This window comes from Pedobacter planticolens, assembly GCF_014172375.1.
In the GTDB taxonomy this organism is placed as follows: domain Bacteria; phylum Bacteroidota; class Bacteroidia; order Sphingobacteriales; family Sphingobacteriaceae; genus Pedobacter; species Pedobacter planticolens.
The window spans coordinates 1,499,459-1,614,801 of the sequence record NZ_WNXD01000002.1 but is presented as its reverse complement, the minus strand read 5'-3'; the positions used below and the strand labels follow the sequence as shown (position 1 = coordinate 1,614,801).

106 protein-coding genes and 1 tRNA gene (2 of these 107 running past the window's edge) are annotated in these 115,343 nt (G+C 34.7%); 58 read left to right on the top strand and 49 right to left on the bottom strand.

The features are described from left to right. The 6 genes from GM921_RS15850 to GM921_RS15825 all read right to left on the bottom strand — a co-directional run. Window positions 1–513 carry the 5' portion of a lysophospholipid acyltransferase family protein gene (locus GM921_RS15850; protein ID WP_235969853.1) on the bottom strand. Its footprint begins 6 nt before the window's first position, so the window shows 513 of its 519 coding nt (coding positions 1–513); it begins with the start codon at window positions 511–513; its stop codon lies beyond the left edge, outside the window. Window positions 514–654: 141 nt separating this feature from the next. Beyond that, window positions 655–1,077 carry a holo-ACP synthase gene (locus GM921_RS15845; RefSeq protein WP_182923604.1) on the bottom strand — a complete coding sequence of 141 codons (423 nt, stop codon included), beginning with the start codon at window positions 1,075–1,077 and terminating at the stop codon, window positions 655–657. Window positions 1,078–1,079: 2 nt separating this feature from the next. Further along, complete coding sequence (locus GM921_RS15840) at window positions 1,080–2,429, bottom strand: beta-ketoacyl-[acyl-carrier-protein] synthase family protein (protein WP_182923603.1); 1,350 nt, start codon at window positions 2,427–2,429, stop codon at window positions 1,080–1,082. 1 nt (window position 2,430) lies between these two features. Beyond that, entirely contained in the window at window positions 2,431–2,691 is a 261-nt protein-coding gene (locus GM921_RS15835) for an acyl carrier protein (RefSeq protein ID WP_182923602.1), read from the bottom strand. Between the two features lies 1 nt (window position 2,692). Next, entirely contained in the window at window positions 2,693–3,241 is a 549-nt protein-coding gene (locus GM921_RS15830) for a hypothetical protein (RefSeq protein ID WP_182923601.1), read from the bottom strand. A gap of 11 nt (window positions 3,242–3,252) precedes the next feature. Then, on the bottom strand, window positions 3,253–4,119 hold the full coding sequence (locus tag GM921_RS15825; RefSeq protein ID WP_235969852.1) for an SDR family NAD(P)-dependent oxidoreductase: 867 nt from the start codon (window positions 4,117–4,119) through the stop codon (window positions 3,253–3,255). 43 nt (window positions 4,120–4,162) lie between these two features. Between GM921_RS15825 and GM921_RS15820 the strand changes: the two genes are divergently transcribed. Continuing rightward, a complete protein-coding gene (locus tag GM921_RS15820; protein ID WP_182923600.1) occupies window positions 4,163–4,855 on the top strand; it encodes a hypothetical protein in 693 nt (230 codons plus the stop codon). Between the two features lie 98 nt (window positions 4,856–4,953). Here GM921_RS15820 and rpsJ read toward each other — a convergent pair whose 3' ends face one another. The 4 genes from rpsJ to rpsL all read right to left on the bottom strand — a co-directional run bounded on the left by rpsJ (window position 4,954) and on the right by rpsL (window position 8,498). Continuing rightward, window positions 4,954–5,259 carry a 30S ribosomal protein S10 gene (gene rpsJ / locus GM921_RS15815; protein ID WP_008244591.1) on the bottom strand — a complete coding sequence of 102 codons (306 nt, stop codon included), beginning with the start codon at window positions 5,257–5,259 and terminating at the stop codon, window positions 4,954–4,956. A gap of 131 nt (window positions 5,260–5,390) precedes the next feature. Continuing rightward, complete coding sequence (fusA, locus tag GM921_RS15810) at window positions 5,391–7,505, bottom strand: elongation factor G (protein ID WP_182923599.1); 2,115 nt, start codon at window positions 7,503–7,505, stop codon at window positions 5,391–5,393. 95 nt (window positions 7,506–7,600) lie between these two features. Next, window positions 7,601–8,068 carry a 30S ribosomal protein S7 gene (gene rpsG / locus GM921_RS15805; protein ID WP_182923598.1) on the bottom strand — a complete coding sequence of 156 codons (468 nt, stop codon included), beginning with the start codon at window positions 8,066–8,068 and terminating at the stop codon, window positions 7,601–7,603. 16 nt (window positions 8,069–8,084) lie between these two features. After that, window positions 8,085–8,498, bottom strand: coding sequence for a 30S ribosomal protein S12 (gene rpsL / locus GM921_RS15800; RefSeq protein WP_008244597.1), 414 nt, complete (start codon window positions 8,496–8,498; stop codon window positions 8,085–8,087). Window positions 8,499–8,741: 243 nt separating this feature from the next. On the opposite strand from rpsL, the gene GM921_RS15795 reads away from it, so the two are divergent. Further along, entirely contained in the window at window positions 8,742–9,368 is a 627-nt protein-coding gene (locus GM921_RS15795) for a Pr6Pr family membrane protein (protein ID WP_182923597.1), read from the top strand. A gap of 189 nt (window positions 9,369–9,557) precedes the next feature. Here the strand turns inward: GM921_RS15795 and GM921_RS15790 are convergent, their stop codons facing one another. Then, window positions 9,558–9,755 carry a hypothetical protein gene (locus GM921_RS15790; RefSeq protein ID WP_235969851.1) on the bottom strand — a complete coding sequence of 66 codons (198 nt, stop codon included), beginning with the start codon at window positions 9,753–9,755 and terminating at the stop codon, window positions 9,558–9,560. Window positions 9,756–9,783: 28 nt separating this feature from the next. On the opposite strand from GM921_RS15790, the gene GM921_RS15785 reads away from it, so the two are divergent. Further along, the gene (locus GM921_RS15785) at window positions 9,784–10,134 is read left to right on the top strand and encodes a nuclear transport factor 2 family protein (protein ID WP_182923596.1); all 351 of its coding nucleotides are present in this window, start codon (window positions 9,784–9,786) and stop codon (window positions 10,132–10,134) included. A 53-nt stretch (window positions 10,135–10,187) separates the two neighbouring features. Then, complete coding sequence (locus GM921_RS15780) at window positions 10,188–10,526, top strand: MmcQ/YjbR family DNA-binding protein (protein WP_182923595.1); 339 nt, start codon at window positions 10,188–10,190, stop codon at window positions 10,524–10,526. A gap of 57 nt (window positions 10,527–10,583) precedes the next feature. Here the strand turns inward: GM921_RS15780 and GM921_RS15775 are convergent, their stop codons facing one another. From GM921_RS15775 to GM921_RS15745, 7 genes are all read right to left on the bottom strand, one after another. Beyond that, a complete protein-coding gene (locus GM921_RS15775; protein WP_182923594.1) occupies window positions 10,584–10,784 on the bottom strand; it encodes a hypothetical protein in 201 nt (66 codons plus the stop codon). Window positions 10,785–10,951: 167 nt separating this feature from the next. Then, window positions 10,952–11,140, bottom strand: coding sequence for a hypothetical protein (locus tag GM921_RS15770; protein ID WP_182923593.1), 189 nt, complete (start codon window positions 11,138–11,140; stop codon window positions 10,952–10,954). A gap of 110 nt (window positions 11,141–11,250) precedes the next feature. Further along, the gene (locus tag GM921_RS15765; RefSeq protein WP_235969850.1) at window positions 11,251–11,955 is read right to left on the bottom strand and encodes a ThuA domain-containing protein; all 705 of its coding nucleotides are present in this window, start codon (window positions 11,953–11,955) and stop codon (window positions 11,251–11,253) included. A gap of 43 nt (window positions 11,956–11,998) precedes the next feature. Further along, on the bottom strand, window positions 11,999–12,220 hold the full coding sequence (locus GM921_RS15760; RefSeq protein ID WP_182923591.1) for a VF530 family protein: 222 nt from the start codon (window positions 12,218–12,220) through the stop codon (window positions 11,999–12,001). Window positions 12,221–12,311: 91 nt separating this feature from the next. After that, window positions 12,312–14,573: a M1 family metallopeptidase gene (locus tag GM921_RS15755; protein WP_182923590.1), complete on the bottom strand. Its 2,262-nt coding sequence runs from the start codon at window positions 14,571–14,573 to the stop codon at window positions 12,312–12,314. A 77-nt stretch (window positions 14,574–14,650) separates the two neighbouring features. Then, the gene (locus GM921_RS15750) at window positions 14,651–15,358 is read right to left on the bottom strand and encodes a peptidase associated/transthyretin-like domain-containing protein (protein ID WP_182923589.1); all 708 of its coding nucleotides are present in this window, start codon (window positions 15,356–15,358) and stop codon (window positions 14,651–14,653) included. 103 nt (window positions 15,359–15,461) lie between these two features. Next, on the bottom strand, window positions 15,462–15,809 hold the full coding sequence (locus tag GM921_RS15745; RefSeq protein ID WP_182923588.1) for a Spx/MgsR family RNA polymerase-binding regulatory protein: 348 nt from the start codon (window positions 15,807–15,809) through the stop codon (window positions 15,462–15,464). A gap of 230 nt (window positions 15,810–16,039) precedes the next feature. On the opposite strand from GM921_RS15745, the gene GM921_RS15740 reads away from it, so the two are divergent. From GM921_RS15740 to GM921_RS15715, 6 genes are all read left to right on the top strand, one after another. Next, window positions 16,040–17,545: a sensor histidine kinase gene (locus GM921_RS15740; protein ID WP_202985668.1), complete on the top strand. Its 1,506-nt coding sequence runs from the start codon at window positions 16,040–16,042 to the stop codon at window positions 17,543–17,545. Between the two features lie 151 nt (window positions 17,546–17,696). Next, window positions 17,697–18,014, top strand: coding sequence for a GIY-YIG nuclease family protein (locus GM921_RS15735; RefSeq protein WP_182923587.1), 318 nt, complete (start codon window positions 17,697–17,699; stop codon window positions 18,012–18,014). 36 nt (window positions 18,015–18,050) lie between these two features. Further along, on the top strand, window positions 18,051–18,731 hold the full coding sequence (locus tag GM921_RS15730) for a LytR/AlgR family response regulator transcription factor (protein ID WP_182923586.1): 681 nt from the start codon (window positions 18,051–18,053) through the stop codon (window positions 18,729–18,731). A 107-nt stretch (window positions 18,732–18,838) separates the two neighbouring features. Further along, entirely contained in the window at window positions 18,839–22,285 is a 3,447-nt protein-coding gene (locus tag GM921_RS15725; RefSeq protein ID WP_182923585.1) for a hybrid sensor histidine kinase/response regulator, read from the top strand. 1 nt (window position 22,286) lies between these two features. Beyond that, window positions 22,287–23,138 carry a CheR family methyltransferase gene (locus tag GM921_RS15720; protein ID WP_182923584.1) on the top strand — a complete coding sequence of 284 codons (852 nt, stop codon included), beginning with the start codon at window positions 22,287–22,289 and terminating at the stop codon, window positions 23,136–23,138. A 14-nt stretch (window positions 23,139–23,152) separates the two neighbouring features. Continuing rightward, on the top strand, window positions 23,153–24,745 hold the full coding sequence (locus GM921_RS15715; RefSeq protein WP_182923583.1) for a response regulator: 1,593 nt from the start codon (window positions 23,153–23,155) through the stop codon (window positions 24,743–24,745). On the opposite strand, the gene pth is transcribed toward GM921_RS15715, so the two are convergent. From pth to GM921_RS15695, 4 genes are all read right to left on the bottom strand, one after another. Next, window positions 24,746–25,306, bottom strand: coding sequence for an aminoacyl-tRNA hydrolase (gene pth, locus GM921_RS15710; RefSeq protein ID WP_182923582.1), 561 nt, complete (start codon window positions 25,304–25,306; stop codon window positions 24,746–24,748). 178 nt (window positions 25,307–25,484) lie between these two features. After that, a complete protein-coding gene (locus GM921_RS15705; protein ID WP_182923581.1) occupies window positions 25,485–26,066 on the bottom strand; it encodes a 50S ribosomal protein L25/general stress protein Ctc in 582 nt (193 codons plus the stop codon). 83 nt (window positions 26,067–26,149) lie between these two features. Beyond that, window positions 26,150–27,091 (bottom strand): ribose-phosphate pyrophosphokinase, encoded by a 942-nt coding sequence (locus GM921_RS15700; RefSeq protein ID WP_182923950.1) that lies wholly within the window; start codon window positions 27,089–27,091, stop codon window positions 26,150–26,152. Between the two features lie 71 nt (window positions 27,092–27,162). Further along, window positions 27,163–27,233 (bottom strand) — tRNA-Gln (locus tag GM921_RS15695). A 231-nt stretch (window positions 27,234–27,464) separates the two neighbouring features. On the opposite strand from GM921_RS15695, the gene GM921_RS15690 reads away from it, so the two are divergent. Further along, a complete protein-coding gene (locus GM921_RS15690; RefSeq protein ID WP_182923580.1) occupies window positions 27,465–30,569 on the top strand; it encodes a protein O-mannosyl-transferase family in 3,105 nt (1,034 codons plus the stop codon). Window positions 30,570–30,641: 72 nt separating this feature from the next. On the opposite strand, the gene GM921_RS15685 is transcribed toward GM921_RS15690, so the two are convergent. The 4 genes from GM921_RS15685 to GM921_RS15670 form a co-directional block, all read right to left on the bottom strand. Beyond that, on the bottom strand, window positions 30,642–31,607 hold the full coding sequence (locus tag GM921_RS15685) for an acetyl-CoA carboxylase carboxyltransferase subunit alpha (RefSeq protein ID WP_182923579.1): 966 nt from the start codon (window positions 31,605–31,607) through the stop codon (window positions 30,642–30,644). Window positions 31,608–31,859: 252 nt separating this feature from the next. Beyond that, complete coding sequence (locus GM921_RS15680; RefSeq protein ID WP_182923578.1) at window positions 31,860–33,437, bottom strand: S10 family peptidase; 1,578 nt, start codon at window positions 33,435–33,437, stop codon at window positions 31,860–31,862. 178 nt (window positions 33,438–33,615) lie between these two features. Continuing rightward, window positions 33,616–34,878: an alkaline phosphatase family protein gene (locus GM921_RS15675; protein WP_182923577.1), complete on the bottom strand. Its 1,263-nt coding sequence runs from the start codon at window positions 34,876–34,878 to the stop codon at window positions 33,616–33,618. 8 nt (window positions 34,879–34,886) lie between these two features. Then, the gene (locus GM921_RS15670; protein WP_182923576.1) at window positions 34,887–36,794 is read right to left on the bottom strand and encodes an alpha-amylase family glycosyl hydrolase; all 1,908 of its coding nucleotides are present in this window, start codon (window positions 36,792–36,794) and stop codon (window positions 34,887–34,889) included. A 173-nt stretch (window positions 36,795–36,967) separates the two neighbouring features. On the opposite strand from GM921_RS15670, the gene GM921_RS15665 reads away from it, so the two are divergent. The 5 genes from GM921_RS15665 to GM921_RS15645 all read left to right on the top strand — a co-directional run bounded on the left by GM921_RS15665 (window position 36,968) and on the right by GM921_RS15645 (window position 44,051). After that, the gene (locus GM921_RS15665) at window positions 36,968–38,890 is read left to right on the top strand and encodes a tetratricopeptide repeat-containing sensor histidine kinase (RefSeq protein WP_182923575.1); all 1,923 of its coding nucleotides are present in this window, start codon (window positions 36,968–36,970) and stop codon (window positions 38,888–38,890) included. 6 nt (window positions 38,891–38,896) lie between these two features. After that, entirely contained in the window at window positions 38,897–39,532 is a 636-nt protein-coding gene (locus GM921_RS15660) for a response regulator (RefSeq protein WP_182923574.1), read from the top strand. 153 nt (window positions 39,533–39,685) lie between these two features. Next, complete coding sequence (locus GM921_RS15655) at window positions 39,686–40,831, top strand: fatty acid desaturase family protein (protein ID WP_182923573.1); 1,146 nt, start codon at window positions 39,686–39,688, stop codon at window positions 40,829–40,831. Window positions 40,832–40,936: 105 nt separating this feature from the next. After that, complete coding sequence (locus tag GM921_RS15650; RefSeq protein WP_182923572.1) at window positions 40,937–43,636, top strand: PAS domain-containing protein; 2,700 nt, start codon at window positions 40,937–40,939, stop codon at window positions 43,634–43,636. Window positions 43,637–43,685: 49 nt separating this feature from the next. Beyond that, window positions 43,686–44,051, top strand: a complete 366-nt coding sequence (locus tag GM921_RS15645) for a response regulator (protein WP_182923571.1) — start codon at window positions 43,686–43,688, stop codon at window positions 44,049–44,051. A 25-nt stretch (window positions 44,052–44,076) separates the two neighbouring features. Here GM921_RS15645 and GM921_RS15640 read toward each other — a convergent pair whose 3' ends face one another. The 5 genes from GM921_RS15640 to GM921_RS17590 form a co-directional block, all read right to left on the bottom strand. Further along, the gene (locus GM921_RS15640) at window positions 44,077–46,251 is read right to left on the bottom strand and encodes a TonB-dependent receptor (protein WP_182923570.1); all 2,175 of its coding nucleotides are present in this window, start codon (window positions 46,249–46,251) and stop codon (window positions 44,077–44,079) included. 153 nt (window positions 46,252–46,404) lie between these two features. Continuing rightward, a complete protein-coding gene (locus tag GM921_RS15635) occupies window positions 46,405–46,719 on the bottom strand; it encodes a DUF6660 family protein (RefSeq protein ID WP_182923569.1) in 315 nt (104 codons plus the stop codon). A gap of 37 nt (window positions 46,720–46,756) precedes the next feature. Further along, a complete protein-coding gene (locus GM921_RS15630) occupies window positions 46,757–47,407 on the bottom strand; it encodes a GDSL-type esterase/lipase family protein (protein WP_182923568.1) in 651 nt (216 codons plus the stop codon). Between the two features lie 105 nt (window positions 47,408–47,512). Then, the gene (locus GM921_RS15625; RefSeq protein WP_182923567.1) at window positions 47,513–48,574 is read right to left on the bottom strand and encodes an SGNH/GDSL hydrolase family protein; all 1,062 of its coding nucleotides are present in this window, start codon (window positions 48,572–48,574) and stop codon (window positions 47,513–47,515) included. 4 nt (window positions 48,575–48,578) lie between these two features. After that, the gene (locus tag GM921_RS17590) at window positions 48,579–49,454 is read right to left on the bottom strand and encodes an AraC family transcriptional regulator (RefSeq protein WP_182923566.1); all 876 of its coding nucleotides are present in this window, start codon (window positions 49,452–49,454) and stop codon (window positions 48,579–48,581) included. 227 nt (window positions 49,455–49,681) lie between these two features. Here GM921_RS17590 and GM921_RS15615 point away from each other — a divergent pair, with 227 nt between their 5' ends. The 8 genes from GM921_RS15615 (at window position 49,682) to GM921_RS15580 (ending at window position 61,496) form a co-directional block, all read left to right on the top strand. Beyond that, window positions 49,682–52,855, top strand: a complete 3,174-nt coding sequence (locus GM921_RS15615; RefSeq protein WP_182923565.1) for a SusC/RagA family TonB-linked outer membrane protein — start codon at window positions 49,682–49,684, stop codon at window positions 52,853–52,855. Window positions 52,856–52,873: 18 nt separating this feature from the next. Then, complete coding sequence (locus GM921_RS15610) at window positions 52,874–54,526, top strand: RagB/SusD family nutrient uptake outer membrane protein (RefSeq protein WP_182923564.1); 1,653 nt, start codon at window positions 52,874–52,876, stop codon at window positions 54,524–54,526. A 31-nt stretch (window positions 54,527–54,557) separates the two neighbouring features. Beyond that, entirely contained in the window at window positions 54,558–55,589 is a 1,032-nt protein-coding gene (locus tag GM921_RS15605) for an IPT/TIG domain-containing protein (RefSeq protein WP_182923563.1), read from the top strand. A gap of 15 nt (window positions 55,590–55,604) precedes the next feature. Beyond that, on the top strand, window positions 55,605–56,744 hold the full coding sequence (locus tag GM921_RS15600) for a glycoside hydrolase family 26 protein (protein WP_182923562.1): 1,140 nt from the start codon (window positions 55,605–55,607) through the stop codon (window positions 56,742–56,744). A gap of 79 nt (window positions 56,745–56,823) precedes the next feature. Continuing rightward, window positions 56,824–58,578, top strand: a complete 1,755-nt coding sequence (locus GM921_RS15595) for a sodium:solute symporter family protein (protein WP_235969849.1) — start codon at window positions 56,824–56,826, stop codon at window positions 58,576–58,578. A gap of 18 nt (window positions 58,579–58,596) precedes the next feature. After that, window positions 58,597–59,814 carry a glycoside hydrolase family 130 protein gene (locus GM921_RS15590; protein WP_182923560.1) on the top strand — a complete coding sequence of 406 codons (1,218 nt, stop codon included), beginning with the start codon at window positions 58,597–58,599 and terminating at the stop codon, window positions 59,812–59,814. A 5-nt stretch (window positions 59,815–59,819) separates the two neighbouring features. Then, window positions 59,820–61,034: an AGE family epimerase/isomerase gene (locus tag GM921_RS15585; RefSeq protein WP_182923559.1), complete on the top strand. Its 1,215-nt coding sequence runs from the start codon at window positions 59,820–59,822 to the stop codon at window positions 61,032–61,034. Between the two features lie 255 nt (window positions 61,035–61,289). Next, window positions 61,290–61,496, top strand: a complete 207-nt coding sequence (locus tag GM921_RS15580; RefSeq protein ID WP_182923558.1) for a hypothetical protein — start codon at window positions 61,290–61,292, stop codon at window positions 61,494–61,496. Between the two features lie 869 nt (window positions 61,497–62,365). Here the strand turns inward: GM921_RS15580 and GM921_RS15575 are convergent. Next, complete coding sequence (locus tag GM921_RS15575; protein ID WP_182923557.1) at window positions 62,366–63,169, bottom strand: LytTR family transcriptional regulator DNA-binding domain-containing protein; 804 nt, start codon at window positions 63,167–63,169, stop codon at window positions 62,366–62,368. Between the two features lie 357 nt (window positions 63,170–63,526). Here GM921_RS15575 and GM921_RS15570 point away from each other — a divergent pair, with 357 nt between their 5' ends. Beyond that, window positions 63,527–63,955, top strand: a complete 429-nt coding sequence (locus GM921_RS15570) for a hypothetical protein (protein ID WP_182923556.1) — start codon at window positions 63,527–63,529, stop codon at window positions 63,953–63,955. A gap of 472 nt (window positions 63,956–64,427) precedes the next feature. Next, window positions 64,428–64,649 (top strand): helix-turn-helix domain-containing protein, encoded by a 222-nt coding sequence (locus GM921_RS15565; protein WP_182923555.1) that lies wholly within the window; start codon window positions 64,428–64,430, stop codon window positions 64,647–64,649. A gap of 87 nt (window positions 64,650–64,736) precedes the next feature. Here the strand turns inward: GM921_RS15565 and GM921_RS15560 are convergent, their stop codons facing one another. From GM921_RS15560 to GM921_RS15550, 3 genes are all read right to left on the bottom strand, one after another. Next, on the bottom strand, window positions 64,737–65,351 hold the full coding sequence (locus GM921_RS15560; RefSeq protein ID WP_182923554.1) for a hypothetical protein: 615 nt from the start codon (window positions 65,349–65,351) through the stop codon (window positions 64,737–64,739). A gap of 159 nt (window positions 65,352–65,510) precedes the next feature. After that, window positions 65,511–66,074 (bottom strand): 1-acyl-sn-glycerol-3-phosphate acyltransferase, encoded by a 564-nt coding sequence (locus tag GM921_RS15555; protein ID WP_235969848.1) that lies wholly within the window; start codon window positions 66,072–66,074, stop codon window positions 65,511–65,513. 79 nt (window positions 66,075–66,153) lie between these two features. Then, window positions 66,154–66,981 (bottom strand): alpha/beta fold hydrolase, encoded by an 828-nt coding sequence (locus GM921_RS15550; RefSeq protein ID WP_182923552.1) that lies wholly within the window; start codon window positions 66,979–66,981, stop codon window positions 66,154–66,156. A gap of 328 nt (window positions 66,982–67,309) precedes the next feature. Between GM921_RS15550 and GM921_RS15545 the strand changes: the two genes are divergently transcribed. The 3 genes from GM921_RS15545 (at window position 67,310) to GM921_RS15535 (ending at window position 70,131) form a co-directional block, all read left to right on the top strand. After that, window positions 67,310–68,584 carry a tyrosine-type recombinase/integrase gene (locus GM921_RS15545; protein ID WP_182923551.1) on the top strand — a complete coding sequence of 425 codons (1,275 nt, stop codon included), beginning with the start codon at window positions 67,310–67,312 and terminating at the stop codon, window positions 68,582–68,584. 271 nt (window positions 68,585–68,855) lie between these two features. Next, window positions 68,856–69,188 carry a helix-turn-helix domain-containing protein gene (locus GM921_RS15540; RefSeq protein WP_182923550.1) on the top strand — a complete coding sequence of 111 codons (333 nt, stop codon included), beginning with the start codon at window positions 68,856–68,858 and terminating at the stop codon, window positions 69,186–69,188. 217 nt (window positions 69,189–69,405) lie between these two features. Further along, on the top strand, window positions 69,406–70,131 hold the full coding sequence (locus tag GM921_RS15535; RefSeq protein WP_182923549.1) for a hypothetical protein: 726 nt from the start codon (window positions 69,406–69,408) through the stop codon (window positions 70,129–70,131). A 340-nt stretch (window positions 70,132–70,471) separates the two neighbouring features. Here GM921_RS15535 and GM921_RS17530 read toward each other — a convergent pair whose 3' ends face one another. Then, window positions 70,472–70,702, bottom strand: coding sequence for a helix-turn-helix domain-containing protein (locus GM921_RS17530; protein ID WP_182923548.1), 231 nt, complete (start codon window positions 70,700–70,702; stop codon window positions 70,472–70,474). Window positions 70,703–70,791: 89 nt separating this feature from the next. Between GM921_RS17530 and GM921_RS15525 the strand changes: the two genes are divergently transcribed. From GM921_RS15525 to GM921_RS15495, 7 genes are all read left to right on the top strand, one after another. Then, entirely contained in the window at window positions 70,792–71,346 is a 555-nt protein-coding gene (locus tag GM921_RS15525) for a hypothetical protein (protein ID WP_182923547.1), read from the top strand. Window positions 71,347–71,913: 567 nt separating this feature from the next. Next, the gene (locus GM921_RS15520) at window positions 71,914–72,933 is read left to right on the top strand and encodes a transposase (RefSeq protein WP_182923546.1); all 1,020 of its coding nucleotides are present in this window, start codon (window positions 71,914–71,916) and stop codon (window positions 72,931–72,933) included. 91 nt (window positions 72,934–73,024) lie between these two features. Further along, on the top strand, window positions 73,025–73,426 hold the full coding sequence (locus GM921_RS15515; RefSeq protein ID WP_182923545.1) for a LexA family protein: 402 nt from the start codon (window positions 73,025–73,027) through the stop codon (window positions 73,424–73,426). A gap of 4 nt (window positions 73,427–73,430) precedes the next feature. Beyond that, window positions 73,431–73,772, top strand: coding sequence for a hypothetical protein (locus tag GM921_RS15510; protein ID WP_182923544.1), 342 nt, complete (start codon window positions 73,431–73,433; stop codon window positions 73,770–73,772). Between the two features lie 499 nt (window positions 73,773–74,271). Continuing rightward, window positions 74,272–75,588 carry an adenosylhomocysteinase gene (ahcY, locus tag GM921_RS15505; RefSeq protein WP_182923543.1) on the top strand — a complete coding sequence of 439 codons (1,317 nt, stop codon included), beginning with the start codon at window positions 74,272–74,274 and terminating at the stop codon, window positions 75,586–75,588. 419 nt (window positions 75,589–76,007) lie between these two features. Then, window positions 76,008–76,346, top strand: a complete 339-nt coding sequence (locus GM921_RS15500) for a DUF6370 family protein (protein ID WP_182923542.1) — start codon at window positions 76,008–76,010, stop codon at window positions 76,344–76,346. Between the two features lie 53 nt (window positions 76,347–76,399). Further along, a complete protein-coding gene (locus tag GM921_RS15495) occupies window positions 76,400–77,284 on the top strand; it encodes a hypothetical protein (RefSeq protein ID WP_182923541.1) in 885 nt (294 codons plus the stop codon). A 20-nt stretch (window positions 77,285–77,304) separates the two neighbouring features. On the opposite strand, the gene GM921_RS15490 is transcribed toward GM921_RS15495, so the two are convergent. Further along, the gene (locus tag GM921_RS15490; RefSeq protein ID WP_182923540.1) at window positions 77,305–78,273 is read right to left on the bottom strand and encodes a polysaccharide deacetylase family protein; all 969 of its coding nucleotides are present in this window, start codon (window positions 78,271–78,273) and stop codon (window positions 77,305–77,307) included. 105 nt (window positions 78,274–78,378) lie between these two features. Between GM921_RS15490 and GM921_RS15485 the strand changes: the two genes are divergently transcribed. The 5 genes from GM921_RS15485 to GM921_RS15465 all read left to right on the top strand — a co-directional run bounded on the left by GM921_RS15485 (window position 78,379) and on the right by GM921_RS15465 (window position 85,022). Next, the gene (locus tag GM921_RS15485) at window positions 78,379–79,095 is read left to right on the top strand and encodes a pyridoxine 5'-phosphate synthase (protein ID WP_182923539.1); all 717 of its coding nucleotides are present in this window, start codon (window positions 78,379–78,381) and stop codon (window positions 79,093–79,095) included. Window positions 79,096–79,193: 98 nt separating this feature from the next. Continuing rightward, the gene (locus GM921_RS15480; protein WP_182923538.1) at window positions 79,194–80,102 is read left to right on the top strand and encodes an EamA family transporter; all 909 of its coding nucleotides are present in this window, start codon (window positions 79,194–79,196) and stop codon (window positions 80,100–80,102) included. Between the two features lie 32 nt (window positions 80,103–80,134). After that, complete coding sequence (locus GM921_RS15475) at window positions 80,135–80,698, top strand: hypothetical protein (protein ID WP_182923537.1); 564 nt, start codon at window positions 80,135–80,137, stop codon at window positions 80,696–80,698. A 247-nt stretch (window positions 80,699–80,945) separates the two neighbouring features. Next, the gene (gcvP, locus tag GM921_RS15470) at window positions 80,946–83,825 is read left to right on the top strand and encodes an aminomethyl-transferring glycine dehydrogenase (RefSeq protein WP_182923536.1); all 2,880 of its coding nucleotides are present in this window, start codon (window positions 80,946–80,948) and stop codon (window positions 83,823–83,825) included. Between the two features lie 816 nt (window positions 83,826–84,641). Further along, a complete protein-coding gene (locus tag GM921_RS15465; RefSeq protein ID WP_182923535.1) occupies window positions 84,642–85,022 on the top strand; it encodes a DoxX family protein in 381 nt (126 codons plus the stop codon). Window positions 85,023–85,151: 129 nt separating this feature from the next. Here the strand turns inward: GM921_RS15465 and GM921_RS15460 are convergent, their stop codons facing one another. Beyond that, window positions 85,152–89,015, bottom strand: a complete 3,864-nt coding sequence (locus GM921_RS15460; RefSeq protein WP_182923534.1) for a TIM-barrel domain-containing protein — start codon at window positions 89,013–89,015, stop codon at window positions 85,152–85,154. Between the two features lie 249 nt (window positions 89,016–89,264). On the opposite strand from GM921_RS15460, the gene GM921_RS15455 reads away from it, so the two are divergent. Beyond that, window positions 89,265–89,852 carry a YceI family protein gene (locus GM921_RS15455; protein WP_182923533.1) on the top strand — a complete coding sequence of 196 codons (588 nt, stop codon included), beginning with the start codon at window positions 89,265–89,267 and terminating at the stop codon, window positions 89,850–89,852. Between the two features lie 136 nt (window positions 89,853–89,988). After that, the gene (locus GM921_RS15450) at window positions 89,989–90,390 is read left to right on the top strand and encodes a response regulator (RefSeq protein ID WP_182923532.1); all 402 of its coding nucleotides are present in this window, start codon (window positions 89,989–89,991) and stop codon (window positions 90,388–90,390) included. 111 nt (window positions 90,391–90,501) lie between these two features. Here GM921_RS15450 and GM921_RS15445 read toward each other — a convergent pair whose 3' ends face one another. Next, window positions 90,502–91,266: an MBL fold metallo-hydrolase gene (locus tag GM921_RS15445; protein ID WP_182923949.1), complete on the bottom strand. Its 765-nt coding sequence runs from the start codon at window positions 91,264–91,266 to the stop codon at window positions 90,502–90,504. Between the two features lie 118 nt (window positions 91,267–91,384). Here GM921_RS15445 and recJ point away from each other — a divergent pair, with 118 nt between their 5' ends. From recJ to GM921_RS15420, 5 genes are all read left to right on the top strand, one after another. Further along, window positions 91,385–93,085 carry a single-stranded-DNA-specific exonuclease RecJ gene (recJ, locus tag GM921_RS15440; protein ID WP_182923531.1) on the top strand — a complete coding sequence of 567 codons (1,701 nt, stop codon included), beginning with the start codon at window positions 91,385–91,387 and terminating at the stop codon, window positions 93,083–93,085. Window positions 93,086–93,150: 65 nt separating this feature from the next. Continuing rightward, window positions 93,151–93,885: an LPS export ABC transporter ATP-binding protein gene (lptB, locus tag GM921_RS15435; RefSeq protein WP_182923530.1), complete on the top strand. Its 735-nt coding sequence runs from the start codon at window positions 93,151–93,153 to the stop codon at window positions 93,883–93,885. A 13-nt stretch (window positions 93,886–93,898) separates the two neighbouring features. Continuing rightward, complete coding sequence (locus GM921_RS15430) at window positions 93,899–95,407, top strand: GH3 auxin-responsive promoter family protein (protein ID WP_182923529.1); 1,509 nt, start codon at window positions 93,899–93,901, stop codon at window positions 95,405–95,407. Between the two features lie 46 nt (window positions 95,408–95,453). Next, window positions 95,454–95,861 (top strand): YkvA family protein, encoded by a 408-nt coding sequence (locus GM921_RS15425; protein WP_182923528.1) that lies wholly within the window; start codon window positions 95,454–95,456, stop codon window positions 95,859–95,861. A 95-nt stretch (window positions 95,862–95,956) separates the two neighbouring features. Further along, window positions 95,957–96,385: a CBS domain-containing protein gene (locus GM921_RS15420; RefSeq protein WP_182923527.1), complete on the top strand. Its 429-nt coding sequence runs from the start codon at window positions 95,957–95,959 to the stop codon at window positions 96,383–96,385. A gap of 69 nt (window positions 96,386–96,454) precedes the next feature. Here GM921_RS15420 and GM921_RS15415 read toward each other — a convergent pair whose 3' ends face one another. The 3 genes from GM921_RS15415 to GM921_RS15405 all read right to left on the bottom strand — a co-directional run bounded on the left by GM921_RS15415 (window position 96,455) and on the right by GM921_RS15405 (window position 100,418). After that, window positions 96,455–97,906 (bottom strand): M28 family peptidase, encoded by a 1,452-nt coding sequence (locus tag GM921_RS15415; RefSeq protein WP_182923526.1) that lies wholly within the window; start codon window positions 97,904–97,906, stop codon window positions 96,455–96,457. A gap of 485 nt (window positions 97,907–98,391) precedes the next feature. Further along, window positions 98,392–99,447, bottom strand: a complete 1,056-nt coding sequence (locus GM921_RS15410; RefSeq protein WP_182923525.1) for a TerC/Alx family metal homeostasis membrane protein — start codon at window positions 99,445–99,447, stop codon at window positions 98,392–98,394. Further along, the gene (locus tag GM921_RS15405) at window positions 99,447–100,418 is read right to left on the bottom strand and encodes a polyprenyl synthetase family protein (RefSeq protein ID WP_182923524.1); all 972 of its coding nucleotides are present in this window, start codon (window positions 100,416–100,418) and stop codon (window positions 99,447–99,449) included. Before GM921_RS15405 ends, GM921_RS15410 begins: the two co-directional genes overlap by 1 nt. 151 nt (window positions 100,419–100,569) lie before the next feature. On the opposite strand from GM921_RS15405, the gene GM921_RS15400 reads away from it, so the two are divergent. The 7 genes from GM921_RS15400 (at window position 100,570) to GM921_RS15370 (ending at window position 107,442) form a co-directional block, all read left to right on the top strand. Then, a complete protein-coding gene (locus GM921_RS15400; protein WP_182923523.1) occupies window positions 100,570–101,592 on the top strand; it encodes an alpha/beta hydrolase in 1,023 nt (340 codons plus the stop codon). A gap of 206 nt (window positions 101,593–101,798) precedes the next feature. Beyond that, entirely contained in the window at window positions 101,799–102,419 is a 621-nt protein-coding gene (locus tag GM921_RS15395) for a hypothetical protein (protein ID WP_182923522.1), read from the top strand. Window positions 102,420–102,539: 120 nt separating this feature from the next. Then, window positions 102,540–103,070, top strand: coding sequence for a hypothetical protein (locus GM921_RS15390; protein ID WP_182923521.1), 531 nt, complete (start codon window positions 102,540–102,542; stop codon window positions 103,068–103,070). Window positions 103,071–103,699: 629 nt separating this feature from the next. Further along, on the top strand, window positions 103,700–104,140 hold the full coding sequence (locus tag GM921_RS15385) for a DoxX family protein (RefSeq protein ID WP_182923520.1): 441 nt from the start codon (window positions 103,700–103,702) through the stop codon (window positions 104,138–104,140). A 144-nt stretch (window positions 104,141–104,284) separates the two neighbouring features. Next, on the top strand, window positions 104,285–105,988 hold the full coding sequence (locus GM921_RS15380) for a M28 family peptidase (RefSeq protein WP_182923519.1): 1,704 nt from the start codon (window positions 104,285–104,287) through the stop codon (window positions 105,986–105,988). Continuing rightward, entirely contained in the window at window positions 105,988–106,980 is a 993-nt protein-coding gene (locus tag GM921_RS15375; protein ID WP_182923518.1) for a metallophosphoesterase family protein, read from the top strand. Before GM921_RS15380 ends, GM921_RS15375 begins: the two co-directional genes overlap by 1 nt. 66 nt (window positions 106,981–107,046) lie before the next feature. After that, window positions 107,047–107,442, top strand: coding sequence for an acyl-CoA thioesterase (locus GM921_RS15370; protein ID WP_182923517.1), 396 nt, complete (start codon window positions 107,047–107,049; stop codon window positions 107,440–107,442). Between the two features lie 39 nt (window positions 107,443–107,481). Here the strand turns inward: GM921_RS15370 and GM921_RS15365 are convergent, their stop codons facing one another. The 5 genes from GM921_RS15365 to GM921_RS15345 form a co-directional block, all read right to left on the bottom strand. Then, entirely contained in the window at window positions 107,482–107,976 is a 495-nt protein-coding gene (locus GM921_RS15365) for a shikimate kinase (protein WP_182923516.1), read from the bottom strand. Then, window positions 107,973–108,416 carry a DinB family protein gene (locus GM921_RS15360; protein WP_182923515.1) on the bottom strand — a complete coding sequence of 148 codons (444 nt, stop codon included), beginning with the start codon at window positions 108,414–108,416 and terminating at the stop codon, window positions 107,973–107,975. The genes GM921_RS15365 and GM921_RS15360 overlap by 4 nt, the downstream gene beginning before the upstream one ends. A gap of 1 nt (window position 108,417) precedes the next feature. Then, window positions 108,418–109,473 carry an ABC transporter permease gene (locus GM921_RS15355; RefSeq protein WP_182923514.1) on the bottom strand — a complete coding sequence of 352 codons (1,056 nt, stop codon included), beginning with the start codon at window positions 109,471–109,473 and terminating at the stop codon, window positions 108,418–108,420. Further along, entirely contained in the window at window positions 109,474–110,625 is a 1,152-nt protein-coding gene (locus tag GM921_RS15350) for a BT_3928 family protein (RefSeq protein WP_182923513.1), read from the bottom strand. Between the two features lie 64 nt (window positions 110,626–110,689). Next, complete coding sequence (locus GM921_RS15345) at window positions 110,690–111,229, bottom strand: DUF1599 domain-containing protein (protein WP_182923512.1); 540 nt, start codon at window positions 111,227–111,229, stop codon at window positions 110,690–110,692. Window positions 111,230–111,284: 55 nt separating this feature from the next. On the opposite strand from GM921_RS15345, the gene folP reads away from it, so the two are divergent. Both folP and cdaA read left to right on the top strand, forming a co-directional pair. Beyond that, complete coding sequence (folP, locus tag GM921_RS15340) at window positions 111,285–112,142, top strand: dihydropteroate synthase (protein WP_182923511.1); 858 nt, start codon at window positions 111,285–111,287, stop codon at window positions 112,140–112,142. A gap of 72 nt (window positions 112,143–112,214) precedes the next feature. Then, window positions 112,215–113,006 carry a diadenylate cyclase CdaA gene (gene cdaA, locus GM921_RS15335; protein WP_182923510.1) on the top strand — a complete coding sequence of 264 codons (792 nt, stop codon included), beginning with the start codon at window positions 112,215–112,217 and terminating at the stop codon, window positions 113,004–113,006. Between the two features lie 108 nt (window positions 113,007–113,114). On the opposite strand, the gene GM921_RS15330 is transcribed toward cdaA, so the two are convergent. Then, window positions 113,115–113,525 (bottom strand): BrxA/BrxB family bacilliredoxin, encoded by a 411-nt coding sequence (locus GM921_RS15330; RefSeq protein ID WP_182923509.1) that lies wholly within the window; start codon window positions 113,523–113,525, stop codon window positions 113,115–113,117. Between the two features lie 353 nt (window positions 113,526–113,878). On the opposite strand from GM921_RS15330, the gene GM921_RS15325 reads away from it, so the two are divergent. Then, window positions 113,879–115,186: an IPT/TIG domain-containing protein gene (locus GM921_RS15325; protein WP_182923508.1), complete on the top strand. Its 1,308-nt coding sequence runs from the start codon at window positions 113,879–113,881 to the stop codon at window positions 115,184–115,186. 83 nt (window positions 115,187–115,269) lie between these two features. Here the strand turns inward: GM921_RS15325 and GM921_RS15320 are convergent, their stop codons facing one another. After that, a protein-coding gene (locus tag GM921_RS15320) for a CCC motif membrane protein (RefSeq protein WP_202985667.1) crosses the window boundary here: on the bottom strand, window positions 115,270–115,343 show its 3' portion. It continues 364 nt past the right edge of the window; the window shows 74 of its 438 coding nt (coding positions 365–438); its start codon lies off the right edge, out of view; the stop codon is at window positions 115,270–115,272.

The window sequence follows — 115,343 nt, the reverse complement described above, 5'->3', positions numbered from 1 at the left end:
TTCATCTTCATTAGTAAATCTGAACTGTCGTTTCATTGCTGTTTCATGATACGCATTAACTCTATTGGTAATCGTATCAAAATCGAAATCTGAGTTGGTACCGCAATCGAGCATACTGAAATGAAGTGAAGGCTTAAAACTTTCGAAATATTCAATCAAAATGCTTGTCCATATGATTTGGCAATCACCTTCTACTCTAGGCAAGATTTGATTGATACCATCCTGAAAAACAATTTTCCTCACATACATACTTTCTAAATTGCCCTGAGGATATAAAAGCAACAAATTTCCAGGTTTTGATAGTACCTCTCTAGCATGCGCTAAGCTTTCGTTAATAGAACGGCTTCCGGGTGCTACCGAAAATCCACCGAGATATTTGAGCCATTTACGTTTCTTCATCTGCCCCTTTAACACCATAACTTGAAATGTTTTTAATCTATCATTAGTTGCAAATACTTTTTTGGAGAGATATAGTGCCATTGCGCCATCTAGAAAGCTAAAATGATTGCACATCAACAAATACGAATGACCTTCTTTGATCTCTATTGGTTTAATGACTATTTTGTTGAATCTTGCCTCGAGAATGATACCGATTAGGCTAGTAACTAGTTTAAATAACAAATTGCTCAGAGGCCTCCCCTTTATAATCATACATTAATGGATTCTAACTTGTTCTTTGTCTATTTCTACAATGGCTACTGCCCAAGCGTATGCGCCGTCATGTGTTATCGACAAGCTAATGCTATAAGAGCTATCAAAGTGGCTATGGAGAACAACAATTGGGATACCTCCAATTTCATTTCTTTTGATTTCTATTTTTTTTAAACTTAGGGGTCGAGCATCTATTTGTTTTACTGCTTTATAAACCGCTTCTTTCGCTGCCCATGTAGCGGCAAACCTCAACATCGAATTTGAAAATGAAGTGCAATATTTGATTTCATTTCCGGTATAAATTTTTGCTTCAAATAATTTATTGAATGACAGTTCAAATTCACTAAGCAATACCAAATCATTTCCAACCGCGAATTTTCGGGTAGATGAAGGCATTTCAACAATTCCTAATTGCTCATCTGTCATGTTTAGCTGGGCTTTGAAATAGACATTGCACTATTTGCACCACCAAAACCATAATTCAAACATACAATCTGGTTAATTTCTTTTTCAACGATTTTGTTGGAAATAAGATGCTTATAATGGTTTATAGGGTAGTTTGGCCCATCCCATTCAGCTGTTCGCTGCAATGGTTCAAGTTCGGTATTGAAATTATTTGCATTCAGGCAAGGAAGTACTTTCTGCTCTTGTAGCATCATTACCGCTGTAATTAGTTCTATGGCTCCTGCAGCACCTAGCGTGTGACCAAATTGGGATTTTGGAGCAGAAATATGATAACCTTGATCTCCAAGCACATCAACCACGCTAAATAATTCGACTGGGTCGCCAGCTCTTGTAGAGGTGCCATGCACTTTCACCACGTCTGGCCTTACAGGATGTTGGTCTAACATACCCTTCCATAAACGCTTTTGTCCACTAAATGATGGAAAAAATAAATCTCCATCTCCATCAACGTTGTTGAAATAACTATCTATTACGGCCAGAATATTTGCTCCTCTAGCTTTTGCCATTTCATACTCTTCGAGTGCTACAACTCCACTCCCAAAAGAACACACGAGCCCTTTCCGATCTTTATCAAATGGACGAGAGCTTTCTTCTGGGTTAAAGCCACGACTAAGTACACCCATGGCATCGAGCCCTGCAAAGGTTTCGATAGAGTTTCCTTCAGAGCCCCCAGCTATTGCCCTATCCTGCAATCCGAATTTGATGAGCCGATAGGCATAGCCGATGTTTCCCAAACCAGTGGCACAGGCAGAACCGATAGACTCGCAAACTCCTTTATTTTTGATCAAACCTGATACATTTGCTGCCTCACGGTACACCATTACTCTTATTGCAGAGTGTGCCCCCATTAACCTTGTTTTTTGTTGCTTTTCAAATATACCTTTCCATGCGGGACGCTCCAAGGCATGCCCTCCATTGTTGGTTCCTATTACAACACCAGTTTGTTCCGATTGGATTTCACTTTCAGTCCAGCCCGCCATTTCAATAGCACCTAAAGCACCGAGCATCGATCCTATTGCACTCATATCTGATGTTGCCATATTACCAGCAGGAATGCGATTGAGTGTGTCGATATACTCTCTAGCATAACCCTCTACAACCGAACAATATGCCGTTTCGATACTTATATCTTTGGGATCAATGAAACCAGAGACTTTAGACCGAAAGCTACTTCCATACAAAAGTGTTTCATCCCATTCTCTAATGAAACTTTCACCCGCAAAAAGGCGTTGTTTAAAATCCGATAAATCTTTACAGTTTGGGAAAACACCTCCTATGCCCACAATCGCAACCTTCCTATTGGGACTTACCATGTTACACTATCTTTTTTGTTTCAATGATAAGGTTTATCAAATCTTTCATTTTCGAGCCTAAATCATCAACATCATCATCATCAAATTGTACATCAAAAACTTGTTCTGCCTTTATAACAATATTTATCCTTTCAGTTGATGGCACATTTAGATCCGCAACCAAATCAGTTTCTTCAGTAGCATTTTTAAGCTTTTCAGGATCAATTTGCCTTACGCTTCTGAAAATCTCCAACAGACCATCAAATATTTCTTGTCTCTCCATTTTATTTTAACATTTTTTCTTTTTTAATCACTTTCCCTACAATATTAGTCAATTCAGCTATTGGTAAGAAATCTTCTGGGAAATCAAAAGCTAAAAATTGCTCCGACGTATAATTTTCAAAGTAGGAATGTAGGTCGAAGCTATGCGGAACCTTATAAATTCTACCATCACAGGTCATTTGCCTAAACTTATATTGCTTAATCTGCCCTACGCAAATCATCTTTTCCCCTTCCTCCAGAAATCCCATAAAATTAACTTGGCCAATCGATAAAAATAGAGGAGTAAATTCTGCTTTGAGTACATCTAAGTTACAGTTTAGCTTTTTACTCTCTATAAAAAAGCCACACGAAGCATTAATGGCCTGGGCAAAAGCCTCGACCATATCAACTCCTCTAAAAATACCAAAATGATCATTTACATCAAATAAAGTGGGTGTGTAACTTGCAATCATTCCGAGATTGGCATCATGCCAAAGATAGGCATCAACTAGGAGCTTGGTAGGGCCATGGACAAGTATGGAAGATGGGTTAACGCCTATTAAATTATCCATATTACAAATAGTTAAGCGAGACCTCCATTGATAGGAATATCAGAACCATTGATAAAATCCGCTTCCTCTGAAAGTAAAAATGCAACCAACGCAGCTACCTCCTCAGCCTTTCCAAATTTTCTAGAGGGCGTTAATGCAAGAAATTTCTCTTTTTCAGCTGCTGGCACATGAGTTGTCATATCAGTTTCAATGTATCCAGGCGAAATGCTCAATACTCTAATTTGATGCGATTCATTTAAAACGCCTGCTTCTTTGGCCAAAGATTTCGAAAATGCAATCAGACCAGCTTTTGTAGCAGCATATATAGATTGAAATGCATTTCCTGTATGTGCAGAAATGGAGCTCATATTAATGATAGTTCCCTTTTTACTTGCTGCAAAAATTTTCATTGCAGTTTTGCTAATCATAATGGGGGCTCTGAGGTTGATGTTCAAAATACTGTCAATATCTTTTTCACTTTGGAATAGTATAGCATTGTCTTTGGTAATCCCAGCATTATTAATTATTGCTACAAGCTGATTACCGTGTTCTTTCTTTAATTGCTTACAGAATTGCGAAACTTGTGCTGGATCCGAAAAATCAGCACACAAAATCTCACTATTGGGGATAAATTTTGTAAAGCTATTTTCAGTGGTTGCATGCAAAATAAGTTGGTATTTGCCTGCTAATTTTTCTGCGATAGCTAAACCTATTCCTCTACTTGCACCAGTAATCAAAACCTTTTCTAGAGACATAAAATTGTAAGCAATTGTTTTGATAAATATAGATGTTTTAGCGGTATATACCAAAGAAACAAAAAATGAGTCAAAGTTTGCGTGTTGATGATTATGGCTACGAAGTAGAGAGCAGAATGTTGGTCTTTGACTTCCAACTTCCAACAATTTTCATTATACTTGTTCAATCAATAATCACCTTATTGTCATGAAAAGAAAGCTATTTATTACATCTATTTTAATTGCCGGGCTATTTATTCAACAAATTTCTGCTCAAACTGCACAAGTTAAAACTCAGCCCACTCCAGTAAAAGCCCAAGCCGTTCCAACAACAAAAACTTATTATCCGAAAAGAGTAGATACTGTAAAGAATACTGATTTTAGTTTAAATGGTCAGTATCAGTTTATGCTTTCGCGATCTAAATCATTATATGGCGCTAGGTTGATTAACCCAACAAGATTAAATTCGGTATGGAAAAGCGTAAATGACACCTTGCGTAAAGAGCGAGTAGAATTAAAAAATGCAAAAGCTAAAGTTATTGAACAAGAAAAAACCATTTCTAGTTTAAAAACTGAAATTAGCGGAAAAGAAAGCACATTGAACGACACCACTGCTAAAGCTGATGAAATTAACTTTTTAGGCATATCTTTTACTAAAGGAACCTATAGTATTATAGTTTGGTCTATCATTATAATATTAGCGATTGCTTTATTTATTGTGATTGCAAGGTCTGCTAAAAACATATTAGAAGCCAAACATAGAACGCAACTTTACGATGAAATTTCTACAGAATATCAAGCGTATAAAGTAAAAACTAATGAACAACAACGGAAGCTGGCACGAGAGCTTCAAGATGAACGCAATATCATTGAAGAAATGAAAAGTAGAGGAAAGAGTTAGTCTTGAGCTGGATAGTCCGAAGTCGGAAAGTCAAAATACTCTACACAAAAAAAGACCCTTAGAAAATTCTAAGGGTCTTTTTTTATTCTATAAAATCATTAAACTTTGATTTCTACTTCAACACCGCTAGGTAATTCAAGTTTCATCAATGCATCAACAGTTTTAGAATTAGAGCTATAAATATCTAAAAGACGTTTATAAGCACACAATTGAAATTGCTCACGTGCTTTTTTGTTTACGTGTGGTGAACGCAAAACAGTGAAGATTTTCTTTTCTGTTGGCAACGGAATTGGTCCGCTAACTACTGCACCCGTAGGTTTTACAGTTTTAACGATTTTCTCAGCAGATTTATCTACCAAGTTATAATCGTAAGATTTTAATTTGATTCTGATTCTTTGGCTCATGTTCTATTTTAATTATGATTACCTGTTAGAGCTATTAATAACAAGCAATCGGATTTATCTTTAAGTACATAGTAGTAAGTATTTAGTAATTAGATGTATTTGTCTAACTACTAAATACCAATATCTAAATACTAATCTTCAGATTTTACTTTACCTTTTGATTTAGCAATTACTTCGTCTTGTACGTTTTTAGGCGCTGCTTCATAATGATCAAATTCCATTGTTGAAGTTGCACGACCAGAAGTGATTGTACGTAACTGAGTTACATAACCAAACATTTCTGATAAAGGCACAGTTGCTTTAATTACTTGAGAACCAGCACGAGTGTCCATACCTAAAAGTTGACCACGACGACGGTTCATGTCACCGATAACATCACCCATGTTTTCTTCAGGAGTTAAGATTTCGATTTTCATAATTGGCTCCATCAATGTAGGTTTACATTTTGGTAATGCTTCACGGTATGCCATTCTAGCTGCTAACTCAAATGATAAAGCATCTGAATCGACCGCGTGGAATGAACCATCAATTAAACGAACTTTCATATCAGGTAGTGGATAACCAGCTAATACACCATTCGCCATTGCAGATGCAAACCCTTTTTCTACCGAAGGGATAAATTCACGAGGAATTGAACCACCTGTAATTTCGTTTACGAATTGTAAACCACCTTTTTCGTAATCAGCATCAATTGGTGAAATAACAACTTGAATATCCGCGAATTTACCACGACCACCAGATTGTTTTTTATACGTTTCACGGTGTTGAGTTGTACCAAAGATAGCTTCTTTGTAAGCTACTTGTGGTGCACCTTGATTAACCTCTACTTTAAATTCACGTTTTAAACGGTCAATTAAAATATCTAAGTGAAGCTCACCCATTCCTGAAATAACTGTTTGACCAGTTTCTTCGTCAGTTTGAACTCTAAATGTAGGATCTTCTTCTGCTAATTTAGATAAGCCCATACCTAATTTATCAACGTCTGCTTGAGTTTTAGGCTCAATTGCTAAACCAATTACTGGCTCAGGGAAGTTCATTGATTCAAGGATGATTGGGTTTTTCTCTTCACAAAGTGTATCTCCAGTTTTGATATCTTTAAAGCCTACAACCGCAGCAATATCACCAGCACCTACATTAGGAATTGGGTTTTGCTTGTTTGCATGCATTTGGAAGATACGAGAAATACGTTCTTTGTTTTCTGAACGAGCATTGTAAACGTAAGAACCAGCTTCTAAGTTACCCGAATAAACGCGGATAAAACATAAACGACCTACGAAAGGATCTGTTGCAATCTTAAATGCTAAAGCTGCAAAAGGCTCTTTTTCTGATGGTTTACGTAAAACTTCTAAACCTGTATCTGGATTAGTTCCAATTACACCTTCGCTATCCATTGGTGAAGGCAATAATTCCATCACATAATCAAGCATAGTTTGTACACCTTTATTTTTGAAAGATGAACCACAAACCATAGGTACAATTTTAGCATCTAATACAGCTGCACGTAAAGCATCTAAGATTTCACGCTCAGTAATTGAATTTGGATCTTCGAAGAATTTCTCCATTAAAGACTCATCATAATCAGCTACTGATTCTAGTAATTTCTCTCTCCACTCTGCAACCTCATCTAACATATCTTCTGGGATAGGCACTTCTGTAAAGGTCATACCTTTATCATGCTCATTCCAAACAATACCACGGTTGTTAATTAAATCAACAACACCTGTAAATGAATCTTCAGCACCGATAGGTAATTGCAAAGGAACTGCATTACTACCTAACATATCTTTAACTTGTTTAACAACTTTTAAGAAGTCAGCTCCAGAACGGTCCATTTTATTAACGAAACCGATACGTGCAACACTATAGTTGTTAGCTAAACGCCAGTTAGTTTCAGATTGAGGCTCAACACCATCAACCGCCGAAAACAAAAATACCAAACCATCTAATACACGTAACGAACGGTTTACCTCTACGGTAAAATCCACGTGTCCTGGTGTATCGATAATGTTGATATGATAATTTTGGTTTCTGTATTTCCAATTAACAGTTGTAGCAGCAGAAGTAATGGTAATACCACGCTCTTGCTCTTGTGCCATCCAATCCATTGTCGCAGCACCTTCGTGCACCTCTCCAATTTTGTGACTAACACCAGCATAATAAAGAATACGCTCAGTTGTTGTGGTTTTACCCGCATCAATGTGAGCAGCAATTCCGATATTTCTTGTAAATCTTAAATCTCTTGACATTATTTTTAAATGATTTCTGCGATTTTTAAATGACTACACCGATTATTAATATTGCAAATAACCGGTGTAGTCTTTATATCTATGTTAACTTTAGATTAAAATCTGAAGTGTGAGAACGCTTTGTTAGCCTCAGCCATTTTATGCGTATCTTCTTTTTTCTTAACTGCTGCGCCTTCACCTTTAGCTGCTGAAACGATTTCACCTGCTAATTTTTCTTTCATGGTTTTTTCACCACGTTTACGAGCGTAAGTGATTAACCATTTCATGCCTAAAGCAATTTTACGATCTGGTCTTACCTCTGTAGGTACTTGGAAGTTTGCACCACCAACTCTACGAGATTTAACCTCTACTGCTGGGCTAATATTTACTAAAGCACGTTTAAACACTTCTAATCCGTTCTCGCTAGTTTTTTTCTCAGCAATTTCTACTGCATCATAAAAAATAGAGTAAGCGATAGATTTTTTACCATCGAACATCATATTGTTTACAAATCTTGTAACCTGAACATCGTTAAACTTAGGATCAGGAAGAATAATTCTCTTTTTTGGTTTTGATTTTCTCATTTCTGTTTCCTCCTAATTATTTTTTCTTTCCTTTAGTTGGTGCTGCAGCTACTTGCCCTGGTTTAGGACGCTTAGTACCATATTTACTACGACGTTGGTTACGACCAGCTACACCTGATGTATCTAATGCACCACGAATGATGTGATAACGTACACCTGGTAAATCTTTAACACGACCACCACGAATTAACACGATCGAGTGCTCTTGTAAATTGTGACCTTCTCCAGGAATATAGGCATTCACCTCTTTTCCATTGGTTAAACGTACACGGGCAACTTTACGCATTGCTGAGTTTGGTTTTTTAGGGGTAGTAGTATATACACGTGTACATACACCTCTTCGCTGTGGACAGCTGTCCAACGCCGGAGACTTACTCTTGAACTCCAGTGCTACTCTACCTTTTCTAACTAATTGTTGAATGGTTGGCATTTCTTGCTTTTTGTTTTTACTATTTTTATTTAAAAAACTTCCCTTAATGGCCAGCCTACAACGAGGCCACATTAAGGGACTGCAAAAGTAGGAACTTAATTTGTGATAATCAAGGGCTTGTGTAATATTTTTTGAGAAAGATTGAAGATAAGCTATACGATGTAAACTAATGAGTTAGCTATTGCTTAATCGTATCCGTATTGCGAAGTATTTTATATATTTATAATATCCTCACAACAAACTATGAAAGCTACTTCAAAACAACCGAATACCAAAAGATTTTGTGAATTAACTTTAGCGTTGCTCACTTGGTTTGCTATTCTACTTCAGCTTTATTTAACCGAATCGAGTTTTTTAAACTTTCTTAGTTATTTTACTATTCTAAGCAATGTTTTAGTAGCAGTTTGCCTTACATTTTCTTCACTTTTACCCACAACTACTTTTGGCAATTACTTTTCTTCTATTAAAGTAAGATCGGCTATTGCACTTTATATTTTTATAGTTGGTTTGGTTTATAATTTTGTATTGAGAGGAATTTGGGAACCAAAAGGATGGCAATTGGTGGTAGACAATTTACTACATGTTATTGTTCCGATGCTGTATGTTTTATATTGGCTAATTTTTATACCAAAAGGTGTTTTAAAATGGAAAGATGGAATAGTTTGGGCCTATTTCCCTCTGGCTTATCTCATTTATTCTTTAATAAGAGGTTATTTTATAGGATGGTATCCTTATCCATTTTTAGATGTGAGCAAAATAGGCTACCAAAAAGTGTTTATCAATTCGGGTTTTATGGTGATTGCTTTTGTACTTGTTGGCCTTTTACTAATCGGGATAAGTAAAAGCTTTAAGAGAAAAGGCACTTTTTAATAAGCCGTTTGATATTATCGAGTTACATGATTGCACCAGCTTCATAAGATTTTTTCATCGACACTTATTAAGCAACCATCTATAAAAATGTATGTTTTGTTAAGGTCTTCTTCGAGACTTGTTCGAGAAACAGGGCTTTTTCTCGAACGAGACCTTAACAAGAGTCGAACAAGACCTTAACAAAGGTATTTACCTTTTAGTTTTAATCACTCTTCCAGTAATGAGATGAAATTCATAAATTTTATATAAACCATCATCGGTGGTTTCGATACTTTCTACCAAGCTTGTTTTACTAAAACCATCGGTTACTAAATCGCCAATTTTAATAGCTTGAAGTACTTCAATTGATGTTTCGTCATTTATTCTAATCATAGCTGAATTTTTCATCACAAAGTTAAAATCTTTATCTTCGTTTATGTCACCCAAAGAAATTTTAACAAATTGGCTTAAACATTTTAACGATGCTGATGCCAGTGCAATTGCAGAATTATATAGTGATGATGCAATTAATCATCAGGTAGCGAATGAACCCGTTGTAGGCAAAAAAGCAATTAGCGAAATGTTTGTCAAAGAATTTGCAACGGCAGAAATGGTGTGTATTCCAGAAAATATTTTTGAAGATGGTGAGTGGGCTATTTTAGAGTGGAAAGACCCTAAAGGAATGCGTGGTTGTGGTTTTTTCCACATTGTGGATGATAAAATTATATTTCAACGTGGTTATTGGGATAAATTATCTTTTCACCGATTACATGATATTCCACTTTAAAACAGCTAATACAAAGTTTAACTCATTGCGGAATTAATATCTAATTTTAAATCATGGTAACTTTAGAAACGATGCGAAAAATTGCTTTAAGTTTTCCAGAAACGAGTGAGCAACCACATTTTGATAAAACTTCTTTTCGCGTAGGCAAAAAAATATTTGCTACTTATGATGCGAAGAAAAATTTAGCTTGTTTGATGTTATCTCCAATAAATCAATCTGTTTTTTCAGCTTTCGATACTAGTATTATTTCTCCTGTACCAAATAAATGGGGTAAAAGAGGTGCAACTTTTTTCAATTTAGCTAAAATTCGGCTTGATTTATTTACTGATGCATTAACCACGGCTTATTGTAATGTGGCTCCCTATAAGCTTACTGAAAATTACAAAGCATAAAAAAACTCCCCAGCATATACATGCCAGAGAGTTTTATAAACAAAACTTAATTATTGACTATTTTTTAGTCGCAGCTTTTTTAGCTACTTTTTTTGCTTTTTTAGCTGCTTTTTTTGCAGAAGTAGTATCTGCTTTTTTCTCAACTTTAGCTACTTTAACAGTTTTTGCAGCTGGTTTAGCTGGTGCAGTTTGTGCGCTTACTGTGTTTACTGTAAATGCTGCTACTAGGGCGATCATTAGAACTTTAATTGCTTTCATTTTTTTATGATTTTGTGATTGTTATAATTAGTTAACAGTACTAAATTCCAAATACAAGATGAAGATTTAATGAACATTGGAAGTTTCTCTTCTAAAATTTTGAGGATACAAAAAAAGCCCTTTGGTAAGCGATACCAAAGGGCTTTTTAATAACAGTTATCTATTACTTATTTTTTAACTGCTGCAACTTTTTTAGCGGCATGTTTTTTATGTCCATGCTTATGTGCTTTTTTTACATGTTTAGCTGCTGGTTTTTCTGTTTTTGCAGCTGGTTTTGCAGGTGTAGTTTGTGCGCTTACTGTATTTACTGTAAATGCTGCTACTAGGGCGATCATTAAAACTTTAATTGCTTTCATTTTTTTATGATTTAGTGATTATTAAAATCGTTTAACACTACTAAATTCTATATCTAAAATGAAGATTATGTGAAGTTTACTTAACTGAAAATTGATAACTGCAAGCTGGATTATTTCATTGCCCATTTCATGCCAGCAAGCAAATGTTGCAGAAATAATGGGTCTGTATAACACTCTTTAGTATGGCCAAGTGCAGTATAAAACACCTTACCTCCATCAAACTCGTGATACCAACTAATAGGGTGATCGTTTTTCATAGTACCACCTTGATACGAAGTTTCATCTACTTTAAGTAATACCTTAACTGTTGGGTTAAAAGATTTAAAATTATACCATTCATCTTTATGTAGCCAGGTTTGAGGTAAGCCTTTTACTATTTTATTTTTAGGTTCGATGATATTCAATTTTGCGTCTTGCACTTTTGGATGACTTTCAAAAAAACCACCGACCATTTTGCCATACCATTCCCATTCATAATTACAATCGCTTGCAGCATGAATACCCACAAAACCACCACCATTGTTAATGTATTGTTTAAAAGCAGCTTTTTGTTCATCATTAAAAACATTACTTCCTGTTGGGCTTAAAAATACAAGCACCTTATATTTTTTCAGATTTTCTGGAGTAAATAAATTCACATTTGTGGTGGTATCCACATCAAATCTGTTCTCTAAGCCTAATTTTTTTAGAGCAATAATTCCATCCGCTATTGAAGCATGGTGATATCCTTTGGTTAAGGAGAAAACAAGGATAACTGGTTTCTTTGCTGCTTTTTTCTTTTCGATTTTAAAACCAAAACATAGAGTGCATAACAAAAGTAAGATTATGTTTAATCGGAATTTCATGATGATTTGCTAATTAATGAAAAGTATTAAGGTACAATTTCTCCACTTTCTTTCTAGCCCAATCCGTTTTACGTAAAAATTTTAAGCTCGATTTTAAAGATGGATCATTTTTGAAACAAGCAATCTTAACCAAATTTCCAAGCTCTTCCCATCCATAATGGAAAAATAATTGCTTTACGATAAACTCTAGCGTTAAACCGTGTAATGGATTATTTTTTTGTTCTTGTATTGCCATTGAAACAAAGATAATAGTTTATGCTGAAAGCAAAAAAGGTGTAAGGTTTAGTTGCCTAATCCTTACACCTTTTTATAGAAACTTAAATTAATTATTTCTCTTTTGTTAAAACAAAACTCTGACCTTGCGCTCCAAACGTAAGTTCATTTTTAGCTGCATTAAAATCAAAATCCAAAGCATTTGCCTCTTGAACAAATTTAGTACCACTTGCAAAAGTTAGCGGAAATACTGGACTTCCTCCAATTTTAGCAGTTAATTTACCATCAACTTTAGCGATTACAATTTTAACAGGTGCTTCTGCAGAAGAATAAGTACCTACAAACACATCTAAATTTGCTGGTGGAGTTGTTGAAATAGCCACTCCATCAGAAACCCATTTGTTATTATCAGGATTTCCATCTGGCAATACTTTTTCTGGATCTAAAGTTACTTCTGTAATTTCTTCAGTTGTAGGATAACGAACCAACCAAGTTGTATTTTTCATCCATACATCAACAGGAACTTTAACAATTTCTGTTTTACCGCTTTTCGATTTAATTTGTAAAATGATAGGCATTGGCATTTTCTCTAAGTTTTTCACTTGAATAGTATAGCCTGTCAATTTTCCTTCTATCATTACTGGTTTAACATCTCCTAAACCTTGATCCATTTTCCAGTTGTTTAAGAACCAACTTCTCCAGAACCAAGCTAAATCTTCGCCAGCTCCATTTTCCATCGAACGGAAGAAATCAAACGGAGTTGGATGTTTAAACGCCCAATTTTTAATGTATTGTCTAAAGGCATAATCAAAGCGATCTTTACCTAAAATCTGATCTCTTAAAATATTTAAGCCCCAACCTGGTTTGCTGTATAAATTCACACCAATGTTTCTTTCTGCCATTCCATCTGGCATTAACATGATGTTTTCTAAAGCTGGATTACCAATTGAAGATTTACCAATGCGGTTCATATCTGCTGGACGTTGTTTATACTCGCCATTGTTAAAGTTTTGAGAAGAGATACCGTTAATAAAAGTATTGAAACCTTCATCCATCCAACCGTATTTACGTTCATTAGAACCAACAATCATTGGGAACCAAGAGTGACCAAATTCATGATCAATTACACCCCAAGCGCCACCTTTTTTAGCAGTCCAACCGCAAAAAACAATACCAGGATATTCCATACCACCAATATTTGTAGCTACGTTAACCGCCATTGGATAAGGATATTCATACCACATTTTTGAATAATGCTCAATCGTAGATTTTACATATTCAACTCCACGACCATAACTATCTACACCATTACTTTCTACTGGATGTGCAGAAACTGCTAACCCTTTTCTTCCGCTAGGGAAATTAATGCGAGCCGCATCTAACACAAAAGCTTTTGAAGAAGCCCAAGCCGCATCACGTGCGTTTGTAATTTTAAATTTCCAAGTTAATTTATCTTTTGCAGGGCGAGATTTAGGGTCTAAAACCTCAGCTTCTGAACGAATATGAACTGTTGCATCACTTAATTTTGCAGCATTCCATCTTTTTAATTGTTCTGCTGTAAATACTTCTTGTGGATTCAACAATTCTCCCGAGCCCATTACAATATGGCTTGCTGGTGCAGTAATTGCATAGTTTATATCGCCATATTCGCAATAAAACTCACCACCACCCCAATAAGGTAACGTATTCCATCCTATCACATCATCATACACACACATACGTGGAAACCATTGCGCAATTGCAAAAATTTCTCCGTTTTTTGTTGTTAAATGACCTGTTCTATCCGATCCTTCTTTTGGAAGAATGTAAGAATAATCCATTTTAATAGTGATAATATCGCCATAAGCAGCCATTGGCTGATCTAAACGAATTTGCATACGTGTATCTTCAACAATTGAAGTGAATTTTACAGCTGCAGCTTTTTGCGAAACGCTAATGTTTTGGATTTTGTAACCACCTTCAAATTTTTCGCCTTGCGCACCATAACGACTACGTGCAGGTGTAATCATGGCACCGCGTGAAGTTTCTTTAAATGTGTTTTGATCTAATTGCAACCATAAATAGGGTAATTTATCTGGGCTATTATTTTTATATGTAAGTGTTACTGTTCCGCTAACCATGTTCTTGGTCTCATCAAGATTGGCAGTGATATTGTAATCTACTCTGTTTTGCCAGTATTTAGCACTAGGTGCGCCATTTGCCGAACGAAATTCATTTCCATTTTGCGTGTAAAATAATGGTCCGAATGCATCTGCAGGAACGTAGTTTGTTGCGGGTGGTGTTGCTGTAGTTGCTGGTTGTTGTGCAAAGCTGGTAAGGCTACACGCACTAATAACCACCGCACATAAAAAGGGTTTAGTTATAAATTTAAGCATGTTAATTGTTTTTTGTGCTAAAGGTAAAAGCTAATTGAATAAATTCAAATATATACTCAATATTGTTACTCCGTTAATTAATTACTTGTCTTAAGTTTAATTAATGGAGGAAGTTTTCTTTGATCTTGAGGTAATTTTAGCCAAGCATGGTATGCCTTTACGATATAATACGTATAGTTAAAAGGTCTTTCGGCTTTAACTTGATCAACTGTTGGATGAAATAAATCTATGAAATTCCTTATGTCTGACCCTTCAAATTTTACTGTGCTTTTGATAGTTTGCTCATTAAAATTTTTGGTAATTTCGTCTTGATATTGCTCTTGCTGCTGCAATTCTTGAATTTTCAATTGTTCTTTGCGCCATTTACCATAACCTAAATTAAGACGTAAACCTCCTTTTTCTTTGCTATAATCTAATTGGTGCGTTGGCGCTTTATTATCTGGATTACCCAAGTTGCCCAACATAGGAGAAACTTTTGTACCATTAATATCAACTGTGTTTAAATTATTTACCTGCGCTCTGAGGTATACATTTTTAGGGAAAAGATTAGTTAAGTACACAGTATCTGTCTGAAAACCGACCATCCCGAAAGAGATTAAATCGCCAATTTTTGCAGTAATAGCAAAATGACCATCTTTATCTGCCAGCACTAAAGCTTTTGTATTTAAATTTTTTATTGATGCTCCTTGTAAAGCTGTACTTCTATTATCGTTATCAAAAATATTTCCAGTTAGGGTATTATTTTGTGCCCATATTTTAATCGGAGCAATTAGTAATAGTAACAAAATTAACTTTTTAAGCATACTCAAATTTAAAGCTCTTTTGCTTGAAGCTTCGCTATTTAACAAAATTTAACAGAATGAACTGCATTAACCAACAATTGATGAACTATTTTAGTTTCTCAGTATAATTATCTTCAGTAAAACCGATGAGAATTGGATTGCCATTTTGTTCTACAATTGGTCGTTTAATGGCGCTCGTGTTTTGCATTAAATAGGTTATTGCTTTATCTGCAGAATTAATTTCTGATTGTTCTTCTTTACTTAATTTCTTAAACGTTAATCCATTTTTGTTGATTACTTTTTCCCAGCCAAACGTGTTAAACCATTCTGTTAATTGTTTGGCGGTTACTCCATCCTTTTTGAAATTATGAAATTTGAAATCAATTTGATTTGCTTTTAGCCAATCTTGTGCTTTTTTAACTGTATTGCAATTTGGGATACCGTAAAGTTTCATCTGTGTTATTGTTGTGAGTTGTATGTTGCGAGTTATGGGGTTTGATTCATAAAACCATTGCAAGTTTAAGTTATTACATTATATTTCTATAAAAATTTTGCTCACAATCCAAACCTGCAACTCATAACACGCAACACACAACCTATTGGTCACATTTTTAAAGTGGTTTATCACATTTTTATAATCGATAGATTTGTAGTTCTTAAAATTGCGCTATCAAACTAACAATTATGAAATTAAAAGATTTACAAAAGGCCGAATTCTGGATAGCGACGATACTATATGCTTTTGCTATCATCGTACTCATTTCTAATACGAGCAATAGAAATCACGATTTTGACTATTATTCTTTTCGAGAAGCAAAAGTTCCCTTTTCCTATTTTTCACATTACTTTGTACCTGGCATTTTTAGAATTTCTATTATTTATTTCACTTTCTTACTGCTCAATTTTTGTATTGTTCCTTCAATTATTCAAAAGAAAAACGAAATTCTTAATTATAGCTTAATCTTAATTTCAATTTTATTTATTGGACTAGTTAGTGGCGTGTGTAACACGTATTCCGAAGCTTATGAGCTAGTCCGATATGACACTTTGCAACAAGCTTATAATCGTATTTTCTTTAGCAGTTTTAGTTATGCTATTTGGCTAATCATCTTAATATCAGCCTATTCTTGCGGCAAAGCGTTTATCATTTATATGATTGAAAACAAGGATAAGAATACGCAAAGTCAAAATCAAATGAGGTTAGATATTGGCGTTGGATTAGCATTTTGGTTTGTTGGAATGTTATTATGGTTAACAACAAGATCACCATTTGAAATCATTATTATATGGACATTGGTTATTTTTTCCACCATTGGCATTATCATTTATTCCATCTATTATTTGCTTCCTTTAATTTATGCTCAAGGCAAAAAATTCAAGCCCTATTTTTGGCAAGTATTTTTCATCAGCCTTCTTTTGGCAGTGCCGATGAGCTTTATTTCGATGTTCTTTTTTTATCCAAGACCTGAAGGCGTTTTAGTTGTGTTTTTATTTCATTTACCCACCCAATTATTTATTAGCGCACCATTGGCTTGGTATTTATATAAAAGACGATTAACAAATACAAATGAGCTTACTACTTTAAGAACCGAATTAGGAAAATCTGATGCTTCTTTAAGTTTCTTACAATCGCAAATTAACCCACACTTTTTATTCAATGCACTAAATACTTTGTATGGTACAGCTTTACAAGAAAATGCAGAACGAACTGGCGAGGGAATACAAAAATTAGGAGATATGATGCGCTTTATGTTGCATGAAAACGTACAGGATAAAATTTCCCTAACGAGAGATGTAGATTATTTAGAAAACTATATTTCACTCCAAAAACTAAGAACATCAAGATCTGCTGATATTGTAATCGAAACTCAAATTGATGAACAATTAAATAATTTACAAATAGCGCCGATGTTGTTAATCCCTTTTGTAGAAAACGCGTTTAAACATGGTATTAGTTTGCAGCAGCCATCGCATATCAAAGTAACTCTACAAACTAAAGAAAACACGTTGTATTTCGATGTACACAACAGCATTCATATTAAACCAGATAACGATCCTGAAAAATTAAAAAGCGGAATTGGTTTAGTAAATGTAAAACAACGTTTGGCTTTATTATACCCTGGAAAGCACGAGTTAATTATCCGTGAAAGCGCTAAAGAGTTTTTTATTCATTTAACTATTCAGTTGTAGTTTTTTACATCTGTCACACTGAGCGTAGTCGAAGTGAGGTTAAATAAAAAGTCCTTCGACTACGCTCAGGATGACACTCTTTTAATTATATTCACAACTATTATAACACAATGTCACGCTGAGCGTAGTCGAAGCGCTAGTTAACAGGTAAATGAAATTATATTCAGTTTATATTTTAAAATGTAGTGATGGCTCCTATTACACTGGAATTACGAATGATATAGACAGGAGATTATTTGAGCATCAAAATGGAGAAAATATAACCTGTTATACATATAAAATAAGACCTTTATCTTTGGTGTTCTGTGAGAATTTTCCAGACGTAAATCAAGCAATAGATTTTGAGAAACAAGTTAAAGGTTGGTCGAGAAAAAAGAAAGAAGCAATTATTAATGATAATTGGGAGAAACTAAAAGAATTATCTATTTGTAAAAATGATACAACCCATACTAATTATACTAAACCTTAGGCTTCGACTACGCTCAGCCTAACAACCTAACTGTAAATGATTGCAATTGCAATAGATGATGAACCAATAGCTTTAGATATAGTTGCGGCACATGCTAGCAAAGTGCCTTTTATTGAATTAAACGCTCGTTTTACCAACGCTTTTGAGGCGATTACGTATTTGCAACAAAACAAAGTTGATTTGATTTTTTTGGATATTAAAATGCCTGATATCAGCGGAATTGATTTCTTAAAAACGTTGAGTAAACCGCCAATGGTAATTTTTACCACAGCGTATAGCGAACATGCGGTACAAAGTTTTGAACTTGATGCTGTTGATTATTTGTTAAAACCTTTTTCATTATCCAGGTTTTTAAAGGCCTGCAACAAAGCAAAAGAACTTTTCGATTTACGCAATCAAACACCAGAAAGCAAAGCTGATTTTATTTTTATAAAAGATGGTTATGAGCAGATAAAAGTACTTTTATCTGATATTTTATACATCGAAGCCTCTGGAAATTATACACAAATTCATTTATCCAACGGAAAATTATTAAGTTCTAGAATTACTATAAATGAATTGACTGACCTTTTACCAAATAAACAATTTATTCGTACGCATAGAGCCTTTATTATTGCAAAAGATAAAATTAACAAGTATGATCGCTCGCAAGTTTGGATAGGCGAACAAATTATCCCTATAGGTGCAACATACAGTGATTGTTTACGAATTTTATAAATCTTACCCTTTACTTCAATTAATCTCTTATTATCGTTAATATTGTAGTTATAACATCTAATTCATCCCTATTTAAATTGTTGTAAACTAAATATTAATCTACTCCAATGTTTAAACTTTCATTTAAGCAACAAGTTCTTACCGGATTTACTGTATCTCTCCTTTTTGTAGTTATTTCTGCATTGGTTTCTTATTTAAGTATCAATTCATTAAGAGAAAATACAAATTGGCAAGCCCATACCTATGAAGTAATTGACCTTTCTAAAAAAATAGAGCTCCATATTTTACATACTGAAACAGGAATGAGGGGGTATGTAATTACTCAAAACCGCGATTACCTTGATCCATATCATGAACATTTAGATCAAATTCTTCCAGCAATTGCTGATTTAAAAAAACTGGTAAATGATAACCCGAAACAGGTTGATAATGTAGATTCGATGGAGTTTTATGCTCGACAGAAAATACAAGATATGCAAGCAATTTTGCAAATTAATGACTCTAAAGGACAAAATGAAGCTGTTGCAAAAGTTTTATCTAACACTGGAAAGATTTCTAAGGATAATATCATTCGTATCAATAAACAAATTGAGGCCATGGAATTGGGCTTGTTGAAGGAACGAAAATTAGCCACACAAATAAGTAGCGAAAGAACAACTCTAATCATCCTGATTAGCTCGTTAGTTATTTTTGGTTTAATTCTTTTCCTATTGTCTTATATCCGCAAAACTTTCGACCAACAAAAGGAAACTGAGGTTCAAATTAGAGAAAACAACACACAATTAGAACTGCTTTCTACAGAAAATAAGCAAAAAAACTGGTTGCTTTCTGGAGTAGGTCTGGTAAATGAGGCCATGCGTGGAGAGCAAGAAATTGATGAGCTAGCCACAAACCTAATTTCGAGCATTTGTAATTACCTTAACACACCCATTGGCGCTATTTTTCTAATCGATAAAAAGAAAAATTTCCAATTAACAGGCACTTATGCTTACGTGGCAAAAGGCGCTAAAAAATCTTATGCTTTTGGAGAAGGATTTATTGGGCAAACCGCTTTAGAAAAGAAGTCGAAATTAATTAGTGAAGTACCAACTGATTATCTTAAAATTGATTCAGCTTTAGGTTCTACATCTCCAAATTTCATTCATTTTAGTCCAATTTTATTTCAAAATGAGACCATTGGAGTTATAGAATTAGGTTTAACTAGCAAACCAGATCACAATTTAAATTTATTTTTAGATAGCATTGCTGAAAATGTAGGTATTGCAATTAATAGTGCTTTTTCAAGAGTGATTTTAAGAGATCTTTTTGAGCAAACACAACAACAAGCGGAAGAACTCGAAGCCCAACAAGAAGAACTGCGAACCACAAATGAAGAGTTGCAAGTATCTGAAGAAGAGTTAAGAGTACAGCAAGAAGAACTGCGACAAACCAATATCGAATTGGAAGAAAAGGCTGTATTATTAGAAGAGAAAAATGCTTCTATTAATCAGGCAAGAGAGGCAATGAGCTTAAAAGCCACAGAATTAGAAATGTCTAGCAAGTACAAATCTGAATTCTTAGCAAACATGAGCCATGAATTGCGCACTCCTCTAAACAGTATTCTGATATTGGCCAAAATATTAAAAGAGAATAAGCCAGATAATTTGAATGATGACCAGGTAAAATATGCTGGCGTTATTCATAATGCTGGCACCGATTTATTGAATTTAATTAATGATATCTTAGACTTATCTAAAATTGAAGCTGGTAAAATAGATTTAACTGTAGAAAATGTACGACCGAAAGAAATTAAGTCAAACATGGAATCCTTATTTAATGAGGTAGCTACAACTAAAAAAGTTAATTTTCATGTTAATCTAGATTCAAATCTTCCAAGTAGTTTTACGAGCGATCAAAGTCGTTTAGAGCAAATTGTTAAGAATTTACTTTCTAATGCATTTAAGTTTACATCAGCAAACGGCTCAGTAACTTTAACCATAAGCAAAGCTGACGAACACACTCATTTTTATGCTGAACAATTAAAAACCAATAAAACTTCAGTTATCGCTATTGATGTCAAGGATACAGGAATTGGAATTTCAGCCGATAAACAGAAAGTTATTTTCGAAGCCTTTCAACAAGAAGATGGTTCAACAAGCAGAAAATATGGTGGAACTGGTTTAGGTTTATCTATTAGTAAACAATTGGCACAAATTTTAGGTGGGGAAATTCAATTAAAAAGTGAAATAGGGACTGGGAGTAGCTTTACACTATATATTCCTCAAAATTTAAGCACAACTCAAACCAATGAAGGGTCATCCAGCGTAGCTGAACCTGCAACAAAGGACGTTGTTGAGTCTATTACTTTTACTCAGCCAATTAAATTGGAAACCGATAATCGCACCATTTTAATTATTGAAGACGACCTTAATTTCGCAGATATTTTAAAGGATTATGCACTAGAAAAAGGTTTTAAACCTTTGCTTGCGCATAGCGGCGATAGTGGACTAGAAATGGCGATTAGTCAACTTCCAGATGCTATCATTTTAGATATTATGCTTCCAGTAATGGATGGATGGACCGTTTTGAAAAAACTTAAAGCCAACCCTATCACCAAGCACATTCCTGTTCACATCATGTCGGCCAGAGATGAAAAACTGAGTAAGGCAAAACAAGAAGGTGCTATTGGATTTTTAAAGAAACCAATTAATGAGGAAGGGTTAGCGGCTGCGTTTGATTCATTCTCTCACATTCAGATCTCACATCAATTTAATAAAATATTGCTCATTGAAGATCAAGAATTACATAGCCAGTTATTAACTCAACAACTGTTGGAAAGGGGTGCTGAAGTTACCCAAGTTTATTCTGGCGAAGAAGCATTAAACGCATTAAAAGATCAACAATTTAATTGCATTATTTTAGACTTAAACCTGCCAGATATTTCGGGTTTCGATCTTTTAGATGATATTAAAGCAAATCCAGATTTACTGCATATTCCGGTAATCATTAATACAGCCATGGAACTCGGAAATGAGCAAATGGAAAGAATCATGCGGCATTCTGAAGCGATGATTTTAAAAACTGGCAAATCTAATGATAGATTGATGGACGAAGTAAGTTTGTTTATGAATAAGCTAAATACAGAATCGAAAAAACCAGATAGTAAACCCAAAGCAAATTTATCGACCATTGAAAAAACATTAAAAGACAAAACCATTTTAGTGGCCGATGATGATATGCGAAATATTTTTGCCTTATCTACCGCGTTGCAGGCTTATGATATGAAAATTGTAATTGCAAATAACGGTCGCGAAGCTATCGAAAGATTAGAGGAAAATTCTGGTATAGATTTAGTGCTCATGGATATTATGATGCCTGAAATGGATGGATATGAAGCCATGACAGCGATTAGAAAAAAGAAACAGTTTGCAAAGTTACCTATCATCGCTTTAACAGCTAAAGCCATGAAAAATGATAGAGAAAAGTGCATTGAAGCAGGTGCAAATGATTATATTTCTAAACCTGTTGATGTGGATAGACTACTTTCTATGATGAGGGTTTGGTTAAGCAATTAAAATGAGTAAGCATCTTGAGCATGTATCAACCCTTACAAATGAGGAATTAAATGATTTAATTTTACTCATTAGGAAAATACATGATTTTGATTTTAGCGGATATTCTCAAGCTTCTTTTAAGCGACAGGTAATCAAGCTAATGATTCTTGAAAAACTTAGCTATTTTGATTTAAGAGCTTTGCTCATTAACGACTCCAATTACATTGAACATTTTTTAATTAAGGTTACTGTAAACGTTACCGAAATGTTCAGAGATCCTCAGTTTTATAATTCAATTAAACAACATATCATCCCTTATTTAGACTCCTATCAACGTATAAAAGTTTGGAGTGCAGGCTGTTCAAGTGGCGAAGAAGTGTATTCATTAGCAATCCTTTTTTTTGATGAGAAACTTTATCAGCGGAGTTTTTTCTATGGGACGGATGTTAATAGCGAAGTATTAAACACTGCCAAAAATGCAATATATAGTTTAAAACAAATGAGACAATATTCAGAAAACTACATAGAAACTGGTGCAATAACTTCTCTTGAAAAGTACTACACCGCTAAGTATGATGCTGCCGTGATTAGACATTCTTTAAAAAAGAACACCTTATTTTCTGTACATAATTTAATAACGGATGGCGTTTTTAACGAATTTCAGGTGATATCATGTCGTAATGTATTGATCTATTTTACGAAAGAATTGCAAAGTAAAGTAATTGAACTTTTTTATGATAGTTTAACTAATTTCGGTTTTTTATGCTTGGGCTCCAAAGAAAGCATACGGGACTTAACGCTATTAGCCAAATTTAAAATTATTGATAAAAAAAACAACATTTATCAAAAGATACCATTAACTAGCTCTCACTAAAATCAAAAAAGGATATGGAAAATATTAACATTTTAATTGTTGATGATAAAATTGAAAATTTGGTTGCTCTCGAAGCCTTAATCGATAGAAAAGATGTAAATATCATAAGTACTACCCTCCCTAACGAGGCTTTACGCATTTCATGGGAAAAAGATATAGCCATTGCCTTAGTTGATGTACAGATGCCAGAAATGGATGGTTTTGAGCTTGTTGAAATCCTAAAAAGCAATCCTAGAACGAAAGATATTTTAGTGATTTTTGTTACAGCAATTTCCGTTGAAACAAAATATGCGGTAAGAGGCCTTGCTGTTGGCGCAGTTGATTATTTATACAAACCATTAAATCCTTATATCACTTCTGCAAAAGTTGATTCATTTATCCAAATCGTCCGAAATCAAAGAGAAATCAAGGCAAAAAATAGTCAGTTAGAGGCTTATCAGAAAAAACTAATTAAAGCCAAAGAAGAAGCCGAACAAGGAAGACGAATTAAAGAAAACTTTTTGGCTAACATGAGCCATGAAATTCGCACGCCAATAAATGGAATAATAGGACTTTCGAATGTGTTATTGGAAACCCAGTTAACGGAATCGCAAAAACACATGATAGAATTGATGAAAATATCGTCTGATTCTTTACTAAGAATTATTAATGACGTTTTGGATCTTTCTAAAATGGAAGCTGGTAAATTTAAAATTATTAGAACCGAAACAAATCTGGCACAACTTGGCGATAATGCTATAAATCTATTAAGTATTGGTGCAAAAGACAAGAAAATTGAGCTTAAATTAATACTAGATCCTCAATTACCACAAAAGGTAATGGCTGATTCTTTACGTCTCAATCAAATTTTAATAAACTTAATGGGTAATGCTATCAAGTTTACACAGCAAGGCTCTGTTACCCTAAAAATTGATGTAATTGATAAAAAAGGGAACAATATGCAAATCAAATTCTCTATTATAGATACTGGAATTGGTATAGCTAAAGAGAATATTAATAAAGTATTTGAAATGTTTGAGCAGGGCGATGATCAAACTACATTAAAATTTGGCGGTACTGGACTTGGTTTATCTATCGTGAAAAATCTTGCTAAATTAAAAGGTGGTCATTTAAGTGTTGAAAGCGAAATAAATAAAGGCAGTACTTTCTCATTCGCCAACTGGTATGAAGTTGTTAAAACTGTTAATCCAAGAGAAAGTGTTCCATTAAAACCTAACTATTTTGCTCCTTTACCGCATGTTAAGATTTTAGTTGCTGAAGACAACGTGATCAATAAATTCCTTATCGAAAAACTCTTAAAAGATTGGTCTATTAATTTTGATGTGGTTGAAAATGGAAAAGATGCACTTGTTAAACTTGCTGAAAACCAATACGACCTTATCTTAATGGATAACTATATGCCTATAATGAGCGGATTACAAGCCATTACATTAATTAGACAAGGTGAAGTTCCAGGCAAAGAGAATATTCCAATTGTTGTTTTTTCTGCAGCTACAATGGAAAGCGATAAGGTAATTGCAATGGAAGCTGGTGCGAATGGTATTTTAAGTAAATCTTTTGATTCGCAATTGCTTTACAACACCATTACCAGTTATATTAAAAAATAGTTATTTATTAAAAAGTGTCATGGTTTGGGCAGGGCCGATGGTTACAAAACTTTTTATCATGGTTACACCCCTGTTGATTAAAGTTGGTAATTCTTTTTGTTCATCTTTATCAAAAGCACCTAATACATAATCAGCCTGTTGACCTTTTCTAAAATTATCACTAATTCCAAAACGTAAACGAGCATAATTTTGTCCGCCACAAACTTCTTCAATACTTTTTAAACCATTATGTCCGGCACTGCTGCCTTGTAGTTTCATGCGTAATTTGCCTAAAGGTAGCGCCAAATCATCAACCAAAACTAGTACATTTTCTGGAGCGATTTTTAAATCTTTCATCCAATAGTTAACCGCCTTACCACTTAAATTCATAAATGTTGTCGGCTTTATAACATGCAATTTTTTGCCCTTAAAACTTACTTCAGCATAATAAGCCAATCGTAAAAGTTCAAAACTTCCGTTTAAATCTTTTACCAATTCATCGGCAATATTAAAACCAATATTATGTCGGGTGTTAGCATATTCTGGACCAATATTTCCTAAGCCAACAATGAGGTATTTCATTTTGTAAAGATAGAAAAAAGTCCGAAGTCGGGAAGTTGGAAAAGACCGAAAGTCGGAAGACCTATTATCTTGAAAATCCTATTCATCCTAAAATCCTGATAAAAAAAGAAGCGGTACAAAATTTCTTCTGTACCGCTCCTCTATCTTGTAAATCAAGGAAATCTTAAAATCTTGCTAATTATTTACCTTTAGCTGCTTCAGTTTCTGCTTGTTTTAATGCTCTAGACATACCAACAGAAACGATTGTATCTTCCGGTGTGTTAGTTACAACGTAATCACCTTTTTGCAAATCACGAACGCGGAATAAATTTCCAACTTCCATTTTAGCAATGCTAACTTCAACTACTTGAGGCATGCTTTTTGGCAATGATTTTACACGTAATTTACGTAGTTTTTGAACTAATTTACCACCCATTTTAACACCTGGAGAAGTTCCAGTTAATTTAACAGGGATTTCCATTACAATTTCTTTCTCATCAAATAATTGAAGAAAATCTACGTGTAATAATAAATCTGTTAATGGATGAAACTGAGCTTCTTTAATAATAGCTTTAGTTTTAGTACCACCAATGTTGATTTCTAAAAAGTTAGCTTCTGGAGTGTAAATAGCCTCGTTTAAATCGGTGCTTAATACAGCAAAGTGAACTTGCTCTTTACCACCATACAATACTGCAGGAACTTTACCTTCATAGCGAAGCTCTTTAGCATCGCGTTTCCCTACGTTCTCTCTTGGAGAACCGCTAATTGCGATTGTTTTCATTTTTATTTATTTTAATTTGTATATAGTATTTAGTAGTTAGTATTTAGACCTTATGCCTTATGCCCTACACCTTCTACCTTTTATTAAACTTTAAACAGGTCACTTATCGAGCCATGCTCATTTACATTAGCAATTGCTTTTGCAAATAATTTCGCTGTGCTCAACACTTTAATTTTTGAGCTCTCTTGTTTTAGCGGAATAGTATCGGTTACGATTAATTCTTCTAACATCGAGTTTTCTATCGTTTCATACGCCTTACCAGATAAAACGGCATGCGTACAAACTGCTCTCACACTATTTGCTCCGTTTTCCATAATTAAAGCTGCTGCTTTAGCTAAGGTACCTGCGGTATCACAAATATCATCCATCAACACTACATCTAAGCCCTTTACATCTCCAATAATCGACATTGATTCGATTTCATTAGCACGTAAACGACGTTTATCACAAATCACAACCTCTGCATTAAAAAACTTTGCAAAAGTACGAGCTCTGTACGATCCGCCCATATCTGGCGAAGCAATTGTTAAATTCTTTAAGCCTAAGCTTTTAATATAAGGAACAAAAATAACCGATCCATCTAAGTGATCTACCGGAATATCAAAGAAACCTTGTATCTGTGCTGCATGCAAATCCATTGTCATAATACGATGAATACCTGCAGACTTTAATAAATTAGCAACCAACTTTGCCCCAATTGCCACACGCGGTTTATCTTTTCTATCTTGTCTTGCTAAACCATAATAAGGTACAACTGCCGTGATGTAATGTGCTGATGCTCTTTTTGCGGCATCAATCATTAACAACAGTTCCATTAAATTATCGCTTGGCTGATAAGTAGATTGAACCAAGAAAACATCACATCCTCTTATTGATTCATCAAAAGAAGGCTGAAACTCGCCATCGCTAAACCGACTTAAAGTAACATCTCCTAGTGGTTTGCCGTAAGCTTCGGCAATTTTTTGTGCTAAATCTTTTGTACCGCTTCCGGCAAAAATTTTAACTGGGTTAAATTGCAATGGCATGATTTCGCGGGTATCAATGCTGGTTAAAAAAAATCGGATTGCGTTTTTATTCACAATCCGAATATGTTTTGTTGCCCGACCAGGATTCGAACCTAGACAAACGGTACCAAAAACCGTTGTACTACCTTTATACTATCGGGCAATCATTTCCCAAATCGTTGTTCTGAAATGGAATGCAAATTTACGCTTATTTTTTATAGCTGCAAGCCCCAAATCAAAAAATTTTCAAATAATTGTAAAAGCTTATTTGTTACATTAAAAAAGGGTTAATTTTTGTTAAAAGACCTTAACTATTTGTATTTATATCAATCTATTTCTTTATTTTCGGCTGCATTTTTATGTATCAAAGCATTTATTTTTATCCATTTATACAATGAACTATTCAAAAATAAACAACATAGTCGGCTGGATTTGTTTCTTTATAGCGACTTTAACCTACATTTTAACCTTAGAACCATCTGTTAGTTTTTGGGATTGTGGAGAGTTTATCGCTTCGGCATTAAAAATGCAAGTTGTGCATCAACCTGGTGCACCATTATTCTTAATGATCCAGCGTTTCTTTTCTATTTTCGCCATGGGCGATGTAACTAAAGTTGCTTATTTTATGAATATCGGTTCGGCAATTGCCAGTGGAGCCACTATTTTATTCTTGTTTTGGACGATTACTGCACTTGCTAAAAAAGTTCTGATAAAAGCGAATGAAGAAATTAGCACTGGAAATTTAATTAGCATAATGGGTGCTGGAGCAGTTGGCGCTTTAGCTTATACTTTTTCTGATAGTTTTTGGTTCTCAGCAGTAGAATCAGAGGTTTATGCACTTTCATCGTTATTTACAGCTATTGTTTTTTGGGCTATTTTAAAATGGGAAGCTATTGCTGATGAGCCAAGAGCAGATAAGTGGTTACTTTTTATCGCCTACATTATGGGGCTTTCTATTGGTATTCACTTACTAAATTTACTAACTATACCAGCTATTGCTTTTGTTTATTATTTCAAAAAAACAGCGAAACCAACTACTGCAGGCATTCTTAAAACCTTCGGAATTGGCGTAGTCATTTTAGCGGTAATACAATATGGTATTATTCAATATTTGGTTTCAGCTGGTGCTTACTTCGATCTTTTCTTTGTAAACTCCTTAGGTTTAGGTTTTGGCACTGGTGTACTTTTCTTTGCTCTTTTATTAATTGGCGGTTTAGTTTGGGGTATTCGTCACTCAATTAAACATCAGAAAAAGATTTTAAACTTAGCTTTATTATCAACTGTATTGGTGATTTTTGGCTATGCTTCTTTTGCAATGATTGTAATTAGAGCGCAGGCTAAACCTAATTTAAATAATAGCGATCCAGATAATGCATTCTCATTTTTAAGTTATTTAAACCGCGAACAATATGGAGATAGACCATTACTAGTTGGACCGAATTATAATTCAATTCCTAAATATAATGAAGATGGTAGTAATCCTATAAATGTTCCCGGCGGGAAAACTTATAGAAAAGGTGCAACAAAATATGAAGTTGCTGGTATAAAATCTGATCATATTTATGGTGAAAATGAAAATTTCCCAGATAGTATTAAACGTTTACAGCACGAAGTTTTGTTCCCGAGAATGTATGATAGTGATGAAAGATATGTGAAATATTATAAAGATATGATGGGTTTTGATGACACGCACTTCCCTACTTTTTTTGATAACGTTGGATTTTTTGCTCGCTACCAAGTTGGGCTAATGTATATGCGTTATTTCATGTGGAATTTTGTTGGTCGTCAAAATGAAGTTCAAGGACAGGGAAGTTTATATGAGGGCAGATCATTAAGTGGAATTAAACCTATCGACGCCTTAAATTTGGGAGATCAAACTAATTTGCCACCATCTATTACTGAAAGTACTTCTTATAATCGCTTTTTCTTTTTACCGCTAATTTTAGGCTTATTAGGTGCTATTTGGCATTTTACTCGCAAACCAGAAGATGGTGGTATTATAGGGTTGTTATTTTTCTGTACCGGTTTGGCTATTGTTTTATATCTCAACCAAAAACCGTTAGAACCTAGAGAAAGAGATTATGCGTACGTAGGTTCATTTTATGCCTTTGCCATTTGGATAGGGCTCGGGGTTTTGGCCATAAAGGAATGGGTATTTAAAAAACTGAGCGCAAAAAATGCAGCTATCGGTGCTACTGTAATCGCTTTGCTTTGTGCTCCAGTGATAATGGCTAGTCAAGGTTGGGATGACCATAATCGTTCTACAAAAATGGTAGCACATGATATTGCTGTAAGTTATATGGAATCTTGTGCACCAAATGCTATTCTTTTCACCTATGGTGATAATGATACGTACCCCTTATGGTATATTCAGGAGGTTGAAGGTGTTAGACCAGATATTCGTTTAGTGAATTTAAGTTTGTTTGATACGGATTGGTATATCAACGGAATGAGAAGGAAAGTGCATGAATCAGAGCCGTTACCTATTACGATGAAACCATCGCAGTATGTTGCTGGTGAAAGAGATGTAATGTATATTAAGGACCTTCAAATTCAAGGTTCTGTAGAATTGAAACAAATTGTTGATCTTCTATTATCCGATAATGCAGACGATAAAGTCGCTTTGATAGATGGTACTAAAACGAATTTTCTGCCGACTAAGAATTTAAAGTTAACTGTTAATCCACAAGATGTGATTAGTACGGGTACTTTACCAGCATCAGAATTGAGCAGAATTACACCTGCGATGGAATGGAAATTTAACAAGGGCTATGTAACGAAAGGTACATTGGCTATGTTTGATATTTTAGCACACAACAACTGGAAAAGACCTGTTTATTTCTGTAGTACTGTTCCTTCTGAGCAATTTAATGGTTTAGATAACTATTTATATAATGAAGGTTTGGCTTTACGTTTATTGCCTTTAAAACAGGATAGTATTGCTAATACTGGAGAGCAACCTATTAATTTAGAACCGATGTATACACACATCATGAATAAATTTAAGTGGGGGAATGTTAAAAATGCATCTTATTTAGATGAACAATCAGCTGATGATGTTTCTATTTTTAATAATATGTTTAACAGCTTAATTACTGGATTAATAAAACAAGGTAGACTTGATGATGCGAAGAAAGTAGTTCGTAAATATGATGAGGTAATGCCTACAAAAATTTATAGCATTCGTACAATGATGGGTGTACCAACTATGGCGCAGAACTTATACATATTGGGTGAAACTGAAAAGGCAAACAATTTGCTTAAAAAATCTGCGGAGTATATTAAAAAAGAGATGATTTATTTATCGGATGTTTCGAAAAGCAAAAACCAATTGATTGGTGGTCAGAATATACAAATTGGATTGATGTATGGTTTAGAACCTATGGTTAAAGTAGCTGCACAATACAAACAAACCAAACTTGCAGATGAATTGAATAAACAATACAATGATTTGTATAATGGGTTTAGTCAATTTTTTGGTTCTGCACCGCAGCAATAATTGATTATCAATGACATAAAAAAGCCATCATGTTTTAAACGTGATGGCTTTTTTGTTATGATGAGATTAAAATTAGTTCTCGACTACTACACCCATTGCACAGAATTTATCAATTCTGGTTGCAATTAGTTTATCGGTATTTACTTTTTTCAACTCTTTTAAGTCTTTTACAATTTGTGCTTTAAGTGTTTGACCCATTAACTCAGGGTTTTGATGTGCACCGCCTAATGGTTCTTTTACAATACCATCAATTAATTGGTTTTTGTACATATCATCTGATGTTAGTTTTAAGCATTCTGCTGCTTTTTCTTTAAAATCCCAACTTCTCCATAAAATGGATGAGCAAGATTCTGGTGAAATAACTGAATACCATGTATGTTCTAACATGTATACTTTGTCGCCTATACCAATTCCTAAAGCTCCGCCAGATGCACCCTCTCCTACTACAAAGCATAAAATTGGCACTTTTAGCACAGACATTTCTAATAAATTACGAGCAATTGCTTCTCCTTGTCCGCGTTCTTCTGCTTCTAAACCTGGATAAGCACCCATGGTATCTATAAAAGAAATTACTGGTTTATTGAATTTTTCGGCCAATTTCATTAAGCGTAATGCTTTTCTATAGCCTTCTGGATTTGCCATACCAAAATTACGAAACTGTCGTTCTTTGGTATTTTTACCTTTTTGGTGACCGATAATCATTACGGTTTGCCCATCAATAGTTGCAAAACCTCCAATAATTGCCTTATCATCTTTTACGGTTCTATCGCCATGCATTTCGATGAAATCATCGCATATCATAGCAATATAATCTAAGGTTTGTGGTCTTTCTGCATGGCGAGACATTTGAACTTTTTGCCATCCAGTTAGGTTATTGTATAAATTTTTACTGGTTTTAGCTACTTTTTCGTCTAGCTCTGCTAGCGTTGCAGACATATCTACTTTAGTTTTATCGGCAACTTGCTTTACCTTTTCTATCTGATGCATTAAATCAGCTAGTGGTTTTTCGAAATCGAATGATGTTTTTATCTGTTCCATAAGCGGGCTGTAAAAATAAGTAATTATCCCGAAACATACTGCAATAAAATTTCGATAAAAGAATGAGGGGTAAGGGTTTTATATTATTTAGCTACAGATTAACAGATTTTTTCTAATTCAATTAACATTAAGGAATTAAGATAGGTTAAGAATTGTAGTAAAGGGCTTTAAATTATTTAGCCACAGATTATCGGATTTTTATTGAAAGAAATCTGTTAATCTATGGCTATTATTATATAATCTTATATCTAACTAAAACTTAGCTGGAACGCCTGGTTTTGGTAATGCTTTTTCTATAAATTCTCTGATGTGATCGTTTCCTGCTTTTAAATCTGGTTTACGTAGGTACATCATATGTCCGCTTTCGTAGCCTTCCCAACTCATTCTATCTTTTAATTTACCGCTTGGATCCATTTGCCACATGTTATATTTAGCGTTGAAATAATCGCAAGCGCCATCAAAATATCCAGACTGAACAAGCACATGTAAGTACGGGTTTTGAGCCATCGCTGCACGTAAATTTTCTCCAGTACGATCGCCAGTATTATCCCATGGGTAAACTGAGCCAAACATATTGTATTTTAAATCGGTTTTATAATTGAGCTCGTTGCGGATATACATATTAATGGCAGGCGTAAATGAATGCAACCAAGATGTTAATTCTGCATTGTACTCTGGTCCATCTCCTGCATCAGCTTTATCTATTCCTTTATATCTTGAATCTAATCGTCCAACGGTAAATCCTTGATCGCGTAGCAGCTCTTTCCAAAATAAATTGGTCGATACATCGAGGTTGTTCTGCATAATTACCTTTTCAGATATTCCTGAAAACCTAGCCATTTTTGCGGCGATTTTCTGCTTTTCTGCTTGTGGTAAAAAACCACCTTTTGTTATTGCAGGAATGAGTTCATTCACCGTGAAGTTTTCAACTTCTGGCAACATATCAGTGAGTTTTTTGCTCTGTAAATCGGCTGGTAATTTTTTGTGATACCATGCTGTTGCAGCGAAATATGGTAAACGTAAAGCTGCATCTAGCACTGTTCCTCTTTCCATCCCTAATTCTGTTGGCGATACTAAAATAACACCATTTAGGTACATCCATTGATTACTTTGTAATTCTAATGCTAAGCCAGAAACTCGTGTAGTTCCGTAACTTTCTCCAATTAAAAACTTCGGCGATGCCCAACGATTATTGCGGGTTACAAATGTATTTAACCACTCGGCCAAGTACTTGATATCTGCTCTTACACCAAAAAACTTAGTGCCAGGAACATCTTTACTCGTTGCACGAGAATAACCTGTATTTACAGGGTCGATGTAAACGATATCGGCAACATCTAAAATAGACGAACTATTGTCTTTGTAGCCATAGGGCTGAATTGGATATCCTTCATCATCTATATTTAAAACAACTGGACCAGTATACGCAATGTGCATCCAAACTGATGCAGAGCCTGGGCCACCGTTAAAAGAAATAACCAAAGGTCTGTTCTCTCTGTTTTGAACATCAGAACGTTCGTAATAGGTATAAAATAAGCCTGCGATTGGTTTTCCATCTTCATCCCAAACTGGCAAAGTACCTGTTGTTGCTTTGTATGGAACAGATTTACCTCTAATGGTTACGGTATGATTTGTAATTACAGAGCTTTCTGGAACAATTGTTCTTGAGGCAATATTGGTGTTCGTTTTTGTTTCTTCTTTTGCAGGTGCAGCTGTTGTAGCAGGCGGAGTTGCTGTTCTTGGTCCATTTTGGCCTTGAGGGCGTTGTTGAGCTTGCGCAAAACTCACAATACTTAGTGCAATAAGTGTTGAGGTAAAAAATTTCTTCATCTGAGTTTTTTTGGTTGGTGATATAAATATCAAAAATTGAAATCCATATTTAGCAACGAACACGAAATTGTTACTGATGGATAGCAGAACAAAATTAAAAGCCACAGATTATCAGATTAAAATCTCTAGTAAGCTATGAATTAGCAAAACTAAAATCTGTTAATCTGTGGCAAACCATTTATTTCAAAATTGGCGCTAACACTTTCGCTTTGCCATCTATTTTTTGTGTGTAGGTTAAGCCTAAAATATTCGCAATTAGTGGATAAACATTTACGTTTTCGAATGCACTGATTTTTAAGTTCTGTTTAAACTGTGGGCCCCAAGCATAAAAAACTGCATGCATATCTTGAATTGCTGGATCGAAACCATGCTGACCAAAATCAGGTCGTATGCCATTGATATTAAATACTTTTGGCAAATGTGGGACTAATAATATATCTCCTACTCTGTTATAAATATCTGCTTTTTTATTGTAATGCCACGCTTTTGGAATTTGCTTACTTAAGTAAACATCATAGTCTTTTGCTTCGGCTTTTAATGCTTTATAAGTTGGTTTAATAAAGGTTTTATCATTTGCATATATATGTAATAATGCATTACCAGGCGTAACTTTAAAATGTGTTAAGTCTATCGCTTTAGGCATAGGAATTGTGTTCACGTTATCAATTGCTGCCATGCCATGATCTGACAAAAGAATAAAATTAACGTGCAAACCTGTTGATTTCGCGGCATCAACTAATTTTCCTACTGCATCATCCACTATTTGCACTGCTTTTCTAGTTTCTTCCGATTCTGGTTTATATCTATGCGCTGCTTGATCTACCTGAGGAAAGTATAACGCAATAAAATGCGGCCGTTTTTCTTCGGGTAATTGCAACCAATCTTTCACAACAGCTACTCGCTTATCTATTGGAATAACTTCGCTGTAATTGTATAAATAGGTTGGTTTTATGCCATCCATAGAGATTTCTGAACCTGGCCAATAAAAAATAGCGCTTAACATTTGTTGTTGTTCTGCTAAAACCCAAAGTGGTTTTCCACCATACCAAGAACTATCTGCCGCCATTGTTTTATCCGATTTCTTGTAAATAACATTTCTCGTTTTATCGTAAAAAATATTATCTACCACACCATGATGTGCAGGATACAACCCAGTTACAATACTATAATGATTTGGAAATGTTAGTGAAGGGAAAGAGGGTTTCAAATATTCGGCCTGCACTCCGCTTTCTCTTAGTTTAATTAGGTTCTTAGCGTTGTATTTATCTGCCAAATCCCATCTAAATGCATCTATAGAAATTAAAATTACATACGGTTTTTTTTGCTGTTCAATACCGTTTACTCTATTAGGAACTACTTTTTGAGTAGTATCTTGGGCGTTTGCTGTTATCCCTAAAAAAGTAAATAATACGACGGCAAATAATAACTTCTTAATGAGCATTCTTAAAATTAATTTAAAGCTTGTTTACTATAAATATGGTATTCTCCAGGAGCTAAAGTTGCGCCATACGTAGTGTTAGCTAAATTCATAGTTGCACCACCAGTTGCATCAATCCAAGCTCCAGTTGTCCCAAAATCTATGTTTGCAGTTTGATTAGTTACATCGAAATTACCTACCACAACAACCGTATTTGTGCCGTTAGTTAATTTGATATATTTTAGTCCACCACTAACACTATATGTATAAGTTGGGCTAGTAAAAATAGTATTATTCTTTTTTAGTTTGATGAATTTAGTGTAAGCATCATATAAAGCTTTCCGACGGCTATCGGTAAAATACTCCCATTTAATTGGTTTATCGCCTGTGCGACCATTAAAATCTATACTCACATCGTAGCCAAGTTCGCCAAATTGCCAAATCATTTTCGGACCAGGAACTGCAAATAAAAATGCGGCAGCCATTTCTTCCCGTTTTAAAGCTGTGGTTAAATCTTTAACAGAATATCCTGTAACCACATTACCATAGGTGATATTTTTAAAGTTCAAGCGCTCTTCATCATGGCTTTCCATGTAATCAACTAAATTCTCTGACTTGCTAAAACCGTGTTTAGTGTAAAATGCCCAAGAAAAATCAGAAGTAGGAATCCAGCCCATTGTGGCTTCATTCATGTTATAATTTAGATTATTCCATAACATCATGCCATCATCTGCTAATACTTTTTCTTCGCTGGCATCAGCAAAATGCTCTAAAATAACATAGAAATTATTTGGGTCGATACTTTTAATGTAGTTATTGTATTCTTTCCAAATTGCAATACGACTCGCATCATACGCAGCAAAACCTGCATCATTTGTAGAGTAGTTTTGTGTAAATCCTTTCGACAAATCAAATCTAAATCCATCGATTTTATAGTTTTGCATCCAAAATTTAACCACATTTTTAACAAAATATTTAGTAGCTGGGCTTTCGTGATTAAAATCATAACCTACATTATACGGATGTTTAGCATCTACATTAAACCAAGGGCTGTTTGAAGTCGGTTTATTTCCATCAAAATACAATTGCACCATTGGCGATTGACCAAAAGAATGATTTAACACCATATCCATAATTACCGCAATTCCTTTGCCGTGGCATTCATCAATAAAGTTTTGCAAAGCAGTTTTCGTACCGTAATATTTATCTGGCGCAAAATAATAAGACACGTTGTAACCCCAACTTAAATTACCTTCAAACTCTGTTACTGGCATTAATTCGATTGCATTGATACCCAAATCTTTTAAATAATCTAATTTTTGAAGTGTTGACGCGTAGCTATGTTCTGTTGTAAAATCACGAATTAACAATTCATAAACCACTAAATTGTCTTTTGCTGGCCGAGTAAAACTTCCATTTTTCCAAGTGTATACTGGCTGATTTGCCTGCATAACACTTACAATTCCAGTTGTTTTTCCTGTTGGATATGCTTTTAAATTAGGATAAGTTACGGATGAAATATAGCTATCGTTATTAGGATCAAGCACTTTTTCGCAGTAAGGATCGGCAACTTTCAAAGTTCCATCCACAAAAAACTGATAGGCATATTCTGTATTCGGATTTAAGTTATCAATTTGAACCCACCAAGTCGTATTATCTGGCGCTAATTTCATTTGATAAGCAGGTAAAGTTTGCCAATCATTAAAATCGCCTACCACATATACGGATGATTTTGAAGGTGCATATAAAGTTACAATTGCTGATACACCGCCATTTATGAACACAACCCCATCTTTAGCCGCACTTGGCAACGGATAAGTCGGCGTTGTTGGTACAGTTGGTGTTGGTGTAGGCTCCGTATTCGGGAACGTTCCCGATTTTTTACAACTAAAAAGTAAAACAGCAGTTACAAGCAGTAAGGGGTAAATCAATTTTTTCATACTTGGGGATATATTTGGACTCAAAAATACTCAATATTAGGTATTTATAGCTATAAAATTTAACTGTAATTTTCATTTCCTTAGTTATTACAAAAATAGATTCGCAAAATGAGCGTTTTGCTCAGTTTTTAGAAGGATTTAAGGTTAATAATAAAATGACGGTTTTTAAAAAGATGTATAAATTATTATTCCTTATTCTACTATCTCTTTTTGTGAATACAATAGTGTTTTCGCAAACTCCTTCAGTTGATAAATCATCGAATTATCAGTCAATATCTTTTGATCAATTGATAGCTAAGTTTAATAGTGTTCGTACTACTAAAAATAATGCAAAGGCACTCACCTATTTAGCGCAAGCAGAAGATCTTTTAGTAAATTTTAAGGACGATAATTTAACTAATGCGCAAACAGAATTGGCCACCGCATTTGCAAAAGCTGGCGATACAGAAAAAGCAAAAATTTATCAGCAAAAAGCATTAGCCGTTTCTCGTGGAAAACCTAGTGCAGTTTCTATCGCTAACCTAAAGAAGTTGGCCAAAAGTTATGTGATACTAAATGATACTTTGGGCATGCAAATCATGTTTGAAAAAGCAATTAACCTAGCGCCACAACATAATAAACGACCTATAAAAATTGCTTATGTTAATAGTCTTTTTGGGGTTGATGAAAATGTAAAAGCATCAACTTTGTTAACTGAATTATATTCAGATACGCCTTTATCTACTGCAGAACGAGCTGAAATTTTAACATTATTGCTTATCAATTCATTAAAATTAAACCAGTTACAACATTTAGATAAATATTACCAAGAGTTAGCGCAATTAAAACCAGCTCAAACCGCTACTTACTTTTTAGCAAAAGGAATGTATTTGGAACATAAAAATCAATATACAAATGCATTAAAAAATTATCATCCTTTATTTTTGGCATTTAAAGCTGGTAAAAGGGAAGTTGTTTACTTAGATGGTGTTTTACAATTGGCGCAATTAACTAGTAAACAACTTAAAAAAGATAGCGCAACTTATCTTTTCAATCTTGTGGCGAATGCTTTAAACAAACCATTAAAATCTACTGCAATTGGCATTCGTTATTTAAAATTATATCAAGTTCATCAACTTCGTTTTAATCAATCTAATGCGGTTATTGATAAAGCTTTAAACACAAAGGATTCGCTTTACCAAAATGAATTAATTGCACTAACCAAAGAGTTGGCCTACAAGTATAAAATAGAACAAGACAAACAAAAAGCAGAGCTCCTTAAAAAACAACGAGATGTAGAAGCACTTACTTATGCTAAGAATAAACAGCGTTCATTGCTCATTATTAGTTGTTTATGCTTGCTTTTAGTTGGTGGTGGGGCGATGATTTATATTTTATATCAGCGGCGCAAGCAAGGTAATTTATTGCATTTAGCAGAGTTAGCACGATTGAAACAATTGCACAAAACGAATGTGATAAGAACACTTTCCAAATCGCAAGAAGCTGAGCGTTGGCGCATTGCGGATCAATTGCATGATGAGGTTGGATCTATGATTTCGGTTGTGCGATTAAATCTTTCAGAACATCCTTTAAAAGATGAAGTTATCTCGCCAGAAAAATTGGAAACAGCGAATAGAATTTTAGCAAATGTAGCAGATACAGTTCGGGAAATGAGCCATCAATTAATGCCAGTTGCTATTCGTCAATATGGTCTGATTAATTCAATTGAGCAATTAATAAGCGATATTAACACATCAGGCAAAATTTATATCGAACATTTAATTTATGGTTTCGATGATCTTTCTAAATATCCCGAAGATTTTCAAGTTAGTTTTTATCGCATTGTGCAAGAACTTTTCCAAAATATTGTAAAACATGCTAAGGCTACGAATGCAATTTTTCAATTGGTAGAACACCCAGATTCCATCAATTTATACATTGAAGATAATGGAAAGGGGATAGATAATGATAAAAATGATCGTAATGGAAAAGGAATTGGTTTATTGTCTAATCGGATAGATTATTACGAAGGAAAAATAAGCATTGAAGGGCAACCAGGTAAAGGAACACTCATTGTAATCGATATTCCAACCCTACATATGATGCAACCTAATTAAAAACGTATGCAAAATTTAAAAATATTTATAGCAGATGATCATCAGATTTTAATAGATGGAATTATTTCCTTTTTTAATGAATTAGAGGGGTTTGAGGTAATTGGTCATGCAAATGATGGTTTGAGTTTATTACAAGAAATTGCAACAAAAACTCCAGACATTATTCTATTGGATTTAAACATGCCAAAATTAGATGGCATTGCAACATTAAAAAAGCTAAGAGGTAATTATCCAAATATTAAGATTATTATTTTATCGAATTATCATCAATCCCAACTCATTAAAGAAACAAAAGCTTTAGGTGCAGATGGTTATGTTTTAAAAAATGGTTCTAAAAGTGATTTATTAAATGCTATAGAAACTATACAAAGTGGAAAGTTTTATTTCCCAGAGGAGAAAGAAGTAGATCCAAATACGCCGCTCGTTTTTACAGATGAGTTTATGAAAAAATATCAACTTACAAAAAGAGAGGTTGAGATAATTAAACTAGTGTGTGAAGCGTTAAGTAGCAAAGAGATTGGCGATAAATTATTTATTGGCGAGCTTACTGTAACCACACATCGTAGAAATATCTTGAGCAAATTAGGACTTAAAAACACCCCCGCACTCATAAATTTTGCCAAGGAAAATGGAATCGCTTAATTTAAAAACCCACACTACATCTTTTGTTTAAGCTTTTACGTAAATACAGAGCTAAACGGCTTAAATTAAAATGGTATTTGTATGACATAACCCATTAATTAGAGTACATTAGCTAAAATTATAAAACTGTCCCTACTACACTTTACATAAAACATGACAAAGAAAGTCAAATTTACGAATACCAATAAATGCACCTTTTATGCCACCTTACGTAAACGTGTTGATGAACATTTTGAAGAACAGCAGATAAGTGTTCACGCTAATGGAGCCATGTGGTTTAAGGCATTTTTCTTTTTAGGAACTTTTATTGCATTGTATTTCTTGATTTTATTGGGTGGTTTTAGCCCATTAATCATGTTGGGCATGGCCGTTTTATTAGGTATGTTTGGCGCTTTTGTCGGTTTTAATATTTGTCATGATGCCATTCATAAGGCATTTTCTGATAAACCATTCATCAATAAATCTTTTAGCTTTTTATTCAGTTTAATTGGGGCTAGTGCATACGTTTGGAGCATTTGCCACAATATTGTACACCATACGTACACCAATATTTCGGGGCATGATGAAGATATTGATGTTGCACCAGGTTTAATCCGCTTTTGCGAAAATGAACCTGTAAATAAATTACAACGTTACCAGCATTTTTATGCTTTTGGTTTATACAGTTTAGCTATGCTATCTTGGGTTTTTAGAAAAGATTACAAAAAATTCTTCCAAACTAAAATTGGATGCCAAGTAGCAAATCATCCAAAAATTGAATATTTTAACCTTTTCTTCTTCAAATTTTTATACTATTTCTTATTTATAATTTTACCCCTACTAGTTTTAGATATTACGTGGTGGCAATATATAATTGGCTTTTTAGCTATGCAATTTGCGCAAGGATTGGTATTAGGTTTAGTTTTTCAATTGGCACATGTGGTAGAAGGAACTAGCTTCCCTCATCCTAATATTGAAGGAAATATTGAAGAAGCATGGGCTGCTCATCAAATGATGACAACTGCAAATTTTGCAGTAAATAGTAAAATAGCCGGCTTTATATGTGGCGGTTTAAACAGACAAGTGGAGCACCATCTTTTCCCAAAAATATGCCATATTCATTATCCTGCTATTGGTAAAATAGTGAAGGAAACTGCTTTAGAATTTAATCTTCCTTACATAGAAAGCCCTACTTTTTTAAGCGCTTTAGGTTCTCATTATCGCATGTTGCGAAAATTGGGCAAAGAAGCCTATATAGCTAAAGAAAAATTGGCTATTATCCCTTGTATCCTTACGCCAAAAATTAGTACGCCTTTGTAGGTAGTTAAAAACAGATTATTTTTCAGTTAAGCGAACAAAAAAATAAAATATTTGTTAATTGAGGATATTAATTCTGTAATTTACAATGAACTATTTTAGCAAAGCATGAATTTTGGTTTCATTAGCGGAGGTGGCGAATGTGGTGCATTAATCCGCTCTATTGATTGGACTAAAAATCCCCTTGGGCCTATTGAAAAATGGCCCCAAAGTTTGCGAACTACGCTTAGCATTATTCTTAATTCTAAATTCCCCATGTTTTTATTTTGGGGACCAGAATTAATCTGTTTCTATAACGATGCTTATCGCCCTAGCTTGGGTATGGATGGAAAACATCCAAACGCTATGGGGCAAACTGGAGCAGAAGCATGGCCAGAAATTTGGGAAATCATTAAACCATTAATAGATCAAGTACTATCTGGAGGTGAAGCTACTTGGAGTGAAGATCAATTAATACCAATTTATCGCAATGGCAAAATTGAAGATGTGTATTGGACGTTTAGCTATAGTCCGGCTTATGATGAAACCGAAAAACCTGCTGGAGTTTTTGTAACCTGCACAGAAAACACACAAAAAGTAAATACTTTAAAGGCTTTAAGCGAAAGTAAAGATGAGCTTGAATTTGCCATTAATGCAGCCGAATTAGGCACATGGGATTATAACCCAATCACTAATAAATTCATTAGTAACACTCGATTGAAACGATGGTTTGGTATTTCCACAGATACTGAAATAGATTTAAAAACTGCCTTGAATGCTATTGCCGAAAAAGATAGAAAAAATGTACAGGAAGCCATTTTAAATGCGCTAGATTACTCTTCTGGCGGTAATTATAAGGCAAAATATACCATCATCAATGCAAAAACCGGAAAAGAAAGGATTGTAAAAGCCAAAGGGAAAGCGCTATTTAATGAGCAGAATATTGCCTATCGCTTAAATGGCACATTGCAAGATATTACTGAAGAAGTTGCCGCTCAAAATGCCTTTAGAGAAAGCGAAGAGAATTTCCGTAATTTAATTTTACAGGCTCCTGTCGGGATGATTATTTTAAAAGGAGAAAATTTCTTTGTAGAATTAGTAAACGACACCTATCTAAAACTTGCTGGCAAAACCAGAAAAGAATTTGCTGAAAAAACATTATGGGAAGCTCTACCCGAATCTAAAACACTAGGGTTTGATTACTTGCTTAAAAAAGTAATGCAAACCGGTATTGCCCATCATGGAAATGAGCAAGTCATTACTTCAATCAGAAATGGTCAGAAAGAAACTGTTTACATCAACTTTGTTTACGAACCTTTAAAAGACGCCGACGGAAGCATTAATAGAATTATGGTAGTAGCCATTGATGTGACCGAAATTTTAGAAAGTAAACGCAAAATTCAGGATGCCGAAGAACGAGCAAGATTAGCGTCGGCTGCAGCAGGTTTGGGTACTTTTGACCTCGATTTGCGTACTGGGGAAATGACTACTTCTGAACGTTTTGATGAGATTTTTGGCTACAAGCTTCATGTACCACGCTCTAATTATGTAAGTGCTATTCATCCAGATGACCATGAATTACGCTTAAATGCGCATAGAAGAGCATTGGATATTGGACGAATTTATTATGAAGTAAGGGTTGTTTGGCAAGATAAATCGATCCATTGGATAAGGGTGCAAGGAAAAATCTATTATGATGGAGATGGCAAAGCATTGAGAATGTTGGGGACTGTAATGGATACTACGCAGCAAAGAAATGACAAAGAGGAATTACTGCAAATTAATCAACGACTAGAAATTGCATTAGAAGCTGGAAGATTGGGTTCGTATGAATTAGATCTTAAGACACGTAAAATTAGATTTTCTGATCAGTTTAATAAAAATTACGGGTTGCTCCCTAAAAAGAAGTTAAGTTATGATGAGCTACTTAATTTCGTCGAACCAAATTTTAAAGCTGATGTAATTTCGGCTATAGACACTGCGATTCTTACTGGAACTATTTATCAAGCGGAATATCAAATTCGTTGGCCAGATGGTTCTATTCATTGGATTAAAGAATCGGGCAAAGCTCAATACGATGAAAAAGGAAATCCCATCACATTTATTGGCGTTTCTTTTGATATTACAGAAACCAAGCAATTACAGCAGCAAAAAGATGATTTTATCGGCATTGCCAGCCACGAATTAAAAACGCCAGTAACCAGCATTAAAGCATACGCCCAAGTATTAGAAAGAATTTTATTAAAAAAAGGCGATATAAAGGAAGCTGAGCTGATGAAAAAGATGGATTCACAACTCAATCGCCTCACTAATTTAATTGGAGATTTACTCGATGTAACCAAAGTAAATTTAGGGAAATTACAATACAACCATACGCATTTTGATTTTAATGAGATGGTTCGTTTCGCGATAGAAGAGTTACAACGCACTACTGAAATTCATCACATTTTAGCAGATTTGCAAGAAGTAGGATTAGTTTATGCCGATAAAGAAAGGGTAAGTCAGGTGGTTACCAATTTAATGACCAATGCGATTAAATATTCTCCAGATTCTGAACAGATTGTAGTACACTCGAGTATAGAAAATAATAGCGTAGTAGTTTGTGTAGAAGATTTTGGAATAGGCATTGCCGAAAATAATTTGAATAAAGTATTTGAACAATTTTATCGTGTAAGCGGAAGTATGCAACACACATTTCCCGGTTTGGGATTGGGTCTTTATATCTCCTCAGAAATTATTAAGCGTGAAGGAGGAAAAATATGGGTGAGTAGTACTGAAGGTAAAGGATCTAAATTTTGCTTTTCCATTCCAATTCAACGCACTAATTAGTAAAGATAACTAACAATTTAGGCTCAATTTTTGTGGTTAAAAACTAACCATGAACAAACCCATAAGAATAACCGTTGCTGATGATGATCCAGGTATTTTAGATGCAGTTGGAATGATGTTAGAAATGGAAGGCTATATTGTAAACGCAACCTTAAACGGAAATACCATACTTACCTCTCAAAATGAACTACCAGATGTGTATGTTTTAGACATTTGGATGTCTGGTTCTGATGGCAGAGAGTTATGCAAAAAATTAAAAAGTGAAGAGCGCACCAAACATATTCCTGTTATTTTAATTTCTGCAAGTAACGATTTAAAATATTCGGCCGAAATAGCTGGCGCTGATGATTTTTTAGCCAAACCTTTCGAAATAGATATGCTTTTATCTAAAATAGAAAAAGCCTTGCTAAACTAAACAAGGCTTTTTCAAAATCGAATATTTACAACCTAAACTTTATCCCTCCATTCATTACAAAACCATCCAATGGCGCATAAATATCTCTAAATTGCGGATTGCTTAATGTGCCTGTGTAAATGGTATCAAAACGTGTTTGTCTGGCATCTAAAAAATTCTCAAAATTGATGTAGATAGAGAAACGATTCCAAAGTTTTTCGGCCATAAAACCTGTCATCACATAGTTTTTACCAACCGAACCATCGCTTAATAATTGTTTGCTAAAAGAATACGCTTCCAAGCCAATTTTCCATTCGTCCTCTAATTCGTACATTAAAACAGCATTAACTCGGTGTTTTGCAGTTAATGTATTTTCCATTTTCACCCCGTTTTGATGTTGATGCGCATCGGTATACGTATACCCCAAAAACAGTTTAAAATCTTTATAACCCAGTTTCAAATTCGTTTCAGTTCCCTTACTTTCTATATTTCCTGTTACGTTTACAAACTGATAATTTCCGTTAGTAAGTGGAATTAACTGCAATGGATTTTTAAGATGTGTAAAAAAGAACAAATGATTTACAGTTAATGAAACCTGCTGATTAAACAATGCTGTACGGTAATTTACATCCCAATTTGCACCATAACTTTTCTCCAATTGATTTGCAGTTGTACTAATTGGTAATACATTTCGATATTGAATGCGTTCGCTATCTTCTGTAAAAATAGTTGGTGCTTTATAGCCCAAACCTCCTCCTAAACGCGAAGTAAGTTTCGGATTTATTTTAAACAAAGTTGATATTCTTGGTAAAAAAGCAAAACCATAATCGCTCACATGATCTACTCGCATTCCAGTTTCTATATGTAACCAATCTTTGGCTTTCCATGTATTTTGCACAAAAGCACCCGCCGTTATTTGGTTATAATTTCGCAAGGCGGAAGAACTTATTGCTTGTTCTTTAAAACGATCCGTCCATAAATTTACACCTCCTATCCACTCCACTTCCTCACCATGATTTGCATAATTAGCTTCCGTAAAAGTGGAATATTGAGTGCCATTAAATTCATATCCTGGTGTATTTAGTACTCGATTAAAATAACTAACACTATTTTTCACCGTAAAATGTCCGCATTTACCTACAGCATGATCTAGTGAAAATTGAGTGCTAATTCGTTGCGTTTTATTCTGCTCAAAGTACGTATGTATCGCGTCAGCATTTCCTTCAATATAATGCATATCTCCGCCAATGCGGTCTTCAAAAGTGGTATTCACACCTAATACCACGGTAGTTTTGGCATTCGGATAGAGAAATAACTTAGGATTGAAAGTAAATCGTTCCGATTTAGGGATTGCAGATAAATCGATATTTGCAGGATCGTAAGCGGAATTATTTTGATACGCAGCAAATAAAGTTGTGCCTACTTTCTCATTACGTTTACTATAAAATCCATTCAGACTTAAGCCTAATGCATCTGTTCCATCCAAATGAAAATTCAATTCTCTTTCCTTATTTGGAGTTTTGGAAATCAAGTTAACCAAACCCGCAATAGCACCACCTCCATATAAAGTTGATGCTGATCCTTTAATTAATTCTACTTGTTTTAAATCTAATGGTGGAATTTGCAATAACCCTAAACCACTTGCAGCGCCTGCATATAAGGGAAATCCATCTTTTAAAATTTGGGTGTATCGACCATCCAAACCTTGAATACGAATGGCGGCATTGGCCGATGTTGCCGAAGTTTGCTGCGTTTGTATCCCTGTACTTTCGCTCAACATCATCCGAATATCTCCAGGTTTCATGTTTGCTTTTTCTTCCAATTCTTCTCCCGCAATAAATTCAACTCGGGTTGGAATATCCTTTATACTTCTCGAACTTCGGGTAGAAGAAATGGTAACGGTTTCCAGTTCATCTTCACTTGTTGCTAGCAAAATTTCTTGAACAGAGGTTTGAGTTAATGGAAATGTTAAGGTGATTGTTTTTTCTTCAAATCCAACAAAACTGATAGTGATTTTTTGTATTCCATTCGGAATATTTGTTAGGCTTAAAAAACCTTTTTCATCGGCTTGTGCGCCAATCGCTGTACCCTTTATTTTTGCAGTTGCGCCAAAGATTGGATTTTTTGTTTCTTGTTCTAAAACTTGGACTTTCCATGTATTTTGCCCAAAAGTTAATGTCGTTATAAATAATGCCACGAGTGACAATATGATTTTTTTCATCTTGAATGATTAGTGATGTAAAATATGGTTGTTGCATTGTTGTTATAACAATACATGTTCATCAGCATTAATATCAATGCTGTAAATTTAAAAATATGCTTCGACACTTCGTCGGGCTCAGTGCAAGCTGAGCTCAGCATGACAAATTATAAATTAAACCAATTTTGGCGGTTGCCAGATATTTTGAGTTATTTGTTCTACTGAAAACTGATAGCTCGCCATTTGGTTTTCAGCTGCAAAAGTTGTAGGTTTTATTTGAAAGGTAGCCAATTGAGTTTCAACCACACTTTGTCCACAGCAAGTACAAAGGCAAATTGGCGAACAGCTTTCTGCGCTACCGCTTGCTTTGTTATGCTCAACCTTGGCAATTGTTTTTTGTTCAAATGCCTTCACTTCTAATTCATCGCTACATGGCAAAGCCGAAAGCAATACCACAAAGATCAAATAAAAGATAGCTAGATTTTTCACCCCGCAAAAGTAGGAAAATAAAGATGAATTTAGAGTCCTACTTCAAATAAGGCTCCATAATTTTTGCCCAAATGGCATAGCCTTTGGCATTCATGTGTAGTTTATCTGCTAAGAAAATATCTGCCATTATTGTACCATCAGCATTAAACATAGCATCGTAAGTATTGATGTAAGCTGCACGTCTCATTCCTTTAATCATTTCTGCAATCTTTTGATTTGCTTCTACCATTAACGGCCAATATTTCTCTCTTGATGGACTTGGTTTGATGGAAATGTAAGCAATTGGAACTTTTGGATATTTTGCTCTAATTAAATCTATCAAGTTTTTAACTCGATCAACCACCATTTGTGCGGTAGCATTTCCAGTAAAATCATTCTCTCCACAATAAATTATCACTTGTTTTGGTTGGTAAGGATAAACAATATCACCAATGTAATTAATCACATTTGGCAAAGAAGAACCTCCAAAACCACGATTTAAAATCACGTGATCTGGAAAATAAGTTTGCGCATCTTTCCATTTAGTAAAAGTTGAACTTCCTATAAAAAGCACTGCCTTTTTTGGTGGAAACTGAATACTGTCTTGCTTTTTAAAGTTTTGTATTTCTTTATAAAATACATCTTTCTGTTGTGCCTGTGCAGCAATACATACGAAAAGGAATAAGGCGATTAGTTTTAAAGTCTTCATAAATTAATTTAATTTATAGGTTATATATTGTACGTAAGTTTCTTAATTAACTACACTAGTGGTAAAGTTGATTTTATTCAAATCTAAAATTATGTATTTCTTCTTTTACCATTTCATTGTTTTTTTAACATAAGCCGTAAGTTCATCTGCAATCTCTTTGTGTTCTTCTAAAGAAGGATGTCCACCACAGCCTTTATTAGCCTGTTTTGTAAAGAAATAAGACCCAATATTGTAATCTCCGTTGGCATTTAAGGCCTTTTTAAGAGCAGTGATATACTTTATTAATGCCATTTTCAATTCTTTATTCGCCATTGGACTACTTAGAAAAATCAGCTTTGCTTTAGGATAATAACCTCGCAATGTTTTAGCAAATTTCATATAAGCATTGCAAAATTTGGTTGAGTCTTGTACACCATCATTTTGCCCTAAACAAACAGTCACCACATCAGGTTGATATTTACTAAAATCCCATTTTATGGTATCTCTTGCCATGCTCACCTTATCAAAAACCTGTGGCATCACTATTTTTTTATCACAACAGCTATGCATTAATCCAATACCCGAAACGGAAGACAAATGCCATTGTGCATTCAAATTCCGTGCAGTAGTTGGCCCATAGGCGAGCCACGCATTATGCTGATCGTGCCATTCTCCTTTCCCGCAAACAATTACACTTTCATCGCTACCTGCACCACAGGTAATCGAATCGCCAATAAATTCCATTTTACGTTTTTGCTTTGCTGGCAGCGGCACTAATTTTTCGCATGTAAAACCTACAATTTCAATATATCCATTTTCAGCTTCTGAATTTTTACAAATGGTAACTACATGATCTCCCTTTGCTAAGTTTTGGGCTAATACTAGCGTGTTTTCTTTTCCTTTTAATTGAATTCGGTAAGCAGGCTGATCATCAACTTTTATTTCTAGATAATTCAGGATTTTACCCCAAATCATTTCATCGTTAATTTGAAGTGTACATGAAGTTCCATTAAATTTTACTTGCACATAAGCGCCAGAAGCCCAAAATTTTGGTTTTGCAGGATTTGTAAAATCTACCCTACCTGTGTATTGTATATATGGGTTATCTGCGCTGAAAAATTGCTCTTTATGATTTACCGTAAAGTTGCTACAAACTGTTAGCAATAAAATTGAAAATAATAGTTTCATACCATTAAACAAAAACTCTATGACCAGAAAGATTTTCCCTAAATTCTTTAGGCGTACAGCCCTTTTTCTTTTTAAATATTCTATTAAAGTTAGAGATGTTATTAAAGCCGCAATTATAAGCGACCTCCGCAACAGCTTCTGTGGTGTCAATTAATTTTCTTGATGCATGACCCAATCTAATTTCTATTAAACTATCAATAAAACTGATCCCTGTACGGCTTTTGAAAAATCGGCTAAATGAAACTTCAGTCATGTTTGCTATTCTTGCAACCTCAGCAAGGCTTACTTGTTTATCAAAATTGACATTAATATATTCCATCACTTTTTCTACCCGTCTGCTATTGTAAGAAAACTCAGCATTGCTAAATGTAGAATCAGAAAGCGTACGCATATTTCTGGAAGTCGAAAGATCATGTAAAATGGACATCAATTCTAACACCGAATCAAAACCATGTTTCTTATTTAGTTTTACCAATCGCGGACCAATCACTTGTGCTGTTTCCTTGGAGAATAAAATACCGCATTTCGATTTTTCAAATAGTTCTCTAATTACACGCAATTGATTTCGGCGTAGAAATTTTTCATCAAAGAGATCTTTGTGAAATTGAATGGTTACTTCATGAATTTCTTTACCACTTAGTTTATAGGTTTCCCAAACATGTGGTAAATTAGAACCAACCAAAACTAACTCGATATCTCCAATTTCTTCAATATGATCACCAACTACTCTACGTGCTCCGCTTGCGTTAGAAATAAAATTCAATTCCATTTCTTCATGATAATGCAAAGGAAAATCAAAATCTTGTTTCTTCCTTTCAAAAATGGTGAAACAATCGCTATTGGTAAGCGGGGTAATTTCTTTTATTATAGTTGAATGCACGATAAATGATTAAATAACATCAATAAATAGGATAAAATAATATCAATATTCAAATATATAACAACTACTGCTAATTCACTAATTAAAAGAGTATAAGCAAAGTTAAATAGCAGTTATTTTGAATAAAACGAATACTTCAGCCATAAAAACATTATAAATGGATAAAATAGTATTATTTTACGAAACACATTGAACACTACTTTTGATATAAACCAAATAAAACGCTTATGCTTAATAAACTATCTACTAATTTATTGGCAATACTTGTATGCCTGTTATCTATTACCACTTGTTTTGCCCAAGACAAAAAGATCTCAGGTAGAATTGCTGATGAAAATGGGACAGTACTTCCAGGTGTTTCAGTCAGTATTAAGAACACTAAAGTAGCTACGGTTACCGATGGTAATGGTAATTTCTCGTTAAACATTCCTGCTACTGCACAAACCTTAGTCATTACATTTTTAGGAATGGAAGAACAACAACTAGCTATTGGCACTAAAACTTCTTTCAACGTTGTTTTAAAATCTAAAAGCACCACCCTTTCTGATGTTGTAATTGTTGGGTATGGGACTGTTAAAAAATCAGACCTTACTGGTTCTGTATCAAGAATTGAACGAGAAGATTTAATTAAAGATGCGCCAACTAATGTTTTACAAGCCTTGCAAGGAAAAATTGCAGGTGTAAATGTAACACAGAATGATGGTGCGCCAGGTGCTGGTTTAAGTATTCGCGTAAGGGGTTCAAATTCTTTTTTAGGCGGAACGGAACCTCTTTATGTAATTGATGGCGTTCCTTTTAACAATAATAGTAGCGGGTCTACACCAATTGCTATCGGCGACGATGAAAAACAGACTTTAAATGCGATGTCTTTTTTAAACCCTGACGATATAGAGAGCATAGATATCCTTAAAGACGCATCTGCAACAGCTATTTATGGCTCTCGTGGAGCGAATGGAGTAGTATTAATTACCACCAGAAAAGGCAAAAGTGGCAAAGACAGAGTAGAAGCTAATTTTACTATTGGACAAGCAGAGGTATCTAGAAAACTAGATGTGCTTAATGCTTCCGAATATGCAGCTTTTCAGAATTTAGCGTATGCCAATTCGAACAAATATACAGGTACTGCATACGCTTTGCCTTATCCTGGTGCTCAATTGCCAGACCCATTAAACCCAGGAAACACCTATTATGCAAAAGGACCACAAGATTATGTGGGAAACAACAACAACTGGCAAGATCAAATTTTTCGTCGTGGTTTGTATCAAAATTATTCGGTTAATGTTTCTGGAGGTAGCGATGCTGGCAGCCATAGCCTTACGTTTAACTACCTAAATCAAGAAGGTACGATTTCGAACTCTGATTATAAGCGATTTAGTTTAGGTTTAAACCTAAATAGAAACATTAGCAAGACTTTTAAAGTAGGCACAAGCACTTCTATGGCTAGTACGATTAACAATGGTGTTAAAACTGGCACCGATAAATCTGATGCGGCAAGTGCTGGAGTTATCCGCTCTGCTTTAACATTTCCTGCTACATTATCAGAACCATTAGCATATGATGGTGTTGGTGACGCCTTTATTACCAACCCTTACATTTATGTAAATGATGTTTTAAATAGAGTAAAAGGGGTAAATATTTTTACTTCAAACTATTTGGAGGCTACTTTCTTAAAAGATTTCAAATTCAGACAAAACATTGGATTTAGTTATGCAGGTAGCACTAGAGATCAATATTATCCACGAAGTGTGTATGAAGGCTTTGCCGTTAAAGGTTGGGGGCTAAAATCTGACAATACATGGAATAGTGGTGTAGCAGAAAGCATTCTTACGTATAATAAAAAAATTGAAAAGCACAGTTTAAACATAGTTGGAGCTGGTACTTTTGAGCGCACCAATGGAAATAGCAAAAGAGCGGAAGCAAAAACTTTCCCAAATGATGCGTTGGAAAATGAAAATTTAGCGGCTGGAGAGGTTGTTCTTCCAATTATTACGTATCGCTATCAATCTACTTTAATTTCATTCTTAGGTCGAGCTAATTATAGCTATGACGATCGTTATTTACTAACTTTTTCTTATCGCCAAGATGGCTCAAGTAAATTTGGAAAAGACAATAAATGGGCGGGTTTTTCATCAGCTGCTGCTGCTTGGAAAATATCAAATGAAGAGTTCATGAAAAACGTTAAAACCATTAGCGATTTAAAATTACGCATTAGTTATGGTCAAACAGGTAATCAAGGAATTGGCTCTTATGCTTCATTAGCTAAATTAAGCGTATATAATTATCCATTTGGCGGTTCCGTTCAAACTGGTTTAGCAAACGATTTATATGCTGGACCCGCAAATGAGAAATTGAAATGGGAAACCACAACCTCGTATAATTTAGGTTTAGACCTAGGCATGTTTAAAAATAGGTTAAATCTACATGTGGATTTATACAAAAAGGTAACCGACGATCTTTTGCAAAATTTAATTATCCCTTCGTCTACTGGATTTCAAACCAAGTTGGTTAATTCTGGCTCAATTGAAAACAAAGGTTTAGAAGTAACTTTAAATGGTGTTGTCTTAAAAAACAAAGATTTTGAGTGGAATTCTAATTTCAACATTTCATTTAACAGAAATAAAATTTTAAGCCTAAGTCCAGATGTAACTGAACAATACGGCAGAAACATTTCTACTGGAGATGCACCATTTATTCAAACTGTTGGCAAGCCAATTGGCGCATTATATGGCTATGTAGAAGATGGTTATTACGATAATGAAGCTGAAGTTAGAAGTGATCCGGCCTATAGCGGGTTGGGTGATGCAATCATTTTAAGAACGATTGGAGAGATTAAATACAAAAATTTAGATAACGATAGAACTTCAATTGCACAAAGCGATAGAACATTTATTGGCGATGTAAATCCTGATTACACATTCGGTTTTACCAATAATTTTAAATACAAAAGATTTGATTTGAGTGTTTTCATCAATGGCGTACAAGGAAATGATATCATTAACATGAATACTAGATTTAGCGGCAATTTAGGTACCAATAAAAATATCACTCAAGAAATGTCTGATGGCGCTTGGGCACAAGGCAATGACAATACCAATGCAACAGGCCCAAAAATTATGCGTCAGTTCTTTAGAAACTTATTATTTAGCAGAAGATTTGTAGAAGATGGAAGCTTTGTGAGGATTAAAAACATCACTTTTGGGTATAACGTTCCTTTAAAATCTAAAACGATTTCTAATTTAAAAGTTTCTTTAGGCGTTAACAACCTCTATACATTTACCAATTATTCTGGTTACGATCCTGAGATTAACAGTTACGGCGATAACCCTGCTTTATTTGGTGTAGACCTAGGTGGTTATCCAAATTCGAGAACTTACAACCTTTCTTTACGTTGCAATTTTTAACCTTATTAAAAATATAATATGAAAGCGATTTCAACATATTTTATAGCATTTGTTACTGGCCTAAGTGTGCTTAGCATTAGCTCTTGCAAAAAAGCATTACAAGAAACACCCTATTCTTTTTATTCACCAGAGAATTTTTATAAAAACGAAAGTGATGCAAAAGCAGCAATTAATGGGGTATATGCCGAATTGTATACGTATGATTTATACTTACAACCGTTTTGGAACATCACCATTTTAGATGATGACCATGTATCTGGAGCCGATTGGTTTTTGGGAACAACTGGTGCTGGAAACCCGCAGGCTTATTTTGGCTGGCAAGCACCATGGATTGGATGTTATACCATTATCGCGAGAGCAAATACGGTATTAGAAAATGTCCCTTCCATCACCAATATGGATGCAGATGTAAAGAAAAGGATTTTGGGAGAAGCTTACTTTTTAAGAGGATGGGCCTATTTTCAACTGGTACAATTGTATGGCGGTGTACCTATTCGTTTAAAAGCTTTATCGGCAGAAAACCCAGAAGTAAATGTACCTCGTGCTACAGTAAAAGAAACCTATGATGTGATTATTAGTGATTTCAAATCTGCCGAAACCAATTTATTCCCATTAGGCCATCCTAAAGCTGGTGAAGCAGGAAGAGTTAATCAGGGTGTAGCCAAAGCTTTTTTAGCTAAAACCTATTTAACAATGGCTTCTGGCGCAGCAACGGGCAATGTTACAGTACGTGGCGGAACTGATAACGGCTATTATACGTACGCTAAAAATATAGTAGCAGGTCATGAAGGAATGGATTCAAAAGCACTTTACACCTTAGCGAGAGATAAAGCTGCAGAAGTAATCAGCAGTAATTTGTATGCATTAACACCAAGCTGGAAAGACTTATGGAGTATTGCGGGAAGAAACAATAAGGAACAAATGTGGGAGTTACAATCGCTTGCCGGAACAGCATTTATCAATAATTTAAGCGCTTATTTTCCTGCTCGTTCAACATTCGGACAAGGCGCTGTTTGGACGACCAATAATCATTACAACGATTACGATATTGAGGATAAAAGAGTATTGGATGGAATTACGCACAATTACACCACATTACAAGGAACCAATATTTTTTACCCTTTTGCACAATCTGCACTTTACAAAGTAGTAAATGGAGTAACCTATAACAATAGTAACACTGCTACTTCAGAAAGAGCGTATACCATTAAATATAGCGCAGTAGCAGATCCAACTGTGGCTAATAGTGATGCTTTCTTCCCTTTGTTAAGGTATTCAGAAGTATTGTTAATGTATGCAGAGGCCGAAAATGAAGTAAATGGTGCTACAACTGCAGCTTATGATGCCTTAAACACTGTTCGCTTCCGATCTTTTCCAACTACAGGCACTCCAGCAGTACCTGTTCCAGCAGCTTATGCGCCAACTGGAATGACTCCAGAGCAATTCCGCAGTTATGTTTTAGCAGAACGTGCTCGTGAGCTTAATTTAGAAGGAATCAGACGTTTTGACTTGATTAGATGGGGTATTTATTTACAGGTAATGAATAAAATAGGAACTGGACAGAACAACATTTCAAAGGTTCGTGCTAGAAAGAACTTATTATTACCTCTCCCATTGAACGAATTGAATTCTAACAAAGCCATCGGAGGAAAAAACAACCTTGATTGGTAAGAAATATTAATCATAACTTAAATTTATGAATATGAAAAAATCGCTATTAATAAGCCCCTTCGCTCTCTGTGCGATGCTATTTTTGCTTTTGGGAGCTTGTAAAAAGGATAAAGCAGTAAACACTGCGCCACCTACATTGAGTGCGGTAACTAATCTAAACGATAGGAATACGGCAATAAGCTCGATTGGATATGGAGAATGGATTGTTATTAAAGGAACTAATTTAAGCACTACCTATAAAGTCGATTTTAACGGTACGTTAGCTAAAGATTCGTTAATTTATGGCGATGATAATACGATAACGGTTAAAATCCCAGCTCAACTAACAGACCCTATCAATAACCCGATTACAGTAACAACGAAATATGGTACAGCAACCCTGAATTTCCAAATTAAGCAACCACCTCCAACCATTACAGGTTTTGATCCTGCGGCAGGAAATCCGGGTGACGACGTGACCATCAATGGCAATTATTTTAAAGGTGTTACCGGCGTTACTATCAATGGCGTTAACGCAACCGTTGTTTCCAGCACGCAAACAGAAATTAAAGTAAAAGTACCTACTGGCGTTACGTATGGCGCAGTAGTGGTTAGCACACCAGTAGGCACAGTTACTACAGATAAAACCTTCGGACTGAAACATTTTATTTATGATGATGGCTTAAAAAATGTGTGGACAAACACCTCTTTCTCTTTTACCTCTTTAGATCTTGCCAATACCGAAATTGTAAGAAGAGGTACTACAGCGATAAAAGTGGTGCACAAAGCATTTTCTGCAGTAAGGTTTAGGTTAGTAGCCAAATTCCCAACAGCAGGTTATACTTTCGTAAAACTATCTATGTATGGTGGTCCAGGTACACAAGGCAAAAAAGTTAGAGTATCGTCTTCTAATTTAGGCCTAACATCAGGCACTTACGATATGATTCTAAATGAAGGAAAATGGACCGAATATCAAGTCCCTTTAATTAATATTGGAAATCCAGCAATCATCGAATACCTTACTTTTCAAGAGTTTAGCGGCATTGCAGCGACAATTTACATTGATGATGTTGGTTTCTATTAATTAGTGGTTCTCTATATGAAACTAAACAGGATTATTTTAACAAGCATTTTTAGCAGCTTACTTTTTTTTGGAAGTGGTGCAAGCTATGCTCAATCCTTAAGTGATAAACTCGCCACAAAAGAAACAGTTGCGCTGTATAAAAATCTACACAAGTTAAGTAAACGGTATACACTATTTGGTCATCAGGATGATTTGGCCTATGGCGTAAACTGGAAATATGTTGCTGGCAAAAGTGATATCAAAGACATTGTAAATGATTATCCTGCTATTTACGGTTGGGATATGGCTCGAATTGAACATGATTCATTAAAAAATATTGATGGCGTTCCTTTCAGCAACATGAAAAAATACATTCAAGGTGGTTATAAAAAAGGAGCTGCAATTACCTTAAGCTGGCACTTTGATAATCCCTTAACTGGCGGATCTTCTTGGGATACGACTAAAAATTCACTAGCGTCTATTTTACCTGGAGGCTCAAAACATCAAGTGTATGTTTCTTGGTTAGATAAATCAGCCAAATTTATGGGTAGTTTAAAAGGAAGTAAAAATGAAGCCATTCCTATTCTGTTTCGTCCTTTTCATGAGTTAACTGGCAATTGGTTTTGGTGGGGTAAAAACGCTTCCTCTCCTGCTGAGTTAAAAAAAGCTTGGCGCTTTACGGTTGATTATTTACGAAACAAGAAAAAATTGCATAACCTCATCATTGTATATAATACCAATGGTTTTGCCAATGAAAAAGAATTTTTAGAACGTTATCCTGGCGATGATGTAGTAGATGTAGTCAGTTTCGATTTATATCAATTCGAAAACCAAGATAAAAAAGCATTTGTCGATACCGTTCGATATGAATTAAATATCCTTTCTAAAATTGCGAAACAGAAAAACAAATTAGCTGCTTTTGCAGAAACTGGATATGAAGCCGTTCCTGATGCAACATGGTGGACAGAAACTTTATTACCAGCCCTTAACGGTTTTGAACTTTCTTATGTTTTGGTGTGGCGTAATGCAGGCTATGTCCCTTCCATGAAAAAGATGCATTATTACGCTCCATTTAAAGGGCAAGTATCTGAAAGCGATTTCAAAAAATTTTACCAAACAGACCGCATCTTATTCGAAAAGAGACTAGGCTTAAAGAAAATATATCAATCACATTAATGCACAGATGAAACTACAACTCATAGACATTTTAATTCTAGTTGCCTACTTACTAACCATGGTTCTCATAGGGTTTTATATGAGAAATAAAGCAAAGCAAGATAAAGAAAGCTACCTAATGGGCGGCAAAAAATTGCCTTGGTATATGCTAGGATTAAGTGATGCCAGTGATATGTTTGACATTAGTGGCACCATGTGGATGGTTGCGCTCTGTTTTGTGTACGGATTTAAAAGCATTTGGATCCCGTGGTTGTGGCCTGTTTTCAATCAGGTTTTTATGATGATGTTCTTATCCAAATGGTTAAGAAGATCAAATGCAACAACAGGTGCCGAATGGTTAAAAACCAGATTTGGATTAACTGGAAAAGGCGTACAGAGTTCACATGTCATTGTTATTGCGTTTGCCTTAATTAGTTGTTTAGGTTTCTTGGCTTATGGTTTTGTAGGGCTAGGTAAATTTGTACAAGTTTTCATCCCATGGGATATGGTAAAAGACTATGTCCCTTTTCACATAACGGATAAATATGTCCCTCATTTTTATGGCATGGTATTTACATTATTTGCCATGTTCTATTCTATTATAGGTGGTATGCACAGTATCGTTTTAGGTGATGCAATTAAATATTTAATCATGACGATTGCTTGTGTTGCCATTGGCGTTATCGCCGTACAGCATTTACATGGGCAAACGTTAAACGTACCAAAGGGATGGAATGACCCTTTCTTTAGCTGGAAGTTAAACTTGGATTGGAGTAAGATTGCCGCCGATGCCAATAAAAAGATTGCAGATGATGGTTTTAGTTTGTTCGGCATTTTCTTTATGATGATGTTGATGAAGGGTATTTTTGCCTCGCTTGCTGGTCCTGCGCCAAATTACGATATGCAAAAAGTATTGAGTACGCGTAGCCCCAAAGAAGCAAGTAAAATGACAGGATTTGTGAGTATCATTTTATTGCCTATCCGTTATGCTATGATTACGGGATTAACTGTTTTAGCACTACTGTACTACAATCAATTGTACCTAAAAGGGCCCGATGGAGTAACAGATTTTGAACGCATTTTACCAGCAACAATTAATAACTTTTTACCTGTTGGTGTATTGGGTCTAGTGCTTACAGGCTTACTTGGTGCATTTATGGGCACCTTTAGCGGAACATTAAATGCCGCTCAAGCTTACATCGTTAATGATATTTATTTAAAATATATCAATCCAAATGCACCTACTAAAAAGATCATGTCTATGAATTATATCGTAGGTATAGTTGTAGTATTAGTAGGTATATTCTTTGGTTTTTTAGCACATAACGTAAATGATATTCTGCAATGGATAGTAGGTGGTTTATATGGCGGTTATGTAGCGGCAAACTGTTTAAAATGGTATTGGTGGCGCTTTAATGCAAACGGGTTTTTCTGGGGTATGGCAGTTGGCGTTGGTGCGGCTTTACTGATGCCGTATGTAACTACAGGACTACCTTTATACTGGTGGCCATTGCTTTTTGTATTGTCAATTATTGGCTGTTTAATTGGCACCTATACCGCCCCGCCTACCGAAACTACGGTACTTAAGTCATTTTATAAAACAGTAAGACCTTGGGGCTTTTGGAAACCTATCCATGCCTTAGTGATAGCGGAAGATCCCGCTTTCGAAGCCAACAAAAACTTTACATTGGATATGTCCAATGTAGCCCTAGGCATTATTGCCCAGCTTTGCCTCACCATTTTCCCTATGTATTTAATTACAGGAATGTATGCTCCTTTATGGATAACAATAGCCGTATTGGCCGTCATCATCTTCATTTTAAAAAGAACGTGGTGGAACAGATTAGAAGATTAAGAAAAACACTATATACCGATGAAAACTTTCGAACAACGTATTGCTCAACTCGCTTTACATCAAGAAGAACTGATTAAAGTACCTAATAAAATGATTGAACCTAGCAATGGAGTATTCAATCGTTATAAAAATGCTGTTTTAACCGCTGCTCATGTCCCATTCAATTGGAAATATGATTTAAATCCACACACCAACCCGAATTTAATAGAACGCTTTGGCATAAATGCCGTACTCAATGCTGGAGCTATTAAATGGAAAAATGGGTATGTTTTGGTAGCACGAGTGGAAGGAAACGACAGAAAGTCTTTCTTCGCGGTAGCCGAAAGCCCTAACGGGATAGACAATTTCCGCTTTTGGGAATATCCCTTGGTGATGCCTGAAACAGCTATTCCTGACACTAATATTTACGATATCCGATTAGTTGCTCATGAAGATGGATGGATCTATGGATTATTTTGTACCGAACGAAGAGATCATTCGGCTAACGAAGGGGATCAGTCTGCGGCTATTGCACAGTGTGGAATAGCCCGAACCAAAGATTTAGTAAAATGGGAACGATTAGCCGATCTTAAAACACCCTCACCGCAGCAACGCAATGTCGTTTTGCATCCAGAGTTTGTACAAGGAAAATATGCTTTTTATACACGTCCGCAAGATGGATTTGTAGAAGCTGGCAATGGTGGCGGAATTGGCTTTGGTCTTTCTTCAACCATAGAAAATGCAACCATTACAAAAGAAATTGTCATTGATAAAAAAGTATACCATACGGTTTACGAAGCAAAAAATGGACTTGGTCCTGCCCCAATTAAAACCCCTCAAGGCTGGTTACATTTAGCGCATGGCGTTAGAAACACGGCTGCGGGTTTACGCTATGTGTTGTATCTATTCATGACTGATTTGACTGACCTAACTAAAGTAACTCACAAACCTGCTGGTTATTTTTTAGCTCCAGAAGCCGAAGAACGGATTGGTGATGTATCAAATGTGGTTTTCAGCAATGGCTGGATTGCTGATGCCGATGGAACTGTATACATTTATTATGCTTCTTCAGATACGCGGATGCATGTAGCCACCAGCACCCTACAACAGCTTACAGATTATGTGATGAATAATCCAGCAGATGGTTTGCGCTCTGCCGCTTCTGTGGAAACGATTATAAATATCATTGATCAGAATAAAAGTTTAACAGAAAAGCATCCGATAGCCGTACATTTGAATGGAGAATCTGCTCATTAACATCAATGAACTTAGCCTTACTAAAAACCTATGCCGAAGAAGTTGAAACTGAATTAGACGAGCTATTGCAGTGGTGGATCACGTATACCATTGACGAAGAAAACGGTGGTTTTTATGGAAAGATTGATAATGATAATATTTCAACTCCCCATGCCCCAAAAGGATTAGTTTTAACTACCAGAATACTGTATACGTTTTCGTCAGCTTATCAACTGACCAAAAAAGCTGCTTATTTAAGTATGGCGAATAGAGCTTTCGATTATTTAACTAAACATTTTTTAGACACCAAAAATGGCGGCTTCTATTGGTCGATAACCTATACTGGAGAATTATTAGATGGGAAAAAGCAGATTTACGGACAAGCTTTTACCGTGTACGCATTGGCCGAATATTATAAAATTACCGCAAATACAAAAGCCTTAGCACTCGCCAAAGGTACATTTACATTGATGGAGAAATACAGTTTCGACCCTCTTTATTTCGGGTATTTGGAAGCCTTTTCAGTAGATTGGAAATTGAAAGAAGATCTCCGATTAAGTGATAAAGATCAGAATGAACAAAAATCAATGAATACCCATTTGCATGTGGTAGAAGCCTATGCGAATTTGTATACCATTTGGCCAGATGAAACATTAAAAATTGTTATCAATAGATTGTTAACTAATTTTAAGGAACATATCATTGATCAAAAAACAAGCCACCTACATTTATTTTTTACTGCCAAATGGGAAGTAAAATCTACAGTCACTTCTTTTGGACACGACATTGAAGCAGCCTGGCTTTTGCAAGAAGCCGCAGAAAGTATAGAAGACGAAGCAGAAATTGCAATTTTTAAAACTATTGCCTTGCAACTAAGTGATGCTACAAAAAAGGGCTTGGATAAAAATGGCGGACTTTGGTATGAATACGATACTACAACAAAGCATTGGGTAAAAGAAATGCATTGGTGGCCACAAGCAGAAGCAATGGTTGGGTTTTTCAATGCCTTTCAATTAAGCGGGGATGAAAAATACTTACATCATTCTTTACAAAGCTGGGCATTTATTAAAAACTACCTAAAAGATAAAAAGAACGGTGAATGGTATTGGGGCATAAATGAGGACTATTCGCTACTACAAAGCGAAGACAAAGCCGGCTTTTGGAAATGTCCTTATCATAATGGCAGAGCTTGCTTAGAAATCATGAAGCGTATTAAATTACACGGAAACCATCCCGTGTAATTTTGTTTTTCTACTGTCATCCCGTACTCGATACGGGATCGTAATTCGATAGTGTTCGATTAAGCCCGACTTTGCGAGGTTTGCCCTCCACAAACCGTGGCAATCTCCTTTTTAGTATCCAAATAACTTATAACGTAAAGAATTAGGAATACGCTAAGTGAATAACACTTGAATATAAGTGTTATTTTCGCCTCTATTTTTCCGTTTTTCCCAATGGAAAAAGTCTTTTGCGTGATGGGAAATGTCCTTTGCGTGATGGGAAAAGCTCTTTTGCGTAATGGGAAAAGCCCTTTGCGTGATGGGAAATGTCCTTTGCGTAATGGGAAAAGCTCTTTGCGTAATGGGAAAAGCCCTTTGCGTGATGAGAAAAGCTCTTTGCGTAATGGGAAAAGCCCTTTGCGTGATGAGAAAAGCTCTTTGCGCATCGGGAAAAACCAAATTTCCGTACCTAAACGTACCTAACTAAACTGTTTTAACCAAATACGTACAGGTTTTACACCATTGTTACACATATGTCTCAAAACAACAATTTTTTGACGTTTTATACCTATTTATGCCACTTTTACCGAATAGATTAAAATGATGATCATGATAAGCATATTCCACCGTTTGGTTTAAGTGTTCCAGAATTATTTCCAGACAAAGTCTTCGTACTTTAAGTTATAATTTAAGTGACCGCAAAAAAGCGAACACTTAAACCAGAGGGGAAAAATTCATAATCGGCTAATCATTAAATAAGTATTTGAACAAATAATAAATTCCTAAAAGGGTAAAAAAAACAATCAGTATCCAATTCCTTGGAATAACCATTCCGATATCATAGCTATTTAATTCGTTGTTTTTCTTCTTATGTCTTATATACCTTCGATTTTCTATAAATAGTAAACCTGAAGCTAGAAAGCTTAAAAAACTATATAAAAATTCATTGTCCATTAACTACTCATTTATTTTTTTGTTTCTCACTTATTGTTCTAGTACTTTCTACGGCATTTGAAGTAGTTGCTCTTGCTTCTCCCGTTTGGTTTAAGTGTTCCAAAGGATCACTTAAATCCATTTTAAAAACTCAGGTCCCCCTCTGGTGCAAGCATTCTGCTTGTGACATCGAATATAAGTTTTTTTTGAAAAGTTAAAATTGCCTTTAAAACAAAAAAGTTCAGCATACATTTACAGTATGCTGAATTCTTATTTAACTATAGCACAAGCGAGATGCTTGCGCTAGATAGGGACCGAAAAAAAGCGAACACTTAAAGCAGAGGGGGTAAATCGACATTTCTCATCGGTCGAAGCCCTTTTCTCATCGAGAAAAACGCAATATCTCTACCGAAACGCGCCTAAACTACCCATTTCTTAAATCCAGCATTTTCTCGTTGACTTATATCAAGTTCTAGATCTAAAGGCGGTTTTAAACTAATTTTTGTCTTTCTTGAGCTAATAATACTAATTTTTCCAATGGCTGCCTTATTTATAATGAATGAACGTTTTATCATATAAAATTGACTTGGAGGTAGGTAATTGATACTTTTTGTTAAGGTGTCTTTCCAAATAATTTTCTCTCCGTTGAAATTATAAGCAAAACAATTTTTGTCTTCAATAAAAACACAAGCAATATTAGTAAATGCTTCTTGTGTAATTAGTTCATTTCCGAAATCCTCTAAAAGTGCTTTTGGAATGCTTTTTTGTTTATTCAACTTGTTCCAGTGATAAAACAAATAAGCATTTAATATAATAAGCATCAATACAATTTGTTGCAGATAGCGGCTAAAATAAACCGTATTTAAAATATTAATTTCATAGTAGGCAAAGTAAACTGTTGCCAATACAATTGCTGGTAAAATTGGGAAAAATACACCCCCAACTAACTGTCGTCGCATCCTTATACTATAACTTCTCCCCCAAGGATAGTAGTAATCTAGAAAACGAGTAACCCTAAAAACAATTGAAATTAAGACATAAGCCATTAGTGTATTAATTACTAATGCAGTATAATAATATGAATTTGTAAAAATAACTGCATACGTATGCCTGTCTTCGTAAACAATAAGTAGGTGTGCAGCTAATAAGGCAAATGATAGTTTGGTTAGGTAATTGGGATATTTAACTGTGCCAGCAGCTTTATACCAATGTTGTTTTTTCATAAGAGACATATTAAATGATGTGTATAATGATTTACATAGATTGAAAATTTATACGTTTAACAGGCTTGGCTGATCAAAAAAACATACAAATAGCTATCAATATATAAAAGATTTTATGAGTGCTTAAAATAAGGATGATTTCTTCTAAGAATTATCAGTATATGCGACATAATGATGAGGTTTACTTAACCGTAATTAAGTTTCAGCTATAATAAATATTAACTATAAGTTATTTAATTATCGTGATACATCGCTTATCAAAAATAAAGACATCGTTCAGCAAAATAAAGGCTACATTCTTTTCAAAAGATATGTTCGAAATTCTAATTTGATGGCTTACTATTAACCTAATTTACAATGAAAAAATTTCCATTTACCAATGCAGACTTCCTCGCCTTGCAACACGACCTCTATAATTTAAACGATGAGGTTTTAAAAATTGAAGCAGATTTAGTGCTAAATGATTTTGATTATTGGATGAATAATCACTTCGAGCTAAGTGTTAATCAGTTGTGTTTTCTTAAGTGTATAGATGCGAGAGCCAAACCTCTTATAACTTTTAATACTAGTTTTGCTATTGAAAACAGATTACTAATTATTCTCAACAAAGCTAGAAATAGCAATAGTGATGAGCAAGGAAAAATCATTTGGCATAAAAGCACACTTACGGCTAGTTCTGGAGGCAATACAGGATATAGAGCAAGTGGCACATTAGAAATTAATATTGCTTATCAGCCAATAGAAATCTTAAAACCTGCATTACTCATCTCTAACAATTATTATTAATTAATCAAGTAAGTTCACTAAATCGCTACTTACCAGACATTGTTTATTATTAAATGACAAATGATCTGTTTTTATTGAGAATACAAGCGAGAAAACTAGCAAAAGATGGGTGCAGCAATTAACTGCCCCAACTTTTAGTATTGATTTTGTGGCATTATAAGGCTTTCCTTATCTGATTTTTTTTATATCCGCCTATCTTAGCCCTTTATTCTTCTTACTTAAGAAAATGATAACCAATCATTTTATAAAACAAAAGCAGGCGGTTATCAACTTTTACTATTAACCAATATACCGCCCACTTATGCAAAGAACTTATTCTGACTAGCAGATTCTAGACTAAACTAACGTGACAAAATAAACTCAAATTATCATAGCTCTTTAATCTCTATTTACACAACTCAAATATAATAATAAAACAACAACTAAACAAATATGTTTAGTTGTTTAGTTAAAAATCTTTTGAGTTTGCGTCATGACAAATGATCTTGAAATTTTTAAAAAAAATTTAGGTAAACGGATAGCAAACTTACGTGAAGCAAAGGGTTTAACTCAGGCGCAACTATCTGCGCTTATTAATAAAGATTTTCAAAGCATTAGTAGAATAGAAACAGGCAGGGTAAATGCCTCAAGTTATCTCCTTAAACAAATAGCCGATGCGCTTGAAATAACTATGAGTGATTTATTTGATTTTTAATTCAGCACTAATCGACAGCTGTAAACCTAAATTGTTTTTGAATTATCAATTTATACTTTTCGCCACTTTATAAATAAGTTAGCTTTTTTAAGATTTTATTCTTGTATCCTCAGCAATCCAATTCACTTCCCATGTTTTTCCATTATCAGTTGAAAATGCTTGTTCAAAATGGCAGGAACTTGGGGTAATTGCTGAGATCACAAAACGAACAAGAATTTTCTTGCCATCAAAAGTGTCTTCATTAAAAAATTCTCCACGTCCATCTTTAAAGCTGCCAATTGAGGGTGTAGCTAAATTTCCGTCTTTGATGTTTGCAAAATTGAGGCTCCATTGGTTTGTTTTTGGGTTAAAAAGCCGCAAACTTACACCTATTATTTGTCCTCCCGAACCCTTAACGTTGAGTTCCACTAGATTAGAATTGCCATTACAAATTGCGATAACTTTTGATGTACCCTCATATTCAACCCAAGTTGTAGAACCAGAAAGAGGATTTTTAAGAACTTTAAGTTTTGTTTTCCAATCTCCTATTTCAAAATCAAAATCTCGTTGCCCATTTTTACCAGAAATACTTTGTGCAATTACAAAAGTTGGTAATAACGTTAGAAAAAAGCAGCTAACTATAAAGTTAAATTTCACTTGGATAAAGGTTTTTTCTAGTGCCATAATTTTAAAAACTTCATTTGTAAATTGTGAATTTTTCATTTGTCAAACTAAGCTAAGGTTTTTATAAATGACAATATTCTCTACTCTTTCAGAATTATTTTCAGTAATTAAATATAGGTAATTTTGGTTGGTATTATAGCCGACACCCTTGAGATAACTAGGAGTGATTTATTTGATTTTTAGAGCAATAGCAATCCGCTAATCCTCTTTTGTAAACCTAAACTGTTTTTTAATTGCCAATTTATGGTGCTGATTAATATTAGCCGTTAACAGTTCTAAATTAAACTCATGATTGGTACCGCAATTTAATAGATGGAAATAAACAGATGGTTTTAAACTTTCAAAATACTCAATCAAATTACTACTCCATAACAATTGACAATTTCCATTTATTCGTTTTACAATTTCGGCAATCCCAGGTTTAACTACAATATTCCGTACATGGTTCGATTCTAAATTTCCTTGTGGAAACATTAAAAATACATTGCCTGGAGTATTTAGTATTTCTGCAGCATAAGCTAAACTTTCACTTACGGTAACAGTGCCTGGCGCAATAGAAAAGCAGCCTAATCGGGTTAACCATTTATGTTGTGCCAATTGTTTTTCGAGCACCATAATATACAATCCTTTTAGGTTGGGTTCTTGCTTATAGATAGATTTTAAGCATAAATATCCAGCCCAAAAGCCATCCCAAAAACTAAAATGATTACACATTAAAATGTACGAATGGTTTTTTAAAACCTCCACCTCGTAAATTTTCATTTTATTAAAGCGCCAGCTAAATAGCCACGATAAAAACCGACCAACAAGTATCAAATATTTAGCTCGAATAGGGTTTGCCTTAATTATCATACATCAACTCGTAAATTTTAGCGGGTAAGTTCTTGTTTACCATATCATGATCTTCATCTAATGTGGTTTTACTGGCAAAGTTTAATTTCGATATCATTACATCAGCTAAATGCTGTGGATACATTTTATCTCTTTGGCCGAAAATAAAATGGCATTTTACTTTGTTGTCGTTTAGCGTCTCTATTAAATCTGATTGTTTAGCTTGTAAATAACGCAAATAAGTAACATTGGCGTAAAATGCAAACCGCAATTGTGGCGTTGCCATTTCTTTACTTAAAATACCATGACTTTTTAAATCAATAACACCTACTTTTTTGCATACACTTAACGCCATTTGAATTCCTCTTTCACTTAAAAAAAGTTTACGAAAAGCTAAATTGGCGACTACATTTTTAGAGAACACCTGCAAAATGGGTAAAATTTTTAAAAAAGAAGGTGCTAAAATAAATAGCTGATCAATTCTTTGTGCTTCCTTCTCCGCCAATACAGAAGCATAATGTGTACCTAACGAATATCCAATAACAGAAAATCGATCAATTGCTTGGTGAGCGCAAAATGCAGTAATTAATTCACAATACTCATTTTTCGAAATTCCTTTTTTTACTTGTTGTATAGATTGATCATGCAACATCGTTTCTTTATGAAAAAACAGGTCGAAACCATAAAACGTATACTCGTCGCCTAGTCTCTCTTTTAAAACAGAAAACTGTTTGCCATGCATCCCATAACCATGAAAACATAACATGATTTTAGATCCATTTCCAAAGCGATAATAATGTAAATTAACCAGCGAATGGTTAAAAAAATGAGCAGTCATGGAGAGCGTTGAGTGTTAATTATTCCTAAAAGTAGTAGAAAAAATTAATGCTTGTATCTTTTATCCATTTAAAATCGGCTTTGTCCACTAATTAGTTTTTTGTTATTGATAAGCGAATGCCGTAACTTTGTAGCACATTTAAAAACAATAAATTATGTCATCAGTAGTGATAATCAATACACTGCTCCAATGAGAATAATCACATAAAAATAGGCTAATAATACCATAATAGCATTTTTAGGACCACACTAAAAAACACAAAATAACACTTCTTTATATATTCGCATGCAAATAGCATGCAAAACATAAACTAATACTATATTTGTTTATGGCATCAGCGCAACTTTATTTAGACACTAGAAGAGCAAAAGTAGACGGCACGTTTCCCGTGAAAATTAGAATTGGTTATGGTAGACAAGCCAAGTTATTTAACACAATAATTTCACTATCAAAAACAGATTTCGAGAGGGTTGTAATAGGCAAAGGCAAATTAAGTGATCATCTTAAAGCAGTGAAACCTAAATTAGATACTTTGATCAAAAAAGCGAATGTGGTAATTGAAGGGCTTACGCCGTTTAATATTGAAACATTTACAACGAGATTTTTTCAAAGAGGCAATAGATTAGATCTCCTATTCCTACTTAAAGAAAAAGCCGATAAACTTTGGGAATTAGAGAAGATTGGCAATTCTAATCTATATAAGCAAGCTTGGACCTTGTTAGTAGAGTACCATAAACATACAAGCGATAGTCAAGAGCTCTTAATCCATACTGTTAATGTTAAATGGTTACAAAATTTTGAGACCTGGGTTGGCAGGCAAACAAGAGTAGATAAAAAAGGTATTATTTTGCCAAAATATAGCACCACAACATTAGGAATGTATCTAATTCGAGTGCGAGCTATTTTTAACGATACCATTAGTGATCAATTAATACCAAATAATCTCTATCCCTTCCATACACCGCAAAACAACAAGGGGTATAAAATTCTCAAAGGCGGAGGTAACAAAAGGGCACTACAAAAAAATGAGATGCAGAGGATATTTGATTATATACCGAAAACCGTAAACGAATCTTTTGCAAAGGATATCTTTATGTTTAGCTACTTAGCTTGTGGGATGAATTGCATTGATATTTTCCGTTTAAAATGGTCTGATATTGACGGCAATAAGTTTACCTTCATTCGTAAAAAAACAGAAGGTAAATTAGGCGGACAAAACAAAATCACAATATTACTTAATAAAGAGTTGTCAGAGATAATCGAACGGCATGGAAGCCATAAATTACGGAGCGATTTGATTTTCAATGTTATACCTGATGATGTAAATGAGGTTGAGGCTCTAAAAGCTGTTAGAAGCTCCATTTCAACAATAAATCAAACTTTAAAGAAAATCGCTAAAGCTTTAGATATTACAACTGAAATTAGCACCTATTTTGCTAGGCATAGTTTTAGCACTAATCAAATGAATAACGAAACACCTCTAGCTTTCATAAGTAAACAATTGGGCCATACAAGCTTAAAGACAACAGAGAATTACTTAAGCGATTTCAGCAATGATAAAGCTGAAATCTATTTATCCAGCTTATTAGAAAACACTAATTAATTTAAAAAAACTATTTTGGTTTAAAAATTTTTCAAAAACACATGTTATTCTATATTATATTTGCTACATGTTAGATAGTGGTTATAAACGGGTGTTATTGCAAACGGGTATAAACAGTATTGAGACTGACCACTGTAATATAAGATAGTCTTAGTTTAGGGTTCATCGAACGCATTTGCCATGCCAAATACGGGTTTTGAGATGCGCTAAGATGAAGTTTAAGGAGTGTTAATCACCTGCATGGGGGATTCAGATTTAACACTTCATTTACATGAATTTATCTAAAGAAACTCCTTTAAATGAATTGACTATTGGTCAATTTGAGGAAGTATTATCAAAATTCGGGATTACTATTAGTAACCAAAAAAAAGATTCACAATCTAATTATTTCAATACGCTAGAGGCAGCAGCTTTTATCCGTAAAAGTCCAGAAGCATTACGTCAAATTGTTTACCATGGAAAGATAAAAAGCATCAAACGGGGCAATAATTTACTGTTCTTGGAATCTGAGTTGGTCGAATGGTTAGAAAGTGGCAGAAAACAAACTAGCTCTGAGCTCAATAATAATGCAGAAGCTCTTTTAACATCTAAAATCAAGGGTTAAAAAGCGTGTTAATTTATTTAGTTTTTGAATTAGGGCATAGTGCTCTAATTCAAATTCATGTGTCATGTTTTATATGATGCTTGATTTTATTAAAACCAGATCCTTCATAACCAAAACTCAAATGAAGTTTCTAATTCATAAAAGCGAATTAATTTTTACGAAAAAATCAAACCCTTATTCTCGGAAAACTATATCACATACATGTTATTACGGGCCTATGAAATTTAAAGTTTTTCCAAATAGAACTTTAATTATATCAGGCAGTTTACATAAATTCTATAACTATTTAACCTCGAATGAATCTAGGAATGACGATTTATATACTTATGCTAATTTCACAACAACATTGCAATATTTCACAGATGTACTGAAACTTAACATTAAAAAAATGAGGGTTCACAATATAGAGTTTGGAGTGAATTTACATTTGAAGTGTGATGCAGCAGATTACCTTGTTCAAATGCAAGCTTATAGATGGCTGACTTTTAACCAAGTCATCTCGGAAAAGAAAATCGGACGTACCTGTGTAATGGATGAATACTGGGCGAAAATTTATTTTAAAGGCTTCCAATTTGGGAACAATCCCAATTTGCTCAGAATTGAAAAATCAGTTAAAACGATGCAAGCAGTATTTAAAACTCATGTTTACTTAACTGATTTGGCCGATAAAAAAGTCTGGGAATATTGTGGTAATAATCTATTGAAAATGTTTGATGATATTCTTATTTCAGATGTGTTCGTGATAGATCAATTATCAAAAACAGAAAAAAGAGTAGTTTTAGAATGTTCCAATAATGCACAATGGAAAGATTTTACAAAGCAAAAAAAAAGTTTAAATAGAAAAGCGTACGATAAAATAATTGAAAACCATGGTGCTATGAAGATTCGATCGAATTTAAAGGCCTTGATCACTGAACAGATTAAAGAAATAATCAATACTTGATATACCACGACTCAGAATTATGACTTTCCCACATTCTAATTATATGGTGGGAAAGTCACAATTTTAAACTCATAAGTTATAAGTAATCACATTATAAATCGTTGCTATATTTATTTTAATACCCAAATGAATAATTACTTGATCCTATTAAATGACAATGCAAAGTAAAATGAGGGCTTTTAGAAACGTGAGAAACGCAACAAACCCAAAGCAAAACATATTGTATATCAACAAATTACCTATCAAAAGTGGACTTTTTGGACATATATAAGTCCGTTAAAATCAAAACTCGTTCACTTTAATTAAATACAAAACTCGACTTTCTCGATATATAAAAGGACTAAAAAGTAAAGTCAAACAAATCCTTTTCTGGAATTTCTAAAGCTGTAGCAATTAAATGAATTGTAGATATTGTTGTGTTAATCTTTCCGTGTTCAATATCAAAAATTTGAGAATACTCTATGCCCGCAGCAAGAGCCAATTTCTCCATAGATACTTTCTTACTATTTCGTAAGGCTCGCAGGTTTTCGCCAAAGGCTTTTATGTAATCTATTTTGCGATTATTGTTCACGCTGCAAACTGCGTGTAATATGGCTCAATTATTATAGGATATATCCTATAATAATTTTATTTTTGACATATATCGTTTATTAAATTGAGATGAAAAAGACACTATTCATATTGTTTATAATGCCACTAATTCTATTTGGGCAGCAAAAACCAACCCTATTACAAAAGATCAAAACTGCTGCGGTTAATGAATTAAAAATCAAACTCAATGACCCCAAAAGTTACGAACCTGCTTCTTGGGGAGAGTTAAAAGAGCAACAGACATCATTTGGTGATACCGAAAGATTTATTTCTATGGTAAATGAAATATCAGAATTGTCTAGAAAACTTGATAATGAAATAGCATACATCAAAAAAGAGGAACAGAAAAAAGACTTTAAGGAATTTTTTACACATGATCCACCAAACGACTCGTTGATTAATTTAGCAAAACAGTCAAAAGTAAAGTTTGAGTTTTCATTAGATAGTACACGACAAACCATTACTAGAGAGTCAAAGACCTTTCAACCAATCTTTAAAAATTATTATATTGAACATTCATTTAGGTCAAGAAATGCTTATAATGGTTTAATATTAGTGACTTATTTTTTTAGATTATCCAAAGAGTTTAATGTTATTGAATTTGGGAATATTGAGAAGCTATAAATAATTGTTTACAAGCATTAAAAGAAACTTATTCATTTCTTGCAAGTCTCATTTAAATAAAACTACTCTGCGATATATTTAATTCATCTGACATGGGATTAATAATATTAAATGGGCTTTTGCTCCGCAAAAGCGGGATTGAGGAAGGGATGTTGGAAACCTTTAGGCCGCTGCTGCAATCATAGAATTGAACTGGGTTGATACTGTGCTAAGCGCAAAGTCCAGCTTTACGGTGGACGGTTTGGAACAGGATGCCGTGACTACTTTCACCGAAATACACAATCGTAAGGGGATATTTCAATTTTATCAATGTTTTCTTTTTAAAATGAAAAATCCTTAAATTACATAATCCCTTTAGCGTAATGAATTGAAGTTTATTGATAGAATAATAGAAAGGTCCTGAACGAAACACTAGGTATGTAGACCAGTCCGCTGAGATAGGCTTCTTTTAGAGATGGATATAAATTCTTTCATTACACGTTCATATGAACTGAATATAATCTTAGAAAAGAACTGACAGTGGAAATAGTGATATGATCGTAAAGGGATATTTTAATTTTCTTAATGATGGAAAGGAAATATAAATTCTTCATTGGTATTGATGTTAGCAAACTCACGCTTGACTTTGCAGTCAATTTAGGGATTGAAAACCTCATTCAGAGAAAGATTACAAACGATAAAGTTGAGATTATAGATTTCATCAAAGAAATCAAGTCAGTACAAGGACTTAGGCTATCCAATACGCTATTTGTAATGGAACATACGGGGATTTATTGTACTATCCTCATCAATTGTTTAGAGAAATGTAAAGCTAGTTTCGTTGTTGAAAGTGCTTCGCATATCAAAAAGTCCATGGGTACAGTAAGAGGCAAAACAGACGGGACAGACGCACTCATGTTAGCCAATTTTCTGTTTAGGGCAAAGGAAAAGATCAGACTATGGGAACCTAAACGACCTATAATTAGTGAACTTTCTTTGCTCTCTTCTCTTAGAAATAAATTGTTAACCATTCAAAACTCACTACTTGTGCAGAAAAGAGAAAATGAATTGTTTAAGAATAAATCGCTTTGCAATAGGTATGGTGAGTTTTGTACTAATAGTGTAATAGCATTAAAGACTGACTTAAAGCAGCTGGATTTGAAGATTAAAGAGACATGCCTAGGTGATGAGCATATCAAACGGTTAACTGAAATCATTACTTCAATTCCTGCCGTAGGAGATATTACAGCAATACAGTTGATTATATTGAGCAATGAATTTAAGAGCATTCCAACTGCTAAGAAGTTTGCTTGCTATGCTGGTGTTGCGCCTTTTCCTAGGCAGTCTGGAACTTCACTAAACAAAAGAAGTCGTGTGTCACAAATAGCAAACAAAAAAATTAAATCATTGCTACATCTTTGTGCCTTGGGTGCATCTCGATTTGATCCAGATCTGAAAAAGTACTACCTAAGAAAAACAGAAGTTGAAGGGAAGAATAAAATGCTAGTCCTTAATGCCGTCCGTGATAAATTAATTCAAAGAGTATATGCATGTGTTAAACAGGATAGATGCTACATAAAAGAATATATGAGCAAGTTGGAAAGCTAAAATATTATTAACAAATGGTTGAAAACTATTTTTATTAAGCCTCGTTAAATACTAAAAATATTAGCAATTTTACAGTTCAAATAATTGAACTATGATTACAGAAGTTGCACTACCTAGACATTTAAAGCTCCCTAAAACATCAATAGTTAAGGATAAGTTTGACAATCTAATACAAAGACGGATGCATATTGCTTCTCGCATTGTAGACAATCCATCCAACACATATTACTTTGAGGTTGACAATGATCAAATGAGGTTCTTCGGCATTGTAAAGGGTAGTATTGTTGTTGTAGATAAATCAATTGAAGTTTTAAGTGGTAAACTTATCGTTTGTTGCGTTGATGATGAATGGCTAGTCAGAAAGCTTTGCACAAGAGAAAACAGCACTTACCTCTGCATCAATAATAATTTTGATGCTTGCATTAACATAACAGGTAAAGACATTAAAATCATTGGTGTAGTAACTTGGAACTGTCAACCTCACAATATTTAAGCATATGCCCAGACCAGATAGAATAAGTGGTGAGGAGAGATATAAAACTTATATGGCAGGTTTGCCACCTAAGACCAAGCCAAATACACCGCTTTACATTACTCTATATGAGGAAGCTAAATTAAAGAAACATTGGATATATGACCCTGATATTAAAAGATGGCAGTCTCCAGAAGAGTTTCTAGAACTAGAAAAGCGTATAAGCGGTGGAGAACCAAATAGATTATCACGGTTGCAGGTTAAAGACCCCATCGAAGGCATTGAGGCTGGTTATTTACAGATGAAGGTTTTAAAGGAACGAATGGAAATATTTGTAAAGAGGGTGATCGAATATTATAAGCATTAAATATATATCTTTTAATACATAGAACCTTACATGTGGATTATCCCAAAAGTGGCCACATATTACGCTCCAAACTGGTCACTTCGTTTCACTTGAAAGTGATCAATCAGATGGATTTAAGGGCTTTTAAGTGCCCAAATCCTTGTTCTGGACTGATGTGTCGGATTGCCATATAACAGAGAATCTATGGGCTTAAAATTACCTAAATTCGTTAAGATCCTGATGGTTTTGTTGACCTGTTTGTTGAGGTCTGGATTCGGTGTACAGAGAGGTACAACAATAAAAGAAATACTTCAAATTCATTATATACTATTATAATAACTTTTAAAAGTGAACAAGTAACACTGCTAGCATTTAAATAAGACTTTTGAATTGGCCAACTTAATACGTAATTTTGTTCTACTTAGAGCGGTAACTCTAATAGAAGCATGCAAAAAGCATGCAAATTATATTTACACATCATCATAAGCAATTAATTATTAATCACTTAATAAAAAACAACATGTCATCAGTAGAGACAACTTACGTTCCTTATAAAGTTAAGGACATTTCACTGGCAGAATGGGGCCGCAAAGAGATTGGATTAGCCGAAGCAGAGATGCCAGGTTTAATGAGTTTGCGTAAAGAATTCGGACCATCGAAACCTTTAGCAGGCGCACGTATTGCAGGCTGCTTACACATGACCATTCAAACTGCAGTTTTAATTGAAACTTTGGTAGAATTAGGTGCAGAGGTTACTTGGTCATCATGCAACATTTTCTCAACACAAGATCATGCTGCTGCTGCAATTGCCGCTGCAGGTATTCAGGTTTACGCTTGGAAAGGCTTAAACGAAACGGATTTTGATTGGTGTATTGAGCAAACTTTACATTTCGGTCCAGAACGCCAACCATTAAATTTAATATTAGATGATGGTGGCGATTTAACCAATATGGTATTCGATAAATATCCTGAGCTAATTGCAGCTATCAAAGGTTTATCTGAAGAAACTACAACGGGTGTACACCGTTTATACGAAAGAATGAAAAACGGAACATTGCATGTACCTGCAATTAACGTGAACGATTCGGTAACTAAATCTAAATTCGATAACAAATACGGATGTAGAGAATCATTAGTTGATGCAATTCGTCGTGCAACTGATGTAATGATGGCTGGTAAAGTAGCTGTTGTTTGCGGTTATGGTGATGTAGGTAAAGGTTCTGCAGAATCTTTAAGCTCACAAGGTGTACGTGTAATCGTTACTGAAATTGACCCAATTTGTGCTTTACAAGCTGCAATGGAAGGTTATGAAGTTAAACGTTTAGACACTGCAATTAAAGAAGCTGATATCGTGGTAACTACAACTGGTAACTGTGATATCGTACGCGAGAAACACTTCAGAGCATTAAAAGACAAAGCTATTGTTTGTAACATCGGTCACTTCGATAACGAAATTGATATGGCTTGGTTAAACGGAGCTTACGGTGATACTAAAGTTGAGATTAAACCACAGGTTGATAAATATACAATTGACGGTAAAGACGTTATCGTTTTGGCCGAAGGTCGTTTAGTTAATTTAGGTTGCGCAACTGGTCACCCAAGTTTTGTAATGAGTAACTCATTTACTAACCAAACTTTAGCTCAATTAGAACTTTGGACAAACACTGCTGCTTACGAAAACAAAGTTTATGTGTTACCTAAACACCTAGACGAAAAAGTTGCTCGTTTACACTTAGAAAAAATTGGTGTTGAGTTAGAGGTTTTAGACCAATTCCAAGCTGATTATATTGGCGTACCAGTTGAAGGTCCGTTTAAAGCAGATACTTACAGATACTAACCAATTCTCGTCTTTGCGAGGAACGAAGCAATCTCATTTTGAGGTTCATATTAAAAAGGATGTGCAGTTTGCACATCCTTTTTTTGTTTATTCCCTCGTCATGCTGAATTATTTCAACATCTTTTAATCCATTATAGAAAAGTAAATACATTTGAACTTATATTTTCTTAAATGTCTTATATGGTAAATATTTTTTTGAAAATGTTTGTTCAGTAATTCTTTGCTCAATCCAGCCCTGCTTTCTGTTCCAAGTTTTTAACTGTCATACTGAGTTTATCGAAGTATCTGCAATAAAAAGCTTTCCACGTCAATCAGGTTTATTTTACAAAAAACTGAAGCACTTTTGAACCACAAAAACCTACATTTGTCTTAATCAAACTTACCTGCCTGCCGCAGGCAGGATTCCTTACTATTTAAAAATGAAACACTTCATATTCACCCTAGTTTTAACAGCTTTCGGCTTTGCTGCAAATGCCCAAACAGCTAAACAACCAGCAGCCAAACAACTAGACAAAAAAACAGTAGAAATTGCTTGTGGCGAATGTCAGTTCAAAATGAAAGGTAAAGATTGCGAATTAGCAGTCAGGATAGATGGCAAATCTTATTTTGTTGATGGAAAAGGTATAGATGATTTCGGCGATGCACATGGCAAACATGGTTTTTGCAACGCCATTGGCAAAGCAGAGGTAACTGGCGAAATAGTAAACAATCGCTTTAAAGCAAAAACGATTACATTATTGCCAGAAAAGAAAGATTAGGTTTTCCAATCGCAATCAAACTAAATCCTATATTTAGGAAACAACAAATGTCGATGAAGAAATTATGCTTAATCATCTTATTGGCTTTTATAACAATTTCTATAAAAGCTCAATTCCCACCAAAAATTGAAAATCCATCCCAATTTGGGAAAGATTGTTTTTACTATCAAATACTACCGAAAAATGGTTTACCTAAAGGTGTTTTAGTTCTTATTCCTGGGTACGGCGAACATCCCTATTCTGTTTCTGCACAAAGCACAATTTTGCAAGAAGCAGAAAAAAGCAATTTAGCTGTTATGATTGTTAACCTTTCGAAAGATAATTTAGAATTTCCTATCAACGAAATCGCTATTGATAAGCTTTCGAAAATGATTAAATATTTTTATGCAGGGCAAAAATTATCGGAAAGCACAAAATTATTTATAGGTGGTTTCTCCATCGGCGGAACAACGGCATTGAAATTTTATGCTCAAAAGAAAAATGAATTTAAAATCAACAAGGTTTTTGCTATCGACCCACCTTTAGATTTAGTTCGATTAAGAAAATCTTTATCAAAAGGAAGAGACAAAAATTTAATTGCCAAATTAGATACACTAAATCAATCAAATAAATTTTCTGAAAAGAGCTTGAAAGAACTATCGGTGTATAATCCAGATTATACTACCATCGAAATGTTACCTGATTATCAGCAAACCTCATTAAGAATTTATTGCGAACCAGATATTTTATGGTGGATTAAAAACAGAAATATGGATTTATCTGATATGAACGTAACCGATTGCGCAGGTTACATCAATAAGTTATTACAAAAATCTCAAAACCAAAAAGTTGAATTGATTTTAACCAAAGATAGAGGATTTAGAAACGGCACGATAAAACATCCACACTCATGGAGTATAGCTGAACCTGTGAGTTTAGTAAAATGGTTAATGGATTAAACTATTGCAAACAAACAACCTTAATTATTAAACTCCTTCTCCAAACCCTGTCTCAAATCAAACAAAAGCCATTGTTTATTTTTAACATCAATTTGTTTTAATTTGAGTAGTTGGATGAAATTTTTTACACCAATTTCTTCATTCCCATTACCGTGAACCAACACGATACTTCCAGCATTTGCTTGCTGTCCTTTTGCCAACCAAGCATCACTACCTATTGGAATTAACCCGTAATTTTCTATTTGTTCTACAATTTTCTGGTCTGAAACCAAACCCGGAAAACGAAAAAACACCGATGGTATTAAGCCATTCTTCAGCATTAACTGTTCATTCTTTAATACTTCAACATCCAAATCAGTATTTTTTGCGAGTAGAAAATTTTCTGTGAGAGGCAAATTATTTACCTCATGATTATAAGAATGGTTAACCCAAGTAATATCTAGTTCTTTCTGTAACATTAAACCTTTTAACCAATTCAAATCTTCTTGGTGTTTTAGCATCCACTTTCCAGAAACCGAAACTGCCAAAGGAACGGGTGTTTCTATTTGCTTAAATTCATTAATCAATGATTGAAAGATAATTCTATCAAGGTTTTTATGAGAAGGGCACAAATCTATGGTTAACGCTATTCCCTTTTCTTTGGGAATGGCATGGTCTAATCCAGCATTTTGCAATTGCCTGTCACTTTTCAAAGCTACGTTCATCGCTTTAACATAACTTGATTTACCAAAAATGGCCTGTACATTACCAAAAGCTAAATTAACTAACGAATAATTATTAGCTAAATCAACTTTTGTGCTTAATGTTTGCGGATTAACCAACAACAAATATTTCTGGTTATCATTGACAAAACTCCTAATTGCAATTAGTTTTTCACTCGCTTTTGTAGCTAATAAGTAGTTTACTTTATAACGTTTAATGCTTTCAAAATTTTGAGCAAATAAATTATAAGAGAACAGCATCAAAAATGACAAAAGCTTAAATTTCATAGCACAAAGATAAACACATCCATAATAAGTTCCTTTTACATTTGTCTTCAAAAACCTTCAGCCTTATACCTTCCGCCTTCAACCTTAATTTCTTATCTTTGCCCCATGACAAAATTATCCGTCAATATTAATAAAATAGCAACTTTAAGAAACAGTCGTGGTGGCAATAACCCCGATTTAGTTAAGGTAGCTTTAGACTGTGAGCGTTTTGGCGCACAAGGAATTACCGTGCACCCACGACCAGACGAACGCCACATCCGTTATCAAGATACGTTCGATTTAAAAGCAGTAATCTCAACTGAATTTAACATAGAAGGCAATTGTCGCGAGCAAAAATTTATTGATTTAGTTTTAGCTAATAAACCCGCTCAAGTTACTTTAGTACCCGATGTTTTAGGGCAAATTACCTCAAACCATGGTTGGGATACCATAAAAGAGCAAGTCTATTTAAAAGAAATGGTTTCACTATTTCAAAAGGCTGGCATTCGTGTTTCTATTTTTGTAGACCCAGTTATCGAAATGGTAGAAGGAGCTTTAGCAACAGGAACAGACCGCATAGAATTATATACCGAAGCTTACGCTAGTGAATATCCTACAAATAAGGAAAAAGCAATTGCCCCTTACATCGTGGCAGCAAAAAAAGCAAATGAATTAGGTTTGGGTATTAATGCTGGTCACGATTTAGATTTAAATAATCTTCAATACTTTGCACAACAAATTCCTAATTTATTAGAAGTTTCCATCGGCCATGCCTTAATTAGCGATTCCTTATATTTAGGTTTGGAAAACACAATTCAACTTTATTTAAAGCAACTAGCTTAAGCACTCTCACCGCAGAGAAAGCGAAGAAATCGCAAAGAGAAGAAGCGCTATAATTCTTTGCGAAAAACTTTGCGCACTTTGCGTTTAATAAAAAAAATATGTTAAAAGGTATACTCCTTGTTCTATTTGGTGCTTGCAGTTTCGGCATCCTTTCTACTTTTGTAAAATTGGCTTATGCCGAAGGTTATTCTTTAGGAGATGTAACTGGTACACAAGCATTATTTGGAGCTATCGTATTATGGCTGCTCTATTTCATTCAGACTAAAACACAAGCTAAAGAAAAAGCAAAACCTGTTATAAAAACACATTGGCTTAAATTAATTGCAGCTGGTTTTTTTACAGGTTTAGTAAGTATTACGTATTACCAATGTGTAAAACTGGTTCCTGCATCGGTAGCCATCATTTTATTAATGCAATTTGTATGGATAAGCGTATTACTAGAACTTTTCATTTATAAAAAGAAACCAAGTCGCAATCAAGTTTTAGCTATTTTATTGGTTTTAGGTGGAACAGTTTTAGCAAGCGGATTAACAGAAACAAAAATATCAGGCTTTAATATATTAGGTATTGCCTACGGTATGCTAGCCGCACTTTTCTACGCCATATTCTTAATGCTAAATGGTAAGTTAGGTAATGAATATCCACCGTTAAAAAAGAGTGCGTTAATGATTACTGGAGCATGTTTGTTAATATTTGCTATTCTTCCTCCTACATTTTTAATCAACGGTGCTTTAGCTGGCAGTTTATTAAAATGGGGAATAATTTTAGCCATATTTGGTACAGTTATTCCTCCGCTTTGTTTTTCATCGGGCATACCAAAAGCAGGACTTACCTTAAGTTCTATTCTGAGTTCGGTAGAATTACCTGTTGCCGTAAGTATGTCGGCATTGGTATTACATGAAGATGTAAGTTGGATCCGTTGGTTAGGCGTACTCATTATTTTAAGTGCCATGATTTTACCAAATTTGGAAAATATAAAAAAGGGGAATATCTTTAAGAAATCATGATCGCATATTACCTTTAAATAAATCATATACAGATGAAAAACCAACTCTTAATTCTATTAAGCTTATTTGTTTTCGCCTTTGGCGGATGTAAAAATATTGCCACTATTAATGCTGATGAGGCTGGCGAAGTAATTACTGATTATTTAAAGGCAAATCCCGAATATAAAACCACTCGTTTTAACTTTGGCGAAATAAAATTTAATAGTGAAAATGAGATGAAAGATTTAGCTAAATATAAAACTTTAGCTAATGATGGTTATGTTTCCTTAAGTTTAAAAGAAGCCAAAAAGAAATTCCTTTCTAAGGATAGCAGCTTTGTTTATGTAATAAAATTAACAGATAAAGCCAGCGATTTAGTGCTGAAACAAGATGAAGATAAAGCCACAGTTAAAGTGGTTAATTACGAATTAGCGAGCGAAAAACCTGTAGATTTTAACAGAGTAAATGATAACAACGCCAAAGTAACAGTATCGCTTAAAAAGGTAAATACTCCGTTTGCAGTATTTGAGAAAAACCAAGCTGATAACAGCAATTTTATCACTAAAACCTATCGTTTAAAACTAAGTAAAGACGAAGGCTGGAAAGTAAATAAATAAGTTTTTCATTCCGAAAAATCTCCTAAGCAAATCTTCTTATTACTTAAATATCTTTCTGTAGTCAAATGATTACAGAAACAGAATTCTATTTATTAGCTTTTTAAAAAAAATTAAACAAACGTTTGTTTTGATATACTACCAAATTTATAGGCTTTAAGCTGCAAAAAACACGGTTCGCAAAGCATTTTTTACATGTTTTTAACAAGACAATTCCTTACCTTTGCGCAATCAATTATAGCTATACTTCATGAGTTTAAACATCCATTACCAAGAAGACTTTCAAGACCGTCATATTGCCCCAAATCAAGATGATACTAAGGCAATGTTGCAAACTATCGGCGTTAATTCTATCGATGAACTGATTGAACAAACCATTCCTCAGAAAATAAGATTAAAGCAACCTTTAAATCTGCCAAAGGCAAAATCTGAGATCGAATATTTAACAAGTTTAAAACAAACTGCATCGTTAAATAAAGTTTTCAAATCTTATATCGGACAAGGTTATTATGATACCTTAACACCTGGCGTTATTTTGCGTAACGTAATGGAAAACCCAGGATGGTACACGCAATACACACCTTACCAAGCAGAAATTGCACAAGGTCGTTTGCAAGCATTATTGAATTTCCAAACGATGGTTATCGATTTAACCGGAATGGAAATTGCCAACGCATCTTTGCTAGATGAAGGTACTGCAGCGGCAGAAGCAATGTTTATGCAATTCAGTCTACGCAAAAACAATCAGGCTACTAAATATTTTGTGTCCGAATTAATTTTTACACAAACCATAGATATTTTAAAAACTCGTGCTAATCCATTCGGTATAGAATTGGTAATTGGTAACCACGAAACATTTACTGCAACCGATGAGTTTTTCGGTGCAATTGTACAATATCCAGCAGGTAATGGAGAAGTATTTGATTATACCAACTTTGCTGCTACCCTACATAGCCAAAATATTAAATTAACGGTTATTGCCGATTTACTCAGCTTAACTTTATTAACTCCTCCGGGCGAGTGGGGCGCTGATGTTGTAGTTGGTACTACACAACGTTTTGGTGTACCAATGGGTTTTGGCGGTCCGCATGCAGCCTATTTTGCTACAAAAGACGAGTACAAACGCTCTATTCCAGGTCGTATTATTGGCGTAACCATCGATAGCAATAACAATTACGCTTTACGTATGGCTTTGCAAACTCGCGAGCAACACATCCGTAGAGATAAAGCAACATCAAACATTTGTACTGCGCAAGCTTTATTGGCTATTATGGCAGGTTTTTACGCTGCTTATCACGGCCCTAAAGGTTTAAAATTAATTGCAGAACGTACCCACGGATTAGCGGTAACTCTTGCAAAATCTTTAAAAGAAGCTGGTTATAACGTTTTAAGTAAATCATATTTCGATACCATACAATTAGATCTAGGCGACTTAACTGGCTCTATCCATAAAGAATGTTTAGACAATAACATCAACCTAAATTATAACGGAAACACAGTAAGCATCGCTTTTGATGAAACGACTACTTTCGAAGATGTGAAATTGTTGGTTCGTATTTTCTCTAAAGTTAAAGGCATTTCTGCCGATAATTTAACTGTTGTTGAGAATGTAACTACTACTATCCCGACAGGTTTACAACGTACTTCTGACTATTTAACACATGCAGTTTTCACCTCTCATCATTCTGAGCATGAAATGTTGCGTTACATCAAATCATTAGAAACTAAAGATCTTTCGCTATGTCATTCTATGATTGCTTTAGGTTCATGCACCATGAAATTAAACGCAACCAGCGAAATGATTCCTGTTACTTGGCCAGAGTTTGGTAAAGTGCATCCATTTGCACCGGCCGACCAAGTATTAGGTTATTACACTGTTTTTGATGAATTAGACAAATGGTTAAGCGAAATTACTGGTTTTGCAGCCATGAGTTTACAGCCAAATGCTGGTGCCCAGGGCGAATACGCTGGCTTAATGGTTATCAGAGCTTATCACCAAGATAGAGGAGATTTTCACCGTAATATCGCATTAATTCCTGCTTCGGCTCACGGTACAAACCCTGCTTCGGCGGCAATGGCTGGCATGAAAATCATCGTTGTAAAATCATTAGAAAACGGAAACATTGATGTGGATGATTTGAAAGCAAAAGCTGAAGAGCATGCTGCAAACTTATCATGTTTAATGGTTACGTATCCATCTACACACGGTGTTTTCGAAGAAAGTATTATCGACATTTGTAACATTATTCACCAAAACGGCGGACAAGTTTACATGGATGGAGCTAACATGAACGCACAAGTTGGCTTAACTAGTCCAGCTAATATTGGTGCAGATGTTTGCCACTTAAACTTGCATAAAACATTCTGTATTCCGCATGGTGGCGGTGGTCCTGGTATGGGCCCAATTGGTGTGGCTGCACATTTGGTAAAATATTTACCTGGTCATGCAGTGGTCGATATCAATAACGAAAAATCTATCCACGCTGTGTCATCTGCACCTTGGGGTTCTGCTTCGATATTAATTATTTCTCACGCATACATTGCCATGATGGGTGGCGAAGGCTTAACCGATGCTACGAGATATGCAATTTTGAACGCCAACTACATGAAAGCTCGTTTAGAAACACATTATCCGGTGTTATATTCAGGTAGTCAAGGTCGTTGCGCACACGAAATGATTTTAGATTGCAGAGGTTTTAAAAACTACGGTATCGAAGTGGTTGATATTGCTAAACGTTTAATGGATTACGGTTTCCACGCACCAACAGTTTCTTTCCCGGTTGCGGGTACGTTAATGGTTGAGCCTACTGAAAGCGAGCCTAAACATGAATTAGATCGTTTTTGTGATGCATTAATTGCCATTAGAAATGAAATTACTGCCGTAGAAAAAGGCGAATTAGATAAAGTTGATAACCCTTTGAAAAACGCTCCTCATACTGCTGCTGTAGTTACGGCAAACGAGTGGGAACATGGTTATAGCCGTCAAACGGCAGCTTTTCCATTACCTTATGTGGCTGCTTACAAATTCTGGCCATCAGTTGGCAGAGTAAACGATAGCCATGGCGATAGATCATTAATCTGCGCTTGCCCTCCGTTAGAAAGTTACATGGAAGAAGAAGCAACAGCTTAATTTAATATTTGTCATTCAGAGCGTAGCGAAGAATCTCATTAATAGAACAGAAATAGCCCGAGCAATAGTTCGGGCTATTTTTTTACCACCTAAGAAACCTTAGTTCATCTTAGCTTAGGTTTTCTTAGGTGCCTTAGGTGGTGATTTTTTCCGAAAAGCAATCCCAACATTCCATTTCAAAGTCAGTCCTGCCATCCGTTACAATCTTTTTGTGTCAACACCTTCCGTCATTTCGACCGTAGTGGAGAAACCTTTAGACACTGCATTCAAACACAGATTTCTCCATTCCGCTACGCTCCAGTCGAAATAACGCAGCACAAAAAGTATTTCCACTCCTGTCAGGTTTAATAAACTCAAAACAGTGCAATGAAACAACACCTGCCAAAAGAAACCTAGCTTCAACCAAAAGAATTACACAACCAACCAGTAGAAAGTTGTCAGTCTGATCTAGCCTGCACTAAGCGTAGTCGAATTGAAGACATCCGCAAAAAGAACTAAGCCATCTTACAAAAGAACTAAGCCATCCACCAGAAGAACTAAGCCATCCGCAAAAAGAGTTACATCACAAACAAAAGAATTATATCACCAACAAAAAGAGTTATACCATCAACAGATGCTCTTCGAGATATTCTGAAAGGCATCTCGTAGTTACGGATTTCAAATCCGTCTTTATCAAATAATTCGAGATGCGTTACGCTTAACATCTCGAACAGCGATAGTAAGTGACTGTCGTATTTCACCCCAAAGATTGTCTTTTTTATAGCGGTATTATTTCCCGTCTTCTTGATAATTTAGCTTAACTAAAAAATAAATCAGATGAAAAAAGAAAAAACAATTTTTTGGATCTCAACCACAATTATCTTCTTAATGGAAGGTGTAATGCCAGCCTTGACTTCACAAACTGAGTTGGCAAAAGAAGGAATCAGGCATTTAGGATATCCTGAATATTTTGGAAATGCCCTAGTGGTTTTTAAAGTTTTGGGCACATTAATTTTAATGATACCTCAAGTACCAAAGCGCATTAAAGAATGGGCATATGCAGGATTTGGATTCGATTTCATATTTGCCAGCATTAGTCACGGCGCAGTAGATGGCATTAATTTTCAAACATTTTTCCCGTTAATATTCTTGGGTATTTTAGCCATTTCTTATGTGTATTATCATAAATTAAATACCATTGCTATTAAACAAAATTGATTTTGTTATAAGAGTAGATACGCTGAGCAATTGTTATTCCTTTGCATACGCAGGAAGATCGAAATTTATAAAAAAAAGCTCCTCGAAAATTCGAGAAGCTTTTTTAGTTTTTGCAAAGTGCATCAATAGTTAAAAACCTAAACTATTCAACGCTTTATCAACCAGTAAACCATCTACTGGTTTTAGATTAAACGTTACCTTGCGTTTCGCTTTTAGTTTAATGATAAACAAATCTACCGTTCCTTTTATGGTTGCTTTATCGCCTATGTTTACAAAAGTTGGATATAAAGCCTTTTTGCCATTGGTGTGCAATCTATCATACGTTAGGTTTTCCATATCCTTAACAGCTAAGGGTTGTACACTTACAAATTCAAAATCTTGTGTATCATAAGGTAAACCAAAACTCAATGCATTTACACCGCCTAGGTTAGTTCCTTTTACTTTTACTTCTACAATTTCGCCTCCGTTATAACTAGCTTTTTCGGTACTTAATGTTATGCTTCCAGCTAATTTATCGGCTTTGTCTATTTCTACACCACCATCTAATTGTACGGCTACGTTAGAAATATCGAAGGCATCTATCAGGTCGTTTTTATTAATATCACCATTGCTAATGTAACCGTCAAAATCACCATCGCCTTTGCGTAAACCAGTATAATTAGTGTATGAAGTGATATCGTTTCCATCAACTAATTTGTCATTATTAATATCGCCTGGAATATAGCTTTCTGTTCCTGGCACTTTAAATATGTACATTTCTCTACCCGAACCAAAGCCACCAACACCATCGGTAATTGCAAGTTTGATGTAGCGTACGGTTGGGTGATTAGCAAAATCGAATGTTTTTGTGTCGCCGTTTTTAGCCCACTCAAATTTACCAGCTTCTGTCCATGTGGTTTTATTATTGCTGTAATAGATAGTTCCTTTTAGCAATACACCATTACCTCCACCGATGCGTGGTAAATATTGTAATTTCTCTATCTGGTTTACGCTTTTCAGATCGATAACTAGATCGAATGGCACTGAGTTTTGTCCCCATTTGGTATGCCAGCCATTGTCTTCATCAAAATCAAACAGTTTATTAATTCCTGCTCCGCCTTGGTTTTCGGCTGTGGTTTCGGCTTTAATTCCTTTAATTGCAAACTGTAATGGATTTGCTGTTGTAGTGGCATTAATATCTGCCCAATTAGAATAACCATCTTTATTTGCTGCTCTTAACTTAAATGAATAAGCAGTTTCTGGCTTTAACCCATCGAATAAAAATGTAGTATCCTTAATGGTGGTGTATACCATATTGTTAAACTCAATCTCATAGAAATCAGCATTGCTTACTGCTTTCCAAGATGGTTTTAAGGTAAAAGCTGCTGCATTTTTTGCTGTAACCTGTGCTAAAGTTGGAGTGGTTAATGCGCCAGAAGTAACACGGTTTTTATCCGCTGGTGCGAAAACGAAACCTTTAACTTGCACTTTAACTGCATTGGCACTAATATCTGTTGACGCTAGTTTTACCAATACTTGTGGGTTTTTAGTCATGGCTACCTTTTCAAATTCGCTGCCTTTTGTTGCAAAGCGATTTAAGTTTGGTGTAGCATCATAAAAATATCCGCTTTGTAGTTTTGCAAATTCATCTGCCGATTTTGCAGCTTCTAGTTTTACATTTTTGCCACCAATAGTTGCGGTTACACTTTTAGGCTGTTCGGTTACATTTATGGTAAACGAAGTTGATTTCTCTTTTACAAAACCATCAAAATCGCCTTTGGTAGTTTCTATTGTAATGGTAGCCGTTGTTTTATCTACCGATGAAGAAATTAAGGTAGTTGCACCTTTGCCAGATTTGTAAGCTTCGGTTGTTCCGTCATCATCATATTCGGTAAAAGAGCTATTGCCTGCTGGATAAATTTCATAGCTACGAGCTGCTTTATTAATTTCGGATACGTTGTTATTTGCATTTACCATTGGAATGATTGCGCCGCTTTTTACGAATACAGGGAGTTTCCAAATTGGGGTATTGAAGCTATTGATTACAACGTTTCCAGTATATTTCTCACCAGAGAAGTAATCTATCCATAATCCTTCTGGTAGGTAAATGTTGTTACGAATATCGTTTCCTTTTTCATCGGCTTTAGTAGCTTGATAAATTGGCGCCACCAAAAAGTTAGGGCCATATAAGTATTGATATTGTGTTGCTGTACCTAAGGTATACGCATTGGGGTTAGCTAAAAACATTGCTCTAATGATTGGCAAACCGTTTACTGCTTCTTTTGCAACGCTATAACTATAAGGTAATAACTCTGATTTGAGTTTTAAGTAATTACGATTAATAGATGCCGCTGGTTCGCCTTGTGCGTGTGGATATTTTTGGCTTGAGCCCCAACCATCCATATTTAATTGCATTGGGGTAAAGGTTTTCCATTGGAAATCTCTAACGTTTACGGGTACGTTTTTACCACCAAAAATTCCATCCATATCTGATGTAATGTTTGGCTGACCAGATAAACCTGAGCCAATATAGGTTGGAATATGGAAACGGATGTACTCCCAGTTTCCGCCAGTTTGATCGCCCGACCAAATGGTTGCGTAGCGTTGTGTGCCTGCCCAACCATCTAACGAGATGATAAATGGCCTAGCATCGTTGCCATAATATGGAATGGTTTGACCAACATCGGCCACGCCATTTAAACCAAATGAGTAACCTGCACCAACCCAAGCAACGTCTGTTTTAAGTACTCTAACGCCTGCATCTCTAACTTCTTTTAAAATATCACGTTGCAATAAAGGGCTAACACCTGGTTTTGGGTGTAAATCTGATTGTGTCCATAAACCTATTTCTACGCCGTTTTTACGAGCATAATCGCCAAAGTTTTTTAGGTTTTGAATGTTTCCATCTAAGGTTTCTGTTTGACCATAACCTGCGCCGTAGCCATCATTTGGTAAAATCCAACCTAAAGGCATATCGTGTTTTTTGTATCTATCTATTACGCCACGAGCAGAAAACTGGTAATTGTTTTTTTCGCCATTTAGCGATTCTTTAATTCCGCCATTATCTTTTTGGCTTTCTTTATAGGTTTTGCCATCCTCAAATAAAATTCCAGTCGAATCTGGTTTCCAGTAATCGCGGTTAAAGGCGTTTAAATGTCCTTCGTAAAAACCGAATTTGGGTAATAGTACCGGGTTTCCAGTTAACTGATAAAAATCGTTTAATAAGGGTACTGCGCCATCATTTACCATGAAAAACAAATCCAAGTAATCTGTTTCGTGGAAAAGTTTTACTGTTCCTTTGGCTTTTGCACCAAAATCATATCTGCCTTGTTTAAAGGTATACCACATTACGCCGTAACCTTTGGTGCTCCAGTAATAAGGTGCAGGAGAAGCTACGCCGCCGTCCGTCCAGCTGTTTTGGTTTTCGATAGCAATTGCTTTTCCTTTATGCGAGAAACGACCGTTTTGTACGCCACCGCCATAAAAATATTCTTCAGGATTTTCTTTTAAGGTTAGCGAAACTCTATTTTTTTCAAACTGGATAGGTTCGGTTTCTTCGGCAACAACAGCTTGAGTTTGTGTATTTATTACTTTAAATAAGTTTGTGCTTTTATCTATTAAGAGTGTAATTTTTGCCGTTGAGATAAAAATCTGATTGTTCTCCTCTTTTACCGTAAGTTTTGAAACTGGCTTACGTGGGTTGTTTACCAAAATCTGCGCAGACGGTTTAGCTTCTGGATTTCTAATTACGCCACCATTGTTATCTTGAAACAGTCTGAAAATATTCTCTCCGTAAAAATCTACAGTTAAGCGTTTATTATCATCGTAAAGAATTTCGACAGTTGTTGGATTAATGATTTTTGCACTGGTAATTTTTGCATCGTACTTAAATCCTGATAAGGAATTTAATGTGGTATTTGCTTGCGCATGTGTTTGCGAAAGCAGCAGCATAATTACAGTGGTTACCGCTAAAATGGTAACCTTAAAGTTGGTCTTAGTAATTTTGAGGTTCATGATTTATTTGGTGTATTTGTGTGTGTCGGTTGGTTGGAATAACTGCTATTCAATTGGCTAAAGTAAGCAACAGGATTCTTTTTTAAGCATGTTTTATACTTAAAAATCCGCTTTATTATGCGTTAAAGCCAATAAATGACGAATCAAGCGATTTCAAACGTTTGTGTAAAATTTGTAAAATCTTAACATACATCAATAAAACATTCACTATTTATTAAATATCTTTACAAAAACTTAAAAAAATTAATAATGAAATTAAAAATCACTTCAATCTTATTACTAGCAGTTATAGCTAGCTTTTCATTTTCTGCGTTTACACTAAAAGAAGATGTTTACAAAGTAGATGTTACTAAATCGACTGTTACTTGGGAAGGCAAAAAATTTGCTGGTAGCCATAAAGGTACTGTTGCCTTAACTTCTGGTAACTTAAATTTTAATGGTAAAAAATTAACACAAGGCGGTTTTGTTGCTAATATGACGACTATTAAAGATGGCGATAACAATGGCGGTCTTGAAAAACACTTAAAATCTGAAGACTTTTTTGGCGTAGAAAAATTCCCAGCTGCAAATTTTGTAATTAAAAAAGTTGAAGGAAGCGGCGCTAACGTAAATGTTACAGGTGATTTAACAATTAAAAGTGTTACAACTTCTATCACTTTCCCTGCTACTTTGGTATGGAATGCTGATAAAACAGTTACTGCAACTGCTGATAAAATTACAGTTGATAGAACTAAATATGGTATTCAATTTAAATCTAAATCGGTTTTTGCTAACATTGGCGATAACTTTATTTATGATGAGTTTACATTGAGCGTGAAATTAGTTGCTGCGAAATAAGCGATTAGTAGTACACAACAAAAAGACCTAGCACTTGTGTTGGGTCTTTTTGTTTATATAGGTTTGCTATTTCAAGTTTCAATATATACCTTTAAACACGTAAGAAAACACTTTTTTATGTAACACACGAAGCTCAATGTTAGATACTAAGATCAATCTATTGGTTATAGATGACGATGATATTAATATTTTTATCATCAAAAAAATTGTAGAAAAAACTGGATTTGATATCGATATGGTGTCCAAAAGTAATGGACAACAGGCAATAGACTACCTAAATGAAGTTGTTTCTACAAACAGACCTATACCTCACCTGATTTTAATAGATATAAATATGCCGGTTATGAATGGTTGGGAGTTTGTTGAGGCTTATCAATCTTTAGGTATTGCGCAACGTGTAGATTTATATATTCTCTCTTCATCAGTTTATGAGAATGATATTGAAAAAACTAAAAGTTATACAGCTGTAAAAGGTTTTATTTCGAAGCCACTTTCTATAGAGCGTTTAACGGAATTGATAAAAGAGTTGGAGCATTAGTTAGCCTGAATTCGATGATAATTTAAGTTTTTAAGCATTACGATTCCCTCCTGATAGCTATCGGGATTCACGGGAATGACGAGCAAGGTGCCTAACACGAATTCACGCTGGTTAAATAATTTTAAAGCGATCTTCTGTTAGTTCGATAAAAGCTTGGCTTTTTGTTTTAGAATGATAAAATAAGCATTTCCAATTTTCAGCTGCAGCTTTTTGTCCAAATTCTTCTCTAAGTTCCATTGCTTTACGTCCATCGAAATCGTATTTGGCAATGAATTTTCGTAGTAATTCTTCTGGCTCTGGTAAAACATCACCACCAAAAAACACTTTATCTTCTCCATCATCTACTAAAAAAACTTGATGGTATGGACAATGCGCACCTGTTAATTCGTAGCTAATTTCATCCGTTAATTGACCTGAACCTTCTATAAATTTCAATTGCGCATTGCGTTGCAGAAACTCAAAAATATCGGTGTGATAAGAGGATGATGTACTTGTAAATGCTGTTTCCCATTCGCCCCTCTGTATTACGTAGGTTGCATCTGGAAAACTGAGTTCCATTTTACCATTGTGGTGATGAACCATGCCGCCAGAATGATCAAAATGTAAGTGCGACATTAATACCATAGTTACATCTTCGGGTTTGAAACCTGCTTTTCTAATGTTTTCGTGTAAATGCAATTTTCCATCAGCATTGCTGTAGCCTAAGCCTGTATCAAATAAAATTAAAGCGTTTGCAAGCTTAACTAAAAATGGCTGTACGTGAATAAATAATGATGCAGGTCTATCTTTTGGATTATCCTTTGTGGGATCAAAAGGAAGAAATTTCTTGGTAATATCTACAGAATATGAACCTTCGTGTAATGTGTAAACTTGCAAAGACATAGGTTGTTTTTTGGAAAGAAATTAAATGATATATTTACGAACGATAGGACAAATATATGGAACCTGCATGAACTTATAGTCATGGGAACCGTTGAATAACAACAAGAATTAGATGGAAAAAAGATGGGCTCAGATTGAACCAGGTGATGTAGAAACGTGTAAAACACTTGCCCAAGAGTTAAATATAGCTTATTCTTTAGCTCAATTATTAGTTCAAAGAGGAATTACAAATTTCGAGGATGCTCGTTATTTTTTCAGACCTACGCTAACTCAATTGCATGATCCTTTTTTAATGAAGGATATGGAGAAAGCTACCGTTAGAATTACATCTGCCCTACAAAACCAAGAAAAAATACTAGTTTATGGCGATTATGATGTAGATGGAACTACTTCAGTTGCATTGACGTATAGTTTTTTTAGTCAGTTTACGAGCGAAATTGCGTACTATATTCCCGATAGGCATAAAGAGGGTTATGGTATTTCTACTGCCGGAATTGATTTTGCAAAAGAGCATGGATTTACTTTAATTATTGCTTTAGATTGCGGAATTAGATCGGTAGATAAAATTGCTTACGCCAATTCTTTAGGAGTTGATTTTATTATTTGCGATCACCATTTACCGGGCGAAGAATTACCAAATGCAGTTGCCGTATTAGACCCAAAGCGAGCAGATTGCGAATATCCTTTTAAAGAATTATCTGGTTGTGGTATTGGTTTTAAATTAGCACAAGCCTATTGCCAAGTGAATGATTTACCAGATGAAAAATATGAGCAATATTTAGATTTATGCATGGTAAGTATTGCCGCAGATATTGTCCCTATTGTGGATGAGAATAGAGTAATGGCACATTTTGGCTTAATAAAGCTGAATGAAAATCCGTGTACTGGTTTAAAAGCCTTAATGCAAATTGCGGGTAAAACCGAGAGCTATTCTATTACCGATGTGGTGTTTTTATTAGCTCCACGCATTAATGCCGCAGGGCGGATGGGTGATGCAAAAGATGCGGTTAAGGTTTTACTAAGCGATGAGGTGGTGTTGGCCGATGAACAAAGTTTATTTATCAATTCTCAAAATACAGAACGTAAATCTTTCGATCAAAATATTACGTTGGAGGCTTTAGCTATTATTGAAGAAAGCGAGTTGTTGATGAATAGAAAAACTACAGTAGTTTATCAGCAAGATTGGAATAAAGGAGTTATTGGCATTGTTGCGTCTCGTTTAACAGAGAAATATTACAGACCAACCATTGTATTAACAGAATCAAACGGTAATTATACAGGTTCTGCTCGTTCTGTTGCCGGTTACGATTTATACGAAGCACTACTTTCTTGCAGCGATTTATTAGAGCAATTTGGCGGTCATAAATATGCTGCTGGCCTAACCATTAAACCTGAAAACTTAATTCCATTTTCAGAAAAATTCGAAAGCGTAGTGGCTTCAACCATTAGTCCGAATCTACTTATTCCCGAAATAAAAATTGATTGTGAAATTGAATTAGGCCAAATTGACGGGAAGTTTTATCGTGTTTTAACACAAATGGCTCCATTTGGACCACAAAATATGGCTCCAATATTTGTAAGTAATGGCGTAACTATGGTTGGTCCAGCACAAATTGTTGGCACAAATCACTTAAAGTTGAGTATAAAACAACAAAATTCAGCTATTTTTGAAGCCATCGCTTTTGGCTTAGGGGAATTTGAAGTTAAATTAGAACCAAACAAACCATTTTCTGTTTGTTATACCATTGAAGAAAATGTTTGGAGAGATAAAAAGCGCTTGCAATTAAATATAAAAGGAATTAAAGTAGATTGAGGTTAGATTTCTTATTGCCAGTGTGCAGGAAATCACAAATCGTAAATCGTAAATCGTAAATATAAATGATCTTAAAAGCCGAAAATCTGGTTAAGAAATATAAACAACGTATTGTTGTAAACCATGTGTCTTTTGAAGTAAGCCAAGGAGAGATTGTTGGTTTATTAGGACCAAATGGTGCTGGAAAAACGACTTCGTTTTACATGATTGTTGGCTTAATTAAACCTAATGAAGGCACTATTTTACTAGATGGAGAAGATATTACTAAAGACCCAATGTACCGTAGAGCGCAAAAAGGGATTGGTTATTTAGCGCAAGAGGCTAGTGTATTTAGAAAGCTTACGGTTGAAGATAATATTATGGCCATTTTAGAAATGACCGCTTTAACTAAGGAAGAAAGACACGAAAAATTAGAAGAATTAATTAATGAATTTAGTTTACATAAAGTAAGAAAAAATCGCGGCGATTTACTTTCTGGAGGTGAACGTAGAAGGACAGAAATTGCTCGTGCATTGGCCGCCAATCCTAATTTTATTTTATTAGATGAACCTTTTGCTGGAGTTGATCCAATTGCTGTAGAAGAAATACAAACCATTGTAGCCAAGTTGAAGAAAAAGAATATCGGAATTCTGATTACAGATCATAATGTGCAAGAAACTTTATCCATTACAGATAGAGCTTATTTGCTTTTTGAAGGAAAAATTTTAGAATCAGGAACGCCTGAAGTACTTGCAGCCAATGAAATGGTGCGTAAAGTATATTTGGGGTCTAATTTTGTACTACGTAGAAAAAATTTATAACCTTTAGTAACGCATGGCAATTGTAAATTCTATTTTTACTTGGTATATGAAAAAGCGCATTCACCAGATTGAGCTTTTTAAGAAATATCCACTAGATGTGCAAGAAGAGTGGTTACACACCTTAATCTCTAGTGCTCAAAATACCGAATGGGGTAAATTATACGATTATAAATCTATTCTTACGGTTGGTCAGTTCAAAGAACGCGTACCTATCCAAAATTACGATACGTTAAAACCTTACATCGAGCGTATGCTCAAAGGCGAACAAAATATCCTTTGGCCATCAGAAATTAAATGGTTTGCTAAATCATCAGGCACCACAAGTGATAGAAGTAAATTTATTCCAGTATCTGAAGAAGCCTTAGAAGAATGTCATTTTAAAGGTGGAAAAGATATGATTTCTATTTACTGCAATAACCGACCAAATACACAGATGTTTACTGGAAAAGGATTGGTTTTAGGTGGAAGTCATCAGATAAATCAGCTGTGCGAAGATATTCATTATGGAGATTTATCAGCTGTGCTTATAAAAAACTTACCCATGTGGGCGGAGTATTATAGAACGCCTGATATTTCTATCGCTCTGATGGATAATTACGAAGAAAAAATGGATAAAATGGCTGAGGCTACCATTAAAGAAAACGTAACTAACATTTCTGGCGTACCAACATGGACCATTGTTTTAGCTAAAAAAGTACTCGAATTAACTGGTAAAAAAAATCTATTGGAAGTTTGGCCAAATCTGGAGCTTTATTTTCATGGCGCTGTAAACTTCACTCCTTATCGCGAGCAATTTAAAGAGCTTATTCCTTCTGATAACATGTATTACTTGGAAACCTACAATGCTTCTGAAGGTTTTTTCGGCATACAGGATCAGGATGATTCAGAAGAATTATTGTTGATGCTCGATTATGGCATATTTTATGAATTTCTTCCATTAGAAAATTTAGAAGACGAAAATCCAAAAACATTATCGTTAGAGCAAGTAGAGCTCCATAAAAACTACGCAATTATTATTACCACCAATGCAGGTTTATGGCGCTATTTAATTGGCGATACTATTCAATTTACCTCTCTTTCTCCTTTCAGGATTAAAATTACTGGTCGTACCAAACATTTCATTAATGCTTTTGGCGAAGAGGTAATTATAGACAATGCGGAAAATGCGCTAACTAGGGCGTGTATTGAAACAGGTGCAAAAGTAAAAGATTATACGGCCTGTCCTATTTATTTTAAAGGTGAAGATGTTGGTGGACACGAATGGATTATTGAATTTGAAACACAGCCAAAAGATTTTGAAAAGTTTATAGATGTTTTAGATCAAACTTTACGTGAAGTAAATTCAGATTATGATGCAAAACGCTTCAAAGATATGGCATTGCGTCGCCCAACGGTACATAATGCACCTGCAGATACCTTTTACAAATGGCTTAAAGCTTGTGGAAAATTAGGCGGTCAGCATAAAGTTCCGCGTTTAGCAAATGATCGCAAGTATGTGGATGAGATTTTAAAAATGCTTTAATATTAGGTATGCTTATTGATATGTAGATTACTATAAATTGATATCTATGGACTTAAATAAATTAAAAAGCAGGTTTAATATCTTCAAAAAGAGCGCTCAGCAACTAGTTGTAGATAAAAGCAGTACCCTCGAAAAAGTACAAGAAGGTTTAAAAAAAGCGAATAAACATAAAGGAGCTTTAACGGGCATTTGGCAGCAGTTAATATTGCTTTTTGAAATAGCCAGAGCATATGCCAACGGAAGTTATACCACTATTCCAAAAGGTTCTATCATTGCAATTGTTGCTGGTTTATTGTATTTTATTTCACCATTAGATCTTATACCCGATTTTATTGCAGGCTTAGGTTTTGTTGATGATGCACTGATTTTAAGTCTAGTGTATAAACAAGTTGCTAAAGATTTAGAAAAATATTTGAGTTGGAAAGCCGCACAAAAAAACATCATTCATATTTAAATTTCCTTAGCACCATTCGTTTATAGTTTTCATTATTTCTTGTTTGGAATTAAAGTTTTTTTAGCTAAATTTAAGTAGCTAATAAACAAACTATTATGAGAACCGTACAACAAATCTTGAATACCAAACCTGTTCAAATTTATAGTGTTAAACCCATTACATCGGTTTTAGATGCACTTAAAATAATGACTGATAAAAATATTAGTGCTTTATTAATTATGGATGATGAGCGCTTACTCGGCATTTTTACTGAACGAGATTATGCTCGGAAAATCATTTTGCATGGCAAATCATCAAAAGATACGCTGATTAGCGATGCGATGACCACAACTCCAATTACGGTAAGTCCAACAGATAGTATTGAGCTGTGCATGCAAACCATGACAGACAAACACATTAGGCATTTACCCGTTATGGCAGCAGATAAAGTAGCTGGAATGGTTTCAATTGGTGATGTGGTAAAGTTTATTATCGCCGACCAAAAACAGACTATTTCTCAATTAGAAAGTTATATTAATAGTTAGTTTTTTCGTTGGTTTGTTGTTTGGTTTGTTGGAGTTGCATGCCAAAAAACCAAACATCTAAACAACAAATTAGTCTTTCCACCTCCATTCACCTGCAATTTTTAGCGGTTCTTTTAAATTCTGGCTTTCTAAAAATACCTCTAAATCTTTTTCATTTTGTTTGGTAACTGGAATTTTTGGTGTGTTAGCTAAAGCATAGGTAAGCATAGCTGAATAACGTACAGTATTTCTCAATTCTTGTTCATCCACCAATTTAAATACATCACCATCAGAGTGATAATAAGGGCCTGAATTGTTTGGCAATTTGCCGCCAGCACCACCACCAGTTGGTATTCCTTCTAACATAAATGGCTGATGATCGCTATGCAAGCCAGCTCCAGCTTGAAATAAATTTTTAAAATTAGTATCAAGTTGAACTACCTCTGCGCCCCAACTTTTAAACAACGGTTCCATTTCTTTTCTCGTGGTCGAAAACCCTTTTGGATCATTAGTCATATCATAGTTTAACATAAAGCTAACCTGATTTAGTGTGCCATTTTTCTTAGCTTGTTCTATATAAGCTTTAGAACCTAATAAACCTTGTTCCTCGCCCATAAATAACACAAATTCTACCGTTCTTTTAGTTTTAAGATTTAGTTTTTTAAATGTACGAGCCATATCCATTATCGAAAAAGATCCAATTCCGTTATCAATAGCACCAGTAGCTAAATCCCAACTATCTAAGTGCCCACCAACAACAATTTTTTCTTTAGAGAATTCCGTTCCTTTAAAAGTGGCTATTACATTACGAGCTTTTATTAATCCAGAGAAATTAGTCATCTCAATGGAAGCAACTTGATTAGCCGTTTTCATTTTTTCCTTTAAAGCTATTCCGTTTTCTAAACCAATACATACCGCAGGAATTGGAATTAACTTACCAGTTACTGATGCTGTACCTGTTAACAAAACACCATCTTTTACTGTATTAATAATAATTACACCAACTGCACCATATTTTGTAGCAATAGCTGTTTTTTCAGAGCGATGAAGTGATCCAGTTCCTTTTGGAGAACCTGGTAATACGCCTAAATAGATTAATGCAATTTTACCTTTCACTTTATCACCCAATGGCTGATAATCTGCTTCCAAACCATTACCAACGTCAATTAGATCGGCAGTTACGTTTGCAGATACTGGCGAATGAGCTAATGTTACGGCTTTCATTGGCGCTAAATCATTAGCAGAATTACCTACTTTAACAGCTATAGTTCTTCTATCCCAACTCTCTACCTCAAAAGGTTGATATTTAACATCACAACCATAAGATTTCAATAAATTATAAGCATATTCTTCGGCTTTTGCACCATTCGCAGAGCCTGTTAAACGATGTCCGATAGTTATCGAAGCATCTTTTAAAGTGCCATAAGCTTTTGAATTATTTTGTACTTCGGTATTAATCTGCCTAAAAACAGGCCCGAAATTATCTTGAGCACTGGCAGATAAACATAAACTTGTGAGTGCTAGTAAAAAGAAATTCTTCATCAATATTATTTTTTTGATGAAATTAAGGTTTTTGAATCGAAGTTGAGATATGGCTTTAGAATTTTTACAATAAAAAAGGGCCCAGCGTTTTTCATTGCCAGACCCGGTCCTCTACTTGTTAATTAGGAAACTCCTTTCCTAAAATCTTACTATCATTATCAGCCTAAAGGTTCAGTTTGGCATAACTGTCAGTAGCTGGTTTTTTAATTGCAGAAAATTCGAAATGGGACGATTTGGAATTAACATTGCAAATGTACATCGCTTATCACCTTCAAAAAATCGTCTTTTGGGGTAATGAGCTAATAAACGTCATTAATGTTTAAACACCGATAACCTGAGAAACGAACCCAAAGGGAAACGTAGAAATAGGGGATTTTAATCCCTCTAAAAAATTGGCAAATAATCATTATACCAAAAAAACTCACCCAAATAGGTGAGTTTTTTTAAAAGATCGAATTGTGATAACTAATCTAACTTACTAAAAGCTAATCAACATGAGCTTGTTTCCGCTTCGGAAAAACCAAGGAAGCAACCACACTTGCAGTTAAAATAAATAGTATAATTAGTAAAGAATGTTCGGTAGTAAAACCCCATGCTTTTAAATAATCGTGAGCTAACATTTTCACACCAATAAAGGTTAGCAATACAGCCAAACCAGTTTTCAGGTAATGAAATTTATGAATAATGTTAATCAACAAAAAGAACATAGATCGTAAACCCATAATGGCAAATATGTTTGAGAAAAACACGATGTAAGCATCTTTAGTAACTGCAAAAATGGCTGGAATTGAATCTACAGCGAAAATTAAATCCGTAAACTCTACAATTAACAACACTAAAAATAAAGGTGTTAAAAGTGTTTTACCACTTACTTTATGGAAGAAATTATTTCCTTCGTAACGTGGGTGAATAGCAAAAAATCTGGACGCAAATTTAACTACAGGATGTTTTTCTGTATCAATTTTATCATCTCCTTCTTTAGAGAAAAACATTCGTATTCCTGTAAAAATTAAGAAAGCACCGAATACATATAAAATCCATGAGAATTGGTTAATTAATGCAGCACCTACAAAAATGAAGATGAAGCGCATAATAATAGCACCCAAAATACCCCAAAACAAAACGCGGTGATAATACTTTTCTGGCACAGCAAAGGCAGAAAAAATAAGCACAATCACAAATATATTATCTACTGAAAGCGCATATTCAATTACATAACCCGTTAAAAATTCTATCCCTAAATTCTGATTATAGATTTTTAAACTTTCTTCAAAGTTGCCAGGAATTAATGTTATCTGATGCTGATGCGCCTTTACGATCTGTTCTAACTGTGCGTAATTGCGAATGCCGTGTAGTTCTTGTCCTTCTAAAATTAATAAAAAGTAAAAACCTAGGGCGAGCATTACCATGATAAAACTCATGATACCCGCTTGTTTTAAACTAACTACATGATCTTTTTTACTAAATAAACCTAAGTCTAATGCTAAAATAAGCACTATAAAGAGCAAAAAGCCACTAATGAATAATAATTCGTTCGACATTATTTTTTACGTTCTGTTGTATACCTTACCAATTGTTCTAACCCAGTTCTGGCATCGCCTTCTTCAAATTGATACAAAATATCAAAAGCTTGCTGCTGATATTCTAACATCTTTTCGTTGGCATAATGCACTCCATCCTTACTATTTACAAAATCTATTACCTCTTGTATTTTTTTAGGATCATCCTGATGGTTCTTCACCAAATTTATTATTCTTTTCCGCTCTGGTTTTTCTGCCCTATTCAGTGCATAAATTAAGGGTAGCGTAACTTTCTTCTCCTTAATATCAATGCCCAAAGGTTTGCCCACGTCATCCGTTCCAAAATCAAAAGTATCATCCTTAATCTGAAAAGCGATTCCAACCTTCTCTCCAAACAGGCGCATTCTTTCAATCGTTTCCGCATCAGCACCAGCAGATGCAGCACCGCATGCACAACAAGAAGCAATTAACGAAGCAGTTTTCTGACGAATAACATCAAAGTACAATTCTTCACTAATATCCATCCGTCTCACCTTTTCAATTTGTAGCAATTCGCCCTCACTCATCTGTTGCACTGCTTCAGATACTATTTTTAACAAAGCAAATTCGCTATTGTTTACCGAAAGTAACAAACCTTTAGCCAACAAATAATCGCCCACTAAAACAGCAATTTTATTTTTCCATAAGGCATTAATGGAGAAAAACCCACGACGCTCGTACGCATTATCAACCACATCATCATGCACTAAAGTAGCAGTATGTAAAAGTTCTACTAATGCCGCACCACGATGAGTAGATTCTATAATACCACCACATAATTTAGCAGCAAAAAACACAAACATAGGTCGCATTTGTTTGCCTTTCCTTTTTACAATATAATGCGTAATGCGATTTAATAACGGTGCATCGCTATGCATAGAATCTTTGAATTTTGCTTCAAATGCATCAATCTCTGCGGTAATAGGGAGTTTTATCTGATTTATTCCGGGCATTCAGGTAAAAAAATGTGTTTGCAAACTTAGGTATTAAAAGCGTATTTTTAATCAAACTATTCACATGAAACCATTATGATTTTTACAAACATCATATTGAATCAATAAAATCATAATAGCTTCATTACCTTTAAAAGCAAATTTCATACAAATGAAAATATTATTAAGCGTACTATTTATTACCGTGGCGATACTAGTAATCGTCTATTTTGTAGGCCCAAAGCCTACAAAACCACTATATACCATTAAACTTCCAGTAGTACCCGAATTAGCCGCCTTGCCAGCTTATGTGGCAGCGCAAGAAGCACACTACAAAATTAAACCTGGCAACGAAGCCGAAATTGTTTGGGAAGATAGTACACACCAACAAACCGAATATGCAATTGTATACTTACACGGTTTCTCTGCTTCTAAACAAGAAGGAAACCCTGCTTACACCTATTTAGCAAAGGCTTTACATGCCAACTTGTACCTATCCCGTTTAGCCGACCATGGTTTAGATACCATTGCGCCAATGGAATATTTCACAGCAGATCGCCTTTGGGAAAGTAGTAAACAAGCCTACGCCATAGGTAAAAAACTAGGTAAAAAGGTAATATTAGTAGGCACATCAACCGGCGGAAGCTTGGCTTTACAACTCGCCGCAGCCTATCCAGAAATAAATAGTTTAGTACTAATGTCGCCAAATATTGCAATAAACGATAGCAAAGCGTGGTTATTGAATGACCCTTGGGGGTTACAAATTGCTCGCCAAGTTACTGGTGGCAATGAGCGAAAAGTTGATGGTAGAAGTCCGGAATATAAAAAATACTGGTATACTCATTATCGCTTAGAATCGGTAGTGCAACTCGAAGAAATGTTAGAAACCAGCATGACTACATCGCTATTCAAAAAGGTAAAACAACCTGTGCTACTCCTTTATTATTACAAAAACGAAACCGAGCAAGACCCCGTTGTAAAAGTAGATGCCATGCTAAAAATGTTCGATGAATTAGGCACTCCAGCAATGGATAAACAAAAAATAGCTATTCCAAAAGCTGGCAACCACGTAATAGGTTCTGCAATTACCTCAAAAGATATTGAAGGTGTTGAGCATGCAATGGATGGTTTTATAAAGGCAAGGTTAGCTGGTTCAGGATATACCGTAGCATTATGTGATCCTTTGAAAAACTAAGTCAGCATTTCAAACCGCAGTATAGCCCTGCCATCCGTTACAATCTTTTTGTGTCAACGTTCTGCGGGACTTGTCTAGGCAGTGCAACAAAAAGTATTTCCACTACTGTCAGGTTTAATAAACTTAAAACAGTTGTTTGTGGCACAGAATGCACTCGGCCCATTAATTATGGAAATCTTATTATTCCTTCATCTTTATTTTAAACAATGAGAAGACATAATAAGAAATTACTTTACCCAACTGGTATAATTAGCCTAGTCTTTTTACCAATACTATGTATATGGAATTTAGATAAGCAAAAAGCATTCGAAAAATTAGGTGCAATGGACGTTGCTTACATGTATCATAAACAAAAAACAGATACTAGTTATAGTAACTTTTATAAACTGTCACAAGGTTTTAGAAGTTATACAGATATAGAATTTTCAGGAGATAACAACAATGATAAGTCGAAACTCCAATATGCTCAATTTGAAATCGAAAGGATAATTAACTCAAAAGATACCCTCAAAGGAATTCATTTTAAGTTTACAGAGAAAGCCAAATACTGGAATTTTGTAAAGGCGATTGAGATTAGTCATATCGAAAATATCAATTCAAGACTTGATAGAAATGACCTTTGGCTCTTCTACATTCCTTCAATAACTACCAAAGAAGAGCCTTATCAGTTTATTTGTGGCACCAATTACCTTCTTAGAGCTTACGAAATAGGTGAAGAAAATCGAATAGCAAAAATTGAATATATGAAAACTACCATTAAGTTATTTGCATTACCGTTAATCTTCTTTTTTTTAATGTGCTATTTTACTTTTAGAGAATTGTTATAAAACTCCCTTACCCTAACCTATGACACCCACACCCACTTTTCAAAAACAATTAGTTCACATTTTTTAAAAAAATCGTACTTTGTTACTGTTCTTTTATCTACCATTAAAAACTAACTGTATATGAAATCTCTACTCCTTTTCTGCTGCATTTTTATCGCTCTCTCTGCTAAAGCACAATACAAACTTGTATTTATAAATGCCGATAGCAGCAAAACCATTATTGTAAAACAAAAAGATTTAGCACGACTAAGCTACAATGGTTATATGAAACAGCCACAAGAAGTAGAAGGCATTATATCTATGGTAACCGATAGTACCATTAGCCTTTCGCCACGTAAAAAATTGTTTAAAAAAAGACAAGAAGCACAAACCATTCGCACTCGTGATATTACCGGATTTAGAAGATACTCTAGTTTTAGACCAGCAGGAGAAATTATTTATGGTGTAGCAAGTGTAGGTATTACTGGAGCCGTATCAGCAATTATAAGTAAGGGAAGTGTGCCAACTGCATTAACTTTCTTAAGCGCTGCTGGTACAGCAACAGTAACCACAGCAATAAAGGGGATGTTTTTGTCTCATAAAGTAAAAAATCATTTAGGTAAAGAGTGGACAATTCGCATCCAACCAGACCAGCCACAACCCGCAAATTAAAACTTATAAGGTTTTGTGGTTATATGTTTCTCTTATTGCTAAGGAAATTCTTTACCGAAGGGACAACCTATTTTAGGCTGCATAAGTAATACTAATGTAGGAGATTGCCGCGGCTTGAGAAGAACAAGCCTCGCAAAGACGACCTGCCTATGTTTGGCGTGAAGAAGATTGGTTTAAGTGAGTTTTAGGTTTCTTTTTGCAGGTGCTAGGTTTCTTCTTGACAATGCTAGGTTTCTTTTAGCGGGTGTTGTTTTGTTACACTGCTTTGGGTTCTTTAAACCTGATTGAAGTGAAAATACTTTTTTGTTTTTACTGTCTTTTCTACTAAAGCATAATCGAGAGATTTCTCCACGAAGGTCGAAATGACGAATTTACTAAAACAAAAAAGATTGAAACGGAAAGCAGGGCTACCGAAAGCTATGAAATACTGCATTTGCTTTTCGGAAAAATAGAGGCTAAAAAATGTTTTGGCATGTGAGGACACTAGCTGATAAGCGTAAACATCAACTTTATTACCGCTTTATGCCCTCTTCTGCGAACATCAACTGCACTCCCGCTTCCCCAAAAATATACTTGCAGTTTTAGATATTGATTTGTAACTTCATGTAGCTTAAAAAGGAGATTTTATTATGAATGTTATCCAAAAAGTTGAGCACTGGGGCGATGCCCATCATGCAAAATGGTTAGATGTAGTTCGCATCGTATTAGGCCTAATAATTTTTAGTAAGGGTATTTCGCTCATCAGCGATACAGGAGCCCAACAAGAAATCCTGATTAACAATAACATTTTTGGCTTTTCTGGGGTAATGGCAAGCGTTGCCATCCACATTGTGGCATTTGCACATTTAGTAGGCGGTATTTTAATTACCATTGGTTTAGTAACACGCTTTGCAGTAGTTATTCAAATTCCAATTTTAATTTGCGCTATTGTGTTTGTAAATATCTCTAATGGGTTTTCTGCACTAAATTCAGAGCTGTGGTTATCGTTAATTGTACTTTGCCTGTTGGTTTTATTCTGGATAATTGGCTCAGGCCCTTTCTCTGTAGATCATCAGATTAAGAAGAAATAAAATAATAAACCACATGACACATAGTTAGGTGTATTAAGCTATGTTTTCTATGTGGTAATATCTTTCCCTTTTGTTACATAGATTTTATTTCATTCGTGATTTATTTTCAGTAGAACTGATTACCTTTCGGTTTAGAAAATAGCTATGAAAAAAATCTTTCTTTTTGCGTTAACACTATACACTGCAACCGTATTCGCTCAAACACAAACTGCCAACTATTTTAAGTTAACCCGTGCAGGTTTTAATGAGAAAAATGCTTACGAAACCACGGCCTTTGTAGAAAAATATTTCCGAGTACCAGGCAATACTGGTTTTAATGCAAGTATCCACCGTGTGGAAGAAATATTAAAGAAAGCTGGTTATGTGGAGCAAAAAGATAATGAATTTGAAGCTCCATTAACCTATCGCATAGAAAAACGCCCAATGAAACGCAGTACATGGGAACCTGTAAATGCAAGTGTAACTATTGTTGGCGAAACACAACCACTCATTGCTTTTCAAACTAATCGCAATATGATTCCTATTAATTGCCCATCAACTATAGCTGGTGGCGTTACCGCCGAAGTAGTTTTTGTAGGCAAAGGAGCAGCCGCAGATTTAGAAGGGAAAGACCTAAAAGGAAAGATTTTATTTGCAGATGCAGCTGCTGGAAGATTGGTTGCTGCCGCTGTAAAAGCTGGTGCAATTGGCGTGATGGGTTATTCGGTGCCTAAATATAATCAGCCAGAAAAATATCAGACCTCTATATCTTTTGGTAGCATGCAAGCGAATGCTGGTATTTGGTCTTTATTTTTATCGTATGGTGTAAAAGAAAAATTAAAAGCTGCTTGTTTAAAAGGTACAGTAAGTTTAAAGGTTAATATTGAAACTAAGATTTACGAAGCTGATGAATTGACCATTGTTGCAAATGTAAAAGGCAGCGTAAAACCGAATGAACGTTTTGTGTATAGCGCACATGTGCAAGAACCAGGTGCAAATGATAATGCCACAGGCGTAGGAACTTTGGCAGAAATGGCTCGTGTAACGGCGAACTTGGTTAAAAGCGATCAGTTAAAACCACAACGTACTTTAACTTTTTTATGGGGCGATGAAATTGTGTCGACAAGAAGATATATTACGGATGATAAAGAACGTTCTAATGGAATTTTATGGGGAATGAGCTTAGATATGGTTGGTGAGGACACTAAGAAAACCGGTGGCTCTTTCTTAATTGAAAAAATGCCTGATCCTTCTGCAATTTGGACTCGCGGTACTGATAAACACACAGAATGGGGTGCTGGAGATGTAAAAGAAAAGGATCTTTTCCCGCATTATTACAATGATTTTATTTTCGACATCTGTAAAGCGCAAGGCAAGTTTGCCAACTGGACGGTAAACTATAATCCGTTTGAAGGTGGTAGTGATCATACTCCTTTTTTACAAAATAAAATACCTGGTTTATTGATGTGGCATTTTACCGATGTGTTTTATCACACTGATAATGATAGAATTGATAAGGTAAGTGCGACTACTATGAAAAACGTTGGCGTTAGTGCATTAACTGCTGCTTATACTTTAATTACAGCCGATGAAAATACAGCAACAGCTACGGTTACTCAAGTTAAAACAGATGCGTTAATCCGCTTAAAAACTGAGTTTGAATTAAGTAAAAAAGCTATCGCTGATGGTAAGCCTGCGGCTGATGAAAAACATATTATAGAGGTTTGGGCTAAATGGTACACAGATGCTTTGGCAACTATTGGCACCATGCCTGTTGATGCAAAAACTACGCGAGTTGGTTCAACTATTAAAGTAGCCACCTTAGCTGTAGAAAAACAAGTACAAATTTATTTGAGTGAATTAAAATAATGAAATTAATAGTAGTTTTTGTTATTTCAATCGGCTTGTTTTTAATAGGAAAGTCCATTAATAACTATCAAGCTACTTTTACCAAGGACACTAAAAAAGATAAATTCTTCAAAATTGCTGTGATAAGTGATTTAAATTCTGGCTACGGCTCTACAGTATATCATCCTGATGTTACAGCTGCATTAAAGGAAATAGATAGTATTAAACCAGATATGATTTTGTGTGCTGGAGATATGGTAGCGGGACAAAAATCTTCTTTAACAGAACAGAACTTAGCAGAAATGTGGCAGAGTTTTAAGGTAAATGTACTGTCTCCAATAAAAGCGATGAAAGTGCCTTTTGGTTTTACAGTTGGCAATCATGATGCTTCAGCTAATTTCAAAAAAGATAGAGCAGCCACTCAAAAATTTTGGAATGATAACCAAGATGATTTAGGGTTAAACTTTATTGATAAGAAAAATTTCCCATTTTATTATAGTTATACAAAAAACGATGTCTTTTTTATTAGTTGGGATGCTGCAAGTTCTAATGTACAAGCAGAAGTGTACAAGTGGATGGAGGAACAGCTCAATGCTGAAAAAGCAAAAAAAGCAAAATTGCGAATACTACTCGGTCATTTACCCATATATGCCATTGTAACTAGCAAAAATAAGCTTGGTGAGGTATTAGCATCCACAAAGCAAACTGCTGATTTCTTTAAGAAGAACAATATTGACTTGTATATCAGCGGGCATCAACATGCTTATTATCCAGCCAAGGAAGATGGTTTAAGACTTTTAAATACTGGATGTATTGGCGAAGGCCCTCGAAAACTTATTGGCGATTCTACTTTAGCTACTAGAGCTTACACGATTATTGAAATTCCAATTAAATCATATAAAGATTTTACGTATCGAACTTTTATACCTAATAAAAGGACAGAAATTAAGTTATCTCAACTTCCAGATTCTGTAATTGGATTTAACGGAGTTTCTAAGAGAGAACGAAATTAAGCTTGTTGCATTGATATGAGAATTTCTGTGCTAGGTAATTGTTAACTTAGCATAAAAGCAAATTATATGAATTTTCACACTCGTAAATGGATAAAACCAGAAGACCTTAATCCGAATGGAGGATTATTTGGCGGCAGTTTATTAAAATGGATTGATGAAGAAGCTGCTATTTATGCAATTGTTCAATTAGAAAACCCAAAGGTGGTGACCAAATATATGTCTGAAATTAACTTTGTTAGTTCTGGCAAACTTGGCGATATCATTGAATTAGGAATAACCGCGACATCTTTTGGCAGTACATCTATCACTATGTGCTGCGAAGTAAGAAATAAAATTACCCGAAAAAGTATTCTAACTATTGATAAAATTGTTTTCGTAAACATTAATGATTACGGTGAGCCAACTCCGCATGGCAAAACAAAAATCAAATATATTGAAGAACAATTCGACGATTTAGTTTAGGCATTTGTATCATCTCAAAATAAACATTGAACCAATGAACTAGTTCAATTTTTCTTCCAATGTTTCTGCATCTAAATCAAATGCATTTATAATAAGTTGTGCTTTGGTATAAAATGGATCGCGTTCTTCTAATTTTTTAATGATAAAAGCCAATAACTGTTCATCATCCATATTAGCAATTAAGGGTCTTTTTTGGCGATTGTGTAACCTAGAAACCAACTGGGCAGGTTCCATGTGTAAATAAACAGTTTTACCATTTGCATTCATCCACTCCATATTATCGAAAAAGCAAGGCAAACCACCGCCTGTAGCTACTACACAGGTTTCTGGATAAGGATAATTTTTTAATGTATCACTTTCCAATTGTCGGAACGAAGCTTCGCCATGAGCAGCAAAATATTCTGCAATTGTTTGTTTTTCCTGTTCTACAATAACAGCATCCAAATCTACAACCTGACATTCCAATTTATTTGCCAATTGTTTTGCTTTGGTACTTTTACCGCAGCCCATAAATCCGATTAGGAAGATTTTCATAATTGATGATCGCGTTTTAACATAATATAATCTGTAACTGGCGGAGTAATTCCATCTAGTTTAAATAGGCTAGCTATTTGCCCCCGATGATAAGTAGAATGATTTACTACATGAAATAAAATATCCTTAGCTAAACTTGTATACTGATCGCCTAATGAATTGGTGTATGTTATTTCCTTATCCAATGGGATATTTTTAATTATTTGAGTTAGCAATTCGAAATTTTCATCCGAAATCTGTTCGAACATTTCAGTACCATATGTTTCCCAAACTTGATATTTTGGTAATAAACCTAAAATCCTATTCGCCCAAATGTGTTGTGCATTTAAAACATGGTTAAAAAGAGCAATTGCTTTTGGAGAAATTTCTTGATGCTGCTTAAAAATCTCAATCAACTTGCTATCGGCGATTTTTGTGTATTGAATGCTTTCTTCTAACATGCTACGCTAGTTTTACTCTTGGATCTACCCATGCGTACAACAAATCGACCAAGATATTTACCACCACAAATACAAAAGCAATAAACAAAATAGAGCCCATTACTACGGGGAAATCAGACATTTCTAAAGCGGTAACCGTGGTTCTGCCTAAACCGTTATATCCAAAAATATATTCTACAAAGAAAGATCCCGCTAATAAAGAGGCAAACCAGCCAGAAATTGCTGTAATTACAGGGTTCAATGCATTTTTCAACGCATGTTTATAAATTATCGCATTGCGACCTAAGCCTTTTGCTCTCGCAGTGCGGATATAATCTTGTGCCAAAACATCTAACATCGCACTGCGAGTTAATTGTACAATTATAGCCAATGGACGTAAACCCAATGTAATCATTGGCAGCCACAGGTTTTTCCAAGTGATCACTTCTCCTTTAAATGGATCATAACTATATAAACTACCACTCATATTTAAGCCTGTGTAATCTGCCAATACAAAACCAAATAACCAAGCAATAATAATTCCTGCGAAAAATGAAGGTGCAGAAATACCTAAAATTGCAAAAGAATTTGCAGCATTATCTATCCACGTACCTTGATGAACAGCGGAAACTACGCCCAATAAAACACCAATTATAGTAGCGAATATCATAGCGGTTAAGGCCAATACAAAAGTGTTCGGTACTGTTTCTGAAAGTATGGTAGTTACATCTCTTTTAGTTTGATAAGATCTGCGCAAATAAGGAGCTTTTAGTACTATGACATCTTTGCCGACTTTAAACAAAGTTTGATAATGATATTTTTCTTGATTTTCTTCAACATTTGGATGAATACTAATTGGAGATAAATCATTTATATATAAAAAGAATTGAACAGGTTTTGAGCGATCTAATCCAAATTCTTTGCGCACAGCTTCTAGCGATTGCACATCAGATCGTTGCCCCATTGTCATTCTTGCTGGATCTCCTGGTAAAATGTTAAATAACACAAATACCACTAAAATAACTCCTGCCATTACCGCAAAGCCATATAACAATTTTCTAATCGCGTAAGCTCCCATTTATTTTGTAAAATATTTTTCAGATAATTCGTTAAACGATGGCAAGTTATGGTAATGCCATTTATTTATAATTACTCCATTTTTTAAGAGCAATACTCCAGGATTTGCCCTAACCATACTTTTTAATGGCACAGCATCAGCATAAAAAACCTCCATAAAAAGTTTCATTTTTTTACTAAAAGCATCTGCATCTTGTGCCGAATTAGAAGTTAGCAAAATGGTACGAATATTAAACTGATCTGCTGCATTTAATGCTAAAGCATTCGTTTCAGCAATCGCTTTTTCATTGGTATTTTTTAAATCGTATGCAACTACAACCAAGTTATAATACGGATTTTCTACTATTTCTTTCGTGTAATCTGTTCCAGATGCATCGGCAATTAATAAGTCTTTAATTTTAACATCATAGCCTTTTTTAATTAATTTCTTTTCAGGATTACCAATAACTTCCCAGTTATTATCTTTCCAAACTTCCAACTTTAAATAATCTTTATCGCTCATGGTTTTGGTTTCGCCAGTTGCTTTATTTTTAAGCTGATACATAATTAGAAATTCATCTGGCTTTTCTCCTGCCGGGATTTTCATAGATTCAGGAATGCTTGAACCTATTTTATAAGGCAAAAAATCTAAAATTGGCGAAAAGTTATAGGTAAACAATCCAAAAAGTAAGGATGCAATTAAAACTAATGAAGCTACTCTTTTTTGCCAAGCTAAATTTGTGGTAACTGGTTCTATTTTATTCCGGTGGACGAACAAATAAACAATCATAACCAAGAGAATTAAATCTTTTGTAAATGATTGCCAAGGTGTAAGTGGAATGGCATCGCCAAAGCAACCGCAAGACGTAACTACTTTAAATGCAGCCGAAACGAAAGTGAGAAAAGTGAAGAAAATAATTAATGTTAATAAACCTTTAGTTACTTGATTACGCCAAAAGCCAAATAATAAGAGCGCACCTAAAACAATTTCTAAAACACATAAAATGATAGCAATTCCTGTAGCCCAATTACTTAAAAAAGTTAGATGAAAAACTTCAAAGTATTCTTGCAATTTATAGCCAAAACCAAGCGGGTCATTCGCTTTTATTAAGCCAGAAAAGATGAATAAAATTCCAACAAACCAACGAGAAAAGTTTAAAGCTATTTTCGACATTCTATACTTGTTTTATTGTTAAATTGTCAACTGTGCGTTCAGTCTAAATACTAGATACTAACTACTATATACCAAGCTTAATTAAGGCAAAAACAGCATAGTTCAACATATCCTGGTAATTTGCTTTTACACCTTCCGAAGCTACGGTTTGACCTAAATTATCTTCAATTTGTTTAACTCTTAGGATTTTCATCAATATCAAATCGGTTAAAGAACTAATTCGCATATCTCTCCAAGCTTCACCATAATCGTGGTTTTTGGCAAACATTAAGTCTTTAGTCTCGGTAACACGTTTATCAAACAAGCTTTCTACTACCTGTACATCCATTTCATTAGGATCGCTTTCACTTAATTCTAGTTGCAACATCGCGATTACGCAATAATTTACAATACCAATATATTCAGATGTGATATCCTCGCCTACTTTAGAAACTTTTTTTTCTTCTAAAGTACGAATGCGTTGTGCCTTGATAAAAATTTGGTCGGTTATAGACGCTGCCCTAAGGATGCGCCAAGCAGTTCCATAATCTTTTGTTTTCTTTAAAAAAAGCGATTTACATACCGCTATAACGTTGTCGTACTCTTGTGATGTGTTTACTGCCAAAACAATTAAAATATTTAGTTTAAAGCTATTTTAATACCTATTTTTGTATTAAATGATGGCTAAAGATACATTTTTAAACCGAAAAGTAATACTAAATAGCAAAGGCAAACTGATAGATTTAAGCAGTCCAGCTGTTATGGCCATTTTAAATTTAACTCCTGATTCGTTTTACGCGAACAGCAGAATTAACAGTGTTGATGAAGCCTTAAAAGCAACTGAAAACTTTTTAAATGAGGGCGCTAAATTCATAGATATTGGTGCTTATTCTTCTAGACCTGGCGCAGTAGATATCACAACAGACGAAGAATTACAACGACTTATTCCAGTAGTTGAGGCGATTACAAAAGAATTTCCAGATGCTTTAATTTCCATTGATACATTTAGAGCAAAAGTGGCAGAAGAAACTGTTTCGGCAGGAGCGCATTTAATTAATGATATTTCTGCTGGTAATTTAGATGAACAAATGTTCGAAACAGTGGCGAAATTGCAAGTGCCTTACATCATAATGCACATGAAAGGTACGCCACAAAACATGCAAGAAAATCCAACTTACCACAACATAGTTGATGAAGTAAGCACTTATTTTTCAGAGAAATTAGCTGTTTTAAAAAGTTTAGGCGTAAAAGATATTATTATCGATCCTGGTTTTGGTTTTGCGAAAACTATCAGTCACAATTATGAGCTTTTGCAGCAAATGGAACAGCTAAATTCTTTCGAACTGCCAATTTTAGTTGGTTTTTCTAGAAAATCTATGATCACAAAAGTCCTAAATAACAAATCTGCCGATGCTTTGAACGGAACAACAGTTTTAAACACATCAGCTTTGCTAAAAGGAGCTAAAATTTTAAGAGTTCACGATGTAAAAGAGGCTATCGAATGCATAACTTTAACAGAAAGAATAAAAAATCCTTAATAAATTCAATTTTTAACTTTTATAGCTTGCTCTTAGCTAAACAATTAACCTATTTTCCCTATCTTGTGCTCAATGAAAAGCCTTGACTTTGACTTTCTTAAAATAACCTGGGTTGATGGGATAGATATTGTCCTTGTAGCTATCCTTATCTATTACATTTATAGCTTAATACGGAATACATTGGCTGTGAATTTGCTGTTGGGCATGTTCATCATTCTTATTTTTTACTATGTGGTAAAAGGATTACACATGAACTTGCTGTCGGCCATTATTAACAAGTTTATGAGCGTAGGTATTATGGCGCTCATTGTTATTTTTCAACCAGAAATTAGGCGTTTTTTACTGCATATCGGCAAAAATACTTTCCTTCAGAAAAATAAAGCGTGGTGGGGTTATTTATTTGGCAGTAAAGATTTAGAACGCGATAATTTAATACGCATTAAACCTATTATTGATGCTTGCAAAAGCATGAAAAAAACACGAACAGGTGCTTTAATCGTATTTGTTAAGTTTTATGATGATGAACTTTTCACGAATAGCTGTGAGCTAATCGATTCGAAAATATCAAAACGTTTATTAGAAAGTATATTTCAAAAACACAGTCCATTGCATGATGGAGCCGTAGTTATTGCCGAAAACAAAATTAAAAGCGCAAGCTGTATTTTGCCTTTAACGGATAATGATAAGCTACCTCCACAATTTGGCTTACGCCACAGAGCTGGAATTGGTGTCTCAGAAATGGCAGATGCTGTTGCAGTGATTATATCAGAAGAAACTGGTGAAATTGCTTATGCCAAACAAGGTCGTGTACGCATGAATGTTTCTTTTGGCGAACTAGAGAAGTTGCTGAATAAAGACTTTTAGAAAGAGTAAGGATAAAGGAACAAAGATATAGCCTCTAAATAAAACAAGGAGCAAGAATTATAGACATCATATCTTTAATCCTTGCTCCTTTATCTTTTATCCTCTAGACTAGCAATACTGCTCAAACGCACCAATTAAGCTATCAGCTATCATTTGTGCAGGGCGACCTTCAATTTGATGACGCTCAATCATATGAACTAACTTTCCATCTTTAAATAATGCCATTGCAGGAGATGAAGGTGGAAAAGGCATCATATAAGCTCTTGCTCTATCAACCGCATCTTTTTCCATACCAGCAAAAACTGTTACCAATTTATTAGGATGTTTAGCATTTGATGCCGCAAGTTTTGCTGCCGGACGTGCATTTGCTGCTGCACAACCACACACAGAGTTTACCACTACAAATACAGTTCCTTCGCCTTTAATTGCGCTATCTACCGCTTCTGCTGTTTTTAATTCTTCAAAACCTACGTTAGTCAACTCAGCACGCATAGGTTCTACTAAATATTCAGGATACATTCTTTTCTTTTTTTATTAATAATACGCAAAGATAACAAATATGATGCGCTAAAATTTAGTACAACATAAAATAACAATCTACTGACTTACAGCCAACAAAAAAGCAACTTGTATTTATCACACAAGTTGCTTTTAAAATGAATTGAAAATACTATTGCATTCCCTTTAACATTTCTTGTAAGCCTTTTAGATTATTAAAATAATCTAAAAGGCATTTCTTGCTATAAAAATTGATTCAGTTTCACCTATAAAGACGATTTCATAGCGCATTAATATAGTCTATTATTGCCAATTACTTCTAGAAGTATTGTGATACAAATTATCGCAATCTAACACTTTCAAACCAAACAAATATGAAACAATTCAACAATCGTTGCAATCAAGTATCCTTTATCATTCTCATTTTGCTTACTATTCTAACATCATGCAAAAAAAATAAGATAAAGCCATATCCAATAATTCCTACAAAACAAATATCTTTTAGCCCTTCGGCCGCTTTTATTGGAGATGAGATAACTCTTACTGGAGAATTTGATCCCGACAAGACAAAGAACATTGTAAGCTTTGGAGGAGCAATAGCCTTAATTACCAGCGCTAGCCAAACTGAACTCAAAGTGTTAGTACCTGCTACTGCAAAAAACGAGAAACTTATTGTCAACGTAAATGGAGTAGAAACCGCCTCATCAACCAATTTTACACTCTACAATATTTTCGTAGCGGGCACTGAATATAATGGAGGACCAAACAAGGACAAGTCAGTAATAAAATATTGGAAAAATGGCATACTCACAACTTTAACAGATGGGGCACACAATGCTTTTGCTACTTCCATGACAATTAATGACAAAGATGTATATGTATTGGGCTATGAAAATATAATAGGCTATAATAATACTGTAAAGTATTGGAAAAATGGTATACCCGTAAGTCTAACCGATGGTACAAAAGATGCTTATCCAGTTTCTATCAAGGTAATTGGAAATGATGTATATGTAACTGGTTATGAATATAGTAACTATGGTTGGGCAACAATAGTTAAATATTGGAAAAATGGCATAGAGGTAAAACTGAGCGAAGGATTAGAGGAGGCCTATCCATCTGGTATTGCCATTAGCGGAACAGATGTGTATGTAGTAGGTTACGCTTACGATGATTATTATAACATCTCTCCAAAGTTATGGAAAAATGGAAAGGAAAGCATTCTTTCTCAACCTGTAGGTTTTTCTTACTACGCCTCCGATGTGGCAGTTATTGGAAATGATGTATATATAACAGGCACTCAACAAACAGTCGATAGAAGTACCCCAATCTATTGGAAAAATGGTGTAAAATCTATTATCCCAACGAATAACAGTAGCAAATTTGCATTTACCACTTCAATAATCATAAAGGACAACAGCTTCTATGTTACTGGACAAGAACAAGAGGGGACAAAACGTACTAGCTTTTATTGGGAAAATGGTATGGTGCAAAAGCTTTCTTTCTCTACCAACATAGGTTATTTTACTTCTTCCCCTACTTCAGTTGCCGTTATAGACAATAACATGTTTGTTTCTGGCGCAAGAGACAATGCAGCTGCCTATTGGCGAAATGGAACACCTACATTACTTACAGACAAGAAGTATTATGCCTTTGCATGTGCTATAGTTATTGCACCGTAATATTTCCAATTTCTTATAAATCACCAACAAAAAAGCAACTTGTATTCATCACACAAGTTGCTTTTTTAATGAATTGAAAATACTTATTGCATTCCCTTTAACATTTCTTGTAGTTTTTGAGGATCGCTCAACATTCCTGTACCAAACATGATAATGA

What these genes read in the sequence shown, in the direction of transcription:
- GM921_RS15360 (WP_182923515.1), bottom strand. Translation starts at nt 108,416, where the DNA reads ATGTTAGAAGAAAGCATTCAATACACAAAAATCGCCGATAGCAAGTTG.
- GM921_RS15520 (WP_182923546.1), top strand. Translation starts at nt 71,914, where the DNA reads ATGGAAAGGAAATATAAATTCTTCATTGGTATTGATGTTAGCAAACTC.
- GM921_RS15410 (WP_182923525.1), bottom strand. Translation starts at nt 99,447, where the DNA reads ATGTCGAACGAATTATTATTCATTAGTGGCTTTTTGCTCTTTATAGTG.
- GM921_RS15705 (WP_182923581.1), bottom strand. Translation starts at nt 26,066, where the DNA reads ATGAAAACAATCGCAATTAGCGGTTCTCCAAGAGAGAACGTAGGGAAA.
- GM921_RS15785 (WP_182923596.1), top strand. Translation starts at nt 9,784, where the DNA reads ATGTCACCCAAAGAAATTTTAACAAATTGGCTTAAACATTTTAACGAT.
- GM921_RS15700 (WP_182923950.1), bottom strand. Translation starts at nt 27,091, where the DNA reads ATGCCATTGCAATTTAACCCAGTTAAAATTTTTGCCGGAAGCGGTACA.
- GM921_RS15390 (WP_182923521.1), top strand. Translation starts at nt 102,540, where the DNA reads ATGAAATCTCTACTCCTTTTCTGCTGCATTTTTATCGCTCTCTCTGCT.
- GM921_RS15685 (WP_182923579.1), bottom strand. Translation starts at nt 31,607, where the DNA reads ATGGAACAGATAAAAACATCATTCGATTTCGAAAAACCACTAGCTGAT.
- GM921_RS15660 (WP_182923574.1), top strand. Translation starts at nt 38,897, where the DNA reads ATGCAAAATTTAAAAATATTTATAGCAGATGATCATCAGATTTTAATA.
- GM921_RS15570 (WP_182923556.1), top strand. Translation starts at nt 63,527, where the DNA reads ATGAAAAAATTTCCATTTACCAATGCAGACTTCCTCGCCTTGCAACAC.
- GM921_RS15375 (WP_182923518.1), top strand. Translation starts at nt 105,988, where the DNA reads ATGAAATTAATAGTAGTTTTTGTTATTTCAATCGGCTTGTTTTTAATA.
- GM921_RS15725 (WP_182923585.1), top strand. Translation starts at nt 18,839, where the DNA reads ATGTTTAAACTTTCATTTAAGCAACAAGTTCTTACCGGATTTACTGTA.
- GM921_RS15395 (WP_182923522.1), top strand. Translation starts at nt 101,799, where the DNA reads ATGAGAAGACATAATAAGAAATTACTTTACCCAACTGGTATAATTAGC.
- GM921_RS15755 (WP_182923590.1), bottom strand. Translation starts at nt 14,573, where the DNA reads ATGCTTAAATTTATAACTAAACCCTTTTTATGTGCGGTGGTTATTAGT.
- GM921_RS15450 (WP_182923532.1), top strand. Translation starts at nt 89,989, where the DNA reads ATGTTAGATACTAAGATCAATCTATTGGTTATAGATGACGATGATATT.
- GM921_RS15665 (WP_182923575.1), top strand. Translation starts at nt 36,968, where the DNA reads ATGTATAAATTATTATTCCTTATTCTACTATCTCTTTTTGTGAATACA.
- GM921_RS15535 (WP_182923549.1), top strand. Translation starts at nt 69,406, where the DNA reads ATGAAATTTAAAGTTTTTCCAAATAGAACTTTAATTATATCAGGCAGT.
- fusA (WP_182923599.1), bottom strand. Translation starts at nt 7,505, where the DNA reads ATGTCAAGAGATTTAAGATTTACAAGAAATATCGGAATTGCTGCTCAC.
- GM921_RS15840 (WP_182923603.1), bottom strand. Translation starts at nt 2,429, where the DNA reads ATGGTAAGTCCCAATAGGAAGGTTGCGATTGTGGGCATAGGAGGTGTT.
- GM921_RS15330 (WP_182923509.1), bottom strand. Translation starts at nt 113,525, where the DNA reads ATGTATCCTGAATATTTAGTAGAACCTATGCGTGCTGAGTTGACTAAC.
- GM921_RS15760 (WP_182923591.1), bottom strand. Translation starts at nt 12,220, where the DNA reads ATGGCAATACAAGAACAAAAAAATAATCCATTACACGGTTTAACGCTA.
- GM921_RS15790 (WP_235969851.1), bottom strand. Translation starts at nt 9,755, where the DNA reads ATGAAAAATTCAGCTATGATTAGAATAAATGACGAAACATCAATTGAA.
- GM921_RS15580 (WP_182923558.1), top strand. Translation starts at nt 61,290, where the DNA reads ATGGGAAAAGCTCTTTTGCGTAATGGGAAAAGCCCTTTGCGTGATGGG.
- GM921_RS15650 (WP_182923572.1), top strand. Translation starts at nt 40,937, where the DNA reads ATGAATTTTGGTTTCATTAGCGGAGGTGGCGAATGTGGTGCATTAATC.
- GM921_RS15415 (WP_182923526.1), bottom strand. Translation starts at nt 97,906, where the DNA reads ATGAAGAATTTCTTTTTACTAGCACTCACAAGTTTATGTTTATCTGCC.
- GM921_RS15455 (WP_182923533.1), top strand. Translation starts at nt 89,265, where the DNA reads ATGAAATTAAAAATCACTTCAATCTTATTACTAGCAGTTATAGCTAGC.
- rpsG (WP_182923598.1), bottom strand. Translation starts at nt 8,068, where the DNA reads ATGAGAAAATCAAAACCAAAAAAGAGAATTATTCTTCCTGATCCTAAG.
- GM921_RS15795 (WP_182923597.1), top strand. Translation starts at nt 8,742, where the DNA reads ATGAAAGCTACTTCAAAACAACCGAATACCAAAAGATTTTGTGAATTA.
- GM921_RS15610 (WP_182923564.1), top strand. Translation starts at nt 52,874, where the DNA reads ATGAAAGCGATTTCAACATATTTTATAGCATTTGTTACTGGCCTAAGT.
- GM921_RS15595 (WP_235969849.1), top strand. Translation starts at nt 56,824, where the DNA reads ATGAGAAATAAAGCAAAGCAAGATAAAGAAAGCTACCTAATGGGCGGC.
- GM921_RS15745 (WP_182923588.1), bottom strand. Translation starts at nt 15,809, where the DNA reads ATGAAACTTTACGGTATCCCAAATTGCAATACAGTTAAAAAAGCACAA.
- GM921_RS15625 (WP_182923567.1), bottom strand. Translation starts at nt 48,574, where the DNA reads ATGAAACTATTATTTTCAATTTTATTGCTAACAGTTTGTAGCAACTTT.
- GM921_RS15630 (WP_182923568.1), bottom strand. Translation starts at nt 47,407, where the DNA reads ATGAAGACTTTAAAACTAATCGCCTTATTCCTTTTCGTATGTATTGCT.
- GM921_RS15735 (WP_182923587.1), top strand. Translation starts at nt 17,697, where the DNA reads ATGAAATTATATTCAGTTTATATTTTAAAATGTAGTGATGGCTCCTAT.
- GM921_RS15615 (WP_182923565.1), top strand. Translation starts at nt 49,682, where the DNA reads ATGCTTAATAAACTATCTACTAATTTATTGGCAATACTTGTATGCCTG.
- GM921_RS15475 (WP_182923537.1), top strand. Translation starts at nt 80,135, where the DNA reads ATGAAAAACCAACTCTTAATTCTATTAAGCTTATTTGTTTTCGCCTTT.
- GM921_RS15460 (WP_182923534.1), bottom strand. Translation starts at nt 89,015, where the DNA reads ATGAACCTCAAAATTACTAAGACCAACTTTAAGGTTACCATTTTAGCG.
- GM921_RS15485 (WP_182923539.1), top strand. Translation starts at nt 78,379, where the DNA reads ATGACAAAATTATCCGTCAATATTAATAAAATAGCAACTTTAAGAAAC.
- GM921_RS15600 (WP_182923562.1), top strand. Translation starts at nt 55,605, where the DNA reads ATGAAACTAAACAGGATTATTTTAACAAGCATTTTTAGCAGCTTACTT.
- GM921_RS15325 (WP_182923508.1), top strand. Translation starts at nt 113,879, where the DNA reads ATGAAACAATTCAACAATCGTTGCAATCAAGTATCCTTTATCATTCTC.
- GM921_RS15585 (WP_182923559.1), top strand. Translation starts at nt 59,820, where the DNA reads ATGAACTTAGCCTTACTAAAAACCTATGCCGAAGAAGTTGAAACTGAA.
- GM921_RS15385 (WP_182923520.1), top strand. Translation starts at nt 103,700, where the DNA reads ATGAATGTTATCCAAAAAGTTGAGCACTGGGGCGATGCCCATCATGCA.
- GM921_RS15540 (WP_182923550.1), top strand. Translation starts at nt 68,856, where the DNA reads ATGAATTTATCTAAAGAAACTCCTTTAAATGAATTGACTATTGGTCAA.
- rpsJ (WP_008244591.1), bottom strand. Translation starts at nt 5,259, where the DNA reads ATGAGCCAAAGAATCAGAATCAAATTAAAATCTTACGATTATAACTTG.
- GM921_RS15490 (WP_182923540.1), bottom strand. Translation starts at nt 78,273, where the DNA reads ATGAAATTTAAGCTTTTGTCATTTTTGATGCTGTTCTCTTATAATTTA.
- GM921_RS15495 (WP_182923541.1), top strand. Translation starts at nt 76,400, where the DNA reads ATGAAGAAATTATGCTTAATCATCTTATTGGCTTTTATAACAATTTCT.
- GM921_RS15845 (WP_182923604.1), bottom strand. Translation starts at nt 1,077, where the DNA reads ATGACAGATGAGCAATTAGGAATTGTTGAAATGCCTTCATCTACCCGA.
- GM921_RS15400 (WP_182923523.1), top strand. Translation starts at nt 100,570, where the DNA reads ATGAAAATATTATTAAGCGTACTATTTATTACCGTGGCGATACTAGTA.
- GM921_RS15820 (WP_182923600.1), top strand. Translation starts at nt 4,163, where the DNA reads ATGAAAAGAAAGCTATTTATTACATCTATTTTAATTGCCGGGCTATTT.
- GM921_RS15645 (WP_182923571.1), top strand. Translation starts at nt 43,686, where the DNA reads ATGAACAAACCCATAAGAATAACCGTTGCTGATGATGATCCAGGTATT.
- GM921_RS15715 (WP_182923583.1), top strand. Translation starts at nt 23,153, where the DNA reads ATGGAAAATATTAACATTTTAATTGTTGATGATAAAATTGAAAATTTG.
- GM921_RS15675 (WP_182923577.1), bottom strand. Translation starts at nt 34,878, where the DNA reads ATGCTCATTAAGAAGTTATTATTTGCCGTCGTATTATTTACTTTTTTA.
- GM921_RS15425 (WP_182923528.1), top strand. Translation starts at nt 95,454, where the DNA reads ATGGACTTAAATAAATTAAAAAGCAGGTTTAATATCTTCAAAAAGAGC.
- GM921_RS15430 (WP_182923529.1), top strand. Translation starts at nt 93,899, where the DNA reads ATGGCAATTGTAAATTCTATTTTTACTTGGTATATGAAAAAGCGCATT.
- GM921_RS15830 (WP_182923601.1), bottom strand. Translation starts at nt 3,241, where the DNA reads ATGGATAATTTAATAGGCGTTAACCCATCTTCCATACTTGTCCATGGC.
- GM921_RS15680 (WP_182923578.1), bottom strand. Translation starts at nt 33,437, where the DNA reads ATGAAGAAATTTTTTACCTCAACACTTATTGCACTAAGTATTGTGAGT.
- GM921_RS15605 (WP_182923563.1), top strand. Translation starts at nt 54,558, where the DNA reads ATGAAAAAATCGCTATTAATAAGCCCCTTCGCTCTCTGTGCGATGCTA.
- GM921_RS15405 (WP_182923524.1), bottom strand. Translation starts at nt 100,418, where the DNA reads ATGCCCGGAATAAATCAGATAAAACTCCCTATTACCGCAGAGATTGAT.
- GM921_RS15555 (WP_235969848.1), bottom strand. Translation starts at nt 66,074, where the DNA reads ATGAAAATTTACGAGGTGGAGGTTTTAAAAAACCATTCGTACATTTTA.
- rpsL (WP_008244597.1), bottom strand. Translation starts at nt 8,498, where the DNA reads ATGCCAACCATTCAACAATTAGTTAGAAAAGGTAGAGTAGCACTGGAG.
- GM921_RS15515 (WP_182923545.1), top strand. Translation starts at nt 73,025, where the DNA reads ATGATTACAGAAGTTGCACTACCTAGACATTTAAAGCTCCCTAAAACA.
- GM921_RS15565 (WP_182923555.1), top strand. Translation starts at nt 64,428, where the DNA reads ATGACAAATGATCTTGAAATTTTTAAAAAAAATTTAGGTAAACGGATA.
- GM921_RS15525 (WP_182923547.1), top strand. Translation starts at nt 70,792, where the DNA reads ATGAAAAAGACACTATTCATATTGTTTATAATGCCACTAATTCTATTT.
- GM921_RS15590 (WP_182923560.1), top strand. Translation starts at nt 58,597, where the DNA reads ATGAAAACTTTCGAACAACGTATTGCTCAACTCGCTTTACATCAAGAA.
- GM921_RS15510 (WP_182923544.1), top strand. Translation starts at nt 73,431, where the DNA reads ATGCCCAGACCAGATAGAATAAGTGGTGAGGAGAGATATAAAACTTAT.
- GM921_RS15770 (WP_182923593.1), bottom strand. Translation starts at nt 11,140, where the DNA reads ATGAAAGCAATTAAAGTTTTAATGATCGCCCTAGTAGCAGCATTTACA.
- GM921_RS15775 (WP_182923594.1), bottom strand. Translation starts at nt 10,784, where the DNA reads ATGAAAGCAATTAAAGTTCTAATGATCGCCCTAGTAGCAGCATTTACA.
- GM921_RS15365 (WP_182923516.1), bottom strand. Translation starts at nt 107,976, where the DNA reads ATGAAAATCTTCCTAATCGGATTTATGGGCTGCGGTAAAAGTACCAAA.
- GM921_RS15550 (WP_182923552.1), bottom strand. Translation starts at nt 66,981, where the DNA reads ATGACTGCTCATTTTTTTAACCATTCGCTGGTTAATTTACATTATTAT.
- GM921_RS15465 (WP_182923535.1), top strand. Translation starts at nt 84,642, where the DNA reads ATGAAAAAAGAAAAAACAATTTTTTGGATCTCAACCACAATTATCTTC.
- GM921_RS15730 (WP_182923586.1), top strand. Translation starts at nt 18,051, where the DNA reads ATGATTGCAATTGCAATAGATGATGAACCAATAGCTTTAGATATAGTT.
- GM921_RS15720 (WP_182923584.1), top strand. Translation starts at nt 22,287, where the DNA reads ATGAGTAAGCATCTTGAGCATGTATCAACCCTTACAAATGAGGAATTA.
- GM921_RS15780 (WP_182923595.1), top strand. Translation starts at nt 10,188, where the DNA reads ATGGTAACTTTAGAAACGATGCGAAAAATTGCTTTAAGTTTTCCAGAA.
- GM921_RS15655 (WP_182923573.1), top strand. Translation starts at nt 39,686, where the DNA reads ATGACAAAGAAAGTCAAATTTACGAATACCAATAAATGCACCTTTTAT.
- gcvP (WP_182923536.1), top strand. Translation starts at nt 80,946, where the DNA reads ATGAGTTTAAACATCCATTACCAAGAAGACTTTCAAGACCGTCATATT.
- GM921_RS15355 (WP_182923514.1), bottom strand. Translation starts at nt 109,473, where the DNA reads ATGGGAGCTTACGCGATTAGAAAATTGTTATATGGCTTTGCGGTAATG.
- ahcY (WP_182923543.1), top strand. Translation starts at nt 74,272, where the DNA reads ATGTCATCAGTAGAGACAACTTACGTTCCTTATAAAGTTAAGGACATT.
- GM921_RS15420 (WP_182923527.1), top strand. Translation starts at nt 95,957, where the DNA reads ATGAGAACCGTACAACAAATCTTGAATACCAAACCTGTTCAAATTTAT.
- GM921_RS15480 (WP_182923538.1), top strand. Translation starts at nt 79,194, where the DNA reads ATGTTAAAAGGTATACTCCTTGTTCTATTTGGTGCTTGCAGTTTCGGC.
- GM921_RS15740 (WP_202985668.1), top strand. Translation starts at nt 16,040, where the DNA reads ATGAAATTAAAAGATTTACAAAAGGCCGAATTCTGGATAGCGACGATA.
- GM921_RS15370 (WP_182923517.1), top strand. Translation starts at nt 107,047, where the DNA reads ATGAATTTTCACACTCGTAAATGGATAAAACCAGAAGACCTTAATCCG.
- GM921_RS15500 (WP_182923542.1), top strand. Translation starts at nt 76,008, where the DNA reads ATGAAACACTTCATATTCACCCTAGTTTTAACAGCTTTCGGCTTTGCT.
- GM921_RS15690 (WP_182923580.1), top strand. Translation starts at nt 27,465, where the DNA reads ATGAACTATTCAAAAATAAACAACATAGTCGGCTGGATTTGTTTCTTT.
- pth (WP_182923582.1), bottom strand. Translation starts at nt 25,306, where the DNA reads ATGAAATACCTCATTGTTGGCTTAGGAAATATTGGTCCAGAATATGCT.
- GM921_RS15545 (WP_182923551.1), top strand. Translation starts at nt 67,310, where the DNA reads ATGGCATCAGCGCAACTTTATTTAGACACTAGAAGAGCAAAAGTAGAC.
- cdaA (WP_182923510.1), top strand. Translation starts at nt 112,215, where the DNA reads ATGAAAAGCCTTGACTTTGACTTTCTTAAAATAACCTGGGTTGATGGG.
- GM921_RS15670 (WP_182923576.1), bottom strand. Translation starts at nt 36,794, where the DNA reads ATGAAAAAATTGATTTACCCCTTACTGCTTGTAACTGCTGTTTTACTT.
- GM921_RS15560 (WP_182923554.1), bottom strand. Translation starts at nt 65,351, where the DNA reads ATGAAAAATTCACAATTTACAAATGAAGTTTTTAAAATTATGGCACTA.
- lptB (WP_182923530.1), top strand. Translation starts at nt 93,151, where the DNA reads ATGATCTTAAAAGCCGAAAATCTGGTTAAGAAATATAAACAACGTATT.
- GM921_RS15575 (WP_182923557.1), bottom strand. Translation starts at nt 63,169, where the DNA reads ATGAAAAAACAACATTGGTATAAAGCTGCTGGCACAGTTAAATATCCC.
- GM921_RS15380 (WP_182923519.1), top strand. Translation starts at nt 104,285, where the DNA reads ATGAAAAAAATCTTTCTTTTTGCGTTAACACTATACACTGCAACCGTA.
- GM921_RS15640 (WP_182923570.1), bottom strand. Translation starts at nt 46,251, where the DNA reads ATGAAAAAAATCATATTGTCACTCGTGGCATTATTTATAACGACATTA.
- folP (WP_182923511.1), top strand. Translation starts at nt 111,285, where the DNA reads ATGGCTAAAGATACATTTTTAAACCGAAAAGTAATACTAAATAGCAAA.
- recJ (WP_182923531.1), top strand. Translation starts at nt 91,385, where the DNA reads ATGGAAAAAAGATGGGCTCAGATTGAACCAGGTGATGTAGAAACGTGT.
- GM921_RS15350 (WP_182923513.1), bottom strand. Translation starts at nt 110,625, where the DNA reads ATGTCGAAAATAGCTTTAAACTTTTCTCGTTGGTTTGTTGGAATTTTA.
- GM921_RS15835 (WP_182923602.1), bottom strand. Translation starts at nt 2,691, where the DNA reads ATGGAGAGACAAGAAATATTTGATGGTCTGTTGGAGATTTTCAGAAGC.